This is a genomic window from Paraburkholderia sp. (assembly GCF_036488795.1).
Classification (GTDB): domain Bacteria; phylum Pseudomonadota; class Gammaproteobacteria; order Burkholderiales; family Burkholderiaceae; genus Paraburkholderia.
In genome coordinates, this window is the sequence record NZ_DASXHA010000102.1 from 1 (window position 1) to 113522 (window position 113522).

The following is a 113522-nucleotide window of genomic DNA, read 5'->3' on the forward strand; positions in this document are numbered from 1 at the left end:
CGAAGAGATTTATCACCACGTCGAGAGCTTTTACAAGCGCTTCTATTTCCGGCCGTCGAAGATCTGGGAAATCGTGCGCGAGATGCTGATGAGCTGGGACATGATGAAGCGGCGTCTGCGCGAAGGCGTGGAGTTCTTCCGGTTCCTGCGCGCGCACGAAGCGTGATGGACGTGAAAACCGCGTGGCGTTTCTACCGTAACGCTCGGGCGGGCCAGCTATGAAACGCCTAGCATGGCTTGCCTGCCTGATTATTCTGGCACTCGTGGTCGGGCTGATCGAGCTGGAAGGTCTTTTGCCCGCCGCACATCTGATTTTCATCTCGCTCGCGGTGTTGTGCGGCACGAGCGCTGCGCTCGGCATCGCCTACACCTTGTTGGCCGGCATGCTGGTGCGGCGCTTCTTCGCGCGCACCGCGTCGGAGCCGACCAGCTTTCCCGCTGTCACCATTGTCAAGCCGCTGCACGGCGCCGAATGGACCTTGCTCAGCAATCTTTCGAGTTTCTGCCAGCAGGCCTATCCCGCGCCGGTGCAATTCCTGTTCGGCGTGCACGATTCGGAAGATCCGGCGCTGCGCACCGTCGAGCAGTTGCGTCTGCTGCATCCCGAGGCGCACATCACGGTGGTGGCCGATGCAAGTCTCTACGGCCCCAACCGCAAGATGAGCAACATCCTCAACATGCTGCCCGAAGCGCAGCATGACGTGCTGGTGTTCGCGGACAGCGACGTAAGCGTCGGCCCGGATTATCTGCGCAACGTGATCGGCGAATTGCAGAAGCCCGGCGTGGGACTCGTGACCTGCCTGTATCGCGGCGAGCCTGATCCGGGTTTCTGGCCGCGGCTTTCCGCGAAGGCGACCAACTATCAGTTTCTCCCCGGCGTGGTGACGGGACTGGCACTCGGCATGGCGCGTCCGTGCTTCGGGCAGACCATTGCGATGCGGCGCGAGACGCTGGAGAAGATCGGCGGCTTCGCGCAGTTCGTGCATCATCTGGCTGAGGATCATGCGATCGGCGAAGCTGTGCGGATGATCGGCGAGAAGGTGGTCATTCCTCCCTTCACCGTGTCGCACGCGTGCGTCGAAACGAGTGCGACCAAACTGGTCGCTCACGAGTTGCGCTGGAGCCGGACCATTCGCACCATCGACCCGGTCGGCCACCTCGGCTCGGCGCTCATCCATCCGCTGGCGTTTGCGCTGCTGGCGCTGGCGTTTTCAGGCGGCGCGCTGTGGGCGTGGGCGTTTGCGGGTGTGGCGCTGCTCGCGCGTCTCGCCCTGAAAATGCAGTCGGATCATGCGTTGCGGCAACCGCATCGCGATCTCTGGCTGCTGCCCTTCTGGGACATCGTGTCGTTTTCGATCTTCGTGGCGAGCTTTTTCTCCACGCGCGTGATCTGGCGAGGCTTCAGCTTCAAGGTAGATGGCGACGGCTTGCTGTCGCCGGTTCAGGACGAGTAACAGGTCATGCAGGTTTTCTTCGAAGGCTGCGCGGGTCCGCATCAGTGGATCCGGCAACAGCGCAGCACGCTCGCGTTTTTCCGTTGGGTCACGACGTTTGATATGAGCCACCATCAGCACTCCGCGGTGGCGGCATGAAGCATCTGGGACGTATCGCCGCGCTGCTGGGTCTCGTGGCCTCGCTGTGGCTGGTGTTTCGCGACAATCCGGGCGCGGTCCTGGGTCTCATGCGCGCAGCGGGTGCCGGGCTGGTGCTGGCCGGCCTGGTTCATGTATTGCCCATGCTGGCCAACGCGCGTGACTGGCAAACGCTGATCCGCGGCGCGAACCGGCCGAGTCTGCTCGGCATGCTGCATATCGTGTGGATCCGCGAATCGGTGAACAGCATGCTGCCGGTGGCGCGCATCGGCGGCGAGGTCGTGTCGTTTCGGCTGATGCGGCGCGGCGGTCTGCGCGGCTCGACAGCGGCGGCCAGCCTAGTGGCCGATATGCAACTCACGCTGATCAGTCAGCTGATGTTCACCATGGTCGGCATCGGCTTTCTGTTTGCCCATGCGCAATCCGGCACGCTGCGGCTCGCGGCGGATCTGGCGTGGGGCATCGTCGCGCTGACGCCGCTGCTGGTGCTGTTTTCGCTCGTGCAGCATGCCAGCCCCTTCGAGCGCCTCACGCGCATGCTCAATCACGCGACCAGCGGCAAGCTCGCGGCGCTCGTTGGACAGTCCGCGCAGATCGATCGGTCGATCAAACTGATCTGGCGCCGCCGCGGCGTGGTGCTGCGCTATCTGTTCTTCTGGCAGACGGTGCAATGCGTGGCGACCGCGCTCGAAATCTGGCTCGCGCTGTATTTCCTCGGCGCGCAGGTGAGCTTCACGGAAGCCGTGGTGATCGAGTCGCTGATTCAGGCGGTAAGCAGCGCGGCGTTTTTTGTGCCGGGCGGCCTGGGCGTGCAGGAGGGCGGTTTTATCCTGATCGGCGGCGCACTGGGTCTCGAGCCGTCCACGTGTCTCGCGCTCGCGGGTGCACGGCGGATTCGCGATCTGCTGATCTTCGTGCCGGGCCTGTTCGCGTGGCAGCTTGCCGAGTCCGCAGGCAAGACGCGCGGTCGCCTGGTGGGCGCGCTGTCGCCGGCCACCGCCGCAAGTGGCGCAAACGCGGACAAATCCTGAGCGCTACCTCTTTGCGGCTTACGCGCCGTGCCCCCTGTACAGCAACAGCAGCGACAGCGTCACGAGCGAGCCGAGCGTGGACAGCAGAATGGTTCGTGACGTGATGTGCGCTTCGCGCCGGTAGAACTCCGCGAGCATGTAGGGTCCGGTGCCGGTGGGCAACGCGGCCAGCACCACGGCCATTTCGACGAGCATGGGCGACAAGGCGAACACGCGCGCCGCGAGCCACCAGGTCAGCGCAGGTTGCAGCAGCAGCTTGGTGCCGGTGAGCAACAGGGACGTGCCCGTCCCCGTCGCCGCTCCCGAACGCTTCTCCGCAAGAAACAGCCCCAGGCTGACGAGCGCGCAGGGGCTCGCCGCGCCGCTCAGCAGCTTCAGAAAGGTTTCCGCACTCTGCGGCAGCGTGACGTGCGCGCTGGCGACCAGCACGCCGACAATCGGCGACACGATCAACGGATTGCGCGCCAGCGAGCGCAAGACCTTCAGCGCCAGCCGATGCGGCGCACGCTCGCTCTGCAGACCGATTTCAATCAGCACGATGGCGATGGCGAACTGCACACACGCGACGAGGATGGTGGCGATGGTGGTGGGCGTCAGGCTCACCGGCCCGAACGCGATCAGGCACAGCGGAAAGCCGATGTAACCGGTGTTCGGATAGGACCCGGCGATTGCGTCGACGCTGGCATCGGCGAGCGGGCGGCCGCTCAGGAGCCGCACCGCCAGAATCAGCACGAAAATGCCTGCGCAGGAAAGCGAGAAGGTGGCGACGAAGGCCGGTTGATAGAGCTGATGCCAGGTGGCGTGGGCCATCGTATCGAACAGCAGCGCGGGCAGTGCGAGCCACACGACGAAACGGTTCAGCTCCGAGGCGGCCGTCGGGCCCAGCACGCCGCGCCGGCGGCATACGAAGCCCGCCAATATCAGGCCGAAAACGGGGAGCAGAATCTCGAGGGTGGATAACATGGGTGAAGCGCGTGTACGGCGTGGAGAGACGATCCGCCAGAGTAGTGGGTCGCGTTGATACAATCAAATACCGTTTTGGGCCTTCGACAATACCTTTTTTGCATCGTGATCGATATCAAGCCGCTGCGCTACTTCGTGACGCTGGCCGAGACCCGCCACTTTGGCCGGGCCGCGGCACGGCTCAATCTCTCGCAACCGCCGCTCAGCCGTCAGCTGGCCGCGCTGGAAGCCAGCCTCGGCGTGACGCTGATCGAGCGCAGTCCGCGCAGCGTCACGCTGACGGCCGCCGGCGAGCGCTTTTATGTGGACGCGAGAGCGATTCTCAGCGCGCTCGATCAGGCGGCTCGCAATGCGCGCGCTGCCGCAGACGGCGACGCGGGTACGCTTTCCATCGGTTTCACGATGTGCGCGGCGTATAGCGTGGTGCCGGGCTATGCGCGCACGTTCGGCTCCGCGTATCCCGAGGTGGCGCTGAATCTGCGCGAAGTGGTGTCGAACGATCTGGCCGCGCAAGTGCTGGCCGGGCAGATCGATGCGGCCATCATGTTTCCATGCATGCCTAACAAGAGCCTCGCGACCCGCACGATCGTCAGCGAACCGTTGTGCGTGGCGCTTTCGCGTAGCCATCCGCGGGCGCGCGCGCGGCAGCTGAAGATCGCGCAACTGGCGGGCGAGCCGTTCGTGCTGGCGTCAGAGGAAGTCGCGCCGACCTTGCGCGCGGCGATTCTGGAGCATTGCCGCTCAGGCGGTTTCGAGCCGGATATCCGCTTTGAAGTGCAATTGCAGCAGACGGTGCTGAGCCTCGTCGATGAAGGCGTGGGCGTCGCGCTCGTGCCCGCCTCGATGCGCAAGGCGCAGCTTGCCGGCGTCGTGTTCAGACCGTTGGCGGATGCGCCGATGATCGAGCAGGTGCTGGTGTGGTCGCCGGTGAATCGCAATCCGTGTCTCGCGCGCTTTCTGGATCTGGCGTGAGCGGGGCGGTGGCGTGGATGCGGCCGGGTCCCTCGGGTGCAGCGGCTTACTGTGCGGTCGTGTCCGCCTGGGCGCTTGCCTCCCGCTCGGCCTCCTTGCGGATTTCGATTCGGCGCCAGATGGTCCAGAGCATCAAGCCGGCGTACACCCCGTAGCGCAAAGCGTGCGAAGCGAAAGCGGCTTGCGGGTCGTCTTCGCCGCGCCACACGATAAACAGGCGTAAGGCGTTTTCTACCGTCAGGCCGATGCCCCAGACCAGGGTCAGCATGCGGATGGCTGCGCCGAGCGCAGGACGTTGGCGCCAGTCCTGTTCAAACGCGCGGGCGCTCTCGATACTTTCGCGGGCCATGGTAGAGCGTGCGAGATAAAACACCAGCGGACGCGGCAATGCAAGCGAAACGAGGAAAGCCACGCCGATCATGCCGGATACCAGAGGCAGTTCCAGCGCCCGCGCCTGAACGTCGCCGCCGAACGACACGACGGTGAGTGAAAGGGCGACGCCGACCAGAACCATGGCGCTCAACGCGTCGAAATGCCGGTAGCGTGTGAAGTCCCAGACAATCCAGACGACGAGCGGCACCGCGGAGGCGATCAGCCCGCCCGCCAGCCCCCAGTGCGGCTGCGCGAAATGATAGGTGAGCCACGGCAGCATCAGGTTGATGCACACGGCGAACAGGTATCTGGAACGGAGCTTCATGGGGTGCCTTGGGTCTCTTGCGAGCCGTATTCCGGACGGTGTGGTGCGAGAGAAGCTTAACTTGCCCTAAAGACTTCCAACTGATGCTAGATAGTACTGCGCGGCCCGACTGCCGCCCGTCAAAATCTGCGATCATCCCAGGCACCCGCCCAACCCATTTTCCGACTTCATCATGTCCGCTGATCTCACCACGCAAATCGACACTGACCGCCTGATCATGCGTCCTCATGTCCGTGCGGATTTCGACGAGAGTTACGCGATGTGGTCCGATCCGGAGGTCATCCGTTACATCGGCGGCCAGCCGTTTACGCGTGAGGAGGTCTGGGCGCGACTGCTGCGCTACGTCGGACACTGGACGCTGCTGGGTTTCGGCTATTGGGTGGTGCGAGAGAAGGAGAGCGGCCTGTTTGTCGGCGAAGTGGGCTTTGCGGATTTCCAGCGGCAGATGGAACCCTCGCTCGACGGCACGCCCGAGGCCGGTTGGGCGTTGAGCCCCGCCGCACACGGTCGCGGCTATGCAACCGAGGCCGTGCGCGCCGCATTGCGCTGGGCCGACGCGCAGTGGCCCGGCGCCGACACCGCGTGCATGATCGCGCCGGACAACGAGCCGTCGCTGCGGGTGGCGCGCAAGTGCGGTTACGTAGAGTGGGTTCACTCGTCCTACAAGGGCAAGCCGACCATCCAGTTTCGCCGGGCGGCCGGGGCGGTTGCGGACTGAACCACGGTCTGATCGGCGATCTGCCACATGATCTGAAGCATCAGGCAGGAACGCCTCGGCGTTCAGCAAGCCTCAACCGGCCGTCGCCTGTTGCTGTTGCCGCGCAATCAGCTCGGCGAGCCGCTCGATCTGCTGACCTTGCGCATCGAAGTTGCGCTCATCCAGCCATTGCGCGAAGCCTGTGCGCAGCGCCGGATACTCACTGTCGATAACCGAGAACCACGCGGTATCCCGGTTGCGTCCGCGATACACAATGGCCTGACGAAAGATGCCTTCGAACCTGAAGCCATACCGCAGTGCCGCCGCGCGCGACGGCCCGTTCAACGAATCGCACTTCCATTCGAAGCGGCGATAACCCAGCTCTTCGAACACATATTTCATCAGCAGCGCCATGGCCTCGCTGGCAATCCGCGTTCGCTTCAGACGCGGCGAATAGGTGACGTGACCGACTTCGATCACGCCATTGGCCGGGTCGATGCGCATCAACGCGAGCGTGCCGATTGCCTTGCCGGTGGCCTGATCGATCACCGCGTGATGCATGGGATCGGCCAGTGCCGCCGCCTTCGTCAGATGTTCGCGATACGCATCGAGACTGGTGAACGGTCCGACCGCCAGATAGGTCCAGTCGCGGCCATCGACGGCCTCGCGGTAGGCTTCGTAGAGCGCTTCGACATCCCGTTCGACATTCACGCGTTCGATCCTGCAATAGCGGCCGACGAGCGGCTCACGTCCCGGCACCCTGGCGCCTTTCCAGTCCGGCACGGGTTCGCCGATCGGCTGCATGAATTCGTTGAGTCGCGCTTGCGCTTTCATCTGGTTTCCTTCGTGTCTTGCGCCGGCCCTGGTGGCCGAGGCGCGGCGCCATGGTTGAGCTGGCCATCTACCAGGACGATACGGCAAACGTGGTATGTTAAAAAGATCCACGACCAGTGCATTTGATGGATCCAGTCATCATGATCGAAATTATCGGGCCACTGGCTCACGACGCCGTCACGTCAGCCGGCAAGCCTTTGTCGCTGCAGCGGCAATTGATAGAACGTCTGCAGCAGGCCATTCTGGGCGGGCGTCTGCCAGCGGGTGCGTGGCTGCCGTCGTCGCGGCTGCTGGCGGCGGAACTGGGGGTGTCGCGCAACACGGTGGTGATCGCGTATGACCATCTGGTGGCCGAGGGCTACGTGCTGGCCGATCGCAAGGGCACGCGCGTGACGTCGCTGTCGAGTCCTGCGGCCCACGCCGACGCGCAACAGGAAGCGGCGGCATCCGAGGTCGCCTACGCAGCGCGCCTCGAACCGTTCGCGGCGATCCGGCCGCAACGGGAGGGTGCGTCGCTGCTGATGCCCGGCACGCCGGCCCTCGATCGCTTTCCGCTGGCCGCGTGGCGGCGCTCGCTCGAACGCGCGATGGAGCACGCGCTGCCTCACGCGCTCGGCTATGGCCCGGCAGCGGGCGAACCGGCCTTGCGCGATGCGATTGCCGCGCATTTGCGGATTGCGCGTGGCGTGCGTTGCGACGGCTCGCAAGTGGTGATCACTGAAGGCGCGCAGGAATCGCTGAACCTGTGCGTGCGGCTGCTCACCAATCCCGGGGACATTGCATGGGTCGAAGAGCCGGGTTATCGCGGCGCGAAAGCGTCCTTCAACCTGGGCGATCTGAAAACCGTGCCGATGCGCGTGGATCCGGAAGGCATCGCTGTGCCGCCGGACGCGTGGCGCGTCAATCCACCGAAGCTGATCTATACGTCGCCTGCGCATCAATATCCGACGGGCGCTGTGCTCTCCGTCGCGCGGCGGCTGGAGTTGATTGCGCAGGCGAGGCGCGCGGGCGCCTGGTTGATCGAGGATGACTACGACGGCGAGTTTCGCCACACCGGCGAGCCGATCGCCAGCATGCAGGGGCTGGTGGCGGATGCGCCGGTTCTGTATGTCGGCTCGTTCAGCAAAACGATGTTTCCGGCCTTGCGCATCGGTTTCGTCGTGCTGCCGCGCAGCATGGCGGCGCACACGCGCGTCGCGCTGCAGGAGATGCTGCGCGGGGGGCATCGGCTGGACCAGCTGGCGCTCGCACACTTTATCGAGGCAGGCGAATTCGGCCGTCATCTCGGGCGGATGCGGCGTCTGTATCGTGAGCGTCAGCAGGCGTTGCGCGAGGCGCTGGGTGTGCACTTCGCCCCGGCGCAGATTCTCGGCGGCCACTGCGGCATGCATCTCACGCTGCGGCTGCCACGCCATATCGCGGATCGCGCGCTGGTCGAGCGCGCCGAAGCGCAGCGGCTCGCACCACGCGCGCTGTCCAGTTTTGCCTTGCAACCCTCCGATGAAGACAACGGCCTCGTGATCGGCTACGGCAATACGCCAGCTGAGCAGATTGCGGCGGCAGTGAGCCAACTGGCGGACATGGCGCGCGAGCTTGCCGCACAGCGCAAAAGCAAGCGGTAGACAAGCGGTAGAGGCGCGGCGTATGCAGCATGGTGCACGTCGGAATGTCTCGCGCTGTGTAAGTTTTACGCCTGCGGATACGAGCGACAGCGGTGCGTTACCCGATACCCGTCTGGCCGCCGATGCTACGCGCCGCGGCCTCTTAACAGCGGCGCGGCTTCATGCGATATTGATCCCGCTCGACGCGCATGTCGGGCATGAAGAATGCCTTATGTTTATCCGTGACGATCTATCGATCAAAAGAGGACATGATGGAAATTCAACCGACCGCGTGGTTTCCGCTGGACCGCTATACGCCCGTTCGTGACGGCTGGTATGAGGTTCAACTGGTGAGCGGTGATACAGCGTTTGCGAAGTTCGGCGCGAGTGAGTGGAGCGAGAAGCCGCTGCTGGTGTTTACGCACTGGCGCGGGCTATCCGCCGATCCGGCCCGCTCCGGCGAGGCCGAGAGCTTTAGCGCGGAAGCGACCGCAGCCGAAGGCGTGAGAGCCGCGTGGAATGCGTTTTTTCCGGGCTTGGGGGACGAGCAGCACAAGCCGCTTGACCCGGCGCACACCGAGCAAACCGAGAAGAGTTAGTCTGCCTTCCGTGTGACCGGCACTCCCGGCAGTGTGTGGCCCGCGTGATTTTATTTTGGTTACCTGAGGTAGGCGAGACACACCCCGTAGGCCGCGGTGTTGACTGCATGAAGGACGATAGGGGCGGCGCGCCCCTTCGTTCGTTGCGCGAGCCATCCGGCGCGGGAGGCGAGGCCCGGGTCATGACTGGTCGGCTTATCACGCAGCCAGCACAAGCTCTCCCAGTCTCCCCTCAATCCCAAGTTGCTCCTTCATCCACGCCCAGCCTTGCGGCGTGACCTGCACCGCGCGCGTCGCTTTCTCGCGGCGCAGCCAGCCGCTGGTGCACAGCAGGTTCATCCATTGCACACCCAGCGGCCCCGCCAGATGATGCTGACGCTCCGACCAGTCCAGGCACTGGCGCGCGAGCCCACGCCGGGTGGCTTGCAGTTCGGGCACGTTCAGTCCCATGCGGCCGAACCATGCGATGCCATCCGGTGTGACCTCGAACTGCTTGTCCTTCGTTGCGACGATCACACCGCGCTGCTCCAGCGCCTGCGTCATCGCCACACCGAGCTGTCCGGCCAGGTGGTCGTAGCAGCAACGCGCAAAGCGCAGCTTTTGCGCTTCGGCGCCGAGCGGTTTCGTGCGCGGGCGCTCGACCGGCGTGATCGAGGCAAGATTCTCGATCACATGCGCGACGTGCGAATTGCTCAGCCGGTAATAGCGGTGCCGTCCTTCCGCCTCCACCGCGACGAGGCCGCCGGCCAGCAGTTTCGCCAGATGCGTGCTGGCCGTTTGCGCGGTGATGCCGGCCGCATAGGCCAGTTCGCCGGCGGGCAGCGCGCGTCCCTCGATGAGCGCCATCAACATGGTGGCGCGGGCCGGATCGGCAATCAGGAACGCGGTGGACGCGATATTCGGTTGAGCACACATGATCGACCTCCTGCGATGTGCCTATCATAGGCGCTCGTGCGGGCCGCATGCTTCGATGCGTATCGAAGCGTGGCGATCATCCATGCCGCCGCCTGGCTAGAATACGCTGCAACGTGGGCGCGGCTTCGAAGACGCGCGACACGACGTGACACGACGTGACACACGAAGCGATACCCGCTCCAAACGATCAAGGAATGTATGAAAGGCACCCGACAAGCCGTGGAATTGCCGCGCGCGACGCAGTTACTGAATCATGGCCCGGTCACCATCGTCACCAGCGCGCATGAAGGGCGCACGAATGTGATGGCCGCGTCGTGGGCGATGCCGCTGGATTTCAATCCGCCCAAAGTCGTGGTGGTGGTCGACAGCCGCACGCTCACGCGCAAGCTGATCGAGGCAAGCGGCGTCTTCGGCCTGCAATTGCCGAGCCGGGGCTTCGCGCGGCAGACGCTCGCGGTGGGCTCGACGCCGGGCACGGACCTGGACAAGTTTGCAGCGTTCGGTCTGGAAACATTTCCGGGGCAGAAAATCGCTGTGCCGATGCTGGCCGGCTGTATCACGTGGATGGAATGCAAGGTGATTCCGGACGATAGTCAGCGCCACGATCTGATCATCGGCGAGGTGGTTGCGGCCTACGCGGATAGCCGTGTCTATTCGAACAACCGCTGGCACTTCGGCGACGATCCGGAGCAACGCACCTGTCACTACGTGGCCGGCGGATCGTTTTTTGCCACGGGCGAGGCCTTCGAAGTCGAGCCGGCGGAGGCGGGCGGCGGCCAGCAGGGACGTCACCCGTTGAATGCCGTCGAAAGCCGTTGATTGACGCAGCGCCACAAAATCGATTACTGTCGATCCATGGACCTCTATTCGATCTCCTTCGCGGCTGTCACCACCACGACGACCACCTTCACAGGCGGGTCGTCTGGAGGTTGCGCGCGCTAAGGCCAGTCAAGCAGGAAGCCGCAGCAAGCCCCCAAGGGCCCCGCCGGAGACGGACGGGGCCCTTGGCGTTTACGCCCCCTCGTCGATGGCATACATCAACTGGAGCGTTACCGTGGACGATTTCGATCATCGCGTTTTGGGCAACAGGCTCGATCTTTTTCATCAGCAAGAGGAAGGCCCCGGCATGGTCTTCTGGCATCCGCGCGGCTGGGAGCTGTACCGCGTGCTGGAAGACTACATTCGCGCTCGAATGCGGCGCGCGGGCTTTCGTGAGATCCGCACGCCGCAGCTTCTGGCGCGCTCGCTGTGGGAGCGCAGCGGACATTGGGAGAAATTCGGCGCCCACATGTATTCGTTATCCGAATCACACGATGCAGATGATGCGGCCGAGGCACACGCGCTGTGTCTGAAACCGATGAGCTGTCCGGGTCATGTGCAGGTTTTCAGTCAACGCGTGCGCTCGTATCGCGAACTGCCGGTGCGGTATAGCGAGTTCGGCGCGTGTCATCGTAATGAGCCGTCGGGTTCGCTAGAGGGCCTCAAACGCACGCGTGCGTTCGTGCAGGACGATGCTCATGTGTTCTGCATGGAAGCGCAGATAGAACACGAAGTGGCGCGCTTCTGCGATCTGTTGCGCGCAGTCTATGCCGAGCTCGGCTTCCCGGCGTTTTCAGTGGCGCTCGCCACGCGCCCGGAGGTGCGCGCAGGTAGCGACGAAGTGTGGGATCGCGCGGAGGCCGCTTTGGCGAAAGCCGCCGTCGCAGCCGGTTTGCAATTTGAAGTGCTCGAAGGCGAGGGTGCATTCTATGGTCCGAAGCTGGAGTTCCATCTGACGGATCAGCGCGCGCGCAGCTGGCAATGCGGCACGATTCAACTCGATTTCGTGTTGCCCGAACGGCTCGATGCGCAGTTCGTCAACGAGCGCAACGAGCGCGAGCGGCCGGTGATGATTCATCATGCGGTGCTGGGCAGCGTGGAGCGCTTCATCGCGATGCTGCTCGAGCATCATGGAGGATGGCTGCCGTTGTGGCTCGCCCCCGAGCAGGTCGTGGTGGCGACGCTCAACGACGCCAGCGCCGCGTATGGTGAGAAGGTGGTACAGGCGCTGGAAGATGCTGGCATTCGCGTGGCGTTCGACGAGCGGCCCGAGCGGCTGGAAAAGAAAATCGTCGATGCCCGAGAAAAGCAGGTGCCGATGTTCGTGGCAGTCGGTCCGCGTGATGAGCGCGATCAGACGATGAGTATTCGCGAGAGGCACGGGCAGCAGGCGGTCGTCGCACTGGCTGAAGGGGTTGCACGCTTGCGTCGCGCGGGTCTTGGCCCGGCGTCGTAACAAAGGCGAGGGAAAGGGGATGCCATTCCCTCGCCCCGCCCTTCGTGTACCGCATCTCAAGCCTTGAGCGGCAACCAGATTTCTACGCCGCCCATTCCCGTCAGCGGATCGAATTGTTCGCTGTAGCGCTCGAAGTGCGGCGCGTCCGCTGGCGTATGTCCCGACCCCGGCAGCCAGGCGTTCCAGACGGTATTCCACGTGCGCCGGATCGACGAAATGTGCTCGCGATGCGTGAACACCGCATAGCGCTGTGCCGGCAAGCGTATGTGGCTCAGTGCGGCGGGCAGGTTTGAGAAGTCGCTGACTTCGGCGCCGCACAGGTAGTCGAAGTTGCCGGTGTCGTCCGCGTTGTAGCAGACCCCATAGGCGACCCGGCCAATCTGGCCGGGCACCTTGCCGAAGTACTCGTTAAAGCGCTGCCATTGCGCCGGAATGCCCATGCTGGCTTCGCAGTTGTAACGCTCGTTCAGTCCTGCGATGAGCAAGGGCCTGCCGTCCTCGAAACGAGGCGGCGCCAGATTGGCGAGAATCGATTCATCCATTTTGATGGGCTCCACGATGGCAATGTTGTCCAGATGACCCTGCGCGCGCAACGCCTCAGGCGTAAGCCCGAACTGCTCGCGAAACGCGCGCGTGAATGCCTCGTGAGAGCCGTAACCTGATTCGACGGCGATTGCCAGAATATCCGGCGCGCCGCCGGCAAGACGCCGGGCCGCCTCGGTCAAACGACGCGCGCGCACATAGCGCATCACCGGACGACCGGTTGCCGCTTCGAAGGCACGCGACAAGTGGTAGCGCGAAACGCAACCACACTGGGCGATCTCGTCGAGCGTCAACTCGCCCGCAATATAGCTTTCGATAAACCAGAGCGCCTTTCCGACGGGATTCATGCCAGCTCTCATGTCAGCATGAAACCAGCTTAGCGAACCATGCTGAGGTTCATTTGATCGGGATTGCGCATTTGCGGTTCGCGACGGTTCGTGGTGGGTTCGTGACGGGTTTCGTGTGCCGGTTACAGATTCTCGGTCACGGCCCGGTCGTTGCTATGCGGACGGTTTGCGGCGGGTGCGTCGCCGTGTGCGGAGGGGGCGGCGTGCGCGGCGTTTTGCTTGCCCGCGCGCAGCAGCAACGCTCCTAGCAGCGCGGCCAGTGCGGCAAACACAGCGCCGGTCAGAAACGCGACGTGATAGCCGCTATTGAGCGCAGCCGGCATACCTTGAGAGAGCTCCACTTCACTCGTACGCGCCGCGGCGAGACTCGCCAGTACCGCGAGCCCGACCGCGCCGCCCATCATGAACGACGTATTGACGATGCCGGACGCGAGACCGGAGTCGCTCTGTTCGACGTCGCTCATCGCGGCCAGCAAGACCGGATTGAACGCGATGCCCGCGCCCAGGCCGAGCAGGGTCATGCCGGGCAACACGTCCAGCATGAAGCCGCCGTTCACCGGTGCTCTCGCGAACAAAGCGAGCCCGATGGCCGCGAGCAACAGCCCGACGCCAAGCGGCGCGCGCAGACCGAAGCGCATCACGAGGCGCGCGGACAGGCCGAGCGAGAAGAACGCCATGATCAGATTGGCCGGCAGGAACGCGAGCCCAACCTGCATGGGCTTGTAGCCGAGCACACGCTGCAGGTAGAGAGCCGAGATGAAGAACCACGCGAACATGGCTGCTGCCCACAGCACGCCGACGACATTGGCCACCGCCACGTTGCGCAGCCTGAACAGAGCCAGCGGCATCAGCGGATGCTGTACGTGTGCCTCGATGCGCAGAAACAGCACCAGTAGCGCGAGCGCGGCGAACAGCATGCCCAACGTATGCACCGAGGTCCATCCGGCCTCATTGCCGTTGACGATGGCGTACACCGCGAGCATCAACGAAGCGGTGACCGTGGCGGCCCCTGCGACGTCGAGCCGTTCGCCGTGCGCGTGGCCGCGTCCGGCGGGCAGGAGCGCGACGCACATCGCATAGACCGCGATGCCGATAGGCAGATTGACCAGAAAGATCCAGTGCCAGCTCAGGATATTCGTGAGCAGGCCGCCCAGCAGCACGCCGATGCTGCCGCCGCCCGCGCAGACAAAGCCGTACACACCCATGGCTTTCGCGCGCTCGCCGGGCTCGGTGAACAGGTTCATGATCAACGACAGGGAGACGGCCGACACGACGGCGCCGCCCAGGCCCTGCACGGCGCGCGCGCACACCAGCAGCACTTGCGAGTTGGCCATGCCGCAGGCGAGCGACGCGAGCGTGAAGAGCGTGATGCCGCCGAGAAACAGCTTGCGATGGCCGTACAGATCGCCCAGCCGGCCGCCGAGCAGCAAACAGCCGCCGAACGTGAGCAGATACGCATTCACGACCCACACGAGCGAGGTCTCGGAGAAGCCGAGGTCTGCCGCAATGGACGGCAGCGCGACGTTCACGATGGTCGAGTCGAGCACGATCATCAGGACGCCGAGACACAGGACGATCAGGGCTAGCCAGCGTTTGCGCTGGTCGATGTTATGGGTCATGCAGTGCGTCTCCTTTGCAACGGTTCGAGGTGGTTCAGTGGTGGAGCATTGCGCCGTTGATGAGCCACGGCGTGCCGAACCGGTCGGTCAACATGCCGAATGCTTCGGCCCAGAACGTCTTTTCTATCGGCATGTGGATCGTGCCCCCTTCCGCGAGCGTGTCGAACATGCTCAACGCCTCGGCGGCGCTCGGATACATCAGCGTGAGCGAGATGCCGTGCATGCCGCTGTACGGCTGGCCCACCATCGCGTCGGACGCCATGATGAGGCGGCCGCCGTCGAGCGCCAGCCGGGCATGCATGATGCGGTTCTCGCTGCCGGGAGGCGACTGGTCGCGCATTGGCGATTCGCCCACGGTCATCATCATTTCGATCTTGCCGCCGAACGTGCGTTCGTAAAAGCGCATGGCCTCGGCGCAGTTGCCGTCGAAGGTCAGGTAAGGATCAAGCTGAAGCATAGCAACTCCTTGAGCGAAAAAGACAAAAACGGGAATCTCACTCTATCACCTGATAGTCCTAAAAGACAACTGAAAATTCCTGATTGGGAACTTTCCGATATACTTAAACGAAATGGTTAATCACAGGCAGTGTCATGGCAACGCGAAGCTATAACGACGGGTGTGCCGGCGGGCATGCGCTCGATCTGGTGGGCGAGCGGTGGGCCTTGCTGGTGGTACGCGAGCTGCTGCTCGGTCCGAAGCGCTTTACCGACTTGCGGGCGGGACTACCGGCAATCAGCCCGAACGTGCTGACGCAGCGGCTGGACGAACTCGAACAGGCGGCGGTGCTGCGCCGGCGTCAACTGCCGCCGCCGGCGGCCGCGTGGGTCTATGAATTGACGGAATGGGGCTATGAGCTGGAACCGGTCATCATGGCGCTCGGACGCTGGGGCGCGCGTTCACCGTCGCTGCCGCGCGGCAATCCGCTCAGCATCGATTCGTTGATCCTGTCTTTTCGCACGATGTTCGATGCGCAAGCGGCCGCCGGTCTGAATCTGCGTCTGGAATTGCGACTGGGCGCGTATCGCTTCGATGCGAAGGTTGCCAACGGCGAGTTTGAAATCGCGCGGGGTAATGCGGCGGAGCCGAACGCGGTGATCGAAAGTGATCCGGACACGCTGGCGGCGCTTGCCTACGACGGTCGCAAGCTCGACGAGGCAGTGCGTTCGCGGGACTTGACCATAGAAGGCGACAAGGCGTCAGTCAAACGCTTCCTGACGTTGTTCAAGCTGCCGGAGCCTGCCCCCGGCGTCGAAAACTGAAGACCTGGGGCGGTGCGGACGGCCCCGGTTTAAACAGCTTCAGCTCAGCAGCTCATAAGGACCGCCGCGTTCCAGTGCACGCTGATAGGCGGGCCGCGCATGGATGCGTTCGAGAAAATCCGTGACCGCCGCAATCTTGCCGCTGCGACCACCACGTGCGGTGGCGGCTTCGAGCGGGAAGCTCATCTGGATGTCCGCCGCGCTGAACTCATTGCCGACGAACCAGCCGGTCGGCGTGAGCGCGTCGTTGATATAGCTCAGATGCAGTTCGAGTTGCGGATCAATGAAGCTCGCTTGCAGCGTCTGGGAAATCTTGCGTGCAATCGGTTTGGCGAAAAACGGCATCGGCGCACTGGCGATGCGCAATGCCACCAGTTTCAGCAGCAGCGGCGGCATCGCCGAACCTTCCGCGTAGTGCAGCCAGTACGTGTAGCGCAGACGTTCGGGCGTGCCTGCGGCAGGCGCGAAGCGTCCCTGTCCATAGCGCTCCAGCAGATACTCGATGATCGCGCCCGATTCGGCGATGGTCTGGCCGTCGTCGGTAATCACAGGCGACTTGCCGAGCGGATGAACGGCGCGCAATTCGGGCGGCGCCAGCATCGTCTTCGGATCGCGCTGGTAGCGCTTGAGCTCGTAAGGAACGCCAAGTTCCTCCAGCAGCCACAGAACGCGCTGCGAACGCGAGTTGTTCAGATGATGGACGGTGAGCATGAGTGATGGATTCGACCAGGGAGGGTCTCATCATAGAGGCAGCCGGTCGAGACCGGCCTCTAGTCGTCAGGTGCTCCGTGCCCGCGCGCCTTTGCAGCGCGATCAGATGGACTGCGACGCCAGCACGATTGCGGCCGCCAACGACACCACGAAAATCGACGTGCCGATGGTTTTGCGCCGGTTCAGTTCGGTCCACAAGAGCACGCCGGTGAGCGACAGCAGGATCAGGCTGCCTGCAATCGAATCCGCCAGCAGAATCCAGCCCACGCCCGCGCCTTCGGAACGATGCAAACCTTCGATCGTGTTGACGAAGCCCTGGTCGCGCCGCTCGACGCTCACCATGCTGCTGCCTTTCCAGAGATCCGCGGTGACCAGATAGCTGGGCGCGATGAAGCGCACGGTCCAGTGTTCCGGCTGGATCACGGACTGGTCGCCCCATGTGACCGGTTGGGCTTTCTCGCGCGTCACGCGGGCGGCGGGACGGTCGAGCTTCAATTCGGTCTGCAGATATTCCGCAAGCTCGCGTGGCGACTTGGGCGGCGGCGTTGGCACCGCGACCTGGATGGTCGAGACGAGGGGACCGCCCACCTTGATCTTCATCGTCGCACGATGGTTCTGCAAGATGCCGGTCACGCCGAAGAGCAGCCCGAGCACCGCACCCCACAGGCCGACCCAGCCGTGAATCTTGCGGAGCCATTTGAGAAAAGTGCTGCGGCGCGAGCGCGATTTCTGCGTGTTGTCTTGCGACGTTGCCTGCCGGGCGTCAGGTTTCAGGATGGTTGCCTGCATGATGTCGTCCGCTGGATTGGAGGTGAGAAGTGCGCGTATTAAAAGTCGAAGGTCGAACTGAGTTCGAGCGTGCGGGCAAGGCCAACACCAATCTGGTTCGAGCCGACCGCGCTCCAGTAACGCTTGTTGGTGGCGTTTTCCAGGTTCGCCTGAAAAGTCGCGCGCTTGCCGAAAATGCGCGTGGAATAGCGCAAGCCCGCCGTGAACAGCGTGTAACCGCCAATCGAGGCCTGGTCCAGATCGTTGACCTTGCGCGGTCCGATGTAGTACATGCCGCCGTTGACCGACAGCCCCGCAACAGCCGGAATGCGGTAGTCGGCGAACAGGCTCGCGGTCACGTGCGCGGCGTTTTCGGGCGTTTTGCCGACCAGCGCCGGATCAGGTGAATCGACTTGCGTGGCATCGAGGTAGACCGCGGAGCCGATCACCGACAGATCGCGCGTCAGGTCGCCCTGCAACGAAAATTCGACACCGCGATAACGTGCATTGCCGTTGAGTACATAGACGTTGTCGGCATTGGTATCGGCTGACGGCTGGCGCAAATTGAACAACGCAAGCGAGGCAAGCATGTTGCTCGTGATCTGGCTTCGCACGCCGATCTCTTCCTGCTTGCTGACGGATGCGGGCAGGATCTGGTTGGCGTTTTCGGCGGTGGCGGGGGCGCTGCCCGCGGATTCGAGCGCTTCTACGTAGCTCGCGTAGACACTGGTAGTGGGCGTCACGCGAAAGCTCAGGCTCGCCGACGGCGTGGTCCTGCTGACGTCCGAGTTGGGCGTGCCTGCCTGAGACGTGATGTATTCGGATTGGCGCACACCGGGAATGAACTGCAGGCGCGAAGTGAGATCGATCCGGTCGTACAGGTAAGCGCCGCCATTGCGGACATGCTGCGCGAAGAACGGTTTCGGCGTGCCGCTCGGCGTCAACGCGGTGATGTCGACGGGGTTATACAGGTTTTGCGCAGCCGTGTACGTGTATGACGTGAAGTTCGGCTGATACATCCAGTCCTGCGAAACACCGAGCGTGAGGTCATGTGCCAGCGGGCCCGTCTTGAACACGCCGTTCGTTTCGAGGCGGACGGTCTCGTTCTGATAGCGCTGGCCGTTTTGCTGCGTGGCCTGCACGGTTCCCGCGCCGGTCACCACGTTGTACTTCTGAAACACCCAGTTCCAGCGGTCGCGCCGCGTAATCGATTCGCCTGCGGCCACGCTCACGCTCCAGTTGTCGGAGAACGCGTATTGCGCCCGGATCAGGTTCGTGTCCGCGCTGGCCCGCGTCGGATAGCCTGCGCCCGACAGCAGCCTGGTCGGATCGGGAATGGCCGGCATCGCAATGACGCCCTGCTTGTTGGCTGCGAGCGGCACAATGCCGGCCTGTTCGACGACACTCGTCTCGATGTGCTCGAGGTCGTACTGCAGCGTCAGGCGATTGTTGACGCGCCAGTCGAGCGCGGCGCTGATGAACTTTCGATAGCCATGATCGCCGTCGATGGGCGTCTCGACGTGTTCATCCATTGCATTGACGCGCACGCCGAACTGACTGTCGGTGCCGAAGCGCCGGCTGATGTCCACGCTTGCGCCGTACGACCCGTGCGAGTCGCCGAGCGCGCTCACGCTGGTGACGGGTTCGGTGCCGGCGCGCTTCATCACCATGTTGACGATGCCGGCGGGCGCGGCGAAACCGTAATAGAGCGCGGAGGCGGCTTTCAGGACTTCGACGCGGTCCTTGTCCTCCATCGGCATCCAGATGTTGTTGTCGATCGGCAGAATGCCGTTGATGTAATAGCTGGCCCGGTTGTCGAGCGGAATGCCGCGGATCGAAAGATTGTCGTAGGCCAGCCCGCTCAACTGCTGGCGCGTGACCCCCGCCACATTGCGCAGAGCGTCATAGAGGCCCGTGTCGCCCTGAGCGTCCATGACGCCGCGCGTCACGACGTTCACCGTGGCCGGCACGTCCAGCACGTCCATTCCGTTGTACGGACCCGTTTCGACGGATTTCGGCGCAAAACCATGTGCTCGCTCGCCGTTGACGGTCACTTGCGGCAATTCTTTGCCGGTGGCTTCATCAGCGCCCGAGGAGGCCGTGCTATCCGCGGTCTCGGCCATGACCGGCCGTATTGCGAAGCTCAGCAGCCCCGCGACGAGTACTGCGCTAACCCGTTGACCCAGCTGATTCCCCTTGGCGAGCGGCGAACGCCGGGCTGCCCCTTTCCTGCGGCACATGTGCAAACCCCTGACCTGTTGCGTAATCGCGACCCCAAGCGCGGCGCGTCAGGCCGGCCTGAATGGCTGCGAAATTGTTTTATGAAATGCAAATGAGTCGCATTTATATTCGTATTTAAATGAAAAAGCAAGCGACATGTACGTGACATGACAGCCAGTGATAGTGGCAAACGGGGGCAGGGAGGGCGGCGTGGCAGCCGGGGTCAGGCGTAGCGGGAAAGCGCCCGCGAGCTGGGCGCGGGCTCGATGGGCCACGACTGCCTGACAACAGGCGATGACTGCCGGACCATCCGCAGGTTGAAGGGAAGGCGAGCCACCCTAGCTGCGATGCGCCTCCAGCAGCAGCTGCAGAAACGTTTCCGCGCTGCGCGACAAGGGCCGTGCTTCTTCGACGATGGCGCAAAACGGCATGGGATAAACCGGCGAATCGGGCAAGACGGCAAATTCGTAGCGTGGCCCAAGCTGTGCGGCGTAGTGCTCCGGCAGCAGACCCACGTAGTGCCCGGTTGCGACGGCGGTGGCGACGGCCTCGAGTCCGCTCACATCCGGCCCCTGGGTGAAACCGTGCACCGCCAGCGCATCTTCCACGAATGGATGCGGCCGGTATGCCAGCGGCAACGCGCGGGCGTCGTCATGCTCGCGGATGACGCCGGCCGTTGCGGGCCGATAGAACACGCGATGCGTCTCGGTGAAAAGCGGGTAGTGGCGAAACGCGCGCATTCGCTTATATGCGCCGCGAATCGCGATCTGCACGCGCCGCTCGCTGAGCGCCGCGCCGAGATCGTTGAAGGTCATCACCGAAAGCGACGGCCGTACGAGTGGCGCAATCCGTTGCAGTTCGGCAAGCGCTTCGGGGATGTGACAGTCCTCGTGCGTCAAGACGTGCTCTGAAGTGCCCAGCAGCAGCGGTCCGGATAGCACGCCGCGCACCGCATCCACTTCGGGTTTGATACGCTCGAGCGATTCCAGCGCCTCGAGTGCCACGCGCAATGCGACCGTGCCGCTTTCGGTCAACTGGAATCCGCCGGGACCCCGTTCGCACAGTTTTACGCCAAGACGAGCCTCGACGTCGTTGATGTGCCGGCTGATCGAAGCTTTCGACATCGACAGCGCGCGCTCGGCGGCGGCGAATCCGCTTGCCTGGGCGGCTGCGCAAAACACGCGCAGCGAGCGCAGGTCGCGTTCGGTGAGGTCCATTTTTTTCATTGACGGCCTTGTCAAAAGGTCTCAAGTTTAGAGACCATATCAACAAAAAAATAGTTTTCCAAAACTTTTTTGACTATCTACATTCTTTCCAACCCCTATTTCTAACGCCCGGTGATCACCATGCTGACGCTTAACCGACGCACCTTCCTTACCGTAGCGGGCGGCGCTTCGCTCGCGCTTGCCCTGCCGTCCCTGGCGTTTGCGGAAGGCGGAACGCTTGCCGACATTCGCCAGCGCGGCAAGCTGACGGTCGGCACCGAGGCCGCGTACGAGCCTTTCGAGTTTGTCGAAGACGGCAAGGTGGTGGGCTATGGTCACGACATCCTCGAGTACATGGCCAGCAAGTTAGGCGTCACGCTCAATCAGGTCAATCTGCCTTTCCAGGGCTTGCTGCCCGGACTCATGACGCATAAGTTCGATTTCGTCGCGACGAGCGTGGGCATCAATGCCGAGCGTGCCAAGCGTTTCGCGTTCTCGGAGCCGGTTGGCGTCGTCGACACGGTGCTGGTCGTGCGTTCCAATGACGCCGCCATCAATAAGGTCGACGACGTGGCGGGCCACGTGGTGGGCACCCAGATGGGTTCGTCTTCGCAGCCCATCGCACAGGCGTTCGATGCGCAACTGAAAGCAAAGGGCACAGGCTACGCAGACATGAAACTGTTTCAAGCCTACCCGGACGTGATGGTTGCGCTCACCAACAAGACACTCGACGTCGGCATCATGCCATCCAACATCGTAGCCGTGCTCATGAAGAAAGAGCCCGGGCAGTTCCGCGTGGTCGGCAAGATCGGCGAGCCGAAAATGCTGGCGTGGGTCGCCAATCCGCAGGACAAGGAAATTCGCGCGTTCATCAATACCTCGCTGACGGAGCTCGCGAAGAACGGGCAGCTCGCGCAAATGCAGAAGAAGTGGTTCGGCTACACGATGGAGCTGCCGACTAGCGGCTATCTACCGGAAGGCGCGGTCTAGGCAGCGGGAGCGTTGCATGAATTCGCTCCTCGGCAGCACAGTTGCCGCGCTACGGCCGTTTTTCCACGATCTCGCAGGCGGCGCATTTACAACCATTGCAACCAGCGTGGTGGCGTTCGCGCTCGGCATGGTGATCGGCGTGGTGCTGTTGCTGATGCGCGCGCACGGCGGAAGGGTGCTCGCCGGCTTCGTGATCTTCTACGTCAGCCTGATTCGCGGTACACCGGCGCTGATTCAGATGCTGGTCGCCTATTACGTGTTGCCCGCGGTGCTCAATGTTCCGCTATCACCGGTGCAGGCCGGCATCCTGGCGCTTGCCCTGAATACGGCAGCCTATGTGTCGGAGATTCTGCGCGGCGCGTTGAACTCGCTCGGGCGCGGCCAGATGCCGGCTGCGCGTGCGCTCGGCATGGGTTCGCTGCAGGTATGGCGCTATATCGTGTTGCCGCAGCTTTTCTACCGCTCCATTCCGCCGCTGACCAGCGAATTCACGATGCTGCTCAAGGCATCTTCGTTAATGTCGATCATCGCGGTCCACGATCTGGCGACTGTGGCGCGTGACGCGACACTGCAAACGGACTTGCCGCTACAGGTGTTTTCCGCAACCGCGGTGATTTACTTTGCGATTCTGTTCGTCGCGTCGTCCGCGTCGCGCAGGCTCGAGCGACGTGTCGCAAAGGTGTTGCCCAATGTCCATTGATCTGTCCATCGTCCAGTCGTCTGTCAGGCCGTTGCTACAAGGGCTCAAGGTTGCCGCGCAGGTTTGCGTGCTGGGCATACCGCTTGGCATCCTGGCCGGTACAGTCGCCGCTTATCTGCGCGCCTCTGGTTTGCGGGTGCTGCGAGCGCTTGCGCTCGCCTATGTAGAGATTGTGCGCAACGTGCCGTTCCTGATTCTCGTCTACCTGAGTTTCTTCGGATTGCCAAAGATCGGCGTGATGCTGCCGGCGTTTGCAATTGGCGTCGGCGCGACAGCCTTCTATACCGGCGGCTATTTTTGCGAAATCCTGCGCGCGGCGTTCGGCAGTCTCGCCCATGGGCAGATTCAGGCCGCGCGCTCGCTTGGGCTATCGGGCTGGCAAGTGCAGCGTCACGTGGTGTTGCCGCAGATATTCGGCTTCCTCGCGCCGGCCACCACCAGCCTCACGATCATGATGTTCAAGGATACCTCGATCTTCTCGGTGATGAGCCTGACGGAGCTGACGTATCAAAGCAACCTGCTTACCGCCGACACCTTCGCTTATGTGGAAGTGCTCGGCACCACCGCACTGATTTACTGGCTATGCAGCGTATTGCTCGACATTGCAGGCCAGTGGTCGGAGCGTTATGCGACGCGTTACCGGCGTGTTTAAGTGCGCCGGCCGACCGCTGTGAATCGACCACGCACCATCGAAACCCGATCTCATCCATGTTGGAGATTCTTATGAGCCGACCGCTTACCGTGCCGCCGAAGACCGGGCACAAGACGTTGCTGTACTCGACTTTGGCAATGGACCTCGATCACCTCGAAGCCGATATCGCCGTGCTTGGCATGCCCTACGGCGCGGCCTATTCCGCTGCCGATTTCACCAACGACCAGACCAACGCGCCCACGGCGATTCGTCAGGCGACCGATCGCGTGGTGCGCTCGCCGGGCCACTACGATTTCGACATCGACGGTCCGCTGCTGCAGGAACGCGACGATATCCGCTTCGTGGATTGCGGCGACGTGATCGCCGATCTGGCCGCGCCGGGCAGCCACTACGAGCGCGTCGAAACCGCAGTGCGCAAGATTCTGGCGGCGGGCGCGTTGCCTATCGTGATGGGCGGCGATCACGGCATTACGACGCCGGTGCTGCGCGCCTTCGATGGCATGGGTCCGATTACGCTGGTGCATATCGACGCCCATCTGGACTGGCGCGACGAAGTCAACGGCGTGCGTGAAGGCTTGTCCAGCCCCATCCGTCGGGCATCGGAAATGAAGCATGTCGCGAAGATCGTGCAGATCGGCCTGCGTGCCCAGGGCAGTGGACGCCCGGAAGAATTGCGTGCCGCCAGGGCGTACGGTGCGGAGCTGATTACGGCGTACGAGTTGCACGATATCGGCATGGACGCGGTCCTCGAGCGCATTCCTGACGGCGGCAACTACTACGTGACCATCGACGCTGACGGTCTCGATCCATCGGTGATGCCGGCCGTCGCGGGTCCCGCGCCGGGTGGCGTCACTTTCGTGCAGGCCCGCAAGCTGATTCACGGCCTCGTGAAGAAGGGGCGCGTGGTGGGCATGGACATCGTCGAAATCCAGCCGGAGAAGGACGTCAACCAGATTTCGTGCATTACGGCCGGCCGGCTGATTCTCAATCTGATCGGCAGCGCGATTCGCGCCGGCTACTTCGACAAGCGCGGCTAATTCGCAAGCATCCTCATACAGCAGATTTTCTTTGGACTTACGATCATGGAACACATTCGCATCCGGCCGTTCAACACCAGGGATACCTATCCGGAGCAAGCGCTCGACAACGATCTCGCGCAAGCGGTAGTGGCTGGTAATATGATCTTTCTGCGCGGACAGATCGGCCAGAACCTCGACACGTATGAGTCGGTGGGGATTGGCGACGCGGCGGCGCAAGCCGAGCAAGCCATGGCAAACGTGAAGATGCTGCTCGAAGAAGCCGGCAGCAAGCTCGAGGACATTTGCAAGGTGACGATCTACCTGACGGACGTGCGTTTTCGCGAGCCGGTTTATCGGGTGATCGGACGCTGGTTGAAGGGCGTGCATGCAGTATCGACTGGCCTCACGGTGACCGCACTCGCGCGGCCTGAGTGGCTCGTCGAAGTGGATGTGATCGCAGTCAAGTCGTAAAACGGAGGACCTGTTCATGCCGAACGCCGTCGAACTCCTTGCGAAACTGGTGAGCTTTCGCTCCATCAGCCGCCACTCGAATCTCGACCTGCTCGAATATGTCGAGTCGTATTTGAGCGGCTTCGGTGTGAACTCGCGGCGCGTCTATAGCGCCGATCGTCAGCAGGCGAACCTGTATGCGACGATCGGGCCGAAGGACCGCGGCGGCATTTGCCTCTCGGGACACTCAGACGTCGTGCCGGTGGAGGGCCAGCCGTGGAGCACCGACCCGTTCGTCCTCGTCGAAGGCGGTGCGGGCCGTCTGTACGGTCGTGGCACATCGGACATGAAGGGCTTTCTGGCCTGCGTGCTCGCTACGGTTCCGCACTTCGTTGAACATGCAACCAACACGCCGATTCACATCGCCATCAGTTATGACGAAGAGATTGGCTGTGTGGGTGTACGCAGCCTGATCGAAGAACTGGCGCGGGATACGGCCAAGCCGATCGGCTGCATCATCGGCGAGCCGACGGGTATGCGTATCGCGGCCGCGCATAAGGGCAAGAGCGCGTATCGCTGCTGCGTCAAGGGACTTGCCGGACATTCCGCCACGCCGCACCTGGGCGTCAACGCAATCGAATACGCGGCGGAACTCGTGAGTTTTCTGCGCAGCAACGCGCGCGCGTTGCAATCGGACGGCGCGGCCGACCCCCGTTACGATCCGCCGTACTCGACGGTGCAAACCGGCAAGATTACCGGCGGCGTCGCGGTGAACGTCGTGCCCGATCATTGCGAATTCGATTTCGAAATCCGCGAATTGCCAGGCGAAGACGGTGTGAGGCTGGTCGACGCGCTGCGGCGTTTTGCAACCGGCACGCTGCTGCCGGAGATGAAACGTGTGGCGCCGGATGCGGCTATCGAACTGGAGCCGCTCGCGGCCTACCCGGGTCTTAGAGACGATGCATCGTCAAGCGCCTTGAAGACGTTGTGCGGCGGCCTGCTGGACGACAAAGGCGAAATGACCCTGTCGTTCGGCACCGAGGGCGGTCTGTTTCAGTCCATCGACATTCCGACGATTGTGTGCGGCCCCGGTCTGATCTCGCGCGCTCACAAGGCCGATGAATTCGTCACGCTCGATGAACTGCGCGCATGCACGTCGTTTCTTGAACGCCTCGTCTAAGGTCATTCGCCAATGAGATGCGCGACGATGTCGCGCGTCTGCGGATGGCGCCGGTGCTCGAACAGGTAAATGCCTTGCCAGGTGCCGAGCGTCATGCGGCCATGTTCGACCGGCACGCATAGCTGCACCTGCGTGAGTGCGGTGCGCAAATGCGCGGGCATGTCGTCGGGACCTTCCGTATCGTGCTCATAGCGCTCCGGGTCCTCTGGTGCGAGGGTGCCGAAGTACGTTTCCAGATCGCGCCGCACGGACGGGTCGGCATTTTCCTGAATGATCAGCGACGCGGAAGTATGGCGGCAAAACAGCGTCAGGATACCGGTCTGGATGGATTGCCCGTTGACGAATTCGCGTACCTCGGCGGTGAACTCGACGAGTCCGCGCGCGGGTGCTTTGATGTGCAAATGGCGAAGGGCTTGGTGCATCGGATCGGCTCCGGCCTGGTCAGTCTTGGGAGGGTGGGACGTGCAATCTGCACGTGCTGGCGGCACTGCAGCAAACCAGTATGCCATGCGGATTACACGCCGGGCACGCCGCGAGGGGCCCTTCGCCTGGACAAATAGCGAGCCTTTGCGAGCGCCAACGCGTCCCCCACAACCCTTGTCCAGCACCGCTCGCCGGGATAAATCGCACCTCGCGTTGAACTTTGCGCGTTACGCGCCGATAACCTGATATGAGGCGGAAGCGTTCGATCGGTGTCATGCGCGACATCTACGCGCTGTGCCCGGAAGTCGAACCCGGAGAAGGTGTGATGGTGACAGATCTGCGTGTAACTGATGAACGGACGAGCCTGACCAGTTCAAACAAATTCGAATTGCTGCTGTTTCGCCTTGGCAGCGTTCCCGGCAGCGATTCGCATGAGCTTTACGGCATCAACGTGTTCAAGGTGCGCGAAATCTCGACGATGCGCGCCGTGACGCCGATTCCCGGCGCGTCGGAGTTCGTGATGGGCGCCGTGGATATTCGCGGCCAGGTGATTCCGGTGATCGATCTGCCGCGCCTGATGGGTTGCGAGCCGAGTCGCGGTTTGAACATCCTGCTCGTGACCGAGTTCGCCCGGACGGTCCAGGCATTCGCGGTCGAGGAAGTGGATGACATTGTGCGGCTTGAATGGAACCAGGTCTTGACGGCTGACGGTTCTGCGGCCGGCAAGTCGATCACGAGCATTGCGCGGATTGACGGCAACACCGGCGATTCGCGGCTTGCGCAGGTGATCGACGTGGAGCAGGTTCTGCGTGACGTTTTTCCGGCCCAACATCCGGCCGTCGATCCGAAGTCGGTCGGCGCGCATCTGAACATACCCAGCGGCGCAAAGATTCTCGCCGCGGACGACTCGGGTTTCGCGCGCAAGCTGATCGAGCAGGCGCTGGAGGCGATTGGCGCCGAGTACATCATGGCGAAGACCGGAGAGGAAGCCTGGAACATGCTGCAGCAAATCGCCCGCGAGGCACAGTCGCAGAAAGTGCGCGTGCGCGACAAGGTTGCGCTGGTGCTGACCGACCTGGAGATGCCGGAAATGGACGGCTTTACGCTGACACGCCTGATCAAGGGCGATGCTCGCATGCGTGATATTCCGGTTGTGATTCACTCGTCGTTGACGGGCGCAGCAAACGAAGCGCACGTGAAGAACGCGGGCGCGAATGGCTATATCGCGAAGTTTGCGGCGGGGGAGTTGGCACAGGCGCTTCGCAAGGCTCTTGCCGCTGCTTCGGGAGAGTTTGTGGCGCAACCGGCTTGAGAGTAACGGAGAGGAAAGCAAACTCATTCGCATGGCGTTCGGAATTGCGAATGATATTTATAGGGCCGCCCACGAGCGGCCCAGTTTGTCACTGACGAGTCACGATTCCTGTATGTCGCCCGCGCTGATGTCCAGTGTGCGCAGTTCAATCACGTCGTCCAGAAGATCGGTTGAGACCGATGGTTCAGCCGGCGAATCAGAAGCCCCGCATTGCGCGGGGACGTTCCCGTCGATCGCTATTGTCTTGGGTCGTTTATGCCACACGGATTCTCGCATCCATCAAGACTACAAGCGGGTTCGAATTCGACCTCAATCTGATTACGCTCACTGAGTGGAACTTGAGCGCTCGTGCGCCAGATTTTGGTGTCGATGTTGATCCGATTCGGCACGACCTCCAGACTCTGGAGATAGTCGCTGACCGACTGGGCGCGCTTACGCGCGACCATTGAAGCGTCGTGCTCGCGTTCATCCGCCAGTCCGTATATGACCACGGACCCTTCTTTTGCGGTGCTACCACGAACAGTTATGAGCAGCTCGGCTAGCTTCAAACGATCAACATTCGAAAGCTCGGTTACGTTTCGCTCCATCTTGCCGCCATACTGGAATGCAAAGCTACATGCGTTTGCGGTACATGATAGCGACGCTGCAAGAACGCTAGTCAATGCAAAGCACGTACCACGCAATATTGTCCGCGTTTTGTAGTGCCATGGAGGGCTCGTCTTTGGCGAGTCGCATACCGAGAAATTGTCCATAAGTGTTGTTGTAATCCACTGATCCAAAGGTGTCTAGAAAGTGCGTGCATTCGTGAACAATCGTCAGTTGCCTGGAAGAGAGCGTCGCAGAACTCTTGTCCGGCATCGTACAGAAGTTCGCCGTCACGGCAATCGTATGCGTCGCAGTATCCGGTCGACAAACGTGGGCAACTTCTCCCGCCAGGTTCTTGCGATTTGGTACGCAACCGGTTGCGCGATCCAGATAGGAATCACGACGGACAAAATTGTTTCCGGTGAGCCCGTTCATTACTACGATCAGTGCCGCCAGACCTTTGAGTAACGTTTGTCTGGTTGCTTCGTCTGCCGTACCGAACCACGTTCTAACGCGCGCCTGTGCTGTCGGTTGCCACGCAGTTAACTCTCTGATGCGTTGCTGCACAACCTTTACAGCATCGTCCCGTAACGACAGGACGGTGTTTCGGAATTCACCATCGGTCATATTTGGGCAAATCGGCGTGGTGTCGATCGTCACATAGACCATCGAACCAGGATTTGTGTTTGTAACCGCGCTCGAATGAATCTCGAACCATTCTTCGTTTTCACTTCCCTTGAACGTGTGGCTATTGATACCCGTATCACTCATTTATGGTTTCTCCTGTTGCATAGAGTCTTAGCCCTTCTCTTCCGTCGGTTGCAATCCGTTTCGTTTCGCCCAGACCGCTTGTTATGCCAGTGATCACTTGTCCGCTATCAGTGACGATGCGATAGCCCACATTGGAAAGTGGGCGGCGAGCACTATCAACCAAAGTAAATTGCTCGTCATACTGTTCCGTGTGCACGGGTTCACGCGAGGAACTGGCCACGGCGGTCGTGTTCGAGCCACCAGGGTGCCTGTGGACGAAACATCCGACATCGTCACGTGCGTACACGCGATTCTTGCCGCACGGACATAACACCTGATCGCCCTGGATAACGACGTGGGTTCCATTGTTGTTCATTTCCTCCCCGGTGCCGTACATGGGCCACAAGCCTTTGCAGTTCCCGCACGTTGCACTTTCGCCGTGGAGCGCGACCTTTTTCCCGTTGTCATGAATGTCTGCTTTTACCGCCACAACTGTCCCTCCCGTAGTGGTGGGATCACCAAATCTGACTACCGGAATGCGCATCAGGTGCCTCCGACGATTTCGAGTGTTAGCCGGCGCATGTCATTGGTCACGTTATGCGAGCGGTTAGTCCGTTTCACGCATCCACTGCGCGCGGTTTGTGCGCGAATGGTTGCGAGTGCATACATCCTGCCTTTTTGTTGTTTCTGATCTGACATCTCGATACCTCTACCAGGTAGATGAAAATCACCGGCCCACAGAACTGCCGGCGCTGCGGCGGCAACCCGCGTCGCCGTTCGCAAAGATCATCTGTGGATACCCGTGCATATGGATATAAGGTAAATCCGAAAACAGAAGCGCGGCTTGGGCGCATCGCATGGCGAATGACGAAGGGGGTTCATGGTGAAGGGGACGGCTGAGAGGAGCGTAGGCGCAACCGCCATGCGTCGGGGTGAATCGGAACCTTCGAATCCGCGCAATTTCGTCACGTCAATAGCGTCTCTGCGCAGCGTGTGATCGAATCGCGGGTCGGCCCGCGAACAGGGGCAAGCGAGCGATGCCCGTTGCGTTGCACTGACGGCGTGTTTGGCATGATCTGGCAGACCGTGCGTGCGCCCACGCTATTGATCAGGTCGGCTTTGTTTTTTGCTGTGTCTGAATCGCGCGCTCCGTGCGCCGAAAGACCCGGAGAATAGCCGACGGTCTTGCTGGGGTGTGAGGGACTACTGCTCTTGAGCGCAGTCCAGCGGAAGAAATATGTGATGCCGCTGTTTGGCGTCGGCGTGACGCCAAAGGCGCGAAAGTTCTTGTCGGCGAATTACTGTTACTTCCCGGTGTCGTCCTAAACGCGAACACCGCAAGCAAGACATGAATGCTGTGTCACAAACGAGTGATGCGCGATGGACGACCTCGTCTCGGACCGAGATCGGGTAAGCGGCGAGGGAGACATCTACAGGCTGGCGGTTGGAGCCCGCTTTCTTTTGCCTACTTTTCTTTGCGGCGGTTGCAAAGAAAGTGAGTGCCGCCCCGCACAGAGGCGAAGCTATTAGACCGATAAGAATACAAGGAAAGGCCAACACCATAAGGCAAACAAGCCGTCAATTGCGTAACCTGAAGCGCCGCTTCAAAGCATTGACCCCATCCCCATCACTTGACGGCCCCCAGCGCCAACCCCTTAACCAGATACCGCTGCAACCAGGCAAACACAACCGACACCGGCAAAGTCGCGCACAACGTCGCGGCCATCACGAGGTGCCATTCAACCACATACTTGCCGGCCACCATATCCGTCACCTGCACGGTGAGCGTCTTGTTCTCGGGCGAACGAATCAGCGTATAAACCACCGCGAACTCATTCCACGCATTGATGAAGGTGAAAATAGCGGTGACGACAATGGCGGGGACGGCTAGCGGCAAAAACACCTTGAATACGGCCTTCGCGCGACCGCATCCTTCCAGCCACGCCGACTCTTCAAGATCGCGCGGCACGGTCTGAAAATACGAAGACAGCATCCACACGGCAAAGGCGATATTGAACGCCGCATACGACACGATCACGGCCAGCTTCGAATCCACCAGATTGCCGTCGCCATAGGGAATCATGGCCGCGAGCCGGAACAGGCCGACCACCAGCAGGATGGGCGAGAGCATCTGCGTGACGAGCAGGAACTGGCGATACAAGCTACGGCCGCGAAACGGAAAGCGTGCCAACGCATAAGCCGCAGGCAGGCTGACCGCAAGCGCAAGCGCCATGGAAAGCAGACTGACGATGATGCTGTTGCGCAACGCGACGCCGAAATTCGCCGCGACCCACATATCGACGAAGTTCTGCCATTGCCAGTGCACCGGCAGCCAGCGCGCGGGATACACGAAAATCTCGTTGGCCGGCTTGAGTGCCGTAAACAGCATCACCGCGAACGGGAACAGCACCAGCACGATCAACGGCGACAGCGCGAGCCAGCACCACATTGTGCGTTTCATCTTGAGGCTCATACGTTGTCTCCTTCCTTCGACGGCTGCATGCGCAGATACAGCATCGAAAATACGAACAGCATCACCAGCATGATCAGCGACACCGCCGCCGCCTGGCCCGGACGTCCGAGCCGGAAGCCGATTTCATACAGGTAGGTGACAAGAATGTGCGTGCTTTCGTCCGGGCCGCCTTGCGTCATCACCCAGATGATTGGAAACGAGTTGAACACGTAAATCACGTTGAGCAGGATCGCCATGTTGACGAAGGGCCGCAACAGCGGCAAGGTCAGCTTGCGAAACTGTTGCCAGGCACTCGCGCCATCCATGCGCGCCGCTTCGTAGATGTCTCCCGGCACGGACGACAAGCCGCCCAGCAGGATCGTCACGGTAAAGGGAATCGACACCAGAATGCCGACGGCAATTTCCACCGGAAACGCCAGTTCCGGCGTTGCCAGCCAATGAATCGGCCCATTGATGAGGCCGAGCCGGTGCAACGTGACGTTGACCATGCCGTAGTCGTCGTTGAAAGCCCAGCGCCAGACCACGGCGGTCATGGTCAGCGAGACGGACCACGGCAGCATCACGATGGTGCGCGCCACCCCGCGCCCATAGAAATCCTGATTGAGCACCAGCGCGACCGGCACCGAAATCAGCACCGTGCCGCCCACCACGAAGAGTGTCCAGTAGATCGTGCGTCGCAATGCACCGATGAATTCCGGATCGGTAAAGACGGTGTAGAAATTCTGCAGACCCGTGAAGTCGCGAATCGCGCCGAAGCGCGAGACATCGTGCAGTGACTGATACACGATGTTGAAGATCGGATAGCTGATGATGAACAGCGCGAGTATCAGGCTCGGCGCAATCAGCAACCAGGGCGCCGACAGGCGCGGAGAAGCAGGACGGCTCATGCGTGCTCGATCGTAAGTTGCGCCGGAAGCTGGACAGCGTTCCGAGTTGCCGCAACGGGATGGGCCGGATACAACACAGCGCGCGCCGCCTGTCAGCAGCGGCGCGCGCCGGTCTACATTAACGCTCTACGACATGACGCGGCGATTACTTGCCGAGCGCCTGATTCGCCTTGTCGGCCGCTGCATTGAGCGCCGCTGCCGGCTGGGCCTTGCCGAGGTAGATCGATTGCATTGCATCCGACACGGCCTTCGCCGTGTCTTCCCAACCCGTGATGGTCGGAGCGAAGTGCGCGCTCGGCAGCAGCGCGATGAACGCCTTCGTATCCGGATCATTGAACGCCGGGTCGGTCGCTTCGGCCTTGGTAGTCGGCAAGAAGCCTTCCGTGCTGGTGAACTTCACGCGCGGTTCCTTCGTGAACAGATAGTCGAGGAACTTCCAGGCGCTCTTCTTCACCTTGGAGTTCTTGAACATCACGATCGAGTCGGTCACCGCATAGGTGGCGTGGGTCGTGCCCATCGGGATCGGATCGATGCCGTACTTCAGGTTCGGCGCTTCCTTCGCGATCTGCTTGGAGAGGAACGGCGCCGAGATCACCATCGCCACGCGGCCCTGCTTGAAGAGGTTCTGCACGTCTTCGCGGCTGTAGCCGGTCACGCCCGGTTCCGTCAGACCTTCGTCGATCATCGTCTTGTACAGCGTGGCAGCCTTCACGCCAGCCGGCGAATTGAACGCGGCCTTGCCGTCCTTGCCGACCACGTCGCCGCCGTAGCTCCACAGCGCGTAGTAAAAGTAGACGTCCGTTTCGATTTCCTTGCCTTGCAGACCGAAGCCGGCAATACCTTGCGCCTTCAGCTTCTTCGACGCGTCGATCACGTCGTTCCAGGTCTTCGGACCGTTCGGATAGCCAACCTTCGCGAGCAGGTCCTTGTTGTAGTACAACGCGCGAGCCGAGGCGGCGATCGGCAGGCCGTACACCTTGCCGTTGATTTCACCCGGAGCGAGGAACGGGCCGATAAAGCGGCTCTTGAAGCTCGCGTCCATGTAGCCGTCGAGCGGCTCGGCGACGTCGTCCTTCACGAAATCGAGCAGCCAGCGCGTGCCTACGATGGCGAGGTCGGCGTTGGCGCCGCCCGTAATGTCCGTTTGCAGTTTCTGTTGCAGCGTGTCCCAGCTCACGTCCTCGATCTTGATCGTCGTGCCGGGGTTGGCTTTCTGGAACTCGTCAGCCACTTTCTGGAAGTACGGCGCGGTGGCGTCGCTGTAATGCGCGACGGTCACGCGGACCGTATCGGCGTGCGCCGCCACGGTCAGACCTGCAAACGCGAGCGCTACGGCAATCTTGCCGAGCGTGAAAGAAGCACGGGCTTGCAACGACATTTCTCTCTCCTGGGGTGGTTCGCTGCCGTCGCCGGCCGCTGGGTGTTAAATTGTTTGAAAAAATCCTACATGACGAAAAAAGGGTTGTCACGTAGGGACTACGATATTTTTTCTCAGCGCCGTTTTTGCATAAGATGCTGTAAAGAAGGGGTATTTTGTGCGGCGCGAGAGCCCTGATGCTCGTCTTTAGCCGTTCGAAGTATGCGCGCTGGATCATGTGTGTTGGAAATTTACACGCCGCGAAGGGTTTCCAGGCTTGCTTTTGAGCCGCTATGCGGCGCTTGCGGACGTGGATCGCGGCGCCCCGGACGGTGGGGATCATGTGCAGTCACGCGTGAGGACAGAAATGAATCGAGTCGTGCTGGTTACCGGAGCGTGCGGCGGGATTGGCAGCGCGTTGTGCCGGCGGTTTGTCGGGGAAGGCGACACCGTGCTTGCGCTCGACATCGACGCGGCGGCGCTCGACTCGCTCGTCGCCCAGCTCGGCGCCGACCGCGTCACGCCGGTCGTGGCGGATCTCGGCGATGCAGCCGCGGTGCAGCAGGCGGTGGCCGCGGCGGTCAGGTTGCGTGGACCGGTCGAGGTGCTGGTCGCCAACGCCGGCGCAGCGGATGCTTCGACGCTCGCCAGCACCGACGCCGCCAGCTGGCAGCGCGACGTGCATCTGAACCTGAACGGCACGTATCACACGGTCGAGGCCGTGCGCGCTTCGATGGTCGAACGTCAGCGCGGCGTCATGGTGCTGATTGGTTCGGTAAACGGCATGGCCGCGCTGGGTCATCCGGCGTACAGCGCGGCGAAAGCCGGCCTCATCAGCTATACGAAGGCGCTCGCGCTGGAGCTCGGACGCTTCGGCATCCGCGCGAACATCGTGTGTCCTGGCACGGTGAAGACGCAAGCCTGGCAGGCGCGGGTCGACAAAAACCCGCAGGTGTTCGAGGATTTGAAGAAGTGGTATCCGCTGCGCGATTTCGCCACGCCGGATGACATCGCCGATGCCGTGCTGTTTCTCGCCTCGCCGATGGCGCGCGTGATCACCGGCGTAGCGTTGCCGGTCGACGGCGGTCTGATGGCCGGCAACCGGCTGATGGCCGAAGAATTGACGCTCGAGAAGCTTTGAACCAGTGAACGCGGCGCGGCACCTGCGCGGCCGCACCGGACGACGATGAGGACAGCATGGCAGCAGTGCAACTGAGCGGCATTTTCAAGCGTTACGGCGACACGCAAGTGGTGCACGGCATCGACCTGCATATCGACGACGGCGAGTTCGTCGTGCTGGTCGGACCTTCGGGTTGCGGCAAGAGCACGCTGATGCGCATGGTGGCCGGCCTCGAAGAGATCAGCGGTGGCGATCTGACGATTGGCGGCACGCGCGCTAACGGCCTTGCGCCGCAGCAGCGCAATATCTCCATGGTGTTTCAGAGCTATGCGCTGTATCCGCACCTGTCCGTGTACGAGAACATCGCGTTTGGGCCGCGCATCCGCAAGGAAGCGTCCAGCAGTTTCAAGCCGCGCATCGAAGCCGCGGCCAAAATGCTCAATCTCAGCAGCTATCTGGATCGTTTGCCGCGCGCCCTTTCGGGTGGCCAGCGTCAGCGGGTGGCGATGGGACGTGCGGTAGTGCGCGAGCCGTCGCTGTTCCTGTTCGACGAACCCCTGTCGAATCTCGACGCAAAACTGCGCGTGCAGATGCGCACTGAGATCAAGGCACTGCATCAACGTCTGAAGAATACGGTGATCTACGTCACGCACGATCAGATCGAAGCCATGACGATGGCTGATCGCATTGTCGTGATGAATGCCGGACGTATCGAGCAGATCGGTCGCCCACTCGATCTGTACGACCGGCCTGCGAATCTCTTTGTGGCGAGCTTTCTCGGCTCGCCTTCGATGAATTTTTCCGAAGGCGTGCTGGTCAGCAGCGCTGCAGGTCTTGCGCTAAAACTGGCTGACGGTAGCGAGATTGTGTTGCCGAAGGTGCCGGCTTCGGCGCGCGTCGGCGCCAAGGCGACGCTTGGCATTCGCCCCGAACACGTCGAGACGCTCAGCGCGCCGGATGGCGTCGTGCTGGAAGTCGAAGTGGTTGAACCGACTGGCGCGGAGACCCATCTGTACGGGAAAATTGGGGGGAGCACGTGGTGCGTGACGACCCGCCAGCGTTCGACCATCGAGCCCGGTCAGCGTGTCGCATTGCGCCTGCCGGCCGAACATCTGCACCTGTTCGATACGGAGAGTGGACGCAGGCTCGACTGAAACCGCGTGTGGCCGCTGTCGAACTCGCGGCATGACGCGGATTCCAGACCTTGAACCCATAAGGAACACACGGGTGTCCGCTCCCAACCTGATTCCCCAGATCCGCGGCGCGTTGACCCAGCTACGGCCAGCCGAGCGCAAGGTCGCCGACATGGTGCTGAGCGACGTCGACTTCGCGATGCGCGCGAGCATTACCGAACTCGCGCAGCGTGCGGAGGTGTCCGAACCATCCGTGACGCGCTTTTGCCGGGCGGTGGGAGCGAACGGCTTGCGCGACTTCAAAATGCAGTTGGCGCAAAGCGTGGCGGGCGGCCTGCCGTATGCGTCGACGGCGGTCGCGCGCGACGACGATATCCAGACCCTGCTGGACAAGGTCGGCGAAGCGGCCGTCGACGGCATCACGCATGCGCGCGCCGATCTCGATCCGGTAGTGGTGGAGACGGCGATTGCCGCATTGGCCAGTGCGCATCGGGTGTACTTCTTTGGAGTGGGTTCCGGGTCAGGGCTGGTTGCGCAGGATGCCGCGTTGCGGTTTTTGCGGCTCGATCTTGCGGCCAGCGCCTTTACGGATGGTCATCTGCAACGCCTCTATGCGGGGCTGCTCGAGCCCGGCGATGTGGCGTTCGCGATCTCGCATTCGGGGCGCAGCGTCGAAGTGAACGAGAGCATCCAGATTGCGAAAGAGCGCGGTGCGACGACGATCGCGCTCACCAATGTGGGCTCACGGCTCGCGTGGCTCGTGGATATTCCGTTGCTGCTGCGCGTGCCTGCCACCGTCGACCCTCACACGCCCGGTGTGTCGCGGCTCGTGCATCTGTGCATCATGGATGCGCTCGCCATTGGCGTGGCGCTCAGGCTGGGTCCGAAGACCCTCGAGAAGATGCGGCATGCGAAGGCGCGCTTGTCGCACGAGCCAGAAGCGGCGGCGGGCGAGTCGCAGTGAGAACTGCCAGGCGTTCGCGAGAATGAGTTTCGGCGCCCGGGGCATCGTGATGACGTTGCCCCGGGGCTCATTGCGGGACGTGTCTAACGCCTTGGTATGAGCGGCGTCGAAAGCACACCGCTGCTCGTGCCGGTGCTGCCGCTCGTGCCTCCCGCGAGGCCACTAAGCAGGTTCGTCAATGGCGCAAGCAACGACGAGCCATTGCCGGCGCCGCCGTTCGTGCTGCTGCCGGCGCCACCTGGCACAGCACTCGGCTTACCGCTCAACGCCCCCGTCAGCGAGCCGACCAGGCTGGTTAACGGCGCTGCCGGATTGCTCGCAGAGCTTGATGTGCCGGTCGAAGCACCATGCGGTGTGTTGCCGCCGAGGCCTCCTGTCAGGCCGCCGAGCAGGCCGGCGAGCGGTGTGGCCGGGTTGCCGCTGCCTTGCGAGCCACCCGCGACCGATGCAACCGGCAGGCCGCCAAGCAGCGCAGTCACCGGTGCCAGCAAGCCACGATTGCCCGTCGTACCGCCCGGCGTGCCGGTGCCCGTCGAGTGAGTGCTGGTGGCGCCATTGCCGACACCGTTGCCGTTTCCGCTGCCGCTGCTATTACCCACGGTGATGGGAAGAATGGGCACGCTCACCGCACCGACGTTGACGACGAGGTTCAGGATGGGGTCGAGCAAACCGCTGGTGGACTGGTTGCCGTTGCCTGTGCCTGTGCCTGTGCCTGCGCCTGCGCCGTGAGAGCCTGAGCCACCTGAGCCACCTGAGCCACCCGAGCCACCACCACCGTAGCCCCCGCCCCCGTCGGACCCACTCCCTCCGCTCCAGCCACCGCCACCATATCCGCCGCCGCTCGTGCCGCCACCAGGTCCACTGCCGCCACTGCCACCGCTTCCCCCCGTGTTCCCCGCACCCGTCCCCCAGTTTGAACCACTGCCTGCGCCGTTTTGGCCGCCGCCATATCCACCCAGTGAACCTGAAGCCGACCCGCCGCCCCAGGTCGAACCTGAAGCACTCGGAGCACTCGAAGCACGGCTAGATCCGCTGCTGGTCCAGCCACTTTCGACGCCGTTATCAGGCCATGCATAGCCCGCTCCCGGTTGCCCGGCAATCGTCCAGCCGCTTTGCGTAATCGAGCCTGGTGGTGTGCTGGTGACGTCCCCAGCCTGACATGACGTGGCCAACGACCACCAGAGGAGTGCGTTCGCCGATGCAACAAGGGTATGTTTGAAGGGAGCCATGATTAGTCCTTTCGCGATGGAATCGCGTCCTGATTGGTCAAAGGTGTAATCAGTGCCCCCGGAAAACCGCTGATCGGTCTTGCAGAACTATTTGCGCTACGCCCGTCAGCGCGAGGATGCGCGCCGCCGTTCTGGTTTTGGAGCCGGGCGCGGTAGCGCCACGGGCTGATGTGATCGTCTCGGGCAGGCGGTAGGGGCAAGTTCCAGGCCAACGCGGCCGTCCTCGCGCGCGCCGCGACGGGTGTGCAACCGCCCAGCGTGATGGATTTGGTAAAAGGCGGCGAAGCCATGCTGGAGGGGGCTGCGTCGTGAGATGCATGCCACGTGGTCAGGTCAGCGCACGCTTAAGTAGCTCCTGGAAACGTTACGTGTTCCCGTCACGGGCGACGTAACCTCCCCGTTACATCGCTTTCATGCCGTATTGCGCAGACAATAGGTCTTTGATTTGCTATGGAGTCCAACATATGTAATGACGGGTGCCATTTTCGTACGCGGAACAACCGTCTTCACACCTGAATTAGCACGCCCGTTCTCGAAAACGTTTTCATTTGGTAATCCAAAACTTGGCGTGGGAATTAAAACACTCGCGCTGCATGTTTACCCTGACAAACCCTTGTCAGACAACGGTTACAACCCCGTTCCAAATTCGATTCAAACGCTTGTCGGGCGTGCGATAGCGGATTTTATGAGTGCATCGCAGAACGAATCGTCACACGAAATTTGCCGCCAGATTTGTGGTTCCCATATATTGATCATTTATGGCGACCCGAATTAAGATGGCATCCCTCGCACAGCACTCATCGCATTTTGCGAGTCGGCACAAGGAGAGTCGCACACTGTATTCACTGAGTCAGGTTCGGGACACGACAGTCGTAAGCCGAAGTCTCGTCAACGCAGCACCTAAAAACTTGGGAGATAAAGATGCTGAGCCCTCACGAATTCGCCACCCTGATGCTGGTCAAAGACGCGACCAGCCCATTGCAGGTCGATCACGCCGATCTCAACGCACTGCTTGAGCGCCAGCTCGTCAGCGTCGAGCAAAGCGCCTCAGGCTATGTCCTGCTTCGTCTGACCCACCTGGGACAGGCGTTTCTGAAATTTGCAGCGCGGATTCGCGCGGACGAGCCCTATCAGACGCAATCCGCATAACCGCAAGGCCGTTCGGCCGCATCATAAGTGAACGGACGTGCGCTAATGTCGCCCAGATAATCCGAACATTATTTTGTCATACTTATTTAAAAAGAAAAGTTGAACGGCCTCGACCTGAGGCGACGTCCAGCTCGCATGTTTCGCCCTGTCAGTCATCACCAGCCATTCCCGAATACGAAGGTGCGTGCTCTATTGCAATGGGCGCCCGGTCGTTACCCTTTAGGAGTTTCACAATGAACGAGTGGTTTTCGGACCAGCTGACCGCCTCCCAGAAAGCGGCCCTTGAAGCGTTTTACAGCGCCGCGAATCTGGCCTTCGAAGGATTCCAGAAGTTGACCGAACTGAATCTGCAGGCGGTCAAAGCGAACGTGGCCGAGACGCACAAGCTGCTCGCGGCCGGTGATCCGCAGGCATTTTTCGCGCAGCAGGCGAGTCCGACCGGGCCGCTGGCGGAGCGCGTCCAGTCTTATAACCGCCGTCTCTATGACATCGTGGCTAGCACGCACGCTGGTTTCGCGACAATTGCAGGGGCGCAATACGAGGCGCACAATCGCCGCGTACAGGCGCTCTTTGACGATGTGTCGAAGCAGGCGCCAGCTGGATCGGAGGCTGCAGTCGCTGCCCTGAAAAAGATGATGGATTCAAGCAACGCCCTTTATGACAGCGTCAACAAGACGGTTCGACAGGCCGTCACGCTGGCCGAAGGCGGCGTCGAGGCGATGCTGCCGCGCACGGCGGGCGCATCGCAGGCAACCAGCGGATAAGCGGCAGGACGGGCCGAATGGGTTGCCCCCGCCTGGCCGCAGACCCTCTTAAGCGGAGGCAGCCGGAATGACAAAGCAGATTGCGTTAGTAACCGGTGGCATGGGCGGCATTGGCGAAGCGATCAGCATCAAGCTGCACGATGCGGGTTACACGACGGTGGTCACGTACTCGCCCGGCAACCTAGGTGCCCAGGCGTGGCTCGAACGCATGGAGGCAGGCGGGCGCCGCTTTCATGCCTACCCGGTGGATGTCGCGGACTACGACGCTTGCCAGCAATGCGCGGGGCAATTGCAGGCCGAAGTGGGTCCGGTGGACATTCTGGTCAATAATGCCGGCATTACCCGCGACGCGAGCTTCAAGAAGCTCGATAAGGTCAACTGGGACGCGGTGCTGCGCACCAACCTCGATTCGCTCTTCAATATGACCAAGCCGGTGTGCGACGGCATGGTCGAGCGCGGCTGGGGGCGCATCATCAATATCGCGTCCATCATTGGTTGCAAAGGCGGTTTCGGCCAGACCAACTATGCCGCTGCGAAAGCCGGCATGCATGGCTTTACGAAGTCGCTGGCACTCGAGGTGGCGAAGAAGGGCGTCACCGTCAATACGATTTCTCCGGGCTTTATCGCCACCAAAATGGTGACGGCCGTGCCGCAGGAAGTGCTCGACAGCAAGATCATTCCGCAGATTCCGGTCGGACGCCTCGGGCAACCGGAGGAAGTCGCGGCCCTCGTGGTATATCTCTGCTCGCGGGACGCGGCCTTTGTTACCGGGGCCAACATCGCCATCAACGGCGGCCAGCATATGCAGTGAGCGTGCGCATGGCAGGTACGAAGCGCGCCACCCCCAGCGCCACCACGCCTTAAAAAACCCCGCACCTGTCCCACACTTTGCGTGCTTGCGCGTCGACGAGCGCGGTTTATTCTGGCGCAGTCGTTTTTTTGTGAAACCATCTATATTGTTGCAATAGCAAGCGGTTGCCTGGAACGCCGTCCATCCGTTGACCGATCAGTCGCAAGACACACCCGCAGGGGGAGACATGTCGACTTCACCGCTTCTCGATGGTAGCGCCCCGCTCGGTCCCGGCGGCTCCGCAACGCAGACCGACGCGCGCCTGTACAACCACGACCTCGCGCCCGTTCCACTCAACAAACGCACATGGACCGGCTATTGCATCTTCGCGATGTGGATGTCGGACGTGCACAGCGTCGGCGGCTACACATTCGCGGCCAGCCTCTTTTTGCTCGGCATTTCCGGTTGGCAGGTGCTGATCGCGCTGACCATCGGCATCCTGATCGTGTATGTGCTGATGAATCTGGTCGGCAAACCCAGCTACGTCCACGGCATTCCGTTTCCGGTGATGGCGCGTGTCAGCATGGGCGTGATGGGCGCGAATCTCGCCGCGGTGATTCGCGGCGTGGTCGGCATTGTCTGGTACGGCGTGCAGACCTATTTCGCGTCGAAGGCGGTCGCGACGCTCGTCATTCTGTTTTTCCCGGCTGCCGCGGCGCTGCACGACTTCGCCTTCCTGCGGCTCGACGGGCTCGGCTGGGTCAGCTTTCTCTTCATGTGGGTCTTTCAGTTGATCATCTTCCAGCGCGGCATGGAGACGATCCGCAAATTCATCGATTTCTGCGGTCCCGCAGTGTACGTCGTGATGTTCGCCCTGATGGCGTGGATCCTCTCACAAGCCGGGCTCAGCAGTCTGAGCCTGACCTTGGGCGGCAAGGTACTGTCGGGTAACGAGCAGTTCGCCAGCATGGGCAATGCCACGCTGCTGGTGGTGAGCTACTTCGCGGCACTCCTGCTCAATTTCGGTGATTTCTCGCGCTTCGCCAAAACCGAACGGCAGATGAAGGTGGGCAATTTCCTTGGTCTACCGGTCAACTTCATTGTGTTCGCCATCATCACGGTGATCGTGACGTCAGGCAGCGCCACAGTGTTCGGTTCAATGATCATGGACCCGGTGGCGATCGTCGCGCATATCCAGAACAAGGCGGCGGTGGTGATCGGCAGTCTGACCTTCATTGTGGCGACAATGGGCATTAACATCGTCGCCAATTTCGTCTCCCCGGCCTACGATATTGCCAACCTGTTTCCGAAGCATATCGACTTCAAGAAGGGCGGCCTCGTGGCTTCCATTCTGGCCGTCCTCGTGTGCCCGTGGATTTTTGTCGACAGTCCGAAGGCGATCACGATTTTCGTCAGCGTATTCGGCTCCGTGCTGGCGCCGCTCTATGGTGTGATGATGGCGGACTTCTACCTCATCAAGAAGCAGCAGGTTGCCACTGCGCAGCTGTACAGCATGTCGCCGCAAGGCCGCTTCTATTACGACGGCGGCTGGAACAAGGTGGGTATTGCCGCGCTGGTGATTTCCGGCGTCATCTCAGTGGGCTGGGAACTGTGTACCCAGTTGCTGCATGTCTTGCCGGACAACAACTTCGGCTGGTTGATCGGCGCGGTGACGGGCGCCGTGCTGTACGTCGTGATGATGCGCGTCGCGCGGCGCAGCTAAAGCGTGGTCTAGCTTAGCGCTTAGGCGACTTGCTGCGTGAGACGCGCAGATCGACAGCGGTTGCAAGCGTGACGGGTTTAGCCGCTTCATCCAGATGAATGTCGACGTTGCGATACACGTCGCGACAGAACTGCATGCGGGTTGCCGTTTCTGCTGTGTCAGGAGGGGCGACGATCTTCTTCGGGTTGGCGAGCGCGGCATCCACGGCCATTTCGTCGCCGGGCTCCGCTTTCCTGATGCCAATGCCCTCAATGGTGACGGCAACGCACGGATTGGGCACGGCTTTGCCGTGCGTGGCGGCCACATTGAAATTAATGTTCAGGCGCCACAATCCCTCATGAATGTTCTGATGAATGATGACGGCCTTGACCAGGTCCTGATGGGACAACAGATGCTCGCTGCTTGCCATGGGTGTGCTCCTCGAACGAGGTCCTGCGAGTGCCGCGCCGCGAGAGCTGCTGCCCTGACCTGACGTGACACCGCGTGTCGGATCAGAGTGATTGTACGAGGCTGGTGATCGCAAGCAAGACCACAATGCAGCGGGAACGTGACGCAGATAAGCCGGGCCGCTCTTCAAGCGGCCGGCAAGCGCAGGCTTCAGGTTGCCGCACGTGCATTGAGCGGCAACACCACCCACACTTCGAGACCCCCGCCTTCGCGCGCGTGAAACTGCAGTGAGCCGCCGTGCAGGCGCGCGATGCGTTCGACAATCGCAAGGCCGAGGCCAGTGCCGCCAGGCTGGGACCGCGCGTTGCGTCCGCGCTGAAAAGGCGCCTTGAGTGCTTCCAGTTCTTGCGGCTCAAGTCCTTTGCCGCGATCTCCGATCGCCACGTACGCGTGTTCGTTGCGGATCCACGTGCGCACGGCGAAACCCGTGCGGCCATAGACAACTGCGTTCTGCATCAGATTCATCAGAAGCCGCATCATCGTGATCGGGCGGTACGGGAACACCGGCAGCGCGCCCAAGGAAAGTTCGAATTCGTGACCCAGTCCCGCGAAATCCGCAGCGAGACGGTTCACCAGCGCGTTGAGATCGCCAGGCTGCGCGGCTTCGCGCTCGCCGCTGCCGGCATAGTCCATGAACTGCTGCAGGATGGTCTCGATCTGATCGAGGTAGGCCTCTGCGGCCACCACGAAGCTGTCGTCGCCGTGGTCGGTGATCGCCATGGCCATCGCGAGGCGCAGTTTGGTGAGTGGTGTGCGGATATCGTGCGAAATGCCGGCCAGCATCACCGCGCGGGTCGCTTCCGCTTGCTGCAAGGCCTGGGTCATCTGGTTGAACGCGCCGCTGACCTCGGCGATTTCGGTGGGACCGTCCGTCGGTAGCGGTGGAGGGGTCTCACCCGAACTGACGCGCCGTGCGGCATGCGCCAGGTTTTGCAGCGGCCTGTTTAGATGGCGCTGGATCAGATAGCCCGTGAGCGCCGCCAGTGCGGTCAGGCCAAGCGAGAGCAGAATGGCCGCGTCGAGGCCGCCGCCGCGCGCATCCTCGGGGACGGGCAGCGCGATCCAGGCGGGCTCGCCGTGCGCGTGCATCTGAATCCACAGGCGCTGACCGCCTTCGGATTGCCAGCGCACGGCCATGTCGGCGGGAAGGTTTTGCCGCAGCGCGTCCAGAAACACCCTGCGCTGATAGCTCATGTAGAAATGCAGTGGGCTCGCCGGCGGTTCGAGGGCGGCGGCATCAGGCGGTTGCGCGTGATCGTTGACGCGGGCGAGCAGCGCATTGCGCGCATCGTCGGGCGCGGCTTCGAATAGCGCGTTGAGGGTCGTGATGTAGTGAGCGAACACCACCGCCGTGCGTTGCACGCGCGGCTTCTGCACGTAGTGCAGCAACACGGCGAGCGAACAGACTTGCGACAGCATCACGAGCACGATCAACAACGCGATGTTGCGCGCCAGCAGGCTGCGCGGCAATTCGAGCAAGCGGCTCAGCGGCTTCATGACTCGACGTCGGCAATCAGCATGTAGCCCACGCCCCACACGGTTTTGATGAAGCGCGGTTTGGACGGATCGTCCTCGACGATCTGACGCAAGCGCAGCACCTGTACATCAATGCTTCGATCGAGCGCGTCATGATCGCGGCCACGGGCGCGCGCGATCAGGTTGTCGCGGCTTACGGCCCGGTTGGGTGAAGACGCCAGCGCCGCCAGCAACAGCATCTGCGCCGAGTGAATCTCGAGCGGCTCGCCGGCGCGCGAAAGCAATTGCTTGCTCAGATCCAGACTGAAGTCGCCGAAGCGCACGGTCTGTGCCGTCAAGGTCGGCTCGCCCGAGGCGATTTTCTGGCGCCTTAGCAAAGCGCGAATGCGGGCGACGAGTTCGCGCGGCAGAAAGGGCTTGGCGAGATAGTCGTCGGCGCCGGTTTCGAGTCCCACCACCTTGTCGAGCGGATCGCCCTTGGCGGTGAGCATCAAAATGGGCAGCGTCTGTCCTTCGGCGCGCAGACGGCTGCACACTTCGAGGCCGTTTTCTTCGCCGATCATCAGATCGAGCACCAGTAAATCGAATGGCTCGCGCTGCAAATAGCGGTCGAGCCGTTTGCTATCTTCGGCGACGCGCACCTCGAAGCCGTGCCCGGTCAAGAAGCGCTGCAGCATATTGCGCAACTCGGCTTCATCGTCGAGCACGATGATTTTCACAGGTCGATCCATGCGAGGCTCCTTAAGCGCCCTGGCGTCGTGTGATTCCGATGCACAGGATAGCGTCTTTTGCTCAACGTTCGAAGATGGCGCCTGAAGTGGAGCGGTCGCAGGAGAGTGCAGGGCGGCCGGGTTCAGCGCGCTGCTCCGCGTTGCACCATGAAGGCCTCGATTTGCGCCAGCGTCACGTAACCGGCTTTGGCCGTATCGATCTCGTCGAAATGCCGCGCAACCATCGGCATACCGGCGGCCGCCTGTTGCCTCGTCAGCTTGCCGTCCTGGGTGGTGTTCGCGTTGGCAAAGCGGCTTTGTAATTGCTGTTCCATTTGCGCCATGCGCTGCGGACTGCCGCCCATTGCAGGTGAGGTGCTCTGTGCGAATGCGCCAGTGGAAGCCAGACACAGGGCCAGAATCGTCAACATCTTTTTCATTGCATGCTCCGTGGAATGATTCGTTGTTCGTCGCTAGCGTCGTGCTGCGAAGCGTTCAACGACAGGCCGAATTCTTGCCGACCGTGTCCGGAAATGCAATTTCAAAGCCGCTACAAATCATGTCGACGTATGTCATGGCAGCGCAAACGCGCGTCCTGCCTGCGTGACATTGAGTGAAACAAGTTATCGCTGCCGTTTCGATGGGGCTTTGCGTATCTTTCGTTGGTCGTTATTTCGAAGCCCCTCGTTTTCAGGAGTTCATATGAAGATCCGTTTTGCCTGCGCTTCCGCCGCCACTGCCTTAGGACTTGCCTGTTCGTCCAATGCGTCTGCGAAAGTCGTCGTTGCTTATGCCCCTGCGACGGTGGCCTATGCACCGCCTCCGCGTCCCGCGTATTACTACGCGCCGCCCGCTTACGTGATGCCAATGTCTGTGCCCGCAACGATCACGGCTGGCGTGCCGCCGCCCGTACCGAAGCGGTTGCCGTTGTACACCACAGTGGTTGTGCCTGCACCGACCAATTATGCGGCCGTACCGGCTGCCAACGTCGTGTACGCACAACCGGTCATGGCTGTGCCGCGGTGAGTTCGTTCACAGAATCCAGTGCGGGCGTGTTCGTCAGACGGAAGAGAAAACGGGACATTTGCGCGCCCACGCCGGGTGAGCAGCGTAGACGCGCAGCGAAACGGTCAATGAAAGATCAGATAAAGGATCACGAGCACGATGAGCGGGACGCCGAGTAGCCAGCCAAGGATATAGGGCATGATGTTCTCCTCTGAGTGATGGATTGCAGTACGACTGCTATCCAGCACGCGCCGTGCCCGGCTACGGAAATCACATGAAGCCGGCGTCTGCAGCGCGTTTTTCAGCGTGGCTCGCGGCAGATCGATTCGCACCGGCTTCATCAGATAGTGGCCCGAAGCTTCTCGCCCCTGTGCCGGCTCAGGCGGAACACGGACGGAGACCCAACCGTGGGGTGTCCTGGCGGAGGAAGCCGGCAGCGGTGGTGTTTGTACAACGCGCGAGCCGCCTGCCTTGGTCTCTCTCTGCGAGAGAAAGGCGAGGGAAGATCAGGTGTGCCTGAAGCGCGTCGTGGCAGATTGATCCAGCATAGCGAACGTCACCTCGCCGCTCAAAGCTTGCTCGTATGCCGCGTTCAGGCGCGCCAGGTCCTGTTCGCGGTCGCTTGCCTGGATGTTGCGCAACTCGGGCAAATCCAGCGTAATCGCGTGGCACAGCGGGTAGTCCCGCACGCGCAACCCGGGCGCTACCGTGGTGAAGAACGCGGTGGTGGGCACATCGAAACCGGCTGCGATGTGAACGGCTGCTGTATCGGCAGTCAGTACGTAACGGGCATGCCGGAGCCACGCCAGAAAGTGCGCGGTCGATGGCGAGTATGGCGTGATGTCGACGTAATGTGGATGATCCACGGCTCCGAAACCCAGCACGGAGCGGCCGAATTGTTCGAACAGGCGCCCCACCAGCGTTGCGTGGAGCGCGCGCGGCACGCTGCGGATCGGCGTGCTGGCGGTCGGGCAAAACAGCACATAAGGCTCGTCTGCCCATGCTTGCGGCAGCGGCGGCAATGAAAGTGTCTGCATCCAGCGATTCGCCTTCATTGCAGCCGGCACGCTCGCAGGCGAAACACCTAGCGCCTGGAGGAAGAAATCGATCATCGGCATCGACATGAAGTCGGGCCAGAAAAGATGATTGCCAAGGTCGATACGCGTCTCGCTGCACGGAATCTTCGCAAGCGGCCATGGCAGCGTATGTGTCTGCGCGACGCTGTGTTTTGCTAGCGAGTAGAACTGCTCGACGAAAGACGGTGCCAGTTCGGGCCGATACACCACGAAACGCACGTGCGGATGCGTGTAGCGGATTGCAGCCAACGCGCTCAAGCCGATGATCGAATCGCCGAGCGTCACGCCCATGCCGTTGATCACATGGACCACGGAAATCTGCGCGTAGTCGAGTGTGAACGGACGTGCGGCTGCGTTGAGTATGCCAGGCTCGCTCGCAAGCGGGGAGTGCTCGCCGATCTCGGCATCACGCTGCTCAAGATCGTACGGCGCAACGATGCAACCGTCAGGCGTGAGCAGAGATCCTGCATGCGTGAGCGCTTCGTCTGCACGTAGACTTTGCAATTCAAGGGTTCCGTTGATTGGAGCGAAGGCGACTTGCGGTGCGGCGCCGAGCGTACCGCAACAGAATTATGCCCGTTTGCAGCGGGCAGCGCAGATGCGCCATGCGCTGCCCAAAGGCGACCCCAACACTCCCCGAAGCGCGGACCCACGCTTGCCCAGGCTTGCCCAGGCGAAGCCAGAAGCGTGTTCAGCGTTGCCCTGAAGACGGCGCAGTCAGGCTGGCGCGTAGCTCCTTGCGAATCACCTTGCCGGTGGCGGTCAAAGGCAGACTCTCGACGAAACGTATTTCGCGCGGATACTCGTGTGCCGCAAGCCGCGTTTTTACGTGCTGCTGGATGTCGCGCACCAGTTCGTCGCCCGGTACGAAGCCGGCATTCAGCACCACGAACGCCAGCACGATTTCCGTGCGCTCCGGGTCGGGCGCACCCACTACGGCTGCCATGCAAACCGCAGGGTGACGCAGCAGACAGTCTTCGATTGACGCGGGGCCGATTCGATAGCCGGCACTGGTGATGACATCGTCGTTGCGGCCTACGAAGCGGATGAAGCCCTCGGCGTCGCATTGTCCAAGGTCGCCTGTCAGCAGGTAGCGTCCGCGAAATTTGTCTTTCGTCGCGGCTTCGTTGCGCCAGTAGCCGAGGAACATGACAGGATCGGGGCTCGCAACGGCGATGTTGCCGATCGTGTCAACCGGCAGCGGCACACCCTCGTCGTCGACGATCACGACCCGATGACCCGGCGCCGCTTTGCCGATGGCGCCGATACGCGGTGGAAACAGCGACGCGCACGACGAGACCACCACGTTGCACTCGGTCTGCCCATAGAACTCGTTGATGGTGACGCCGAGCGCCGCGCGTCCCCATGCAATCAGTTCTTCGCCGAGCGACTCGCCGCCGCTTGCCACCGCGCGCAGCGACAGCGTCCAGCGCTCGGGATGCGTGACGGTACGCATCATCTTGAGCGCGGTGGGCGGAAGGAACGTATGGGTGACGGCGTGACGCGACATCAGATCGAATGCGGCTTCGCCGTCGAATTTTTCGAAACGTCTGGCGAGCACCGCCACACCGTGATGCCACGCGGGCAGCAGTACGTCGAAAAGGCCGCCGATCCAGGCCCAGTCGGCCGGTGTCCAGATCAGCGTGGCGTGCGCCGGAAAGAGGGCTTGTGATAACTCGACGCCGGGCAAATGCCCCAGCAATACGCGGTGCGCGTGCAAGGCGCCTTTCGGCTTGCCGGTGGTGCCGGAGGTGTAAATGATGACGGCGGGATCTTCTGATGAGGTGTCAGCCGGTGTGAATGCTTCGGGGGCGGCGTTCAGTGCGTCCCAGAACGCGTGGACGCCGCTCGACGCTGCGTATGCAGCATGATTTGCGTCGACGCAGTAAACCGCCTTCAACGCAGGCAGCGTGTGCCGTATTTGCGCCAGCTTCTGCAGGCCGGCGGTATCGGTAATGAGCGCCGCCGCGCCGCTATCTTCGAGCCGGTATTGAATGGCATCGACGCCGAACAGCGCGAACAATGGCACCGCAATGCAGCCGGCCTTATACGCGGCCACGTGAGCAATCGCCGTTTCAGGCGATTGCGGCAAGAAGATCGCCACACGGTCGCCCTGCGCCACGCCGTCGCCGCGCATGGCATTGGCGAACCGGTTCGAGAGCGTCTTGAGGGTGTCGAAGCTGTAACGCGTGGCCGTGCCGTCGCGCTGTTCGTAGATCAGCGCGAGACGGTTCGAACCGTCGGCCCATTTGTCGCACACGTCCACGCCCATGTTGTAGCGCTGCGGAATCCGCCACTCGAAGGTTGCCGCGAGCGTATCGTACGACTGGCTTTCGGGAAGCATGCGTTCTCCTTGTCTGTATAAATCGCGCCTTTTCCGACGCTCGGATAGCAGTGTAATCGCGTCCGCCCGGATTGAGCGTGACCGCGGGCAAGCACGCGCGCTTTTGCACGGCAGGTGGCGAAAACCCCAAGGACTGCAACGCATCTTTACGGGAATCGAGAAAATAGCATGCACTATTCGTGCAACAATCCGGACAGGATTTGAAGGAACCGTATGGATACGCTACAAAAAATGCGCGTGCTGGTCCGTGTTGTCGAAGCGGGCAGTTTCACCGCCGCGGCGCAACGCCTCAATACCACGACGGCTTATGCGTCGCGCGCGGTCTCTGACCTTGAGGCGCATCTGCGCACAAGGCTGCTCAATCGTACGACGCGCCGCATCGCGCTTACCGAAGCGGGCGAGCGCTATTTGCAACGCTGCGAGGAAATTCTCGCCTATGTCGATCAGGCCGAAGCCGAGGCGAGCGACGCGCATGCGCGGCCGTCCGGCAAACTGAAGGTGCACGCCATGACCGGGATTGGTCAGCACTGCGTGGTGCCGTCGGTGGGCCGGTATCAGCAGCGCTATCCGGATGTGACTGTCGAACTCACGCTTGCGCAGCGCGCGCCGGATCTGCTCGACGAAGGTTACGACGTTGCGCTGGTGCTCGCCGAAGACTTGCCCGACTCCGGGCTCGTATCGCAGCGTCTTGCCAGCACATTCAGCGTCGCCTGTGCATCGCCTGCCTATGTCGCGCGCAACGGGATGCCGCGCGTACCGGCTGAGCTGGGCAGCCATGCATGCCTGCAAACCGTAACGCCGATTTTCCCCATTGACGAATGGACCTTCTACGGCCCGAATGGGGAGGAAGAATGCTCGCTTGGTGCGACCACTTTCCGCGTCAATGTCGCCGAGGCGCTCGCGGTTGCGGTTGGCGAAGGTATGGGAATCGGACTGCTGCCGAGTTATTCGGCCATCAACGGCTTGCGCAGCGGCGAGCTGGTGCGCGTGCTGCCCGAGTACACGTCGCAGCATCTGAACGTGTATGCGCTCTATCCATCGCGCCAGTATCTGGATGCAAAGATCCGCACATGGGTCGAATTTCTGCGCGAAGAATTGCCGGGTGCCCTGGCCAACGAATGCTTGAACGATGTTGCGTTGAGCGAAGTGTGACGGATTCGGCGCGAATTGCATTGAGGAGAACGCGTGGCGTAGCGCGCTCTCCTTTTCTGGCGTGAGCCGTATTTAGCCATCGCGCGTAGCTCTGCGCGCAGAGCACACGCTCATTCATATTTTCTCTTTTGGCGCTGCCGGTTCGCGCAGTCCGCCTTCCCTCCACATCGCACCAAACGCACGTGTAATAGGGCACTCGCGCGAGGCGTGCTTAGTTCCCCTCTCAGTGTTGCGCCCAGGTTAACAGTGTATTGGGGATATCGGCGTCCTATTGCCGCAGCATTCCCTCTACTATGTGACCCGCGCGGTATGCGCCTGTCAGTCAATAAGGAGTTTCATGGACCTTGCTTCGATCCGCAAAGACGCCTTTGCGATGCCCGTTCACAATCCCGCTTATCCCCGACCGCCTTATCGTTTTCTCAATCGGGAATATTTCATCATTTCCTATGAGACGGATTTCGACGCATTGCGCGCAATCGTGCCGGAACCGTTGCATCCGGAGAACGATCTGGTGCATTACGAGTTCATCCGTATGCCCGACTCGTCGGGTTTCGGTGACTACACCGAAAGCGGTCAGGTCATTTCCGTGCGCGACCAGCAAGGGCGCCTCGGCAACTACACCCATTCGATGTATCTCGACGACGAAGGCCCGATCGCCGGCGGCCGCGAGATCTGGGGCTTCCCGAAGAAGCTCGCGCGGCCGACGCTGAGCGTCGACGGTAACGACACGCTGCTTGGCACGCTCGACTACGGCACGCAACGTATCGCGACCGGCACGATGGGTTTCAAGCATGTGCCGCTCGATATGGAAGTCGAACGCAAAAAGCTTGCGGACACACCGAACTATCTGCTGAAGGTGATTCCGCACGTCGACGGCTCACCGCGCATCTGCGAACTGGTGCGCTTCTATCTGCGCGACGTTTCCGTGCTCGGCGCCTGGACGGGGCCGGCTGCACTCGAACTGCATCCGCACGCGCTGGCGCCGGTCGCCGATTTGCCGGTCAAGCGCGTCGTGGGTGCGCGTCACGTGATCGCCAATCTCACGCTGGATATCGGCGAAGTCGCGCTGGACTATCTGGCCACGTCCGAGAACCTGAAGCTCGCGGCCAACCTGTAAACCTGCTGAAGAGGAAACGAAGATGTCATTGAAGAATAAAGTCGCGCTGGTGACGGGCGCAGCAAGCGGTATCGGTGAACAGTGCGCGCGCAAGCTCGCGAGTCTCGGTGCTGCCGTGGTGATCGCCGATCTGAATCTCGAGAACGCGCAGAAAGTGGCGAGCAGCATCGTCGCGGACGGCGGCAAGGCGCTGGCCGTCGCGATGGATGTGACCAGCGAAGAGGCGGTGAATAGCGGCATCGAACGCGCGGTGAAGGAACTGGGCAGCATCGACGTGCTGGTGTCGAATGCGGGCATCCAGATCGTGGCGCCCATCGAAGAGTACGCGTTCTCGGACTGGAAGAAGATGTTGGCCATCCATCTGGACGGCGCCTTCCTCACCACCAGGGCCGCGATCAGGCATATGTACGCGGGCGGCAAGGGCGGCTCGATCGTTTATATGGGTTCCGTGCATTCGCATGAGGCATCGAAGCTGAAATCGGCCTACGTGACCGCCAAACACGGTTTGCTGGGGCTGGCGCGGGTGGTGGCGAAAGAAGGCGGTCCGCGCGGCGTGCGTGCGAACGTGGTGTGTCCGGGTTTTGTGCGTACGCCGCTCGTCGACAAGCAGATTCCCGAGCAGGCCAAGGCGCTCGGCATTTCCGAAGCGGACGTGGTGAAGAACGTGATGCTCAAGGAAACCGTGGACGGTGAGTTCACGACGGTCGAAGACGTCGCCAATACGGTGGCCTTTCTTGCAGGCTTCGAATCGTCGGCGTTGACCGGGCAATCGGTTATCGTCAGTCACGGCTGGTCGATGCACTAAGGGGCTACGTATGCGCAGCAGCACAAAAAAAACTGACCGGCAGCCGGAAGCATTTGTGCTGCCGCGCTACGACGAAATTGCGCTCGTGCTTCAGGGCGGCGGCGCGCTCGGCTCGTACCAGGCAGGCGTCTACGATGGCTTGACGCAAGCGGGCGTGCAGCCTCACTGGATTGCGGGCGTATCCATTGGTGCGCTGAATACCGCGATCATCGCGGGCAACGCACCGGAACAACGTGTCGAGGCATTGCGCGGCTTCTGGAATTCGATCTGCCATCCGCTCGACTGGCTCGGCGGCCTCGGCGCCTGGACACTGCCCGGATTCGGCATGCACGATGAGTCGCGCAAGTGGGCCAGCATGTGGGCGGCGGGTCGCGCGTTGATGGAAGGCCAGCCGGGCTTCTTCTCGCCACGCTTTCCGCTACCCATGGCCGGCCTCGGCAAGAAAACACCCAATGCCGTGAGCTATTACGACACAGCGGCATTGAGGGAAACCCTGCTGAAGTTTGCAGATTTCGACCGCATCAACGATGGCGACATTCGCGTTTCAGTCGGCGCGGTGAACGTGCGCACCGGCAACCTCGTGTACTTCGACAACACGAAGATGCGCCTCGAGCCGGAGCATTTCATGGCTTCCGGCGCGTTGCCGCCGGGTTTTCCGGCAGTCGAAATTGACGGCGAATACTACTGGGACGGCGGCCTCGTTTCCAACACGCCGCTCACCGAAGTGTTGCGCGACGCCGAACATAAGGACACGCTGGTTTTTCAGGTGGATCTGTGGAGTGCGCGCGGCAATGCGCCGGGCGACTTCCTCGACGTGTCGGAGCGCGCCAAAGACATTCAGTATTCGAGCCGCACGCGGGCAATTACCAGCATGCTGGCGGATCGCCAGAAGCATGCGCGCTTCATCAAGGAACTGCTGACGCACGTGCCGCCAGACCTGCTGAAATCAGATCCCTTGTTCCGGCTTGCCGAGGAGGCCGCTGATGGCAGCGCGATCAATGTGGTGCACCTCATCTACAAGAACAAGCCGTACGAGGGGCACTACAAGGACTATGAATTCAGCATCGATACGATGCAGGAGCACTGGGAGAGCGGTCTGGAAGATATCCGCGATTCGTTCTCGCATCGCGAATGGTTCGATGTGCCGAGCCGTGAGCAGGGCTTCGTGACGCATGACGTGCATCGTCCGGCGGGTACCGTGCCGCAGTCGGATCGCGACACGCTGGAGCTGCCTACTGCGGTGGAAAAGAAAATCGCGGCTTAAAGTATTTGCCTGGATGGCCTGCATCAAGGCCTGCATGGAAATGCGCCCTGAACGGGCGCATTTTTTTAACCCTGATCGCCACCGCCCACCGGCAGCACCGTGCCGGTGATATACGACGCTTCGTCCGAGGCAAGAAAGAGAATCGCGCCGACCTGCTCGTCAATCGTGCCGTAGCGGCGCATCAGACTGGAATTGACGGTCTGTTCGACGATGCCCTCATACCAGCGCGCTTCCTGCTCGCTCTGCGGCTGCGTATTGCGCGGCACCTGGCGTGGCGGGGCCTCGGTGCCGCCCGTTGCAACGGCATTCACGCGGATATTGTGCTGTGCATGCTCGAACGCGAGGCTTGCCGTTAGCGCGTTGACGCCGCCCTTGGCGGCCGCGTAGGGTACGCGGTAGATGCTGCGCGTCGCAATGGAAGACACATTGACGATGGCGCCGCGCTGTTGCTTCAGCATCTCCGGCAGAACGGCCCGGCAACACCAAAGCGTGGGAAACAGTGAGCGGCGCACTTCGGCTTCGATCTGCGCTTCCTCGTATTCCTGATAGGGTTTGGCCCAGATCGTGCCGCCGACATTGTTGATCAGCACGTCGATATGGCCGAAGGCTTCCACGGTATATCGGGTCATGGCACATGCGCCCGCAAAGGTTTCCAGATCGGCGACGAATGCGCGTGCCTCACCATCGAGAGCGGCAATTTCATCCGCGACGTTTTGCACGAGAGGCGAGCGGTCCACCAGCACGAGTCTCGCGCCTTCGTGTGCCGCACGCAGCGCGACGCCGCGACCAATCCCCTGTGCCGCGCCGGTGACGATGAAGGCTTTGTCCTTGAAACGATTCAAATGGCTCATGATGTCTACGCTACGTTGCTGGCAGAGAATTTCTCGTGATAGAAGTTTGCGGGTTTGACGCCGGTTCGAAGCAGCCACGCCTGTACTGCGTCGACCATCGCGTTTGGACCGCACAGGTAGACATCCACGTCGCCGGCGTTGAGCCATTCCTGCTCCACGTGCGCGGTCACGTAGCCCTTGCGCGGGTGCGCGCTTGCTGCATCCACCACGCAGGTGCGGAACGCGAAGTCCGGCAGCTTGCTTTGCGCGGTCTCGAGCTGCTCGAGCGCGACGAGGTCCGTATCGTTCGTCACGCCATAAACCAGCCGTACCGGTTGCGGGCTGCCGCTTGTGGCGAGCACGTCGAGCATCGAAAGAAACGGCGCAATGCCTGTACCGCCCGCCAGAAACAGCAGCGGCCGCACGCTCTCACGCAAATAGAAACTGCCATACGGCCCCGAGAACGTGATGCGCTGGCCGGGTTGCGCCTGCTGGCTCAGATAGCCGCTCATGCGTCCATCAGGCACGTTGCGCACGACGAAGGCCGCACGGGAAGCGCCCGGTGGCGAGCTGAACGAATAGGAGCGCGACAGCGTGCTGCCTGGAATCTCGACGTTCACATACTGGCCCGGCAAAAAGCCGAGCCTCGCCGGGTCGTCGACATCGACAGAAAAGTGAATCGTCGAGTCGGACAGATGCTGCACCGAGGCGAGCGTGCCTTCATGCTTCGATACAGCGGTTCTGCATGCCGCTGAGGAGGCGGGCACGCGAATCACGCAATCCGAGCGTGGCCGCGTCTGGCAGGCGAGGATGTAGCCTTGCGCGGCCTCGTCGGCGGTGAGCGCATCTTCGATGTAGCTCGATTCGGGCAAGTCATACTTACCCGATTCGCAGTGGTTGCGGCACGTGCCGCATGCGCCGTCGCGGCAATCGAGCGGAATGTTGATCTGTTGACGGTACGCTGCATCGGACAATGTCTCGTTGTCGCGGCAGGTGATGAAGCGGGTCACTCCGTCTTCGAAATGAAGTGCAATGCTGTGTTCCATGAACGGCTCCTCGATCAAATCCAACCGACAGTCAGATGTGATAGATGTCGATAACCTGATTGATGTAGTCGTTTTTCAGTACGACGTACTTGTTCAGAATTTGCGGCGTTTCGCCGGAAAAATCGATCGCGTAGCGCGACATGCCGAAGTAGCTGTAGTTCGTCTTGTAGCGATGACTCAGCGTGTGCCAGTTGAACCGCACGGTATAGACACCATTGCTTGCATGTTCGAGTTCGACGTTGCTGATGTTGTGCGCGGTGCGCGTATCGGGCATTGTCGCGCTCGAACGTTCGGTCTTGATGCGGAATACGCGGTCTTCAAGGCCCTGACGGTTAGGGTAATAGATCAGCGAGATCTCGGTCTGCGGGTCGGTAACGAGCTTGTCTTCGTCGTCCCATGACGGCATCCAGAACACCGCGTCGGGGTGATAGCAGCTGAGCCATTCGGCCCATTGTTCATCGTCGAGCAGGCGGCTTTCACGGTAGAGGAAGGCCTGAAGATCGGCAATCGTGACGGTCTTCATGCTGCGCTCCCTGGCTGTGCGAGCGCCTTCTTCATCGTGTCGACCCAATAGCGGTGCTGAACGGTATAGAGACCTTCGTCTTCCGTTTTGACGCCGCTAAGCACCGGATTGAGGCCGATCTTGCGCGCGGCTTCGTCTGCGCCTTCAATCCAGTGTGTCGCGCCGCGGCACATGTCGTTCCATTCGAGCGCCCGGGCCGCGTAACCCTGCTGGCACGCGCGGAATTCCTCGAGATCGTCGGGTGTCGCCATGCCGCTCACGTTGAAGAAGTCTTCGTATTGACGAATGCGCCGTGCGCGCGCTTCGGCCGGTTCGCCTTTGGGCGCGATGCAGTAGATCGTGACTTCGGTTTTGTTGACGGAGAGCGGACGCAGCACGCGAATCTGCGAGCCGAACTGATCCATCAGATACACGTTCGGATAGAGACACAGGTTGCGCGAGTTCTGGATCATCCAGTCCGCTGTTTCCGTGCCGCAACGCGCGGCAAATTCATCGCGCCGGCTGAAATTAGGCCGGTCCTCCGGGTTCGACCAGCGCGACCACAACAGCATGTGACCGTGTTCGAATGCATAGAAGCCGCCCCCCTGACGTCCCCAGCTACCGGCATCCATGGCGCGGATCTGATCTTCGCGGGTGTTTTCCTGCTTGCGATGATTCGTCGTCGCCGCATAGTTCCAATGCACGGCGGACACGTGATACCCATCCGCACCGTTTTCCGCGGTCAGTTTCCAGTTGCCTTCGTACGTGTAGGTCGACGAGCCGCGCAACACTTCAAGGCCGTCTTCGGACTGATCGACGATCATGTCGACGATGCGCGCCGCTTCACCGAGGAAGTCCTTGAGCGGAGGCACATCTGCATTCAGGCTGCCGAACAGAAAACCACGGTAGTTCTCGAAGCGCGCGATCTTCTTCAGATCGTGTGAGCCCTCTTTGTTAAAGCACTCGGGATAGCCTGCATCCTCCGGGTCTTTCACCTTTAGCAGCTTGCCGCTGTTGTTGAAAGTCCAGCCATGAAACGGGCACGTGTAGGTCGCCTTGTTGCCGCGCTTGTGACGGCACAGCATCGCGCCGCGATGGGGGCACGCGTTGACGAATGCGTTGAGTTCGCCTTGCCGGTTCCGCGCAATCACGACCGGCTGACGGCCCATGTACGCCGTGTAGTAGTCGTTGTTGTTGGGCACCTGGCTCTCGTGAGCGAGATAGATCCAGTTGCCTTCGAAGATGTGCTGCATCTCGAGATCGAAGAGCGCTTCGTCGGTGAAAGCGCTGCGGTGCAGGCGGTAATCACCGCGCGCGCTGTCTTCAATCAGGAAGTCGTCGATGCGCTTGAGTGCGGGCGTGCGGTCCGGGTAAATCGGAATCATGGGTTGTCTCCTGTCTAGGATTCGCGGACGAACGGATCCGTTGCGCCGGTCGAGGCGCACAGATGTCTTGATCTATGGCGTGTTGTTTTAGGCGGCGGTTTCGGGCGGCGGCGCGAGCCTGCCACCGTCCTTGTATGCCGTAGATGAGCAATGCTCGAAAGGTATAATCAAGCGGGCTGCAAATCGTGAGTGAAGGATAGTTGGCCCATCTTCAGGCCGTCCAACACTGTTTTAGTATCGGTTCTATATCTTGAAGGTATAGCCATGGAACTGCGGCATCTGCGCTATTTCATTGCCGTCGCGGAGGAGGCCAACTTCACCCGCGCCGCTCAACGGTTGCATATTGCGCAACCGCCGTTGAGCCGGCAGATCCAGCAACTGGAAGAGGCGCTCGGCGTGCAGTTGTTCGAGCGCAATACCCGCCCGCTGAAGATGACCGATGCAGGGCGCTTCTTCTACTCGCACGCGGTGCAGTTGCTCGCCCAGACAGCCGAGCTCGAATCCATGACGAGGCGCGTGGGCAAGATCGAACGCAGTCTGTCCCTCGGGTTCGTCGGTTCGACGCTGTATGGCATGTTGCCGAAGATCATTCGCCGCTTTCGCAACGAAAACAGCGCGGTGCAATTGAGCCTGCACGAAATGTCCACCATGGACCAGATTCAGGCCTTGAAGGAAGGACGCATCGACATCGGCTTCGGCCGCATCCGCCATGAGGACGCGAGCATTCGGCGCATCGTGTTGCGGGAGGAGCGGATGATCGTCGCGCTGCCGCTCGGGCACCCGCTGTCGCTTTCGAAGCCGGTGCTGTCGCTGCGCGATCTGCTCGGCGAGACGGTCATCATCTTTCCGAAGTCGCCACGCCCCAGTTACGCGGACCAGGTGCTCGCCGCATTTCACGACCGCGCGCTGGAACCGCAGCGCATCTACGAAACTCGCGAATTGCAGATCGCCTTGGGACTGGTGGCGGCGGGTGAGGGCATTTCCATCGTGCCGAGTAGCGTGCACGGGCTGAAACGCGACGACGTCAGCTACATGGAGCTGGACGATTCGAATCTGGTGTCGCCGATCATCATGAGCACGCGGATGCTGGATGAATCCGAGGACATTCGTGCGATGCTCGAACTGATCTACGCGCTTTATGACGAAGAACGCATGGAACACCTGCCGCCTGCCGAGCATTGAGCCCTTTTTCGGAATGCAGACAAATATTCACTATTCGCTATTCGCTCAAAAGCCATTTCGACAGAGGGAAAACCCGTAAGTGGTAATTCTGCCTTCCTGATTGATTTAAATCATTCAATACAGCCCTAATCGGGAAAGCCCTAAGATTCATCTGATCATGGTTCGCGATAGTCTTCTTGTCAGAGGAGGCAACCCATGAGACGCGCATTCAATATCGCAGTACTGATGCTCCTTGCTTATCTGACGGTGGGCCGTGCCATGACGCACGCGCAAGCTGGCGAAGAGGGCTCCATGTCGTGTGAGCGAGGGGCCGAAATGGTCCGGCTGGACGCGATGGGCAAAGGCTTTTCCGACGCGGCATCGAGCGGACAAGGGCAGAATTTTCTTTCTGGCTGTCTGGTGACAGGCGAAGCACGCTTCGGAAATCTGGTCGCGCGCGACTGATTTTCGGCAAAAACAGGTTTCGAACAGGCGCCTCTCCGGAGGCGCCTTTTATTGTGTCTGCCAATTATTGCGGTGCGGTAAAAGTAAGACGATTCGGGATATTTTAGACGCGCTCTCGTTTTTAGCGGCTTGCTGAGAAAGAGTCTCCGGCAAAGATAATACGAAAGACGAAATGCTTGCGGTGCAGCAACGTAAAGCGTCTGGACTACGATAATGCCGGTCAGATATCCGCGCTAATCCGGGACACCCGCTGTTAGCGCGGACAACTGCCGTGCGATATCTTCAAATGTCGGGCGCCCCGTGATGTTCTCACTCAGACACGCGGCTTCCAGATCACGTAGCGTGGCCAGGGTCTCAGGTGCCGATTCCTGCCGCTGCGCGTCAACCCGCTCGATCAATTCTTCAAGCAGGCATCCGAACGCTCTCACTTCAATACGCTGAAGCAGCGGGGCCACATCCTGATCTTCTAGCGTGTAAAACGACGCTGCGCCGAAGTCACCCAGCAGCGCGCGGCCTTGTCCGCAATGCAAGATGTTATGGGCGTACAGGTCGCCATGCATGATGCCTTGCCGATGCAAATGGCTGGCCGCCGACGCAATACCGTGCGCGATGCGTAACGCAGCGGACAGACGGAAACGCGTTTGCGCTCCATAAACGTCACGCGTGCAGGAAGCGAGGCTAGGCGGCCCAGCCAGGTTACTGAATTCCGGATCGATCAACTCCATCACGAGGCCGTGCGTGTCGGCGGGATGATCCTTCACTTTTCCCAACACCGGAATCAGATTCGGATGCGAGCCCGCGCTGATGCAGGCGGCCATTTCGCAGTGAGGCAGGCCGTCGCTTGTCACGGCGCCCTTGAACAGCTTCACGGCAACGTCGCGCGTAGTGTCATCGTCGCGCTCGAGATGCTCTGCACGATGAATCACACCGGACGCGCCTTCGCCCAGCGCGTGCTGTAGTTCCAACGCGTCCCAATGGATGCCGTTGATCGGCGCATTGCTCAGCGCCAAGGATTCCAGCGTCTGTGTGAACGGATTACCCGCATAGGCAAGCCACGACAGCCGCGGCAGTTCAAATAGCCACGCGGGCAGTCCCGTTAGCTGGTTGGCTGCGAGCCTGATCAGTTCGAGGCGCCTGCATGCAGCCAATTCCGCGGGAAGTGTCTTCAGGCGATTTCCCGCCAGCATCAGTTTCTGCAGTCGAGTGCATTGTCCAAGCTCAGGCGGCAGCGCCTCAAGCTGATTGTCGGTCAGAATGAGCCAGCGCAATTCAGGCGGCAACGAGCGGCCCGACACGGTGCGAATGCGGTTCGCCTTGAAGCCGACCATGCTCAATTGCGGGCACTGTCCTAACACTTCGGGCAGTTCGGTGAAGCGGTTATCGGAACAGAAGATGATGCGCAGCTTGCCTAGCTGGGGCAAATCATCCGGCAGTGACGACAGCGCGTTACCCGAAAGATCGAGAATTTCCAGCGTTGGCGCGAGCTCGAAGATTTCGCGGGGAAATTCGGTCAGTCCGCACGCTAGCGTGAGCCGACGTGTGCCGGCGAGTTGCCCGGCGCGCAGTGAGTCGAGAGTGGTGGTCACGTTGCTGAGGAAGGTTCGTGGCCTGCCAGTATATTGGACAGTCGGGTAAGTCCCGATGACAAGCCATGAGGGGGCAGTTTATATAAAAGTGAATGGCCGTGCTTTTATCTGCACGGTCGATGCCCGCACGTACGTCGTGCGAATCGGCATCGAAGAACCCACGCACAATCAATCGGGAGACGCCGGATGCATGTGAAAGACCTGTTTCAACTGGAAGGCAAGGTAGCGCTGATCACCGGCGCCTCACGCGGGCTGGGCTTGCAGATGGCCGAAGCGCTTGGAGAAATGGGCTGTCGCGTGGTTATTACAGCGCGCAAGGCCGACGAACTGGCCGAGGCCAGCGCTCATCTGCAGGCTCGGGGCATCGAGGTGCAGACCATCGTGAATGATCTGACTCAATTCGACAGGATTCCGGAGCTTGTCGGCAACGTGCTGGACATCCATGGTCATATCGACATTCTCGTGAACAACGCCGGCGCCACATGGGGGGCACCGGCTGAAGATTATCCCGACGACGCATGGCACAAAGTCATGAATCTGAACGTCAATGCGCCGTTCTTTCTGGCGCGTGAAATCGGCAAGCGCAGCATGATTCCACGCCGCTCCGGCAAGATCATCAATATCGCATCCATTGCAGGCTTGAAGGGCATGCCGCAGGGAATGAACACGATTGCGTACAACACGTCGAAGGCCGCTTCGATCAACTTCACGCGCTCGCTCGCCTCGGAATGGGGCCGCCACAATATCAACGTCAACGCAATATGCCCGGGCTTCTTCCCTTCAAAGATGTCGGCAGGCCTGCTTGCCAGAATGGAGGATGCGATCGTCGCGCAAGCGCCGTTGCACCGGCTGGGCGGCGAAGAGGATCTCAAGGGCGTGGTGGTGTTTCTCGCGAGCGAAGCGTCACGGCACATCACCGGCCAGTATCTCGCGGTGGACGGCGGGGCCAGCATCGCGTGAGATTCGCGCGACGACCGCCACGCATGCGCCCATGAAAACGCGAACGCAGGAGACAGTCATGAATACCCTTCATCACGCCCACTGGCCGCCGGGCGTGCCGCAGCATCTGACCTTGCCGCAAACCAGCCTGTTCTATAACGCCGAAGTGTCGGCCGCGCGTTTTCCCGACAAGCCGTTCATGATCTTCTACGATACGCCGGTGACGTTCGCCGGGTTCAAGGACGAGGCCGAACGGATTGCGGGATTTCTGCAGCAGCAATGTGAAGTCAAGGCGGGCGACCGGGTGTTGCTCTATATGCAGAACAGTCCGCAATGGGTTCTCGCGTACTACGGGATCCTGCGTGCCAACGCGGTCGTCGTGCCGGTCAATCCGATGAACAAGACCGACGAGCTGCGCCATTACGTCGAGGACAGCGGCGCCGTGACCGCTATCGTGCCGCAAGACCTGTACGCGCAGATCGAGCCGCTGCTGGGTGATGAAGCCGGGCAGGGGCTGAAGCATGTCATCGTCGCGACGTATAGCGACTATCTGAAGCGTCCCGCGTCGATCACGCCGCCTGAGTTCGTGGCAGCGCCGCGGCAACGGATCGAGCGCAGTGGTGTGACGGCATGGCATGACGTGCTGGAGCGAAGCTTGCGGCCTGGCCCACTCACGGCAGGCCCGGACGATTTGTGCGTGATGCCGTACACGTCCGGCACGACGGGGCAGCCGAAAGGTTGCATGCACACCCATCGCAGCGTGATGAGCACACTGGTGGGCGGTTGCACCTGGTTCGCCGGATCGCAGGACAGTGTGCATCTATCGGTGCTGCCGTTGTTCCATGTCACGGGCATGCAAGGCGGTATGAACGGGCCGCTCTATTGCGGCGCGACGATCGTGATTTTGCCGCGCTGGGATCGCGACGCGGCGGCGCAATGCATGCAGCGCTATCGCGTGACCGCGTGGCAATCCATTTCAACGATGATGGTCGATTTCCTGTCGAACCCCAAGCTGGCCGAATACGACCTGTCGCAACTCAAGGGCACTCGCGGCGGCGGTGCCGCCATGCCCGATGCGATTGCTCGCAAGCTCAAGGCGCTCACCGGTCTCGACTACGTGGAAGGCTACGGCATGTCGGAGACGATTGCGGCTACGCATATCAATCCGCCGCAGCGTCCAAAACCGCAATGCCTGGGTATTCCGGTGTTCAACCTTGACGCGCGGATCATCGACCCGTCCACACTTGTCGAACTGGCGCAAGGAGAAACCGGTGAAATCGTCGTCAACGGCCCGCAGGTCATGCAGGGTTACTGGCGGAATCCGACATGCACAGCGGAGGCCTTTATCGAACTCGACGGCAAACGCTTTCTGCGCACCGGCGACCTGGGCCACATCGACGAGGACGGTTACTTCTTCATGACCGACCGGCTCAAGCGCATGATCAACGCGTCCGGCTACAAGGTCTGGCCGGCCGAGGTGGAGGCATTGATGTACCGGCATCCAGGTATTTACGAGGTATGCGTAATCGGCGTGCGCGACCCGCACCGCGGCGAAACCGTGAAGGCGCTCGTGGTGCCCGCCGCATCCTGTGCGGGCACGCTGAGCGAGAGCGACGTGATTGCCTGGGCGCATGAGCAGATGGCGGCGTACAAGGCGCCGCGCATTGTCGAGTTCGTCACGGCGTTGCCCAAGTCGGGCAGCGGCAAGATCCTGTGGCGCAAATTGCAGGAGGAAGATGCAGTGCGTGCCGAAGCGGCACGCCGCGAGCGCGATTGAGCGGGATTTGCTGTAATCTGCTTGTCAGATGACCCGCGCATGCGCAACGCGGTCGTGGAGTGGGTCATCGCAGCAGTTTTGCTCGCAGTCAAAAAAGCCGTTCGCAACTATCCAGAGGAGATGTCAACGATGACAGCATTTCGCCTGAAGGAAATCGTGCTTGGGCTGGCTGTTTCAGCAATGGTGTTGGGTTCGATCACCCCTGCGCTCGCGCAGGATGCCGCTGCGGCCGCCGCCGCATCCACTGCGAAGCCGACCAAAGCCGAGCGCAAGGCTGCACGCAAGGAGGCGCGCGCCAAGAAGAACGCGGAACTGAAGAAGCTCGAAGACGCCGGTTATCAGCCCGGCCGCGCCGACCCGAACTACCCGCAAGATCTGCAGAATGCGCAGAAGAAAGCAGGTATCGGGCAGGGCGCCAGTCAATAACTTCACGTTAAGCGAAGGCCGTCCCAGGCGAGGCAACGGCCTTCGCGTCGCGCGTCTATCCCATTCGCCACGGCAGGCCGGCCGCGCCGCCGTCCCGCGGCAACGCCAGGGTCACCTCCAGTCCTTTGACCGTACCGTTGCGCAGCGTGAGTGTGCCGCCGTGCGCAGCGGCGACGCTGCGTGCGATCGTCAGTCCAAGTCCGGTGCCGCCGCTCGCACCGTTACGCGAAGACGAGATCCGGAAGTACGGCTCGAATACGCGCTCCAGCAAGGCCTCATCCGCAATACCGGGGCCATGATCGCTGATGACGATTTGCAGCATCGACGCATCGTCCCTGATCGTGATGTGGGCGGCCTCGCCATAGCGGATCGCATTGTCGACCAGGTTCTGCAAGCACCGTTTCAGGTTACGCGGATACCCGCTCAACGGACGGTCCGCGCGACCTTCCACACTCACGGTGTAGCCAGTTTCACGCGCATCTTCCGCGAGACCTTCGAGCATCGAGTTGATGTCGATCTCATGGCGCGCCTCGGTGATCTCCACGCCTTGCACGGCGTCCAGCGTGGCACGCACCATGGCTTCCATTTCATCCAGATCGCCGCGCAGCCGTTCGCGCGATTGCGCATCGGGGAGCATCTCCATGCGCAGACGCAGCCGCGTCAGCGGCGAGCGCAAATCGTGCGACACGGCCGTGAGAAAGCGCGTGCGTTCGGCGAGGCTGCTGACCAGTTGCTCCTGCATCGTGTTGAACGATTGGGCGGCGCTGCGTACTTCCAGCGGCCCGGTGACCGGCAGCGGCGGACGATGGATGTTGCGGCCTAACGCCTCGGCGGCTTTGGCAAGCTCTCCTAGCGGTTTGACCGCGAAGCGCACGGCAACCATTGCCAGCAACAACACGGCGGTGAGCCGGACCAGATAAATCCGCAGCAGATAGTCGAGCACCAGCGAACCCGGCTCGCTCAGCATGCCGGCCTGCCCTTCGTTGGCGTGTACGTCGAGCCACTCGCCGCCTGGCAGCTTCATCTGCAGATGAAACTCGCCTGACGGCATGCGGGAGTCGAACAGGCTCAGGATGCCGCGCTGGTGGCCGCTGTCGTCGCGTAGCTGCGCGGACAGCAGGCGGACCTCGACCGTTTCACCGAGCCGCCTGCGGATCACGTTCGCTATCAGATCGCTCACCGTGCGCTGGGCGAGCGATTCATTCAGCGCATCCGGTGCGGCGGCGGGCGTGTCGATGAAGCGCAACTGGTAGCGCTGATCGCCAAGCTGCGCCACGATGGCCTCGCGTGCGCCGGAATCGGGCGCGTGCTGCAAAAGGCGAATGGTGTCGGCGAGGCGGCTCGCAAAGAGCCGCGCCGGAATTTCGAGTGTGCGATTGTCGTGCGTCTCGAACCAGATCGTGCTGGTGAAGAGTTGTCCCGCGAACATGCCGGCCACGAGAATCAGCATCAAGCGCCCATAAAGACTGTCGGGCCACAGGCGTAGTCTGATTGGCATGCGGTGGCGCTTTGTATCAGGCATGGAATTCACGCTTCGTGCCTGACGTCGGCGGCCAGCATGTACCCTTCGTTACGCACCGTGCGAATCAATCCGCCACCGCGCGGCGAATCTTTTAGATGCTGACGCAATCGGCTGATGCAAACGTCGATGGAGCGGTCAAGCGGCGTGCGTTCCTTGCCGAACACGCGGTCCAGCAAGAACTCGCGCGAAAGCGGCCGGTTGGGATGATCGAGCAGCGTGCGCAGCGCGCGATAGTCGGAGCCGCCCAGCGACACGATCACGCCGTCTGGCGAGAGCATCTGCTTCATGCGCGTATCGAGTTTCCAGCCGGCGAAGCTGACGAAGGCGGATGAATCGCTCAACCGTTCGCCCGGCACGCTGCGCGTGCGTCTGAGCACCACCTTGATTTTCGCCACCAGTTCGCGTGGATCGAAGGGCTTCGGCAGGTAGTCGTCCGCGCCCATTTCGAGCCCGAGAATGCGGTCGAGCAGGCCGCCGCGTGCGCTAAGAATGATGATCGGCACGCCGTGTTCACGCCGCAGGTCGCGCGTGATGTCCAGGCCGTCCTCCCCTTCGAGCATCAGATCGAGCACGACGAGATCGACTGGCGACGAATTGATGACCTGTTTCATCTGCACGCCGCTGGCAACGGCGCTGGCGCGATACCCCATGCTGCGCAAATAGTCCTGCAGCAACTGGCGGATGTTGGGATCGTCGTCGACAACGAGTATGTGGTCCATCGGAGGTGATTCTTTATTGCTCGCTGGAGGTTTTGGTGTGCGCCGAAATGTCGCGATTCTGGTGATCACGGACCGCCAACACATTCCATTACAAAACGGCCCCACCTCAACACATCGCCATTACATTGGGCCGCTAAAGTGAAGCCGGCAAATGGCAATCATTCTCATTTACGCACTATATCATGTCGATTTTCCGGTTTCAGTTGTTCGCACGCCCGCTGGCTGCGGCGCTCCGCGGGTTGGCGGCAGCCACCGCAGTCACGTTTGCCACGCTGGCCGCCGGCACCGCGGCGCATGCCGCGTCGGCGCCGGCCGCTGCCGCTGCCGCTTCGTCGCAAACCGTGACAGATCTCGCGGGCCGCACGGTTCGCATTCCCGCTGAACCGCATCGCATTCTGCTCGGTGAAAGCCGGTTGCTGATGGCGGTCGCGTTGCTGGAAGGCAAACAGCCTCTGGCACGAATTGTAGGCTGGCAGGGGGATCTGCCGCAGATGGATCCGCAGACCTTCAATGCTTACGCGCAGAAATTCCCCGCCATCGAACAGATTCCGCTGATCGGCAAGTCCACCGAAGACAGCATCAGCGACGAGAAGGCCTTGAGCACGAAGCCTGATCTTGCCATCTTCAGCGTGGCGGGACATGGCCCGAGCCGCTACAACGCGCTCGTCAAGCAGCTCGAGGCAACCGGCACGACAGTGGTGTTCGTCGACTTCCGCCTGCATCCGATGCAAAACACGCTGCCGAGTATGGAACTGCTCGGCAAGGTGCTGCACCGCGAGCAACAGGCCAACGCCTACGTGCAGTTCTATCAGCAACATCTGGCGCGCGTGCAGGCCGTGGTGAGCAAGATTCCCGAGCAGCAACGGCCCAAAGTGTTTGTCGATCTGCTGGCAGGCGCCTGGGATGCGGGCTGCTGCCACACGGCGGGCAACGGCAATTTCGGCGAGTTCGTTCAGGCCGCAGGCGGCCGCAATATCGCTGCGGGTCTGCTGCCCGGCGTGCTCGGCGATATCAGCATGGAACAGGTGATCGCCGCGCAGCCCGACGTCTACATTGCCACCGGCAGCCGCACCAAGCCGGGTCTTGCGTCGCTGCACGTAGGCGCGCTGACGAGCGACCATGACGCGCAAGCGAGCCTCGCGGCCCTTGTCGCGCGGCCGGGCTTCAGCACCATCAAGGCGATTCACGATGGCCGCGTGCACGGCATCTCGCACAACTACTACGACTCGCCGTACAACATCGTCGCGATCGAGGCATTTGCAAAATGGTTCTATCCGCAGCAGTTCAAGGACCTCGACGTCCACGCGACGCAAAACGAACTGTATAGCCGCTTCCTCGCCGTACCGCCGGATGGCGCGTACTGGGTCGATGCACCCCTCGCCTCGCACTGAGCGGACGGCTTATGGCGACTCTCCCGCATCAAGCCGCGCCGCATACCCACGACAACGGCCACGCCGCCAGCGTGCAGCACTATCGGCGCCTCACGCAGCGCCGGGTGATGTGGCTGTTTGCGGTGCTGGCGCTGATTGTCTGCTCGCTGCTGTTCGATCTGCGCACCGGACCTTCGGGACTGCCGTTCATGGCGCTGCTGCACACTGTCTTCGATCACGCGGCGGCTGACCCGGCGACCTCGGTGATCGTCTGGCAGATCCGTTTGCCGTATGCGGTGATGGCGCTGCTGGTGGGCGCATCGCTCGGGCTGTCCGGCGCGGAGATGCAGACCATCCTCAACAATCCGCTAGCGAGTCCATACACGCTAGGCGTGTCCGCGGCGGCGGCGTTCGGTGCGTCGCTTGCCATCGTGCTGGACATCGCGATTCCCGGCGTGTCGCAAACATGGATCGTGTCGGCCAACGCATTCGTGTTCGCGCTGTTCTCCGCCTTGCTGCTGGACGGCGTGGCGCGCTGGCGCGGCATGAACACGTCGGGCGTCGTGCTGCTGGGCATCGCGCTCGTGTTTGCGTTTCACGCACTCGTCGAATTAATGCAGTTCGTGGCGTCGGCTGACGCGCTGCAAGGTCTCGTGTTCTGGACGCTCGGTTCGCTCGCGCGCGCCGACTGGCCGAAGATCGCCGTGCTGGCGCTCGCTCTGGCACTCGCGTTACCGCTTTCGATGCGCAACGCGTGGACGCTCACCGCGTTGCGCCTCGGCGAAGATCGCGCCGCGAGTTTCGGCATCGACGTGCGGCGTCTGCGGCTCGGTACGCTGCTGAGGGTCTCGATCCTGTCCGCGCTCGCCGTGTCGTTCGTCGGCACGATTGGCTTTGTCGGGCTGATTGCGCCGCATATCGCGCGCACGCTGTTCGGCGAGGACCACCGGTTTTATCTGCCGGGCAGCATGTTGATCGGCGCATTGACGTTGTCGCTCGCGTCCATTGCATCGAAGATGATCATTCCAGGCGTGCTGATTCCGGTCGGCATCGTGACGGCGCTGGTGGGCATTCCGCTCTTTCTCGGCATTGTCGTGCGTTTGCAGGGGCGCGGCGAATGAGCGGCCTGCACATTCACGATCTGAGCGTGCGCTACGACAAGCGCGAAGTGCTCACATCGCTCGATGCCGGTCCGCTGCCGCGTGGTCAGATCACCGCGCTGCTGGGTCCGAACGGCAGCGGCAAATCGACCTTGCTGCGCGCGCTGGCCGGTCTCACGCGAGTCAATTCGGGTTCCTTATCGTTAGACGGCGAACCGATGGCGCTGTCCGCCGTCAGCGCTCGCTCGCATAGCGTCGTGTATTTGCCGCAGGCATTGCCTGCCGGCGTGCGGCTGCAGGTACTGGAGTCGGTGCTGGTGGCCTGCCGTGCGACGCGCGGACACGCGTCGTACGTGCAGCGCGCCACGCATGCAGACGATCTCGCCCATGCTCATGCGGTGCTGCACCGGCTCGGCATCGAGGCGCTGGCGTCGCGCTCACTGGATGAACTCTCGGGCGGTCAGCGGCAGCTTGTCGGCATCGCACAGGCACTCGTGCGTGATCCGCAAGTGCTGCTGCTCGACGAACCGCTTTCCGCACTTGACCTCAATCACCAGTTTCATGTGATGGAGGTGCTGCGCGAGGTCACGCGTGAGAGCCGGATCGTCACCGTCGTCGTGCTGCACGATATCAACGCGGCAATGCGCGCCTGTCAATGCGCGATGTTGCTGCACGGGGGTCGCATCGTGCGCTTTGGGCCGCCGCCCGAAGTCGTGACGTCCGCGACGCTCGGCCAGGTGTTCGGTGTCGCCGCGCGTATCGAGCAGTGTTCGCGCGGACACCATCAGGTTCTGATCGACGGCCTCGCCGGTTAGACGGGCATCGCCAACCGTTAGCCACAGTTCCAGCCACACGGTCTAGCCAGCCCCTTATACGTTGCTTCCGACACGCGTCGGCCGGCGCCCTTCGAAACGGGCGCCGCGCCGCTGCGCGCGCTCGGGGCGACCTACCAGACTTCGGGGAAACAATGAAAAAAACGCTAGTCATTGCAGCATGCGCGGCGGGATACGCATGCGGGGCGCAAGCACAATCGAGCGTGACGCTCTACGGTTTGATCGACGCCGGACTTGCCTATACGAACAATGTGAAAGGCAGTTCGCTGTGGGCGGCAGGCAGCGGCAATGTGACCGGAAGCCATTGGGGTTTTCTCGGTCGCGAAGACCTCGGCGGCGGCACGAAGGCCGTTTTCCAGCTTGAGAACGGCTTTAGTGTGACGAACGGCTCACTGCGCCAGGGCGGTCGCCTGTTCGGTTATCAGGCGTTTGCGGGGCTGTCGAACAACAGCCTTGGCACGGTGACGTTCGGCCGTCAGTACGACTCCGTGGTGGATTACCTCGCGCCGCTCAGCTTCACGGGAGTGCATCCGGGCGGCAATAATCTCTCCGCGCATCCGTTCGACAACGACAACCTGAACAACTCGTTTCGCGTGAACAACTCGGTGAAGTTCTCCAGTACTAACTATTCTGGGTTTCGCTTCGGCGCGCTATACGGCTTCTCGAATGAAGCGGGCGGCTTCGACGATAACCGTCTCTATAGCTTCGGCGCATCGTATAACACCGGGTCTCTGAGCCTCGGCGCGGGCTATCTGCAGGCAAACAACGGCGGCAGCAACAACAACACCGACGGTGCGCTGACCTTGACCGACCGCAGCTTTATCGCCGCCCAGCAACGCACGTATGGCGCGGGTGCCAATTACCTGCTCGGCGCAGCGCGCTTTGGCTTCGTATGGACGCGCACGCAACTGGGCGGCCTCGCTACGATCAACGGTGCGAACAGCCTCGGACTCGCGGAGAACGGCCAGGGGGCGAGCTTCGACAACTACGAAGTCAACGCGAGCTATGCGCTTACGCATGCGCTGAGTCTGACCGGTGAATACACGTTCACCAAGGGGACGCTTTCAACGGCGAGCGGCGAGCATGGTCCGAAGTGGCATGAGGTGTCGGTGCAGGCTGATTACTTCCTGTCGAAGCGCACGGACATCTACCTGCAGGCGAGCTATCAGCGCATCAGTGCTGACGGCTCGGGTCTGACTGCTGATGTGAGCGGCCAAAGCATGTCGTCCGGCGACCAGCAGGTGGTGGTGGGAGCAGGAATGCGTCACCGGTTCTGATTGCCGGACAGTGCAGATCGAGCAGGCATGTCGCGTCGTGCAGGGGGCCGTTTCGTCGGAAGCGGCCCCTTTGTTTTTGTCGGTCGGTTTGCCTTCCGCAGGTGTTGCAGCCTCGATATACCGTCATGCCCGTGAAAACCCTGGTATCCAGCTTATTTTGATCCTCGTTTAATGAAAACGTATCTTGTCGACGAAATCCATTTAAGCGAATCCTGATCAGCGAGGTTATCCGGATGTCCGGAACATTTGTCACCGCCGCGGCGCTCGCGCGCAGCTATGCAGAGGGTCAGGCCGACCCGGTTTCGGCCGTTCGCGGCGCATTGGAGCGTGCGGAACAGGTGCCGCACGCGTTCATTTCGCTGACGCCCGAGCGCGCCTTGCAAGAGGCGCGGGCTTCGGCGCAGCGTTGGCAGGCGGGCCGTCCGCTGAGCCCGCTGGATGGCGTGCCGGTTGCATGGAAGGACCTGTTCGATGTGGCCGGCACCGTGACGACGGCGGGTTCTGCGGTGTTTGCGGCGCACGCGGCCGCGGCGCAGGACGCGCCGCTCGTCGCAGCCGGCGCCCGTGCGGGGATGATATGCATCGGCAAGACCAATCTCAGCGAGTTCGCCTATTCCGGGCTGGGACTGAATCCGCATTTCGGCACGCCGACCAATCCAGCGGTGGCCGCAGGCACTCGCGTGCCGGGCGGCTCGTCGTCCGGTGCGGCGATTGCGGTGGCGTGCGGTGTGGTGCCGATCGCCATCGGCACCGATACCGGCGGCTCGATCCGCATCCCTTCCGCTTTCAACGGTCTGGTGGGCTATCGCCCCAGCACGTCGCGCTATTCGCGCGAGGGCGTGGTCGGCTTGTCCGAGACGCTCGACACCTTGGGACCGCTGACGCACAGCGTCGCGGACTGCCTCGCGTTCGACGCGATTGTGCGTCCGCGGGCGGCGGTTGCGCCGCTGTCAGGCCCAGTGAAACTCGCGGGTCTGCGCTTTGTCGTCGATCCGTCGTTGTTCGAACGTTATGCAGTGACGAAGGCGGTGGCCGCGAACCTGGTGCAATTCGTTTCACAACTCGAGCAAGCGGGTGCCACGATCGAAACGCGCGCGCTTGCCACGCTTGCCGCAGTGGCCAAAACCATTCGCGAGGACGGCTGGATCGGCGCGCTCGAAGCGTTTGCGTTGCATCGGGCGTTGCTCGATTCGCCGGACGCGGCGCGTATCGACGCACGGGTTCGCACGCGTCTGGAGGCGAGCCGTGCGATTCCGCCCGGCCGGCGCGAGATGCTGCTGGCGCGGCGCAAGGAACTGATTGCTTCGTTTTCCGAAGAATTGGCGGGTGCCTCGCTGATCGCACCGACCGCCGCTTTTGGCGCGCCGGAACTGGCAGCTGTCGCAGCGGATCCGGAACTGTTCGCACGTGTGAATCTCCAGACGCTGGCGTTGACGATGCCCGGCAGCTTCCTCGACACGCCGGCGTTCGCGATGCCATCGGGATTCGACACCGACGGTCTGCCCACCAGCGTGCAGATCATGCGCCCGCAGGGTGACGACGACGCGCTATTCGAGGTCGTGACGGCGATCGCGGGCGTGGCAAAACAGGCGCACGTGCTTTAGCCGGCACGCTTTTGTAGTTTCCGGGAAAGATTCGAAACCGGCGCATGCCTCCATGCGCCGGATGGATGCGCACGTCCGTGCAGCCAGCCGCGTCAGGCGGCGCAGTTAATCATCGTAAGAGCAAGGAGAGGAAAAGATGGCCAAGGAAATTCTGATTGCATTTGGTATCGACGTCGACGCGGTGGCCGGCTGGCTCGGCTCATACGGCGGCGAAGACTCGCCGGACGATATTTCACGCGGTCTGTTCGCCGGTGAAGTCGGCTCCATGCGTCTGCTGAAACTGTTCGAGCGCGAAAAGATCAAGACCACCTGGTTCATCCCCGGTCATTCGGTCGAGACCTTCCCCGCACAGATGAAAGCGGTCGCCGACGCGGGGCACGAAATCGGCATTCATGGTTACAGCCACGAAAATCCGATTGCGATGACTGCCGAGCAGGAAGAAGCCGTGCTCGACCGCAGCATCGAACTCGTGACGGCGCTGTCGGGCCGGCGGCCGACTGGATATGTCGCACCGTGGTGGGAGTTCAGCAACGTAACGAACGAACTGCTCGTCAAGAAGGGCATCAAGTACGACCACAGCCTGATGCACAACGACTTCCATCCGTATTACGTGCGGGTGGGCGATGCGTGGACCAGGATCGACTACAGCAAACATCCGGATGCGTGGATGAAGCCGCTGGTGCGCGGCGAGGAAACGCAACTCGTCGAAGTGCCGGCGAACTGGTACCTCGACGATCTGCCGCCCATGATGTTCATCAAGAAATCGCCCAATAGTCATGGCTTTGTGAACCCGCGCGATATCGAGCAGATGTGGCGCGACCAGTTCGACTGGGTCTATCGCGAGCACGACTACGCGGTGTTCCCGATCACGATTCACCCGGACGTGTCGGGCCGCCCGCAGGTGCTGTTGATGCTGGAACGCCTGATCGCCCATTTCCGCACTCACGAAGGCGTGCGCTTCTGCACGTGCGACGAGATCGCCGACGACTTTCTGGCGCGTAGTCCGCGCAAATAACAACCTCGCTCCAAGGAGAGCACGATGAAAGAGAACCCGCTAAGCGCGGCTGGCTTCAAGCTTGAGAAGATCCTGCCGTCTGACGTCAAGCGCGCGACGATCGTCGCATTTTTTGCCTGGGTGTTTGCCGTCTACGACTTCATTCTGTTCGGCACGCTATTGCCGGAAATCGGCAAGCACTACGGTTGGGACGCGGCATCGCAAGCTGAAATCGCCACGCTGGTGGCGATCGGCACGGCGGTGATTGCCTTCGGCATTGGACCGTTGCTCGATCGCGCCGGGCGCAAAGCGGGTTTGCTATGGACCGTCGCGGGCGCCGCGCTTTGTTCCGGCTTGACGGTGGTGGGTGGCGCGATGGGACGCGTGCCGCTGATCCTGATCCGCTCGTTGTCCGGCCTCGGCTACGCGGAAGAAACGGTGAATGCGACCTATCTGAACGAACTGTATTCGGCGGCGAACGATCCCAGGCTGAATCGCAACAAGGGCTTTATCTATAGCCTCGTGCAAGGCGGCTGGCCGATCGGCGCGCTGATCGCATCGGGACTGACGGCGTTGCTGTTGCCGCGCATCGGCTGGCAAGGCTGCTTTATCTTCGCGACGTTTCCGGCCATTGTGATTTTCTTCATGACACGGCGTCTGAAGGAAAGTCCGCAATTCATGCTGCACAAGCGCATCAAGCAACTGCGCGAAGCGGGCCACGAACACGACGCGCGCTCGCTGGCGAGCGAACATGCAGTGGATTACGAAGCGCATAGCCGCGCCGGTCTACGTGAAGCGTTTCGCGGCGATGCGCTGCGCGCGACGCTCGTGTTGGGTGGCGGCATTCTGCTGAACTGGTCGGCGATTCAGGTGTTCAGCGTGCTGGGCACGACCGTGCTGACGCGGGTGCACAACGTGTCGTTCGAAAACTCACTGCTGATTCTGGTGTTGTCGAACGTGATCGGTTATTGCGGTTATCTGAGCCACGGCTGGATCGGCGACAAGATCGGCCGGCGCAATACGCTCGCCATCGGCTGGATGCTTGGCGGTCTCGCGTTCGGCGCAATGTTGCTGGGACCGAGCAGTGCCGGCGTCGTAGTCGCGTTGTATAGCCTGGGCCTGTTCTTCCTGATTGGACCGTACTCCGCAGCGCTGTTCTTTATCGGCGAAAGCTATCCGACTTCGATTCGCGGCACCGGTAGTTCGATCGTCCACGCAATGGGTCCGATCGGCGCGATTCTCGCGGGCGTTGGCGTGACGTCGATGCTCAACAGCGGCGTCGACTGGATGCATGCGGCAATCTGGTTCGGCGCGGTGCCGTGCTTCCTGTCGGGCGTGCTGATCTTCTTCGCGAAGCATGTGCACCCGGAAGGCGTCAAGTGATCTCAGGGGCGACGCGGCCGCGTTTGAACCTCAACTTCGCATCGGAGCGATTCAAGTGAAAGAAGCACCTGTAGCCATCATTACCGGCGCCGCAAGCGGCATTGGCCAGGCCCTTGCCGTTGCCTATGCGGAGATCGGCGTGACTGTCGTGGGCGGATACTTTCCCGGTGATCCGCACGATCCGGCCGTCACTGAGCAGTTGGTGCGCGAGGCCGGCGGCACGTGCGCCATGCAGGCGGTCGACGTGACCTCGGCAGAGCAGACCGAAGCGTTCGCGCGCACGGCGGTCGAGCGTTTCGGACGGCTCGACTACGCAATTGCCAACGCGGGTCTGCTGCGTCAGGCGCCGCTCACCGAAATGCGCGACGAGCAATGGTTCGAGATGCTCGATGTGGATCTGTCCGGGGTCATGCGGACCTTTCGCGCGGCTGCACGGCACATTGCAGCGGACGGTGCGATGGTTGCGGTTTCATCCATTGCCGGCGGTGTCTACGGTTGGGAGCAGCACGCGCACTATTCGGCCGCCAAGGCGGGCGTGCCTGGATTGTGTCGCGCCGTGGCGATGGAACTGGCACCGCGTGGCGTGCGTTGCAACGCGGTCATTCCCGGCCTGATCGAGACACCGCAATCACTCGACGCCGTCAATTCGCTCGGGCCGGAAGGCCTGCGCGAGGCTGCACGCAGCATCCCGTTGCAGCGGGTAGGGCGGCCACGCGAAATCGCCACGCTAATCCGCTTTTTAACGAGCCGCGACGCGTCTTACATCACCGGTCAGACCATCATCGCAGACGGCGGCCTGACCGTGCGCTGGCCAGGCTAGACGCCGTGTCGAGATTGCCAGGCATGGCTTATCAATCAGGATGGAACCTTGTCACATGACAACAGCTCAACGTAACACGTTTTCTCTCGAAGGCCGCCGCGCGGTGGTGACGGGCGCGGCCAGCGGGATTGGCGCAGCGATTGCGAAGGCTTATGCCGAGGCGGGCGCGCGTCTGGTGCTGGCCGACCGCGATATGGAACGTCTCGAACGCCAGGCGGAGGCCTGCCGTGCTCCAGGCGCGACGGTTGAAACGGTGAAAGCGGACGTCGGCGAGGAAGCGGACGCGAACCGGATTGTCGAGCGCTGTCTCAGCGCGTTTGGCGGTATCGACATTCTGGTCAACAACGCGGGCATGCTGACCCAGGCGCGCTGCACCGAGTTGACCACGGCCATGTGGGACGACATGATGCGCGTGGACCTGCGCAGCGTCTTCCTGTGTACACGGCGTGCGTTGCCTGCGATGATCGGGCAGAAATGGGGGCGGGTGATCAATGTCGCGTCGCAACTGGGCATCAAGGGCGGCGCGGAGTTGTGCCACTACTCGGCAGCGAAGGCGGGCGTGATCGGCTTTACCAAATCGCTCGCGCTCGAAGTTGCGCCGGACAACGTGCTCGTCAACGCAATCGCGCCGGGGCCGATCGAAACGCCGCTCGTCGACGGTATCAGTGCGGCGTGGAAACAGGCAAAATCCGCTGAATTGCCGCTGCGGCGTTTTGGGCGGCCAGAGGAGGTGGCGCCGGTGGCATTGCTGCTCGCGTCCGACCCGGGCGGTAACCTGTTTGTCGGTCAGACGCTCGGGCCGAACTCGGGCGACGTAATGCCCTGACTTTCACGCGTAACGTGGGAGTCGAAAGTAACAAGGAGCGTGATGTATGTGCGGAATGTGCGGCCTGCTGGGCGGCGGCAATCACTGGTCCAATACGACGGCGCCGGTCAAGGGCGCGAACGCGCGGCGTCAACGTCTCATTCAGGCCGCGCTGGCTAACCGTGTGCTCGCGCAGTTCCGGCTCAAACTCGACGATTTTCACGGGCAGTCGTTTGTCCTCAGTTCGCCGACTGGCGCCAGTGAGCTCGTCGGCGACTTCGCGCAGGTGTGGCGCGTCGCGGAGAAAATGCTGGGACGTCCGCTCGATCCGTTGACGTTGTTCGATACGCAGGATGCGCCATGAGCCTGAGCGACGACATCTTGCCGGTGACGCTGGTAACAGGCTTTCTCGGCAGCGGCAAATCGACTTTGCTAGCCGATGTCCTGCACGGTGAAGCCGCGCAAACCACAGCCGTGCTCGTCAATGAGTTCGGCGCTGTCGGCCTCGATCATCTACTGGTGGGTGAGGTCAACGCGCAAACGGTGCTACTGGACAACGGCTGCGTGTGCTGTTCGATTCGCGGCGAGTTGCGCGATGCGCTCGCGACTCTGTTTTCTCAGCGTTCGCGCGGCGAGTTGCCGCCGTTTTCGCGCGTCGTGATCGAGACGACCGGATTGGCGACACCAGCGCCGATCATTGCCACATTGCTTGCCGATCCCGTGGTGCGCAATCACTACGCGTTGAACGCGACCATCACCGTGGTCGACGCGGTCAACGCCATGTCGCAGTCCGCACGGCATCCGGAGTGGCTCGCGCAGGTCGCCGCCGCGGACCGCTTGTTGATCAGCAAGGCGGACCTCGCGGATGAAGCGGGCGTGGCCGCTTTGGCGGATCGCCTCGCCATGCTCAATCCGGCAGCCAGCGTGATCGTGCGTGATCGCGAGGATTCGGCAGGTCTGCTGGATCGGCTGTTCGCATCGGCCAGTACGCATGATCTGATGCGCAGGCTCGGCAACGCGACCGAGGGCTTGAGCAGGTCCGTCGCGCCGCCGTCGGCGCACGGCGGCGACGATGACCGTTACCGCCCGTGGTCCAATGCAGCCAGGAGTCCGCTTACCCACCGCAGCGCCACGCAGCCCGACATCAACGCGTTCTGCATCCAGATCGACGAACCGCTCGACTGGCAGGTGTTCACACTGTGGTTCACCATGCTGCTCAATCGCCACGGTGATAAGATTTTGCGCGTCAAGGGCCTGCTGTGTATTGAAGGTTCGAATCAGCCGGCCGTGTTGCACGCCGTCCAGCATCTCGTGCATCCGGTGTTGCATCTCGACGCCTGGCCCGATGGCAAGATGCACTCGCGCCTCGTGTTCATCACCGAAGGGCTCGCAAGCGAGCGTGTCGAAGCGTCGTATATGCGGTTCCGTCAACATCTCGAAGAAGCCGTTCATTGAACCCAGTCCGTTCGAAAACTCGTGATTCCCAGGTGGCGGGCGCAAGCGTTGCCTCAGCACCGCTCGCGCCCGCCGTGCATTCCGGCAAGGTCGAACTGCGCGTGTTGGGCACGACCGTCACGCTGCAGGAACATTTGCGCAAGCGGGCCGAACAGGACCTGGGTATCAAGCTGCGCTTCATCGTCGACGACGGTTTCGCCGTGCAGCGTCAAGGCGTCATGCATCCGGAAAGCTACGAGCTTTACGATCAGTGGTTTCATAGCATTGACTGCCTGTGGCCCGCGCGTGCGCTGCAGCCCATTGAAACGGCGCGGATTCGCCGCTGGGATGAAATCAACTCGCTGCCGCGCACAGGCCGCCTCGCGCGGCACGCCTGCGCGAGCGCAGGCAGCGTGCCGGTGGACCGGCTCTTCGTGCAGGCAGACGGCTCGCTCGCGCGCAAACCGACTGCGCGCCTGAGCATGCTGCCGCTCACCCACAACGCGGACAGCTTCGTTTATCTGGAGGATGCCGTGCCGCCCGCGCTCGTCGCACAGGGTGAAAGCTGGGCCTGGCTGCTCGCGCCGGAGATGGCCGGGCGCGCCGCGTTGCAGGCTGACGCGGCCATCGGCGCCATCGACGCCGCGCTGGCTGTCGAAGCGAGCGGCCTGATGCAGTTCGCGGATATCGGCAATCTGACCATCGAGGAGATCGACGGTCTGATTGCCACGCTGATCGAGTTCAAGCGGCGCGGCCATTTCGCGGGGTTCTGGTCGAGTTTCGCGGAAGCCGCGCAATTGATGATCGCCGGCAAGGTCGCGATTCAAAGTATCTGGTCGCCCGCCACCGTCGAACTGGAACGCGCAGGGCTGCGTTTCAGGCTTGCCAGTCCGAAGGAGGGCTATCGTGCGTGGTTCGGCGGCATGTCGTTGTCGCGTGTCGCGCATGGCCGTGTGCTGGACGCCGCCTATGATTATCTGAACTGGTGGCTGGAGGGTTGGGCGGGGGCGTCGATGGCGCGCCAGGGCTTCTACATCGCGAACCCGGAGCGCTCGCGCGACTATCTGGACCCTGCCGAATGGGCTTACTGGTACGATGGCAAACCCGCTTCGGCCGAACTGCCCGGACCTACCAGCAAGCATCTGGTCGCGGCAGGCCAGCAGCGCGACGGCGGCAGTTATGTCGCGCGGATGGGGCACATCGCGGTATGGGACTCCGTGATGGACGAGCACAACTACCTGGTGCGTCGCTGGAACGAATTCATGCGGGCCTGACGACGCTGTGAAAACCTGACGATGACAAGACGCGCACGCGCTGCGGGTTCACCGCCGCTTTCGACACACGCCGAAGCCGGTGTTGAAGCGGACACACGCTTACGGTATCGCCTGATTCACGATCAGTTGAAGAGCGCGATCGCCCTTGGCCGTGTGGCGCCCGGACTCGTGCTGCTCGAGGGGCCAGTGGCGCGCATCTTCGGCACGAGCCGCGTGCCGGTGCGCAAGGCGTTCGAAATGCTGCACGCGGGCGGCCTGCTGCATACCTTCGAAGGGCGCGGCTACCTGGTGGCGCATGCCGACGGCAGCGTGCCCGAACCGCTTCGTGTGCCGTTGTCCGAAGCCGCGCTTGGCTTTGACGAAGCACCCGCTCCGCTCGAATTGCCGTCGAATAGCGAACGTATCTATCACGCGCTGGAAGCCGCGGTGTCGATCGGCATTGCATTCGGCCATTTCCGCATCGACGAGTCGAGCGCCGCCGAAGCATTCGGCGTGAGCCGCGGCACCGTGCGCGAAGCGCTCAGCCGCTTGCGCGATCTCGGCCTCGTCGAAAAATCGGCCTATTCGCATTGGCTTGCCGGACCCCTGACCGCACGCGCGGTGGCGCAGGACTATGAATTGCGTCTGTTGCTCGAGCCGGCCGCGCTACGCGCGAGCCAGCCCCATCTCAAGCGGGACATGCTGGCCGCAGCGCTGGCCGATCTCGACCGTGCGATCCGTGAACCGGATCTGATCGATGCCGACGCATTGCAGCAGCTCGAGACCACCTTGCACGTCGATTGCCTGCGACATGCGCCGAATCGCAAGCTGCTGGAGATGATCGAGCACGCGCATATGCCGCTCACGGTGAATCATGCGTTTTTCAACGCGTTCAATCTGCATCCCGAGCCCGCTACCTTGTCGGAGCATCGTGCGGTGCTGGTGCATCTGCTGGCGGCCGACATGGATGCCGCCGCCGCTGCGCTCGAGACGCATCTGCGTGCCGCTCACAAACGCACGTTGCAGCGCCTGAAGGTGCTGGCGGTCTTGCCCGAACCGGATCTGCCGAAATACATGCAGCGAATCGCGTGATTTGCGGACTCACCCTCAAGTTCGGCAAACGTTTGCCGAAATAGCGGCTAGGCAACTGTTTCGTGCGGCCGGACCTCACCCTATGAGGATCGCGGTTTGACTATAAAAAAGGTAAACGGCAGTTGTCCGGGGTTGCCTTTACCGACCTTTGAGCGATGAAATAGATGAAGCAACTGACCTTGAATCAGAAGTTATGGAGCATCCTGGCCCTGCTCTGGATTGGTGTTGCTGTACTCGTGGTCACGAGCGCCCTGACGAGCCGCTCAGCGATGTTCAAAGACCGTAAGGAAATGCTGTCCCAACAGATGGACACGGCGCTCGGGCTGATTTCCCACTACCAGAAGAAAGCGGCAGACCATACGCTTTCCGTCGAAGACGCCAAACATCAGGCAATCGAACAGTTGCGCGGGATCCGTTACGGCGCAGACCGCAGCGGTTATTTCGCCATTTACGATTCTTCGGTGACGGCGCTTCTCGTGCCGGTCAGTCCTTCACTGGAGTCAAAAAACCAGTCGGAACTGGTCGATTCCAACGGCACGCATATCGCGGTCGAAATCGTCAAAAGTTCGTCGGCGGGCGGCGCTCATTACAGTCAATACATTTGGCCCAAAACCCCGCACGGGGTGCCGGTCGGCAAGATCACCTATAGCAGCTTCGTTCCGGACTGGGACTGGCACGTGTTCACCGGCGCTTATGTGGACGACATCAACGGCGCATTCTATGCGGTGCTATTGCGCAATCTGCTATTCGCCACGGTCATTCTCGCCGCGCTGACCGCGGCCATGCTTTTGCTGATCCGCAATATCCGCACGACGCTGGGCGGCGAGCCCGAGTATGCAAAGGAGCTGTGCCAGCGCATTGCCGAAGGCGACCTGAGCGCGACTGTGCAGCTCAAGCATGGTGACAGGAGCAGCCTGCTGGCGGCCATGCATCAGATGCAGCAGCATTTGACTGAAATCGTCGGGCAGATTCAGAAGGGCGCGGATTCGATTGCCATTGGCGCCAAGCAGATTGCCGCAGGCAACGCCGATTTGTCGCAACGGACTGAAGAGCAGGCGTCGGCCTTGGCTGAGTCGGCATCGTCGATGGATCAGTTGACGGCGACCGTCAAGCTGAACGCCGAAAATGCGATGCAAGCGAGCCAGCTTGCAGTGACCGCCTCGGGCACCGTCGACGACGGCGGCAAGGTGGTCGGTCAAGTGGTTCAGACCATTCTTTCGATTGCCGATAGCTCGAAGAAAATCGAGCAGATCATCAGCGTGATCGAAAGCATCGCATTCCAGACGAATATTCTCGCGCTGAATGCAGCCGTCGAAGCGGCACGCGCCGGCGAGCAAGGCCGTGGTTTCGCGGTGGTAGCGGCCGAAGTCCGCACCCTTGCGCAACGTTCTGCGAGCGCGGCAAAAGAGATCAAGCAACTGATCGACGCCTCGGTGGCCAACGTGTCCCAAGGCGAGTCGCTGGCGGGCGAAGCGCAGCAGTCGATGCAGGCCATCCTCACCTCGGTGCGGCGCGTGACCGACATCATGGGCGAGATCTCGGCGGCTTCGAGCGAGCAAAGCACGGGCATTGGCCATGTCGGTGTGGCGATCGGACAAATGGATATGGTCACGCAACAGAACGCTGCATTGGTCGAGCAGGCCGCGGCGGCCGCCAGTTCGCTTGAATCGCAAGCGGCCGAATTGAAGAAGTCCGTTTCGACATTCAGGCTGGAGGCGGCTTCGATGAGGTTTTGAGGGCCGGCTGCGCGGAGACGGGTGTGACTTCGATCTCCGCGAATGTGGTCCTTCATCCCACACGGCGCCTAGCGGGGCGCGTGCACTTGCGCCTTGCCGGAAGACGTCAACGCCCCGTTTAAAAACAGCTCAAGCGCCTTGTTGAATGCCGCGCGCGGGGTCAAGCCCGTACGCGCAAGCAGTGCTGGGTCGTGCAGGCCGCCAGCAACGATCACCCAGTACTCGATCAGGAATGACACGTCCACATCAGCGCGAACCAGCTTCTGTTGTACGCCTAGTTTCAACACGCGGGTCAGCATCAACGGAATATTGCGGGCCTTGATCGCGTTGATTTCAGCGTACAACTGCGGCGCAAAACGTTGCAGATCTTCGAGGATCTCGGGTCTCAAACTGCCAATGTGTTCGCCGACGATCCGTAACGTGCCATCCAGTTTTTCCCTGAAGTCACCGGGGGCGTCGAGCAGTTCGCCGACTTGCCTGCGGATGGTCGCGCCGGTAGCCGCAAAGATCGCGGCAACCATCTCATCCTTCGACGCAAAGTGGACGTAGAGCGTTTTCTTGCTCATGCCGAGCACGGCGGTCAGGCCGTCCATGGTCAGTCCGCTGTAGCCGTCGCGCAGCAGTACCTCGCGGGCAGCTGCGAGAACACGGCCGGCGGCGCTGTCGTCGAAATCGACCTGAGGCAGTGCGAGGGGCGCGTGTGATGCCGTGCCCGCCTTCGCAGTGCGTGACTGGTCCGCTGTGGCGCGTTTCGTCATGCGGCTTGCCTCGGTGCTACGAGCCGCTCGAGATAGGTTGCAAGCGCGGTCGTGTCGTTGTCTGCGCCGCGCGCCGCCACCACCTGATCCGGCCGGATCAGTACCCATCCCGAGTTGTCGATCCGATAGCGCGTGCGGACTTCACCGTCCGGATCGTGCAGCGGATTCACGGTGACGATGTTTAGACCGTCGGCAAAGCGTGTGATGAGCGAATCGAGCGCGGGCGACGCCTCACTGGAGCAGAAGCGCAACAACGTATGCCGGGTACCATCCAGAAGCGGCCACAAGGTGCGCGCGTTGCCGGATGCCGGATCGACGATCTTGATGTCGAGCGCGCGTGTGCCAACATCGCCACGCCTGGCATGACGCGGCTTCCCGCCAAGCTCGACCAACGCGCCATCCCGATAGGTGATTTCCGTTTCGGATAAATCGAGCTGAAGCTTCTTTTGCACAGCGGGGAGGTGACCTGCCACGGTGACCGCGAAATCGCGCAGCAGGCGCGCCACGGAACTATTGGCCATAGAGACATGAAGCTTTTGCGCGGCCGCCGCCACCATCTCGCGAGCAACGGGCCGGCGTTCGGCTTCGTAGCTCGAAAGCAGTAACTCGGGGTCACCCCGTCCTGTGATTGCGCGGGCCAGTTTCCAGCCGAGATTGAGCGCGTCCTGGACGCCGGTGTTCATGCCCTGGCCGCCTGCGGGACTATGAATGTGCGCGGCGTCGCCGGCGAGAAAGACACGGCCGACGCGGTAGCGTGCGGCAAGACGTTCATTGGTTGCAAACGCAGCAAGCCAGCCCGGATCGTGAAGGCGCGCGCCAGCCGGCCCATGCTGGTCCATCTTGCGCTGCAATTCTTCGAGGGTAGGCGTGGCGTCGCCCTCGCTCGCCGGGCGCTCGGCAAGAATGCGCCACACTCCGTCTTCGAATGGAAACAGCGCCACGGTGCCGCCGTCGTGCCACCAGATATGAATGCTATGACGATCCAGCTCAGCACCGCTGATGCGGACGTCTCCGAGGAGAAAAGTTTGCGGCTCGGTATAGCCTTCGAATTCGATATCCAGCGCATGACGCACGGCGCTTCGCGCGCCGTCCGCGCCGACCAGATAACGGAAGGTCGCCTGTTCGGTATGACCGTCCGCATGGCGCAAGCTTGCCGTGACACCGGATGCATCCTGCGAGAGTGCCGCCAGCTCCACACCGCGCTCGACTGTCGCGCCGCTTTCAGCGAGCGCGTTACCGAGGATCGCTTCGGTGCGCGACTGCGGCAAAAGCAGGGGCTGCGGATAGGGACTGTCGATGCCGTCGCCGAACGGAAGATGGGCCAATACGCGATTGCCGTCACCGAACGTCAGCGATTTGAGCGGCACACCGGCCGCCTGAAATTGATCGACGATGCCGAACGGCGCCAGGCCTTCGAGGCTGCCGCTCCATACGGCCAGCGCCTTCGACAGGTTGGCAGGCGCCGCCGCGCGGTCGATGATGCGCAAGTTCACGCCGTAGCGTTGCAGCATGAGTGCAAGCGTGAGTCCAGTGGGTCCGGCGCCTACGATCAGAACAGGGGGTGTTGAATCCAGCTTCATGAATGCCTCGCGTACCAGAGTGGAAAAAGGGTCTGGCGGGCGATCGCGTCGTTTTGATTGATGAGCTATTCGGAAGGCTGCCAGGGAGGCGACGAGGTTCCGGTCGCCGTTCCATGGAAACTATTTTCGTCATTTTAGTTTCCTGAGTCAACCACCCATGTGTCAATCCCTTTGCAGCAGATGGAATCCGGCGCGAGCGCGCTTTATGCCTCCACGTACTGCATATGTGCAGCTTCCCCCATCAGCAGCGGCTTGTTCTGATCCGCTGCCGCGCGCAGATAGTCCCATAGCGAAGTGATGCGTCGCAGTTTGCGAAGATCTTCGCGACAGCACAACCAGAAATGCCGCGTCACCATGATTTCGTCCGGCAGGATTGGAATCAGCGAAGGATTCGATGCGGCCATGAAGCACGGCAGAATCGCAAGCGCGTTGCCTTGCAGCGCGGCGAAATATTGTGCGATCACGCTGGTGCTGCACAGGTTCGCCGTCGCATTGGGAACCTCGCGGTCCAGATAGAGCAGTTCGTGGCTAAAGGCCAGATCCGCGACGTAGCTGATAAAGGCATGGTCGCGCAGGTCGGCAACCGTTTTCACGGCCTCATGACGTTCCAGATAATCACGCGTGCCGTACAGCTTGAGCCGGTAGTCGCATAGTTTCGTGTAGACGTATTGGCCCCGCTCGGGCCGCTCCAGCATGATGGCGAGATCCGCTTCGCGTTTGGACAGGCTGACGAAATGCGGCACGGGTAGCAGATCGATTGAAATGTCCGGATGCTTGCGGGTAAAACGCGCGAGTTGGGGCGCGAGAAAAAAGCAGCCAAAGCCTTCGGTAGAGCCCACCCGCACGTGTCCCGATAGCGAATGGGCGCCCCCTGTGAATTGTTCGGCAGCGGATTGCACGGTGGTTTCGACTGCATCGGCATACGCGAGCAGGCGCTGTCCATCCGCCGTCAACACGAAGCCATCGGCGCGCGACTTGTCGAACAGCACCGTGCCGAGCGCGGTTTCCAGTTCTCTCACGCGGCGTGCGACGGTGGTGTGGTCCACCCCTAAACGTTTGGCCGCGCCGCTCGCACGTTGGGTGCGTGCTACTTCCAGAAAGTAGCGAAGGTCGTCCCAGTTCACGCTTTGCATCCTGTCTCCGGTCGCATGCAAGCCGCTGCGTGACGCAACAGGGCCGCTGCTTGTGTTTTTTTGCATATCAGATGGGCTTTTTCATCTATATGCCGTGGATATTCGAATAACTATACTCGGTTGCAAGCCGCTGGAACAACCACGGTTCAGGTCGCCCGCGTCACCCGCGCGGCACGCCGCCCACAAAAAGTACCGGAGACACCAGGATGCAGATGCAATCGACCCCTGACGGGGCGGCAGTTGCCGCGCCGCTTCCCAGGCGTGCCAGGGATTACCTGATCGCGGGGTGGGCCAGCATGGCCGGCACCACGATCGAATGGTATGACTTCTTCCTGTACGGCACCGCTGCCGCGCTCGTGTTCAACAAGATCTTCTTTCCCACGCTCGATCCCGTTCTCGGGACGCTCGCTGCATTCGCGACCTATGGCGTGGGCTTCATCGGACGCCCAATGGGCGGGATTGTGTTCGGGCACTTCGGCGATCGCATCGGCCGCAAGTCGATGCTTCTCGTCACGCTATTGCTGATGGGCATTCCGAGCATGGTGATCGGCCTGATTCCGTCGTATCAAAGCATTGGCTATTGGGCCGCCACCTTGCTCGTTGCAATGCGCTTCCTGCAGGGGATGGCCGTTGGCGGCGAATGGGGCGGCGCGGTGTTGATGGCGGTCGAGCATGCACCGCCTGGACGTAAAGGCTTTTTCGGCAGTCTGCCGCAGACCGGCGTGGGCTTCGGACTGATCCTTTCTTCGCTGGTAATGGCCGCCGTCACGGCATTGCCCGAGGCCGATCTGCTCGCGTGGGGATGGCGCGTTCCGTTCCTCGCCAGCATCGTGCTGGTGATTGTCGGCTGGGTGATCCGCGTGCGTGTGCCGGAGTCGCCGGACTTCGAACGCGTGAAGGCGCACGGTGCACCCGTCAAGGCGCCGATCCTCGATGCCATGCGGCGTCATCCGCGAGAACTCCTGATCATTATCGGCGCACGCACGGCGGAGAACACGTGGTTCTATCTGGTGGTGGCGTTTGCGCTCGCGTATGCGGCCAACCAGTTGAAGATTCCCAAGGCGGCCATTCTGCATGCGATTACCGCGGGTGCCGCGTTGTCGCTCTTCACGATGCCGTTTTGCGGCTACCTGAGCGATCGCATCGGCCAGCGGCGTCTGTTTCTGATTGGCCTCGTCATCATGTGCCTGTTTGCCGCCCCGTTCTTCGCGATGCTCGGCACGCGCAATCCGCTCACGGTGTGGTGGGCCATGGTGTTGGGCGTGGGTGTGGTGTTTCCCATCCTGTATGCACCGGAATCGCAACTGTTCGCCTCGCAGTTTCCTGCGGAGATTCGCTATAGCGGGATCTCGTTGTCAGTGCAGATTGCCGGCGTGCTCGGCGGCGGCGTCGCGCCGATGATCGCGACCGCGTTGCTCGCAACCGGCGGTGGTCATCCGCACTACGTGGTCGCTTATATGGTTGCCCTCGGCATCCTCGCTGTGTTCTGCACGTTATTGATGCGCTCGCGCAGCGACTAACCCGCTGTATCACCTTTGTGTCCGGCATGAGGCCGGACTGAATTTGAACCAAACCACGAGAGTCAAACATGAATGCTGTCATCCAGCCGTCCAATGCGGGCGTAGCTACGGTCAAGCTGTTGATCAACGGTGAATTCGTCGAATCGGGCACGAAGGAATGGCGCGATATCGTCAATCCGGCCACTCAGGAAGTACTCGCACGCGTGCCGTTTGCGACAGCCGAAGAAGTGGATGCCGCAATCCGCTCTGCCCACGCCGCATTCGCCACATGGAAGCACACGCCGATCGGCGCGCGCATGCGCATCATGCTGAAGTATCAGGCGCTGATTCGCGAGCATATGCCGCGCATTGCCAGGACGCTGTCCGCCGAGCAAGGCAAAACGCTCCCGGATGCCGAAGGCGATATCTTCCGGGGTCTGGAAGTGGTCGAGCATGCATGTTCAATCGGCACCTTGCAGCAAGGCGAATTTGCCGAGAACGTTGCAGGCAGCGTGGACACCTATACGCTGCGTCAACCGATTGGTGTGTGCGCCGGTATCACGCCGTTCAACTTCCCCGCCATGATTCCGCTGTGGATGTTCCCGATGGCGATTGTGTGCGGCAACACCTTCGTGCTCAAGCCGTCGGAGCAGGATCCGCTGTCCACCATGCAACTGGTCGAACTGGCGATTGAAGCAGGTGTACCGAAAGGCGTGCTGAACGTGGTGCACGGCGGCAAGGAAGTCGTAGATGCGCTGTGCACGCATGAACTGGTCAAGGCCGTTTCGTTCGTCGGCTCCACAGCGGTGGGCACCCATGTCTACCGTCTCGGCAGTGAACACGGCAAGCGCGTGCAATCGATGATGGGCGCGAAGAATCACGCCGTCGTGCTGCCCGATGCAAACCGCGAGCAAACCTTGAACGCACTGGCAGGCGCCGGTTTTGGCGCGGCGGGCCAGCGCTGCATGGCGACATCGGTCGTCGTGCTGGTGGGTGCATCACAGCAATGGCTGCCGGATCTGGTCGCGAAAGCGAAGACGCTCAAGGTGAACGCAGGCAATCAGGCCGGCACGGATATCGGACCGGTTGTGTCGCGTGCCGCGAAGCAGCGCGTACTGGGCCTGATCGAAACGGGTGTGAAAGAAGGTGCGACGCTCGCGCTTGACGGACGCGACATCAAGGTCCAGGGTTATGAGCAAGGCAATTTCATCGGACCGACGATTTTCACTGATGTCACAACGGAAATGGAAATCTATCGCACCGAAATCTTTGGGCCGGTGCTGGTGGTGATCAGCGTGCCGACGCTTGATGATGCGATCGAACTCGTCAACCGCAATCCGTTCGGCAACGGCGTTGGACTCTTTACGCAAAGCGGTGCGGCGGCGCGCAAGTTCCAGAGCGAGATCGACGTGGGGCAGGTGGGCATCAACATTCCAATTCCGGTGCCGGTGCCGTTCTTCAGCTTTACCGGTTCGCGTGGCTCGAAGCTCGGCGATCTCGGTCCTTATGGCAAGCAGGTCGTGCAGTTCTATACGCAGACCAAAACTGTTACCGCACGCTGGTTCGACGACGCGACCGTGAACGACGGCGTCAACACCACGATCAGCCTGCGTTGAGCGGCGCGCATGAAAAACGAAGTGGAGACGCAATCATGAAAATTGGCTTTATCGGACTAGGCAATATGGGTGCGCCGATGGCGCACAACCTGCTCAAAGCCGGCCACGCGGTGAATGTGTTCGATCTGAATGCACAGGCCGTTCAGGCGCTGGTGGATGCAGGCGCGAAAGCGGCCGGTTCGCCGAAGGCTGCGGTGACGGACGTCGAGTGCGTCATCACCATGTTGCCCGCAGCGGCGCATGTGCGCAGCGTGTTGACCGCGGACGACGGTGTGTTAGCGGGCATTGCCAAAGGCGTGACCATCATCGATTCGAGCACCATCGACCCGGCGAGCGTCAAGGCACTCGCCGAACTGGCCGCGCAGCACGGCAACAGATTCGTCGACGCGCCGGTCTCCGGCGGTACGGGCGGCGCGGCGGCGGGCACACTGACGTTTATGGTGGGCGGCAGCGCGGCCGCGTTCGAACAGGTCAAACCGGTGCTCGGCGCGATGGGCAAGAACATCGTCCATTGCGGAGACACGGGCACGGGGCAGGTGGCGAAGATCTGCAACAACCTGGTGCTCGGCATTACGATGGCAGGCGTGGCGGAAGCGATGTCGTTAGGCGCGGCGCTCGGCATCGACCCGAAGGTGTTGGGCGGCATCATCAATACCTCAACGGGGCGATGCTGGAGTTCCGATACCTATAACCCGTTCCCGGGCGTGATAGAGACCGCGCCGTCGTCGCGCGGCTATACCGGCGGCTTTGGCACGGATCTGATGCTGAAGGATCTCGGTCTCGCCACCGATGCGGCGAAATCCGCGCGTCAGCCGGTCTATCTCGGTGCGCTTGCGCAGCAGTTGTATCAGAGCTTGAGCGCGAAAGGCGCGGGGCGTCTGGATTTTTCCGCAGTGATCAAGTTGTATCAGGCTGATGGCGTGTAGCCCACGCTTCATGGAGAAGGCGCACCCGTAGCAGGGTGCGCCTTCTCCGACTCGCGGTATTGCCAGCAGGCCGGTACTCACAACCGTGCATAAGGCTGCGATAAACCCTTGGCCGACCGGATCAGATCTTCCAGCATTTTTTCGCGCTTTTCCGGCGCGGTATCGCGACTCGTCATGAAGCAAAGTGCGGCTACTGCCAGACCTGTCCGGTCACGAATGGGCGCGGCCATGCAGTATCGAAATGTGTGCGAGAGACCTTCGGTGCAACAGTAACCCTGTTCAGCCGCCTGTTCGACGTCGCGCAGAAAGTCATCAAATTCGACACGTCTGCCATTGTCCAGAACAAAGTCGTCAGCCGGGATCAGCGCGCGAATTTCGTTGGGGCGCAGGTGAGCGAGCAACAGGCGGCCGCTAGCGGTCCATGGAATCGGCACCTTCACACCAATATCGGAGCTGATATTGAAGGGCCGTGAGCTGTTTTCCGAAAGCACTACTGTGTATTTGTTGCCTTCGAGCATGCACAGTTGGGCGGTCTCGTCGTGAGTGCGAACCAGGGCGAGAATGGCCTGATGCGCGCGACTGATCAGGTCGTTATGGACCGCGTAGTCGGCGCCGTAGTAATGCATCTCGCGGCCGAAAAATACATTGCCGTCCGCTGAGGTTTCGAGCCATCCGGCGTCTGCGAGGATGGTGACGAGTTCGTAGATGCTCGAGCGCGGCGCGCCGGTCGCTTCGATCAGCTCGCGCATGGTCATGGGACGTCGCGCGATGTGCAACTGCCTGAAAATGCTGACGACCCGATCAACTCCTCTGGCCCTTGAGGATTCTGGTGCGGACATGCGTTCAACTCCGTCGGCGAAGTGTCGCCGTTTATTTCTTGTTGGTGGCGAGCCTGGCAGGCAGGAACGACCTCAATGGTCGAGCACCCTATGCAGGAACTGCCGGGTGCGCTCGTTTTGCGGATTCACGAAGATCTGCTCGGGTGCACCCTGTTCGGCGATCACGCCTTTGTCCATGAACACCACGCGATCGGCTGTCTTGCGCGCGAAGCCCATTTCGTGCGTCACGACCACCATGGTCATGCCATCGCGCGCGAGACCGCGCATCACCTCGGTCACTTCGCCGACCAGTTCCGGGTCAAGGGCAGAGGTTGCCTCGTCGAAGAACATGATGCCGGGCTCGACCGCCAGCGCTCGCGCGATGGCCACACGTTGCTGCTGGCCGCCTGAAAGCTGGCTCGGATAGTGGTCCGCGCGATCCGCGAGACCCACGCGTTCCAATGCGACCATGCCGCGCTTGCGGGCATCCGCGGGGCTCATCTTGCGAGCCTTGATCAGCGCAAGCGTCACGTTGCCGAGCGCGGTTTTATGTGGAAACAGATTGAATTGCTGAAACACCATACCGACATGGCCACGGATTTCCTTCGCCCGACGCGCGTCGTGCAACGGCACTTCATTGACCCAGACTTCGCCTGAGTCGGCTGTTTCAAGACCGCTCATGATGCGCAGCACCGTGCTCTTGCCCGAGCCCGACGCGCCGATCAACACGAGCACTTCGCCTGGTTTCACATCAAGGTTGATCTCCTTCAGGACCTGCGTGGCACCGAAGGACTTGGAGACGCCGTTCAGGTTGATGATGGACTTCGACAGGATGGCAGTGCTCATGACAACAGACTCCTTCTACGATCATGGTGCCGCACCCACTGCGACAGCGGGAAACACACAATGAAATACAGCACGGCGACGAGGCCATAGATTTCTACCGGTTTGCCTACCCGGTCGACAATGGCCTGCCCCCCATGCATCAATTCAGACATGCCGATCATGCTGACGATGGACGTGTCCTTGATCAGCGACAGATACTGGCCAATGAGCGGCGGCAAGACAATCTTGCCGGTCTGCGGAAGCACGACGGAAAAGAACGCCTGCGTCTTGCTCAGGCCGAGAATCTGCGACACTTCCCACTGCCCTTTCGGCACGGCTTCAATGCCGGAGCGGAACACCTCGGCGATATACGCGCCCTGGTAGACACTCAGGCCGACCACGCCCGCCGCGAAAACATCGATTGCGTAGCCGAAGTACGACACGCCGAAGTAGATAAACATCAGCGTAATCAGCACGGGTGTGCCGCGAAACAGTTCTGTATAGAGCCTCGCGATGCGCGCCGTGCCCCATGGTCCGAAGGAGCGCAACACGGCGGCGAGCAAGCCGATCAGCGTGCCGCCGACGATCGAAGCGACGGACAAAAGCAAGGTCGCGATCAATCCCTGCAGCAGGATCGCGAGACTGGTGGTGAGCAATTCACTTGACATGTTCGATCTCCGCCTAAAGCATTCGCGTGCGGTCAGCCTGCCGGGCGATGAACCATGCACGGCGCGTGCGTTTCTTCAGGACGAGTGGCGGATGAAACACGCGCACGCCGATTTGACCCGCCACCCACGACAGAAGGTTGCTCAACACCAGATAGGCGATCAACGTGATCGTGAAAGTCTGAATATAGAGCAGCGTGCGTGCGTTGATGACGGTCGCCGTGCCGCTCAACTCGGGCAACGCGATGGCCGACAGGAGCGACGTGCCGAGCAGAAGCTGAATCAGGTTATTGACGATGGCCGGATACACGGCGCGCGCCGCTTGCGGCAGCACGACTTCCATGAAGATCTGCCGGCGCCCGAGGCCGAGGATCGATGCAGCTTCGAGCTGGCCGCGCGGCACGGACTGGATGCCCGCGCGGAACACCTCGGCAAGATAGGCGCCCACGTTCACGCCTAGCGCGATGACTCCGGCCGTATAGGCGTTCAACGTGATGCCCAGCGACGGCAACCCGAAGAACACGATGAAGATCTGCAACAGCACCGGCGTGTTGCGGATGGCTTCGATATACACGCTCGCCGCGGTTCGCAGCACTCGCGAACGCGATGCGCTCGCGAGTGCGGTGATCAGGCCGAGCAGCATTGCAAGAACGAAGGCCAGCAGCGTGATCTGCAGCGTCAGCCACGCCGCGTGGACGAAATCGCTCCAGTAACCCGCAAGGGTCAGCCATTCATAGCTCATGGTTCCTCCGTCGTACACCTGACCCGGATTCAATACTGCGGATTCAGCGGGAAGCGCGGGTCGGCACCAAACCACTTCTTGTAGAGCTGTGCGTTCTGCTTCGACGCATTCACCTGGAACAGGAACAGGTTCAGATAGTTGAGCCACACCTGATCGCCTGCTTTAACGCCAAACGCGTTGTATTCGAGCGGCACCAGTGCTTCGTTGGTGACGGTCAGATCCGGGTCGAGCGTGGCCTGATAAGCGAGGAAGTTGTTGTCTTCGATCATCGCGTCCGCCTGGCCTTGCTTGACGGCAAGAATTGCCGCCTCGGAGCTGTCGAATTCCTGAATCTTCACCTGCATGTTCAGCGAGCGCACCTCGTCGCCGTTGGTGGAACCCTTGACGGTCGCAATGGTGCGGTTCGACATGTCGTTGATCGACTTGATGCCGCTGCTCTTCTTCACGAGCAGCGCTTCGCTTGCCACCACGTACGGACTCGTGAACGCGATTTCCTTGGCACGTTCCAGGTTGCGGGTGAAGTTACAGAACACCACGTCGACCTTGCTGGTCTGAAGATTCGGAATCCGGTTGGCACTGGTTGTATTTACAACTTCGAGCTTCACGCCCATCTGCCTCGCCAGTTCCCTGGCGAGGTCGACGTCGTAGCCATCAGGTTGACCGTCTTTGTTATAGAAGCCAAAGGGGGCAAAAGTCAGGCAATCGCCGACCCGCAAGGTGCCACGCTGCAGGACCTGCTTGAGTGTGGAATCGGCCACGCCGCCTTGTTCGGGCGAGGCGACTTTGGTGCAAGCGGCAAGCATCAACAGAGCGGCCACAGCAAACAGGGCGGCGACTCGTGTGCTCTCTTTGACAAATCTCATGTTGGTTCCCGGTCGGAAGTGAGAAGTCGGCATTCGGACGGAAACGGCAGGGGACAAGACCCGCGCGCTGCGATTCCGTCTGTCTGATATATCGGAATCATGTCCGACACAGCAGATGGAAAGAAGTGTTTCACGGAAAAAAAGCCGCTGCAATGGGGTATACGCGAGCCCCGAGGGCGCAGGTTCGATGGACTATGTGTGATGCAGATGGAGGGAAATTCGAGGGCGAGCAGTGCGATTGCTGTTGAGCCGCCAGGTCGCTATTCGTTCTGGCGGGTATCTTGAAGATTAATATGGATAGCTAATGAGTATTCAGCGCGATGGCTGAGTCGCCGAATCCCAATAGACGTTAAAGCCCATCAGGGCGGTCAGCGTTTGCGCTGCGTCTTTCATCATGTCGCCGACTTCTGCCATTGAAGGTACCTCAGCGTTGTCGATGCGCTCGATATAAGGCGTGGTGAGCGTTGCGATGGCATGGCCGTCGCGACCGAACACCGGGTAGGCCAGGTTCTTCACGCCCTTCACCTGACGGCTCGGCATGCGCGCATTGCCGTGCTTGCGGATCTGCGCAAGATCCTTGGCGAGCTGCGGTGGGTTGACCTCCAGCTCGCCGTCGACCGGTATATGCAATTCCAGCATTTCAACGCGTTGCGGTTCTTCCTGAAAGGCAAGCAAGACCTGTCCCGACGCTGTATCAGTGAGGCCGATCAAGGTGCCGACCTTCAACGAAAACCCCCAGCGTTCCGGACTTTCAACACCGGCTGCAATCAACACGCGTCCCTTCTGATACACGCACAGGTGAAACGATTGACCGGCCTGTTTGGCAAGTTGCGTCATCAACGGTAGCGCCGCCGACACCAGCGAGCGAACCGGTTGATGCCGATGCGCCAATTGAAAGAGCAGTAGCGAGAGCACATAGCGGTCACCGATGGCGAGCAGATAACCGCGCGTTTCCAGCGTGACGACCATGCGGAAAATTTCGGCAGTGGTGCGGCCCAACTCTTTCGCGAGCTCGGCCAGCGACAAACCCTCCGGGTGATCCGTTAGCAACTCGATGATGTCCAGACCTTTCTCAAGTGCCGGCGCCGAGTAGCGCGTTCCGTTGTCGTTCAAGTTTCCTCCTGCCATGCCAGGTGAAGCGAGTTGAAGCCAGTTTGAGCCAGATGAAGTGGCGCACATGATAACCAACCAGATTGTAGGGCCACGCGGGTTCGCGCGAACGTCCGGACGGCTCGTTCCGCAGCCGGGGAAAACACCTAGTAAATTTCATTCATAAAATAGCATTTCATATCTAAAATTGAGTGAACAAGACGGCAAGGGCGTCGACGCGGGCTTAACGGCACGTCTGCGGCCCGCCGGTCAACCCGACAGGAGGGTGGATGGCAGCGGTTGCATTCGAGCAGGTGCGCAAGTCGTTTGGTGCTGTTCAGGTCCTGAAGCAGATCGACCTGAAGGTGCCGGACGGGGAATTTCTGGTCCTGGTGGGGCCGAGCGGATGCGGGAAATCCACGTTGCTGCGTGCACTGGCGGGGCTGGAGGGCGTGAGTCACGGCCGGATTCTGATTGACGGTCAGATCGTCAATGCGCTGCCGCCTCGTGAGCGCGACGTTGCCATGGTGTTCCAGAACTACGCGCTTTATCCGCATATGACGGTGCTGGAAAACCTCACATTCGCGCTCAAGCTGCGTAATCACGACGCGCAGGAAATTGCATCGCGCGCAGAAAAGGCCGCTGCGCTGCTGGGTCTTAAGGAGCTGCTCGATCGTCATCCACGCAACCTGTCTGGCGGGCAGCGGCAGCGCGTGGCAATGGGCCGTGCCATCGTGCGCGATCCGAAAGTTTTCCTGTTCGACGAGCCGCTCTCCAATCTCGATGCGCGGCTGCGCGTGCAGATGCGCGCCGAAATCAAGGCACTGCATCAGCGCCTGCGCGCTACGACAGTTTATGTGACGCACGATCAGATCGAAGCGATGACGATGGCCGACCGCATCGTCGTGCTCAACGGTGGTGTGATCGAGCAGATCGGTACACCGCTGGCGCTTTACGACGATCCCGACAATCTGTTTGTGGCCGGCTTTATCGGCTCGCCTGCGATGAACTTCTTTAAAGGGAGCTACGAGCAGCGAGAGGGGCAAGCACGGGTGCGGATCGGCGATCTCATGCTGCCCGTTCCCCTCGTCAACGCCACGCACGGTCAGGAAGTGGTGTACGGTGTGCGCCCCGAACATTTGCAAATCGGCGGCGTGGACGGCATGCCGTTCGCGCTCGAAGTCGTGGAGCCGACCGGTGCGGCAACCGAACTGTTCGGCACGGTTGCCGGCGAGCCGTGCTGCGTGCTGCTCAACGGCCGCACCGACGTGCGCGCCGGCACCACGATCGCGTTGCACGCGGCACCTGAGAAGGTGCTCATCTTCGATCGCGCCAGCGGACGACGTTTGCGCTAGCGAGTACATCACTGCGAGCCGAACCGCCGCGGAGCTCGCATGACGCAATTGCCGCACACAAGCTGTGCGGCATGACGGCGGATCCATAAAAGAGGAGACAGTGATGCCTAATCCGACTTTACCAACCTTGCCAACTTTACCAACCATGCTCAAGCTCGCTGCCTCGGTGCTGGCTTTCGTGGGCATCGTCGCGTCGGGCGTGGCCCATGCGGATAATGAATATAAAGGTTACACGTTGCGGGTCAAGCTGATTGGCGGCGTGCAATACGAGGCGCTCTATACCCGCATTCCGCTATGGGAGAAGCAAACAGGCGCGAAAGTCGAAATCGTCTCGCGCAAGAGTCATTTCGAGCTTGACCGCGAATTAAAGCAGGACATTGCGTCGGGTCATATCGACTATTGCGTGTCGTCGAATCATACGAACTTCGCGGCACAGTACCCCATCTTCCGCGACCTGAAGAGCCTGTTTCCCGCCAGTTATCTGGCGGCGTTTTCGCCCAGCCTGGTGAAGGCGTCGGAGATCAACGGGCATCTCGTGCAGATACCGCGTTCCGTGGATATCGAAGCGCTGTATTACGACAAAGCCGCTTACGACGATCCCGCCAACCAGAGCGCTTACCGCAAGCAGTTCGGTGCGACGCTTGCACCGCCTAAAACCTACGCAGAATTCACGCAGCAAGCGAAGTTCTTTACCAAGGCACCCAACTTTTACGGGACCCAGTTCCCCGGTAAGGACGAAGCCATTACCGGCACGTTCTATTCGCTGTTGATTGCCAACGGCGGCCAGTTGCTCGATGCGAAGAATCGTCCGGCGTTCAATTCGCCCGTTGGCGTCAAGACGCTCAACTGGTTCGTGGATCTCTACAAGTCGGGGGCGGTGCCAAAGGGTGTGCCGAGCTATGTGTGGGACGACCTGGGCAACAACTTTGCCGCCGGCAAGGTTGCACTGGATCTGGACTGGCCAGGATTCGCTTCGTTTTATAACGACCCGAAGACCTCGCAACTGGCCGGCAAGGTGGGCGTGGTGCCGGCGCCGCTAGGTGTGGCGAACAAACGGCCGGGATGGTCGGGCTCGCACAGCTTCTCGATCACCAGGACCTGCGACCGTCCGGAAGTCGCGGCAAGCTTCATTGAGTTCCTGACGAGCCTCGATTCGCAGATGGTGGAGGCACGCCTCGGTACCATTCCGTCACGCGTCGACGCACAGCAAGCGGTCGTCAAGGAGTTCGAAGCGAAAAACGACACCTATATGGCGCATGCGATCGGCGTGTTTAGCAACGCCGCGCGCGAGGATGCTTTCACGCCGCCGCGTATCCAGCAATGGGACGAGATCTCCAACGCGCTGTGGCCTGAATTGCAAAAGGCGCTGATCGGCGATAAATCGTCGCAACAGGCGCTCGACGACGCGGCTAAGAAAGTTTCCGACATCATGCAGGACGCCTCCGATTAGTGACGCGCCGTGAGCGAGGCGCGCATCGATCGCCTCGCCTGGTCTTTCCCTTTACCCATGCGCGCTCGCCCTGCGCCTGACTATGCGATTCAATATCCGCTATTCGTCTGCTGCACCCACGCTTATGCCGGCCACGCATGAGGGCTTGGGCTTGCCGTTCAAGCTGCTGCTGCCGGCGTTTTTCTCGGTGGCGATCGTCGTCGTGCTGCCGTTGCTGTTTTCGCTTTATACGAGCTTCACGTCCTACCGCCTGATCGATCCGGAAACGATCTGGCATGTGATCGGCCTGCGCAACTATCTGCGTGCCTTTGCAAACGGGGATTTCTGGGCCGCGTTCGGCCGCACGGTGCTGTTCCTGACGATCGCGCTAAACCTTGAACTACTGCTGGGGCTGGGCATTGCGCTGCTGCTCAATGAGGTGACCAAAGGTCAGCGCATCTTGCGCACCGTCATGATGTTCCCGATGATGTTTTCGCCTGTGCTCGTGGGCTTTCAGTTCAAGTTCATGCTCAACGACAGCACAGGGGTCGTCAATCATCTGCTGCAGACCTTGTTCGGCCTCAAAAGCACGATTCCGTTTCTGGTCAATGCGAATTCCGCGCTTGCTTCGCTGATTGCTGCCGAGGTCTGGAATTCGACGCCCGTGTTTGCGGTGATTTTGCTTGCCGGCTTGATGGCGCTGCCTAAGGATCCGATCGAGGCGTCCAAGGTCGACGGCTGCACGCCGTGGCAAACCTTTCGCTACGTGACGCTCCCTTACCTGATGCCGTTTATCTATATCGCCATGACGATCCGTTCGCTTGACGTAGGCCGCGCTTACGACATCGTTCGCATCATGACGAACGGCGGTCCAGGCGGGCGCACCGAATTGCTGTGGACGATGGTGGGCCGTATCGCCTACGACGATTCGCACATGGGCTATGCGAATGCGATTGGCTACGTGTCCGTGCTCGTGTCGGTGCTGTTCACGCTGTATTTCTTCCGCAAGCTCAACGCGGCGCGCAAACATATGGGACCTGCCTGACATCATGAGTGCCACTTTCGAACACGCGAGCGGTTTCGACACCCTAAGAGCGCCGCTCAGGCGCGCGGCCTTATGGTTCGGCGTCTTTGTCGTCATGGCGGTGATCTGCTTGCCCGGCTTGTGGGTCGTGCTCAACGCGTTCCGCTCGAACGTCGCCATCCTGTCGAACCAGCCGCTTACTGAGGCGGGCAGCTATACGCTCGACAATTTCCGCAATATGTTTGGCTTGGGCGCAATGGCCTCGTTGCCGATTCGCCAGTACTTCGTGAATTCGGTGGTGATTTCTCTGGCGAGTACCGTGGCTGCCGTCGTAGTAGGTGTGCTTGGCGGCTATGCGTTTGCGCGCTTTGAATTTCGCCGCAAGAAGCTGCTGTTCGTGGTGCTGATGCTCACGCGCGCGATTCCCGGGATTGCGCTGTCATTGCCGATTTTCATGCTGTGGGCGTGGACGGGTCTGCTTGATACGCGCATTGGCGTCATCATCGTGTATCTGGCCATGAATGTTCCCTTTACCGTCTGGCTGATCGACGGCTTCTTCCGGGAGGTACCGGCGGAGCTGGCGGAGGCCGCGCAAATAGACGGTTGCAGCCGCTGGCAGGCGTTCTGGCATATCGAACTGCCGTTGGCGCGTTCGGGCGTCGCATCCGCCGCGATCTTTGCGTTTTTAACCAGCTGGAACGAATTCGCGCTGGCGTCGCAATTGTGCCGCAGTCCCGATACCAAGACCTTGCCGGTCGGTCTGATGGACTTTACCGCGCAGTTCACGGTGGATTGGGCTGGCATGTGTGCGATGGCGGTGATCATCATCATTCCCGCCATCGTGCTGACGTTCATTGTTCAGAAGCACCTGATTGCAGGTCTCACGCTTGGCGGCGTCAAAGGATAGAACAACCATGAGTATGATAGAAAGCGTCGAAATCCGGCAAGTCGACCTTCAGCCGAAGGTACGGCGCACCGATGCCATTCAATCGTTCGTCGTGCAGGAAACGGTGCTGGTGACGATTCGCTGCAGCGACGGCAGCAGCGGAACCGGCTACACGTACACGATAGGCACAGGCGGTTCGTCCATCGTTTCTTTGTTGCACGACCATCTTGCACCGAAGTTGATTGGGCGCAATCCCGCAGAATACGAAGCCATCTGGCGCGACCTGTTTTTCCATACGCACGCTACAGCGGTGGGCGCGATTACGAGCCTTGCACTCGCTGCTGTGGATACGGCGCTGTGGGACCGCAACACGCGCGTCGCAGGCCTGCCATTGTGGGTCGCGGCGGGCGGTGCGAAACCGCGCGTGCGGACCTATACGACAGAAGGCGGCTGGCTGCATCTTTCGGAAACCGAACTGGTTGAGCAGACGCTACGAGCGCGGGCGGAAGGATTTCGCGGCGCAAAGATTAAAGTGGGGCGCCCGCATGTGTCGGAGGACGTCGCGCGGCTTGCCGCTGTGCGCGCCGCAGTGGGCGACACCTTCGAGCTGATGGTCGATGCGAATCAGGGCTTCACGCTTGCCGAGGCCCTGCGTCGCGCGCAGGCATTCGAGCCGCTGCGGCTCGCGTGGCTGGAGGAGCCTATGCCGGCCGAGAGCCTCGACGCACATCGGCGCCTGTGTGCGGCGACGACGGTGCCGGTGGCGGTCGGCGAATCGCTCTATCATCCGGCGCAATTCGCCGAGTACATCAAGGCGGACGCGTGTTCGATCGTGCAGGCGGATGTCGCGCGGGTGGGCGGCATTACCCCATGGCTGAAGGTGGCGCACGCCGCGGAAGCCATGAACATCGAGATCTGTCCACACTTTTTGATGGAACTGCATGTCAGTTTGTGCGCGGCCGTGCCGAACGCGAGCTGGCTCGAGTACATTCCGCAACTGGATTCGTTGACCGGCTCGTCGATCGTGGTTGAGCAGGGCTATGCGACGCCGCCGTCCACACCTGGTATCGGCATTGATTGGGACTGGGATGCGATTCGCGCGCAACAGCGTGTGCAACTGGAAATCGACGCGGCGGTAAGTGCGTGACGAATTGACGAGATGCGAGTTGTCGATCGTTGAGGAGGTGGGTATGCGTTATTGTCTTGCCCTCGATCTGCATGACGACCCGGCTGTGATCGCCGAGTACGATCGCTATCACCGCGCGGTCTGGCCCGAAGTACTTGCCCATCTTCGTGCTTCGGGCATACAGGACATGACGATCTGGCGCCGTGAGACGCGGCTCTTCATGTTGATCGAAGCCGAGGCGGGGTTTGTGCCTGAGCAACTGGCCATCGGACCAGCGGCACATCCCCGTGTGAAAGAATGGGAGACGCTCATGGCGCGTTTTCAGCGGCCATTGCCTCACGCGGAAAAAATCGCATGGCAACCGCTCGAACAGGTGTTTTGCTTAAGCGAACAGATCTCTGCGTGACAATTCGCTTGCTGCTGCACGCAAACGCACAGCAGCAAGCGGCTTTGCAGCCAATGAATACCGCTTAACGTGCCACGTGTTAACGCAATCCGCCGGCGGCCTGCAATTGTTCGCCGGTGAGCCAGCGGGCGTCATCCGAAGCGAGAAATACCGCGACTCCCGCGATATCGTCAGGGTGCCCAATGCGGCCAAGCGGCGTCTGACTTACCGCCCCTGCTTCCATTTCCGAGCCGATCAGGCCCGCCTGGTGCGTGCCTTCAGTGACCACCATGCCGGGGTTGATTGCGTTGACGCGAATCTTCCTCGGTCCCAGTTCGCGCGACAGCACGCCGGTAATCGCATCCACGGCACCCTTGGTTGCCGTGTACACCGTGCTGCCGGGCGGCGTAATACGGGTCACGATCGAGCTGATGTTGATGATGCTGGCGCCTTCGCCCAGATGCTTTGCGGCCGCTTGTGTGGTGAGCAGCAGACCCAGCACGTTGACATTGAAGTGCCTGTGGAAATGCTCTTCCGTGATCGCTTCGAGCGGCGCGAACTCGTACACGCCCGAGTTGTTGACGAGGATGTCGAGGTGCCCGTAGGTCTCAATGGCTGCGTCAATGATGCCTTGCGCGTCGGCCGCTTTGGAAACGTCACCGCGTACCGCGACGGCCTTGCCGCCTGCTGCCGTGATCGCTGCGACGACGGCGTCCGCACCTTCGCTGCTGGACGCGTAGTTGACGACGACGGACGCACCTTCTGCCGCGAGTGCTTTGGCAATCGCCGCGCCAATTCCTTTCGATGCTCCAGTGACGATGCCTACTTTGCCGGTGAGCTTGTTCACAATTGATTCCTTTCAGATGGGACGGATCGGGACACACGCGGGACAGGGATGTGAATCCGCGTGCGCTGTGCGATTGAAGTACGACTGAAGGCACTGTAGCCAAATAGTGATAGCAGATAATCAGCATCGCAGCGAATACATCTGTCGCTTTGTCCAAACAATCTGCTCGACGCCTGGTGGGCCGTTCTGCACGCGCTGAATAGTTTCGTGTTACAAAACTGGATCGCGCTGCTGCGGCTTTTCGTATCGGCGCAGCATTCATCGTTCGAAACCATTCGCGTGAGAAGGGCTCGATGTTCAAGGACTCATTGCCAGGCGTGTCGCAGCGCCATAGCCGGATTTCGTGGATCGCCGCTACGTTGGCCGTTTCGTTAGGGGTTTCGTTAGCGGCCTGCGCGCCGGTGCCGGCTGGCGTGAGTCATGGGGATGCGCCCCTTTCCGGGCATGCTGCCGATGGCCCGCTGCCCGTTCCGGCAAACCTCGTCGCGTTGGCGCAACCCGAGGGGCAAAAACGGCTCGTATCGTCCGCTGACAATCAGTCGTACTGGCCGCTGTCACAGTACTTCGAAACGCAGCGCAACGAGGCCTACTGTTCAGTCGCGAGTTCGGTCATGGTGCTCAATGCATTGGGCATTCGCCGGCCGGCCTCCACGCTATACCCTGACTTCCCTTATTTTTCGCAAGAAGACTTTTTTCGCAGCGTCGATCCGCAGGTGGCTAGCGCTGCGCGCGTATCGCATGAAGGCATGACGCTTGACCAGTTGAGCGCGGTCCTGAGCGGATTCCCCGTCGAGGTCCAGAAATTTCATTCCGGCGACCTGACACTCTCGCAGTTCCGCGATTTACTTCGCAACACCACGGCGCATAGTGATCGCTTTGCGTTGCTGAACTTCAGGCGGGTTGAAATTGGCGAAGAAGGCGGAGGTCACTGGTCGCCCATTGCGGCCTTCGATGCCGCCAGCGACACGGCGCTCGTTCTCGATGTCGCTCGTTACAAATATCCGGCGGTGTGGGTACCGGTCACGCAGCTGTACGCGGGATCGCAAGCCGTCGATACCGTGAGCGGGCTTTCGCGCGGCCTGGTGATTGTGAGCAAACGGACGAACTGACGGGTGAACTGCGCGAGGCCAGCGTTTGCGCTGCCCCGCTGATGTCTCGCCGTGTCAAACGGTCTTGAGAATGCGCGGCCTCAGGTCGTTCACCGTTGCGGCATCCGCGACAGCGGGATCCGGCGTGGCCGCGCCGTTCGCCGAGCGCATTGACAGGTAACGCAAACAGCACACGCGCAGAAACGACGCGAAGTTGGTCGGCATTTCGCCGCGCAGCGCGATCAGCTCATCGTACAGTTTCACCGCGAACTGACTGGTGGTCATGTTTTCGCGTCCTGCGATCTCATGAAGCACGTCCCAGAACAGATTCTCGAGGCGCACCGTCGTAATGACACCATGAATGCGCAGTGATCGCGTACGCGACTCGTAGAGAATAGGATCGGCGTTGATGTAGATGCCGCACATGGCGTGTCTCCTTGTTTATCTACCGCAGATTGTCAGCTTAACTCAACTTGCCTGGGCGTTCGTGAGTGGCGGGGGCACCCGGCCATTGGGTGCCTCGCGCTCGCGCCTAGACCGCATGCCTGCTCATCTGCCCCGTGATGTAATCGGCCTGCCTGATCGCGAGTGTCACGATCGTCAACGTGGGGTTTTCGGCCGCACCGGTCGTGAACTGGCTACCATCCGAAACAAACAGGTTGGGGATGTCGTGGGTTTGCCCGTAGCTGTTGCATACGCCGTCTTCCGGACGGGCACTCATGCGCGCTGTGCCCAGATTGTGCGTCGACGGATAGGGCGGCACGCGATACACCGTTTTCGCACCCGCCGCCGTATACACGGCGCTACCCTGAGTGAAGGCGTGTTCGCGCATTGCCTCGTCGTTCGGGTGATCGTCGAAATGCACGTTGGCCACCGGTTGACCGTATTGGTCCTTGACGTCGCTATTCAAGGTGATGCGATTCGTTTCACGCGGCATGTCTTCACCGACAATCCACATGCCGGCGGTATACGCATACTCGTCCATGGCCTGGGTGAATTTCGGACCCCATGCGCCGGGATCGAGGAACGCTGCATAGAACGGCAGGCCGAGCGAGACGGTCTCCATGTGGTAACCACCCGCAAAACCCCGCTTGGGATCGAACTGCACTTCGTCTTCGATGATGCCGGCCATCGTGGTGCCTTTGAACATGTCCACTTTATCGTTGAACACCGCGTACACCGAGCCGGTGGTGTGGCGCATGTAATTTCGCCCCACTTGTCCCGATGAATTGGCCAGTCCATCGGCAAAGCGTCCCGAGTGCGAATTGAGCAGCAGGCGCGGTGTTTCGATTGAATTGCCGGCGACCGCGACGATGCGCGCCTTCTGGCGTTGCAGCTTGCCGTTCGCATCGTAATAGACGACCTCTTTCGCTCTGCCGCGTGAATCGTGCTCGATGCGCACCACGTGCGCCTGCGTGCGCAGCTCCATATGGCCCGTGGCCTGCGCCCGTGGCAACTCGGTATACAGGGTCGACCACTTGGCGCCGGTGCGGCATCCCTGAAAACAGAAGCCGCGCTGAAAGCAATGACTGCGATCGTCGCGCACGACGCTATTGATCGCCATGTGTCCCGTGTTGCACTGCTTGTAGCCGACCTTTGTCGCGCCGGCGGACATCACCTTGAAGTTGTTGTTGCCTGGCAAGCCCGGCAAACCATTGGTGCGCGTCACGCCCAATTTCTTTTCGGCGCGGTCGTAGTACGGATCGAGGTCGTCGCGGGTCAGCGGCCAGTCAAGCAGGTTGGCGTCCTTGATGTCACCGTAGGTGGTCTTTGCCTTGAACTCGTACGGACGAATGCGCAGGCTCGCACCAGCCCAATGGGTCGTTGTGCCGCCAACGGTTTTGCAAATCCACGCAGGCAGATTGGGAAAGTCGCGTGCGACGCGCCACGTGCCCGACGTCGTGCGCTTGTCGAGCCACGAGAGCATCTGGAACGAGCCCCACTCGTCGGTCAGGAAATCGCCTTGTGTATGCAATGCGCCAGCTTCGAGTACGACGACGTCGACGCCCTTTTGCGCCAGTTCGTTCGCAAGCGTGCCGCCGCCCGCACCCGAGCCGATGATGACAACCACGTGCTGGTCATTGTGGGAAAAGCGGACCTTGTTGCTATCCTGTTCCATTTTTTGTCTCCTGTATTTTCGGTTTTCTGACTGGCGCAGTGGTCAGCTATCCTTGGGAATGGGCCCGCTATCCGCGGCGGGCGGATTGGGCAGCCACGACAGATTGTTGAACCCCTTGTACAGATAGCCGGCGTCGCCCTCGGAGGCGCCATAGCCGAAATGCGTGTATGCCAGCGTGTTGCTATACAGTGAGACCACCGCGGTGCTGCGCACCGTGTTGAAGAAGGGTGTGCCGGCCAGAGCGGCCACGTCGCGCGCCTGCGTAGCGGCATCGCGTTTGGTCCAGTCCGAGCCGCCGAGCGCATCCAGTTGCCTGACACCGTCCGCGAGCTGCTGCTGTACGGCGGTGTCTTTACGTGCCTTGGCATCCAGATCCTTGACGACGAGTGCGTACACCGCATCGTCAAGCGTGGCGTGCGGATAGATCTGCCGCGTGAAGGCAAGGATCACCTCGCCTTGATGACTGTCTAGACCCTGCAATTCAACCGCCCACACGCGGCTTGGTGCGAGCGCGGCGAAGATGGAAGAGAGCGCCAGCGTGCCCGTGATCACGCCCGTGCCCTTCAGTAACTCGCGTCGTGTCAGTGGAATTTTCAGCGCCGCGGAAACTGCGTGTTCCGCGTGTTCCACGTGTCCGGTGGGGCCGGACGCAATGGGGATCACCCTTGTTTTCATGTTTGTCTCCTTGATGTAATTCCACCTGTGGGGTGCGGCAATGGCTTCTATTGATAGTGGCCGTGGCGCTCCAGGACTTCGATCTTGTAGCCGTCTGGATCCTGAATGAAAAAATATCGGGCGAGCAATTGCCCGTCGTCGCGACGAAATTCGCGCATGTCGTTTGGAGTCAAGCCGAGGTCGAGCAGGCGCTGCCGCTCTGACGTTGCGTCGTCGACGCAGAAGGCGACGTGACCATAACCGTCGCCGTGCGAATAGGGATCAGCTTGCCCTTTGTTCCAGGTCAGTTCGATCTCCGCATCGGCTTCCTCATTGCGAAGATAGACGAGGCTGAACTCGGGAAAATCGAGCCGGTGCGAAATGTCGAGCTTGAACGCCTGGCGGTAAAACTGCAGCGAACGCTCGAGGTCGCGCACCCGGATCATTGTATGGATCAGCTTGGCCATTACCGTGTCTCCTCCTGTTTCATTCAGTCTAGGTGGCGCGCGAGGAAGGCGGGTAATGCTCGGCTAAACGACGCTAGGGACTTGCCCTATGTTGCAGTCGCGATGCTGTCCGGGCCTTGAGGGCCGTGGCGAAGTGCGCGCACCGTCTGGAACATGCGGGTCGGGCGCAGTGCGGTGCAACAAGCGCAAGCCGAGGCGTCAGCAAAATGCCTGACTATCCGATCCAGGGTGCACACGATTGAGTATTTCCTCCGAGCGGATTTATGCTGCGGGCATTGCGTGAGGCGAATCAATGGCCAGCGTGTCCGGGAGCGTGACGTTAACGCCACACCACTTCATTTTTGACGTCATACCATTACAATGCGCGGTCTTTAACCGCCTGGCTTCGAGGCGTTCACTCCATGGGTTTGAACGCGACGGGATCGAATGCCTGCATTGACCATCAATAAGCCATTGGTATTGCCCTAAACGCAATCATCGCAACAGCACAATGGCGCTGCGTTATATGAATTGATTGATATCCGGCTTGCCTGAACGCGTCGAAACGGGGTTTGCGTTTCGTCAGTCGCAGCGCCGGATAGGCCATTTCTTTCCGCAGTCCCGGCTATATCAAGGAGCTTGGAAGCATGAAAAAATCTTTGCTGACGCTAGCGCTTTGCGGAGCATTCGCCACCTCGGCACATGCGCAAAGCAGCGTGACGCTATACGGCCTGATCGACACGGGAATTGTCTACACGAACAATCAGGGCGGCCATAGCAACTGGCAGGAACTCAGCAGTTCGACCCAGAACACGGTGTTCGGCCTTAAAGGCACGGAAGACCTGGGCGGTGGCCTGGACGCGATCTTCAAGATCGAGCAAGGCTTCAACCTCAACAACGGCAGCGAAGCTTTCCCGGGCGACGGCTTCGGCTCGCAAGCGTGGGTCGGCCTTCAGAGCGAGCAATATGGCGCCTTGACGTTTGGTCGCCAGTTCGACGTGCTCAACGACCTGCTCGGGCCGCTCACCGCCGAGTTCAACACGTGGGGCGGCAACCTGGCCGCGCACCCGTTCGAGAACGACAACCTGGCCGCCGACTCGGTGGTCATCAACAACTCGGTCAAATACACGAGCCCCAACTATCACGGCCTCACGTTCGAAGGCATGTATTCCTTCAGCAACAAGGCCGGTGGTTTTGCGGACAATCGCGCGTACGGTTTTGCGGCGTCGTATGCGCAAGGCCCATTTAACCTGGCGGCCGGCTATCTCCAGTTCAACAATGCCGGCGGCGGCGTGATCGGCAGCAATGTGAACGGCGCGATTTCGCAAGGCGACGGCAGTGCCAACTTCGTCGCTCAGCGTCAGCGTATCTGGGGTGTGGGCGGCAACTACACGATGGGTCCGGCAACCATTGGCCTCGTCTGGAGCCACACGCAAATCGACAACATGGCCAGCGTATTCTCGTTTGGCCTCGGCAGTTATCTGCCGCTGGGCGGCAATTTGCGCCTCGACAACTACGAGGTGAACGCGAAGTATGCGATCACGACGGCATGGAGCGTCTCGGGTTCGTACACGTTCACGGATGGCGGCTATGGCGACGGTGCGACGAGCGCGTCACCGGCATGGAACTCGGTCATGCTGCAGACCGATTACGCGTTCAGCAAGCGCACGGACATCTACCTGGAGGGTGTGTATCAGAACGCCCACGGCGCGCCTGCGGGCTCGCTGCTTGGCGATGCAATGCTCAACACGCAGGCGCCATCGTCGACGGGCACGCAAGTGGCCGTTGCGGTAGGCCTGCGCCACGCATTCTGATGGCGTAGCCTGGTAACACGGTTGTTCGGCGACAGGTGCTGCGTGGTACCTGTCGCCGTTGATACGACAAAGAAGAAGTTATTCTTGCGGATGCCGCCCTCCACGTGTCATGGATGTCCTAAAACGTTTTGATGACGTGACAGGGCGTTGCTAGAAAATTATGCGTCGCGGGTCGCCATAGGCAGCAATGGCGACTCGCGGCGTTTTCGTTTTCAGAAGCGCAATATTTGCCTTTCTGCAGGTAATCATTTCCGCCTGGAAAATCTGGTAAGCAGCCCGCGCTTCTTCCACATATTCGACTCTTATGCGACGAGGCACGCTGGCTAAACTCGCTTCGGCTGGTTTTAGCTCGCACTCAAAGATGGCCCGCGTAAAAGGAAGACGAAAATGAATTCTGGTGGTCGGTCTGGCGTCGTTGCTGGAAAAACGCTGCGCTGCCTCGTTCTGGTGGGCATTCTTACCGTGGCCGCCGGCCTGCAAGGCTGCGCCACTTCACTCGAAACTCTGGGGCTGGGCCTCGGCCTCGGTGCCGCTGGCGCCGTAGCGGGCGCGGTATGCACGCTGAGTTGCCATTGAACTGCGTCAAATGTGATTCTGTCCAACCTCGATTCACGTCATCGGTTGATGGCGTCCGCATCATGAATTCAATGAGGTCACGCGATGGATCAGGACAACTGGGATGCGCTGGATCAGTTCTTTTGCGACCAACTGCTGCAACCCGATCTCGCGCTGGACGCCGCACTTGAATCGAGTGAGATGGCCGGCTTGCGGGCCATCAACGTGTCGCCGAACCAGGGCAAGTTACTGCATCTGTTGGCCAAAATGCAAGGCGCCCGCCGCATTCTGGAAATCGGTACGCTGGGCGGTTATAGCGCGATCTGGCTGGCGCGCGCGTTGCCGCCTCACGGCACCCTGGTGACGCTCGAAATCGATGCGGACAATGCCGACGTGGCGCGTGCAAACCTCGCACGAGCCGGACTGGACTCGATGGTATCCGTGGTGGTCGGTGCGGCGACGGAGAGCCTCAAAGGTTTGATCGACGCCAGAACCGCACCGTTCGATCTGGTGTTCATCGACGCCGACAAGAAAGCCTATCCAGAGTATCTGCGGCTCTCGTTGCAACTGTTGCGTCCGGGCGGCGTGATTGTCTCGGACAACGTCGCGCGCAGAGGCCGGGTGGCCGACCCGCAAAACTTCGAAGAAGATGTGGTTGGACTACGCCGCTTCTTCAGTATGCTGGCGCAGGACACGCGTCTCACGAGCACGGCGGTGCAAACCGTAGGCTCTAAAGGTTGGGATGGCTTTTCCTTGACGCGCCTGTCTAGCGAATGATGCACCGTTTAAGCGGAACTTCGTGTCGCGCAAACCGGGCAGCTCGTTCGCTCGATTTGATTCGCTTCTCGCGAAGCAGGGCGGGTCGTTTTGAAAACCCTGTTCGAAGCGATTGAACGCGCGTGGGAACAGGGGAGCGGCACACGCCGACGCAGTGTGCCGCTCACTCGTTGGCGCGTCATGAACGTCCTGCCAACGCCGACAGCAGGATCATTTCGTTGAAGTTGGCGGGCACCCGCGCGCCACGCGCCTGCGGTTTATAGATCGCGTCTCCCCGCCGGATGGGCAGACCCGTGAGCGCACAGCGACCGCTTCGTCGGGCCGTGACGTTAATCCAGACCTGATCGACGTAATGACCGGACGTCGGGTCGCACCAGCACACCAGCAAGCACTTTTCGTCAAGCGGCTCAATCGTCTTGAGCGCGCTTCGGTGCCCGCTCCAGCAGGCCTCGTCCGGTGCAGCGCGCCTGCCAGAAGAAGGCAGGTTGCGATGCCCGCGCGTCATGGTGGCGACTTCGACCGTTGCGGCGGCCTGTCCCGAAGCGACAGCGAGCGACATCATGATTCGGTCCCATGAACTGTGCTGATTCATGCGGCTGCTCCCGTGAGAGATGTGTTTTGACTACACCGCGTCGCTCGGCGGTTTCCGCCGGGCTCGCGTCTCAGGCCCTCTCATTACAACCGTTCTTTATAATTTCGCCCATCGGTGATGACGGGTACTTGCAACTTCGCTGATGGGTGCTCTTCGAAAATTCTAGGCGTTACATCGCACAGACGCAGACAAATTTGCGCCTTTGCACGACAAAGCTCATACGATAGGGCGGTCGGGACCTATAGCATTTCGCGTTCCCACGGCGGTCGCGGCTGCCATGCTTCATAGAGGCCATCAATGAAGAGCCGGACCTTCGGCGTGAGATGGCGACGCGTGGGGTAGACGGCCCGAATCGGCAACGGTTCGGGGGCAAACGGCTGTAACAGCGGCTGCAAGCGGCCTTCGCCGAGATGCTGGGCCAACAGATAGGAAGGAAGATGGATGACGCCCATGCCGCTCACGGCCGCTGTGACGAGTGCTTCGGCGCTGTCCATGCGCACACGGCCGCCCAGATTGGCTAAGGCCTGATCAATACCGGTAAAGGACCATGCCTCGGGGCGGCCGCCGCTGACAAATTGCAAGCATTGGTGCCCGGCAAGATCAGACGGTGTGGCAGGAACGCCGTGCCTCGCCAGATACGCGGGTGCGGCGCAGGTGAGCAACTGCTGCGTGGCGACCGTACGTGCGATGAGCCGCGAGTCGGGTTTAGGCTCGCCCACCCGGATGGCAATATCGAAGCCTTCGTCGACCAGATCGACAAAGCGGTCGCTGAAGCTGACCTCAGCGGTGACCGCAGGCCAGTGTGCGAGAAACGCTGCGATGACCGGCAGCACCTGGCTGTGACCTAATGCGATCGGCAAGCTGATGCGCACCGTTCCGGTGGGCGTCGCGCTGCGCGCGGCCATCGCGGTTTCGGTTTCTTCCAGTTCGTCCAGAAGCTGGGTGCAGCGCGCGAAGAACACTTCACCGTCGTCTGTGAGACCCAGGCTTTGCGGCGTTCGGTGAAGCAGCCGCACCTGCAGGCGTGCCTCGAGACGCGCGATGATCTTGCCGACCGCCGAACGGGTGATGCCCAGCTGCTGCCCTGCGGACGTGAAGCTGCCGGCCTTGACGACCGAGACGAACGTCGCGATGTCGTTGAAGTTGCCGAGCGCCAAGTCACTCTCCTGTTAAGCGATTGCATTGCGCCGACCTTCGCGCGGCGCTTCGATGATATCGCGTAGCCCGCGCGTCGCGCTCATGGGGAGACACATTCCCCATCGATCCTCCTATTCTCAGCCTCAGAAAGCCGTTCTGATCGACGCTCACCTATGCGTATTGCACGTGGCCGTCTCGACCCAAATTTTCTGAACCGGAGCACATCCATGGATGCCAATCAACTTGCCGGCCCTTGCGCAAGGCCTTCCCCAGTGGGCGACGGCACGCTCATCCCAATCATTGAGACCGTGGCGCGCGGGCCGTCGTGGCTTGCGGTTTTGTCAGTCGCGCTCGGCTCGTTTGCGTTCGTCGCAACTGAATACATGCCGGTCGGCCTGTTGCCGCAGATCGCGCAGGAACTCGACGTCACCTCGGGCACGGCTGGCTTGATGGTGACGACGCCGGGCATCGTCGCGGCGATCTCCGCACCCATGTTGCTGCTGGCTGCCGGGCGCATCAATCGCCGTGTGATCCTGTTGATGCTCGCTGTGATGCTGCTGGCGTCGAATCTGGTGTCGGCGATTGCGCCGAGCTTTGCGGTCATGTTGATCGGCCGCGCGTTATTGGGCGCAAGCCTGGGCGGCTTCTGGACCGTCGCGCTTGGTGCTTCGGGACAACTGGTACGGGAGGATCAGGCTGCGCGCGCGAGTGCGACGATCTTCATGGGCATCACGCTGGCGACTGTGATCGGTGTGCCGTTCGGCACGCTGATCGCGGATCTGAGCTCATGGCGCATGTCGTTCTTTGCGACCGCGCTGCTCGCGGCGCTTGCCCTCGCGGCACAAGCGCTGCTGTTGCCGTCCATTGCACCGAAGGCTGCCATGCGCACCGCCGACTTTCGCGCCATGTTGTCGCGTTCGAATGTTCGGCGCAGCCTGTTGATGGTCGGGCTGCTGTTCGGTTCGCATTTTGCGGCGTACACGTATATTGCGCCATTCCTCGAACGCAATGCAGCGTTTGATGCATCGTGGATCAGCGCGGTGCTGCTGGGCTTCGGCGTGCTCGGCTTCGTGGCGAACTTTGCGATCTCGGCGTTTGTGACGCGTCATCTGAAAGCGTCGCTGCTGACAATGGGTGCCCTCGTGATGAGTGCATTGTTTGCACTGCCGATGTTGCAGGCGTCGCGTCTGGGTGTGATCGCGACCGTGATGGCATGGGGCGTGGCTTACGGCGCGATCCCGCTCATGCTGAGCGTGTGGATGCAATTGACCGCGCCTGATCGCCCCGAAGCGGCCTCGTCGATGTTCGTGAGCACCGTGCAGATCGCGATTGCACTTGGTTCATTGAGCGGCGGTGCAGTGGTGGACCACCTGGGCATTGCATCGACGATGCGCCTCGGCGGTGTGCTCGCGGCGCTAAGCCTGCTGGCGATCATGACGTTCAACACACGTCGGGCGACGCTCAGGGAAGTGCTGGAGAACTAAGCGGCAACCTGGTGCATGCATTGCGGACGGCGCGTTCCAGAGACTTTGGGACGCACCGTCCGCTTTTCGCGCTGCGCCTAATGGCTTCGTTTGTGGAGGGCCTGGCCAAGCTTGACGTGCTTGCCGGTTTCCGACGATTCGACTGCCGCATCGAGCAGCCGATGCATCCGCACCGCGTCTTCGAATGTAGGCGCAGTATGACTGCCGGTCCGCACGTCATCCGCAAACGCCGCATAGAGATGCGCGAGCTCGAGCACGGCCGAAGGCAGGTTCGACTCGGGCAACGCATCATACGAAGCTGGCATCGCAAGCCGTTCAAGCGGCAGCTTGTTGCCGTGCGCGCCTTCGACCACATAGTCGTCGCCTACGTCGCCGAAGGCCGAGCGGTTCGTGATGCGCAGGTCGCCTTCGGTGCCGGTGATGTCGATCTGCACGCCGGAGCCATTGCGCTTGCCGCCCTCGATATGCACCGAGACGACCGCGCTCCCCGGCAACCGCCCGGCGAGCACGAGCTGGTCAGGAGTCGAGGTTTGCAGCACTTCGCCGCTGTCGGCAATCGTCACCTGATCGAACTGATTGACGGTGAGCGCGGCAATGCTGACGGGCCAACCGGTCGCTTCGAACAGCATATCGAGGAAATGGCCCGCGTAGATGGCGATCACGCTCGAAAAATTTTCCGGCGGCACGGTCCAGCGCAGTGCGCTTGAACGCAGGGCCTGGAAGTAGTTCATGCTCACGTGGATGCGAACCGAGCGTAGCTGGCCGACATAGTCTTGCGCGATCAGATCGCGCACGTAGCGGTTATGCGGCGCGAGCCTGCGCTGCAAGCCCACCACATGTCGTACCTTCGCCTGCGCGGCAAGCGCGATCAATTCCAGTGACGTAGCGACGCTGGGTGTCAACGGCCATTCGCAGTACACGTGCTTGCCGGCGGCGATTGCTGCGCGCACGCCGTCAGCGTGTTGAGGCGCGGTGGTCAGGATGATGACGAGATCGACTTCGGGATGCTCGACCAGTTCGCTCAGCGAGTCGACTACATACTTGAAACCATAGTGTTCCGCGGCCGTCACCGCCGCTTCGCGCCGTTGGCTGAACACGGCGGTGAGTTCGTATTGAGGGAGTAGATCGAGCACGCGCATGTGACCATGGCGTGCCCAGTTGCCGACGCCGACAACGCCGACGCGGATTGGAACGGGGGCAGTGTCTTGCAAAGGGGCGGTCATTCGAACACCTGCACAAAGAAGGTGAGCGGATTTGCGGGCCGGTAGCCGGGCTCTTGCGATCGCGTCGCGCGGCGATTACTGAGTTTCATGGGAGGTCTCTTGAATGTGTCGGA

110 protein-coding genes and 1 pseudogene are annotated in these 113522 nt (G+C 61.3%); 62 read left to right on the top strand and 49 right to left on the bottom strand.

Features of this window, described 5'->3' with window-relative positions:
- The 3 genes and pseudogenes from VGH41_RS14315 to VGH41_RS14325 form a co-directional block, all read left to right on the top strand.
- A pseudogene (locus tag VGH41_RS14315) lies at positions 1-166 on the top strand (hopanoid biosynthesis associated radical SAM protein HpnJ); the annotation flags it as partial.
- 52 nt (positions 167-218) lie between these two features.
- Positions 219-1454, top strand: a complete 1236-nt coding sequence (hpnI, locus tag VGH41_RS14320; RefSeq protein WP_414696655.1) for a bacteriohopanetetrol glucosamine biosynthesis glycosyltransferase HpnI — start codon at positions 219-221, stop codon at positions 1452-1454.
- Between the two features lie 134 nt (positions 1455-1588).
- Positions 1589-2623: a lysylphosphatidylglycerol synthase domain-containing protein gene (locus tag VGH41_RS14325; protein WP_331598111.1), complete on the top strand. Its 1035-nt coding sequence runs from the start codon at positions 1589-1591 to the stop codon at positions 2621-2623.
- Positions 2624-2641: 18 nt separating this feature from the next.
- Here VGH41_RS14325 and VGH41_RS14330 read toward each other — a convergent pair whose 3' ends face one another.
- Positions 2642-3586 carry an AEC family transporter gene (locus tag VGH41_RS14330; RefSeq protein ID WP_331598112.1) on the bottom strand — a complete coding sequence of 315 codons (945 nt, stop codon included), beginning with the start codon at positions 3584-3586 and terminating at the stop codon, positions 2642-2644.
- Positions 3587-3691: 105 nt separating this feature from the next.
- Between VGH41_RS14330 and VGH41_RS14335 the strand changes: the two genes are divergently transcribed.
- Complete coding sequence (locus VGH41_RS14335; protein WP_331598113.1) at positions 3692-4558, top strand: LysR family transcriptional regulator; 867 nt, start codon at positions 3692-3694, stop codon at positions 4556-4558.
- A gap of 46 nt (positions 4559-4604) precedes the next feature.
- Here VGH41_RS14335 and VGH41_RS14340 read toward each other — a convergent pair whose 3' ends face one another.
- The gene (locus VGH41_RS14340) at positions 4605-5255 is read right to left on the bottom strand and encodes a VC0807 family protein (protein WP_331598114.1); all 651 of its coding nucleotides are present in this window, start codon (positions 5253-5255) and stop codon (positions 4605-4607) included.
- A 172-nt stretch (positions 5256-5427) separates the two neighbouring features.
- On the opposite strand from VGH41_RS14340, the gene VGH41_RS14345 reads away from it, so the two are divergent.
- Positions 5428-5973, top strand: coding sequence for a GNAT family N-acetyltransferase (locus VGH41_RS14345; protein ID WP_331598115.1), 546 nt, complete (start codon positions 5428-5430; stop codon positions 5971-5973).
- A gap of 72 nt (positions 5974-6045) precedes the next feature.
- Here VGH41_RS14345 and VGH41_RS14350 read toward each other — a convergent pair whose 3' ends face one another.
- Positions 6046-6786, bottom strand: coding sequence for a GNAT family protein (locus VGH41_RS14350; RefSeq protein ID WP_331598116.1), 741 nt, complete (start codon positions 6784-6786; stop codon positions 6046-6048).
- 140 nt (positions 6787-6926) lie between these two features.
- On the opposite strand from VGH41_RS14350, the gene VGH41_RS14355 reads away from it, so the two are divergent.
- Together VGH41_RS14355 and VGH41_RS14360 are read left to right on the top strand one after the other, a co-directional pair.
- On the top strand, positions 6927-8408 hold the full coding sequence (locus VGH41_RS14355; RefSeq protein ID WP_331598117.1) for a PLP-dependent aminotransferase family protein: 1482 nt from the start codon (positions 6927-6929) through the stop codon (positions 8406-8408).
- Positions 8409-8656: 248 nt separating this feature from the next.
- A complete protein-coding gene (locus VGH41_RS14360) occupies positions 8657-8986 on the top strand; it encodes a hypothetical protein (RefSeq protein ID WP_331598220.1) in 330 nt (109 codons plus the stop codon).
- Positions 8987-9184: 198 nt separating this feature from the next.
- Here VGH41_RS14360 and VGH41_RS14365 read toward each other — a convergent pair whose 3' ends face one another.
- Positions 9185-9901, bottom strand: coding sequence for a winged helix-turn-helix domain-containing protein (locus VGH41_RS14365; RefSeq protein WP_331598118.1), 717 nt, complete (start codon positions 9899-9901; stop codon positions 9185-9187).
- Positions 9902-10099: 198 nt separating this feature from the next.
- Here VGH41_RS14365 and VGH41_RS14370 point away from each other — a divergent pair, with 198 nt between their 5' ends.
- The gene (locus VGH41_RS14370) at positions 10100-10720 is read left to right on the top strand and encodes a flavin reductase family protein (protein WP_331598119.1); all 621 of its coding nucleotides are present in this window, start codon (positions 10100-10102) and stop codon (positions 10718-10720) included.
- 235 nt (positions 10721-10955) lie between these two features.
- On the top strand, positions 10956-12176 hold the full coding sequence (thrS, locus tag VGH41_RS14375) for a threonine--tRNA ligase (protein ID WP_331598120.1): 1221 nt from the start codon (positions 10956-10958) through the stop codon (positions 12174-12176).
- Positions 12177-12232: 56 nt separating this feature from the next.
- Here the strand turns inward: thrS and VGH41_RS14380 are convergent, their stop codons facing one another.
- From VGH41_RS14380 to VGH41_RS14390, 3 genes are all read right to left on the bottom strand, one after another.
- Positions 12233-13066, bottom strand: coding sequence for an AraC family transcriptional regulator (locus VGH41_RS14380; RefSeq protein WP_331598121.1), 834 nt, complete (start codon positions 13064-13066; stop codon positions 12233-12235).
- Positions 13067-13188: 122 nt separating this feature from the next.
- Positions 13189-14685 carry an MFS transporter gene (locus tag VGH41_RS14385; RefSeq protein WP_331598122.1) on the bottom strand — a complete coding sequence of 499 codons (1497 nt, stop codon included), beginning with the start codon at positions 14683-14685 and terminating at the stop codon, positions 13189-13191.
- A 34-nt stretch (positions 14686-14719) separates the two neighbouring features.
- Entirely contained in the window at positions 14720-15142 is a 423-nt protein-coding gene (locus tag VGH41_RS14390; RefSeq protein ID WP_331598123.1) for a VOC family protein, read from the bottom strand.
- Positions 15143-15276: 134 nt separating this feature from the next.
- Here VGH41_RS14390 and VGH41_RS14395 point away from each other — a divergent pair, with 134 nt between their 5' ends.
- The gene (locus VGH41_RS14395; RefSeq protein ID WP_331598124.1) at positions 15277-15945 is read left to right on the top strand and encodes a winged helix-turn-helix transcriptional regulator; all 669 of its coding nucleotides are present in this window, start codon (positions 15277-15279) and stop codon (positions 15943-15945) included.
- 39 nt (positions 15946-15984) lie between these two features.
- Here the strand turns inward: VGH41_RS14395 and VGH41_RS14400 are convergent, their stop codons facing one another.
- From VGH41_RS14400 to VGH41_RS14415, 4 genes are all read right to left on the bottom strand, one after another.
- On the bottom strand, positions 15985-16656 hold the full coding sequence (locus tag VGH41_RS14400; protein WP_331598125.1) for a glutathione S-transferase: 672 nt from the start codon (positions 16654-16656) through the stop codon (positions 15985-15987).
- A gap of 102 nt (positions 16657-16758) precedes the next feature.
- The gene (locus VGH41_RS14405; RefSeq protein WP_331598126.1) at positions 16759-17445 is read right to left on the bottom strand and encodes a PepSY-associated TM helix domain-containing protein; all 687 of its coding nucleotides are present in this window, start codon (positions 17443-17445) and stop codon (positions 16759-16761) included.
- Positions 17446-17483: 38 nt separating this feature from the next.
- Entirely contained in the window at positions 17484-19664 is a 2181-nt protein-coding gene (locus VGH41_RS14410) for a TonB-dependent siderophore receptor (protein WP_331598127.1), read from the bottom strand.
- A gap of 318 nt (positions 19665-19982) precedes the next feature.
- Positions 19983-20870: a LysR family transcriptional regulator gene (locus VGH41_RS14415; protein ID WP_331598128.1), complete on the bottom strand. Its 888-nt coding sequence runs from the start codon at positions 20868-20870 to the stop codon at positions 19983-19985.
- Between the two features lie 120 nt (positions 20871-20990).
- Here VGH41_RS14415 and VGH41_RS14420 point away from each other — a divergent pair, with 120 nt between their 5' ends.
- From VGH41_RS14420 to argE, 6 genes are all read left to right on the top strand, one after another.
- Positions 20991-21839: a transporter substrate-binding domain-containing protein gene (locus VGH41_RS14420; protein ID WP_331598129.1), complete on the top strand. Its 849-nt coding sequence runs from the start codon at positions 20991-20993 to the stop codon at positions 21837-21839.
- Positions 21840-21855: 16 nt separating this feature from the next.
- Positions 21856-22539 carry an amino acid ABC transporter permease gene (locus VGH41_RS14425; protein WP_331598130.1) on the top strand — a complete coding sequence of 228 codons (684 nt, stop codon included), beginning with the start codon at positions 21856-21858 and terminating at the stop codon, positions 22537-22539.
- Positions 22529-23191: an amino acid ABC transporter permease gene (locus tag VGH41_RS14430; protein WP_331598131.1), complete on the top strand. Its 663-nt coding sequence runs from the start codon at positions 22529-22531 to the stop codon at positions 23189-23191. The genes VGH41_RS14425 and VGH41_RS14430 overlap by 11 nt, the downstream gene beginning before the upstream one ends.
- A gap of 71 nt (positions 23192-23262) precedes the next feature.
- On the top strand, positions 23263-24228 hold the full coding sequence (locus tag VGH41_RS14435) for an agmatinase (protein ID WP_331598132.1): 966 nt from the start codon (positions 23263-23265) through the stop codon (positions 24226-24228).
- A 45-nt stretch (positions 24229-24273) separates the two neighbouring features.
- Entirely contained in the window at positions 24274-24681 is a 408-nt protein-coding gene (locus VGH41_RS14440; protein WP_331598133.1) for a RidA family protein, read from the top strand.
- Between the two features lie 16 nt (positions 24682-24697).
- Entirely contained in the window at positions 24698-25840 is a 1143-nt protein-coding gene (gene argE, locus VGH41_RS14445) for an acetylornithine deacetylase (protein WP_331598134.1), read from the top strand.
- A 2-nt stretch (positions 25841-25842) separates the two neighbouring features.
- Here argE and VGH41_RS14450 read toward each other — a convergent pair whose 3' ends face one another.
- The gene (locus VGH41_RS14450) at positions 25843-26262 is read right to left on the bottom strand and encodes a secondary thiamine-phosphate synthase enzyme YjbQ (protein ID WP_331598135.1); all 420 of its coding nucleotides are present in this window, start codon (positions 26260-26262) and stop codon (positions 25843-25845) included.
- Positions 26263-26588: 326 nt separating this feature from the next.
- Here VGH41_RS14450 and VGH41_RS14455 point away from each other — a divergent pair, with 326 nt between their 5' ends.
- Complete coding sequence (locus VGH41_RS14455; protein ID WP_331598221.1) at positions 26589-27575, top strand: chemotaxis protein; 987 nt, start codon at positions 26589-26591, stop codon at positions 27573-27575.
- A 654-nt stretch (positions 27576-28229) separates the two neighbouring features.
- On the opposite strand, the gene VGH41_RS14460 is transcribed toward VGH41_RS14455, so the two are convergent.
- The 5 genes from VGH41_RS14460 to VGH41_RS14480 all read right to left on the bottom strand — a co-directional run bounded on the left by VGH41_RS14460 (position 28230) and on the right by VGH41_RS14480 (position 33648).
- Positions 28230-28931, bottom strand: a complete 702-nt coding sequence (locus VGH41_RS14460) for a M35 family metallo-endopeptidase (RefSeq protein ID WP_331598136.1) — start codon at positions 28929-28931, stop codon at positions 28230-28232.
- Positions 28924-29454 (bottom strand): PAAR domain-containing protein, encoded by a 531-nt coding sequence (locus VGH41_RS14465; protein ID WP_331598137.1) that lies wholly within the window; start codon positions 29452-29454, stop codon positions 28924-28926. Before VGH41_RS14465 ends, VGH41_RS14460 begins: the two co-directional genes overlap by 8 nt.
- Before the next feature lie 1083 nt (positions 29455-30537).
- Complete coding sequence (locus VGH41_RS14470) at positions 30538-31383, bottom strand: carbohydrate ABC transporter permease (protein ID WP_331598138.1); 846 nt, start codon at positions 31381-31383, stop codon at positions 30538-30540.
- Complete coding sequence (locus VGH41_RS14475; protein ID WP_331598139.1) at positions 31380-32270, bottom strand: sugar ABC transporter permease; 891 nt, start codon at positions 32268-32270, stop codon at positions 31380-31382. Before VGH41_RS14475 ends, VGH41_RS14470 begins: the two co-directional genes overlap by 4 nt.
- A gap of 145 nt (positions 32271-32415) precedes the next feature.
- Complete coding sequence (locus VGH41_RS14480; protein ID WP_331598140.1) at positions 32416-33648, bottom strand: sugar ABC transporter substrate-binding protein; 1233 nt, start codon at positions 33646-33648, stop codon at positions 32416-32418.
- 346 nt (positions 33649-33994) lie between these two features.
- Here VGH41_RS14480 and VGH41_RS14485 point away from each other — a divergent pair, with 346 nt between their 5' ends.
- The 3 genes from VGH41_RS14485 to VGH41_RS14495 all read left to right on the top strand — a co-directional run bounded on the left by VGH41_RS14485 (position 33995) and on the right by VGH41_RS14495 (position 36844).
- Positions 33995-34768, top strand: a complete 774-nt coding sequence (locus tag VGH41_RS14485) for an SDR family oxidoreductase (protein ID WP_331598141.1) — start codon at positions 33995-33997, stop codon at positions 34766-34768.
- 56 nt (positions 34769-34824) lie between these two features.
- Complete coding sequence (locus VGH41_RS14490) at positions 34825-35901, top strand: sn-glycerol-3-phosphate ABC transporter ATP-binding protein UgpC (protein WP_331598142.1); 1077 nt, start codon at positions 34825-34827, stop codon at positions 35899-35901.
- 73 nt (positions 35902-35974) lie between these two features.
- A complete protein-coding gene (locus VGH41_RS14495; protein WP_331598143.1) occupies positions 35975-36844 on the top strand; it encodes a MurR/RpiR family transcriptional regulator in 870 nt (289 codons plus the stop codon).
- Between the two features lie 83 nt (positions 36845-36927).
- Here VGH41_RS14495 and VGH41_RS14500 read toward each other — a convergent pair whose 3' ends face one another.
- Complete coding sequence (locus tag VGH41_RS14500) at positions 36928-37512, bottom strand: hypothetical protein (protein WP_331598144.1); 585 nt, start codon at positions 37510-37512, stop codon at positions 36928-36930.
- 1030 nt (positions 37513-38542) lie between these two features.
- Between VGH41_RS14500 and VGH41_RS14505 the strand changes: the two genes are divergently transcribed.
- The 5 genes from VGH41_RS14505 (at position 38543) to VGH41_RS14525 (ending at position 42499) form a co-directional block, all read left to right on the top strand.
- Positions 38543-38848, top strand: coding sequence for a hypothetical protein (locus tag VGH41_RS14505; protein ID WP_331598145.1), 306 nt, complete (start codon positions 38543-38545; stop codon positions 38846-38848).
- A gap of 146 nt (positions 38849-38994) precedes the next feature.
- Complete coding sequence (locus VGH41_RS14510; RefSeq protein ID WP_331598146.1) at positions 38995-39222, top strand: hypothetical protein; 228 nt, start codon at positions 38995-38997, stop codon at positions 39220-39222.
- Positions 39223-39455: 233 nt separating this feature from the next.
- On the top strand, positions 39456-39986 hold the full coding sequence (phaP, locus tag VGH41_RS14515; RefSeq protein ID WP_331598147.1) for a TIGR01841 family phasin: 531 nt from the start codon (positions 39456-39458) through the stop codon (positions 39984-39986).
- Between the two features lie 67 nt (positions 39987-40053).
- On the top strand, positions 40054-40797 hold the full coding sequence (phbB, locus tag VGH41_RS14520) for an acetoacetyl-CoA reductase (RefSeq protein WP_331598148.1): 744 nt from the start codon (positions 40054-40056) through the stop codon (positions 40795-40797).
- A 226-nt stretch (positions 40798-41023) separates the two neighbouring features.
- Positions 41024-42499 carry an NCS1 family nucleobase:cation symporter-1 gene (locus VGH41_RS14525; RefSeq protein WP_331598149.1) on the top strand — a complete coding sequence of 492 codons (1476 nt, stop codon included), beginning with the start codon at positions 41024-41026 and terminating at the stop codon, positions 42497-42499.
- A 13-nt stretch (positions 42500-42512) separates the two neighbouring features.
- Here the strand turns inward: VGH41_RS14525 and VGH41_RS14530 are convergent, their stop codons facing one another.
- The 7 genes from VGH41_RS14530 to VGH41_RS14560 all read right to left on the bottom strand — a co-directional run bounded on the left by VGH41_RS14530 (position 42513) and on the right by VGH41_RS14560 (position 49557).
- A complete protein-coding gene (locus tag VGH41_RS14530) occupies positions 42513-42908 on the bottom strand; it encodes a hypothetical protein (protein WP_331598150.1) in 396 nt (131 codons plus the stop codon).
- 188 nt (positions 42909-43096) lie between these two features.
- Complete coding sequence (locus VGH41_RS14535) at positions 43097-44443, bottom strand: ATP-binding protein (RefSeq protein WP_331598151.1); 1347 nt, start codon at positions 44441-44443, stop codon at positions 43097-43099.
- Positions 44440-45153: a response regulator gene (locus VGH41_RS14540; RefSeq protein WP_331598152.1), complete on the bottom strand. Its 714-nt coding sequence runs from the start codon at positions 45151-45153 to the stop codon at positions 44440-44442. Before VGH41_RS14540 ends, VGH41_RS14535 begins: the two co-directional genes overlap by 4 nt.
- A 122-nt stretch (positions 45154-45275) precedes the next feature.
- Positions 45276-45572, bottom strand: a complete 297-nt coding sequence (locus VGH41_RS14545) for an EF-hand domain-containing protein (protein ID WP_331598153.1) — start codon at positions 45570-45572, stop codon at positions 45276-45278.
- Positions 45573-46262: 690 nt separating this feature from the next.
- Positions 46263-46469 (bottom strand): hypothetical protein, encoded by a 207-nt coding sequence (locus VGH41_RS14550; RefSeq protein WP_331598154.1) that lies wholly within the window; start codon positions 46467-46469, stop codon positions 46263-46265.
- A gap of 174 nt (positions 46470-46643) precedes the next feature.
- Positions 46644-47735: an ADP-heptose--LPS heptosyltransferase gene (locus tag VGH41_RS14555; RefSeq protein ID WP_331598222.1), complete on the bottom strand. Its 1092-nt coding sequence runs from the start codon at positions 47733-47735 to the stop codon at positions 46644-46646.
- 169 nt (positions 47736-47904) lie between these two features.
- The gene (locus tag VGH41_RS14560; RefSeq protein ID WP_331598155.1) at positions 47905-49557 is read right to left on the bottom strand and encodes an acyl-CoA synthetase; all 1653 of its coding nucleotides are present in this window, start codon (positions 49555-49557) and stop codon (positions 47905-47907) included.
- A gap of 213 nt (positions 49558-49770) precedes the next feature.
- Here VGH41_RS14560 and VGH41_RS14565 point away from each other — a divergent pair, with 213 nt between their 5' ends.
- From VGH41_RS14565 to VGH41_RS14580, 4 genes are all read left to right on the top strand, one after another.
- A complete protein-coding gene (locus VGH41_RS14565; RefSeq protein ID WP_331598156.1) occupies positions 49771-50709 on the top strand; it encodes a LysR family transcriptional regulator in 939 nt (312 codons plus the stop codon).
- Between the two features lie 337 nt (positions 50710-51046).
- Positions 51047-51826 carry an acetoacetate decarboxylase gene (locus tag VGH41_RS14570; RefSeq protein ID WP_331598157.1) on the top strand — a complete coding sequence of 260 codons (780 nt, stop codon included), beginning with the start codon at positions 51047-51049 and terminating at the stop codon, positions 51824-51826.
- Positions 51827-51848: 22 nt separating this feature from the next.
- Positions 51849-52631 carry a 3-hydroxybutyrate dehydrogenase gene (locus tag VGH41_RS14575; protein ID WP_331598158.1) on the top strand — a complete coding sequence of 261 codons (783 nt, stop codon included), beginning with the start codon at positions 51849-51851 and terminating at the stop codon, positions 52629-52631.
- A 10-nt stretch (positions 52632-52641) separates the two neighbouring features.
- A complete protein-coding gene (locus tag VGH41_RS14580; protein ID WP_331598159.1) occupies positions 52642-53895 on the top strand; it encodes a patatin-like phospholipase family protein in 1254 nt (417 codons plus the stop codon).
- 65 nt (positions 53896-53960) lie between these two features.
- On the opposite strand, the gene VGH41_RS14585 is transcribed toward VGH41_RS14580, so the two are convergent.
- The 4 genes from VGH41_RS14585 to benA are packed head-to-tail and all read right to left on the bottom strand — an operon-like array spanning position 53961 to position 57658.
- The gene (locus VGH41_RS14585) at positions 53961-54746 is read right to left on the bottom strand and encodes a 1,6-dihydroxycyclohexa-2,4-diene-1-carboxylate dehydrogenase (RefSeq protein ID WP_331598160.1); all 786 of its coding nucleotides are present in this window, start codon (positions 54744-54746) and stop codon (positions 53961-53963) included.
- Positions 54747-54751: 5 nt separating this feature from the next.
- Positions 54752-55771, bottom strand: a complete 1020-nt coding sequence (gene benC / locus VGH41_RS14590) for a benzoate 1,2-dioxygenase electron transfer component BenC (protein ID WP_331598161.1) — start codon at positions 55769-55771, stop codon at positions 54752-54754.
- A 31-nt stretch (positions 55772-55802) separates the two neighbouring features.
- The gene (benB, locus tag VGH41_RS14595; RefSeq protein ID WP_331598162.1) at positions 55803-56294 is read right to left on the bottom strand and encodes a benzoate 1,2-dioxygenase small subunit; all 492 of its coding nucleotides are present in this window, start codon (positions 56292-56294) and stop codon (positions 55803-55805) included.
- Positions 56291-57658, bottom strand: coding sequence for a benzoate 1,2-dioxygenase large subunit (gene benA, locus VGH41_RS14600; protein ID WP_331598163.1), 1368 nt, complete (start codon positions 57656-57658; stop codon positions 56291-56293). Before benA ends, benB begins: the two co-directional genes overlap by 4 nt.
- A 264-nt stretch (positions 57659-57922) precedes the next feature.
- Here benA and VGH41_RS14605 point away from each other — a divergent pair, with 264 nt between their 5' ends.
- Together VGH41_RS14605 and VGH41_RS14610 are read left to right on the top strand one after the other, a co-directional pair.
- Positions 57923-58840 carry a LysR family transcriptional regulator gene (locus VGH41_RS14605; RefSeq protein WP_331598164.1) on the top strand — a complete coding sequence of 306 codons (918 nt, stop codon included), beginning with the start codon at positions 57923-57925 and terminating at the stop codon, positions 58838-58840.
- 195 nt (positions 58841-59035) lie between these two features.
- Positions 59036-59284, top strand: a complete 249-nt coding sequence (locus tag VGH41_RS14610; RefSeq protein ID WP_331598165.1) for a hypothetical protein — start codon at positions 59036-59038, stop codon at positions 59282-59284.
- A 233-nt stretch (positions 59285-59517) separates the two neighbouring features.
- Here VGH41_RS14610 and VGH41_RS14615 read toward each other — a convergent pair whose 3' ends face one another.
- Positions 59518-60870 carry a leucine-rich repeat-containing protein kinase family protein gene (locus tag VGH41_RS14615; RefSeq protein ID WP_331598166.1) on the bottom strand — a complete coding sequence of 451 codons (1353 nt, stop codon included), beginning with the start codon at positions 60868-60870 and terminating at the stop codon, positions 59518-59520.
- 186 nt (positions 60871-61056) lie between these two features.
- Between VGH41_RS14615 and VGH41_RS14620 the strand changes: the two genes are divergently transcribed.
- From VGH41_RS14620 to VGH41_RS14630, 3 genes are all read left to right on the top strand, one after another.
- Positions 61057-61830: an SDR family oxidoreductase gene (locus tag VGH41_RS14620; RefSeq protein ID WP_331598167.1), complete on the top strand. Its 774-nt coding sequence runs from the start codon at positions 61057-61059 to the stop codon at positions 61828-61830.
- A gap of 58 nt (positions 61831-61888) precedes the next feature.
- Positions 61889-63586 carry a long-chain fatty acid--CoA ligase gene (locus VGH41_RS14625; protein ID WP_331598168.1) on the top strand — a complete coding sequence of 566 codons (1698 nt, stop codon included), beginning with the start codon at positions 61889-61891 and terminating at the stop codon, positions 63584-63586.
- A gap of 180 nt (positions 63587-63766) precedes the next feature.
- Positions 63767-64012, top strand: coding sequence for a hypothetical protein (locus tag VGH41_RS14630; RefSeq protein ID WP_414696657.1), 246 nt, complete (start codon positions 63767-63769; stop codon positions 64010-64012).
- Positions 64013-64067: 55 nt separating this feature from the next.
- Here VGH41_RS14630 and VGH41_RS14635 read toward each other — a convergent pair whose 3' ends face one another.
- Both VGH41_RS14635 and VGH41_RS14640 read right to left on the bottom strand, forming a co-directional pair.
- Positions 64068-65510 (bottom strand): ATP-binding protein, encoded by a 1443-nt coding sequence (locus tag VGH41_RS14635; RefSeq protein ID WP_331598169.1) that lies wholly within the window; start codon positions 65508-65510, stop codon positions 64068-64070.
- A gap of 29 nt (positions 65511-65539) precedes the next feature.
- The gene (locus VGH41_RS14640) at positions 65540-66253 is read right to left on the bottom strand and encodes a response regulator transcription factor (protein ID WP_331598170.1); all 714 of its coding nucleotides are present in this window, start codon (positions 66251-66253) and stop codon (positions 65540-65542) included.
- 182 nt (positions 66254-66435) lie between these two features.
- Here VGH41_RS14640 and VGH41_RS14645 point away from each other — a divergent pair, with 182 nt between their 5' ends.
- The 14 genes from VGH41_RS14645 (at position 66436) to VGH41_RS14710 (ending at position 81954) form a co-directional block, all read left to right on the top strand.
- Positions 66436-67644, top strand: coding sequence for an ABC transporter substrate-binding protein (locus tag VGH41_RS14645; protein ID WP_331598171.1), 1209 nt, complete (start codon positions 66436-66438; stop codon positions 67642-67644).
- 11 nt (positions 67645-67655) lie between these two features.
- Positions 67656-68744 carry an iron ABC transporter permease gene (locus VGH41_RS14650; protein ID WP_331598172.1) on the top strand — a complete coding sequence of 363 codons (1089 nt, stop codon included), beginning with the start codon at positions 67656-67658 and terminating at the stop codon, positions 68742-68744.
- On the top strand, positions 68741-69538 hold the full coding sequence (locus VGH41_RS14655; protein WP_331598174.1) for an ABC transporter ATP-binding protein: 798 nt from the start codon (positions 68741-68743) through the stop codon (positions 69536-69538). The genes VGH41_RS14650 and VGH41_RS14655 overlap by 4 nt, the downstream gene beginning before the upstream one ends.
- Before the next feature lie 152 nt (positions 69539-69690).
- Positions 69691-70833 (top strand): porin, encoded by a 1143-nt coding sequence (locus VGH41_RS14660; RefSeq protein WP_331598175.1) that lies wholly within the window; start codon positions 69691-69693, stop codon positions 70831-70833.
- 233 nt (positions 70834-71066) lie between these two features.
- Positions 71067-72437 (top strand): amidase, encoded by a 1371-nt coding sequence (locus tag VGH41_RS14665; protein WP_331598176.1) that lies wholly within the window; start codon positions 71067-71069, stop codon positions 72435-72437.
- 136 nt (positions 72438-72573) lie between these two features.
- The gene (locus tag VGH41_RS14670; RefSeq protein WP_331598177.1) at positions 72574-73452 is read left to right on the top strand and encodes a polysaccharide deacetylase; all 879 of its coding nucleotides are present in this window, start codon (positions 72574-72576) and stop codon (positions 73450-73452) included.
- A 24-nt stretch (positions 73453-73476) separates the two neighbouring features.
- Entirely contained in the window at positions 73477-74814 is a 1338-nt protein-coding gene (locus VGH41_RS14675; protein WP_331598179.1) for an MFS transporter, read from the top strand.
- 55 nt (positions 74815-74869) lie between these two features.
- On the top strand, positions 74870-75634 hold the full coding sequence (locus VGH41_RS14680; protein WP_331598180.1) for an SDR family NAD(P)-dependent oxidoreductase: 765 nt from the start codon (positions 74870-74872) through the stop codon (positions 75632-75634).
- A gap of 55 nt (positions 75635-75689) precedes the next feature.
- A complete protein-coding gene (locus VGH41_RS14685; RefSeq protein WP_331598181.1) occupies positions 75690-76460 on the top strand; it encodes an SDR family NAD(P)-dependent oxidoreductase in 771 nt (256 codons plus the stop codon).
- Between the two features lie 46 nt (positions 76461-76506).
- Positions 76507-76803, top strand: coding sequence for a hypothetical protein (locus tag VGH41_RS14690; protein ID WP_331598182.1), 297 nt, complete (start codon positions 76507-76509; stop codon positions 76801-76803).
- Positions 76800-77894, top strand: coding sequence for a GTP-binding protein (locus VGH41_RS14695; protein WP_331598183.1), 1095 nt, complete (start codon positions 76800-76802; stop codon positions 77892-77894). The genes VGH41_RS14690 and VGH41_RS14695 overlap by 4 nt, the downstream gene beginning before the upstream one ends.
- Before the next feature lie 74 nt (positions 77895-77968).
- Entirely contained in the window at positions 77969-79147 is a 1179-nt protein-coding gene (locus VGH41_RS14700) for an ABC transporter substrate-binding protein (RefSeq protein ID WP_414696658.1), read from the top strand.
- Positions 79148-79168: 21 nt separating this feature from the next.
- The gene (locus VGH41_RS14705; RefSeq protein WP_331598184.1) at positions 79169-80218 is read left to right on the top strand and encodes a GntR family transcriptional regulator; all 1050 of its coding nucleotides are present in this window, start codon (positions 79169-79171) and stop codon (positions 80216-80218) included.
- A gap of 164 nt (positions 80219-80382) precedes the next feature.
- A complete protein-coding gene (locus VGH41_RS14710; protein WP_331598185.1) occupies positions 80383-81954 on the top strand; it encodes a methyl-accepting chemotaxis protein in 1572 nt (523 codons plus the stop codon).
- 68 nt (positions 81955-82022) lie between these two features.
- Here VGH41_RS14710 and VGH41_RS14715 read toward each other — a convergent pair whose 3' ends face one another.
- From VGH41_RS14715 to VGH41_RS14725, 3 genes are all read right to left on the bottom strand, one after another.
- A complete protein-coding gene (locus VGH41_RS14715; RefSeq protein WP_331598186.1) occupies positions 82023-82712 on the bottom strand; it encodes a TetR/AcrR family transcriptional regulator in 690 nt (229 codons plus the stop codon).
- Positions 82709-84292 carry an FAD-dependent monooxygenase gene (locus tag VGH41_RS14720; protein WP_331598187.1) on the bottom strand — a complete coding sequence of 528 codons (1584 nt, stop codon included), beginning with the start codon at positions 84290-84292 and terminating at the stop codon, positions 82709-82711. Before VGH41_RS14720 ends, VGH41_RS14715 begins: the two co-directional genes overlap by 4 nt.
- 203 nt (positions 84293-84495) lie before the next feature.
- Positions 84496-85425, bottom strand: coding sequence for a LysR family transcriptional regulator (locus VGH41_RS14725; protein ID WP_331598188.1), 930 nt, complete (start codon positions 85423-85425; stop codon positions 84496-84498).
- 206 nt (positions 85426-85631) lie between these two features.
- Here VGH41_RS14725 and VGH41_RS14730 point away from each other — a divergent pair, with 206 nt between their 5' ends.
- From VGH41_RS14730 to mmsB, 3 genes are all read left to right on the top strand, one after another.
- Positions 85632-86945, top strand: coding sequence for an MFS transporter (locus tag VGH41_RS14730; protein WP_331598189.1), 1314 nt, complete (start codon positions 85632-85634; stop codon positions 86943-86945).
- Positions 86946-87013: 68 nt separating this feature from the next.
- The gene (locus VGH41_RS14735; protein ID WP_331598190.1) at positions 87014-88540 is read left to right on the top strand and encodes a CoA-acylating methylmalonate-semialdehyde dehydrogenase; all 1527 of its coding nucleotides are present in this window, start codon (positions 87014-87016) and stop codon (positions 88538-88540) included.
- Positions 88541-88575: 35 nt separating this feature from the next.
- Positions 88576-89466 carry a 3-hydroxyisobutyrate dehydrogenase gene (mmsB, locus tag VGH41_RS14740; protein WP_331598191.1) on the top strand — a complete coding sequence of 297 codons (891 nt, stop codon included), beginning with the start codon at positions 88576-88578 and terminating at the stop codon, positions 89464-89466.
- A 77-nt stretch (positions 89467-89543) separates the two neighbouring features.
- Here mmsB and VGH41_RS14745 read toward each other — a convergent pair whose 3' ends face one another.
- The 6 genes from VGH41_RS14745 to VGH41_RS14770 form a co-directional block, all read right to left on the bottom strand.
- A complete protein-coding gene (locus tag VGH41_RS14745; RefSeq protein ID WP_331598193.1) occupies positions 89544-90305 on the bottom strand; it encodes an IclR family transcriptional regulator in 762 nt (253 codons plus the stop codon).
- 72 nt (positions 90306-90377) lie between these two features.
- Entirely contained in the window at positions 90378-91130 is a 753-nt protein-coding gene (locus tag VGH41_RS14750) for an amino acid ABC transporter ATP-binding protein (protein WP_331598194.1), read from the bottom strand.
- Positions 91127-91777, bottom strand: a complete 651-nt coding sequence (locus VGH41_RS14755) for an amino acid ABC transporter permease (protein WP_331598195.1) — start codon at positions 91775-91777, stop codon at positions 91127-91129. Before VGH41_RS14755 ends, VGH41_RS14750 begins: the two co-directional genes overlap by 4 nt.
- Positions 91778-91790: 13 nt before the next feature.
- The gene (locus VGH41_RS14760; RefSeq protein WP_331598196.1) at positions 91791-92516 is read right to left on the bottom strand and encodes an amino acid ABC transporter permease; all 726 of its coding nucleotides are present in this window, start codon (positions 92514-92516) and stop codon (positions 91791-91793) included.
- Positions 92517-92545: 29 nt separating this feature from the next.
- Positions 92546-93379, bottom strand: coding sequence for a transporter substrate-binding domain-containing protein (locus tag VGH41_RS14765; protein WP_331598197.1), 834 nt, complete (start codon positions 93377-93379; stop codon positions 92546-92548).
- Between the two features lie 312 nt (positions 93380-93691).
- Positions 93692-94492 (bottom strand): IclR family transcriptional regulator, encoded by an 801-nt coding sequence (locus VGH41_RS14770; protein WP_331598198.1) that lies wholly within the window; start codon positions 94490-94492, stop codon positions 93692-93694.
- Between the two features lie 266 nt (positions 94493-94758).
- Here VGH41_RS14770 and VGH41_RS14775 point away from each other — a divergent pair, with 266 nt between their 5' ends.
- The 6 genes from VGH41_RS14775 to VGH41_RS14800 all read left to right on the top strand — a co-directional run bounded on the left by VGH41_RS14775 (position 94759) and on the right by VGH41_RS14800 (position 100694).
- Positions 94759-95823 (top strand): sn-glycerol-3-phosphate ABC transporter ATP-binding protein UgpC, encoded by a 1065-nt coding sequence (locus tag VGH41_RS14775; protein WP_331598199.1) that lies wholly within the window; start codon positions 94759-94761, stop codon positions 95821-95823.
- A 103-nt stretch (positions 95824-95926) separates the two neighbouring features.
- Complete coding sequence (locus VGH41_RS14780; RefSeq protein WP_331598200.1) at positions 95927-97273, top strand: sugar ABC transporter substrate-binding protein; 1347 nt, start codon at positions 95927-95929, stop codon at positions 97271-97273.
- A gap of 124 nt (positions 97274-97397) precedes the next feature.
- Positions 97398-98297 (top strand): sugar ABC transporter permease, encoded by a 900-nt coding sequence (locus tag VGH41_RS14785; protein WP_331598225.1) that lies wholly within the window; start codon positions 97398-97400, stop codon positions 98295-98297.
- Between the two features lie 4 nt (positions 98298-98301).
- Positions 98302-99183 (top strand): carbohydrate ABC transporter permease, encoded by an 882-nt coding sequence (locus tag VGH41_RS14790; RefSeq protein WP_331598201.1) that lies wholly within the window; start codon positions 98302-98304, stop codon positions 99181-99183.
- 7 nt (positions 99184-99190) lie between these two features.
- A complete protein-coding gene (locus VGH41_RS14795) occupies positions 99191-100309 on the top strand; it encodes a mandelate racemase/muconate lactonizing enzyme family protein (RefSeq protein WP_331598202.1) in 1119 nt (372 codons plus the stop codon).
- A 43-nt stretch (positions 100310-100352) separates the two neighbouring features.
- Positions 100353-100694, top strand: coding sequence for an L-rhamnose mutarotase (locus tag VGH41_RS14800; protein ID WP_331598203.1), 342 nt, complete (start codon positions 100353-100355; stop codon positions 100692-100694).
- 79 nt (positions 100695-100773) lie between these two features.
- On the opposite strand, the gene VGH41_RS14805 is transcribed toward VGH41_RS14800, so the two are convergent.
- Positions 100774-101520, bottom strand: coding sequence for a glucose 1-dehydrogenase (locus VGH41_RS14805; protein ID WP_331598204.1), 747 nt, complete (start codon positions 101518-101520; stop codon positions 100774-100776).
- A gap of 293 nt (positions 101521-101813) precedes the next feature.
- Here VGH41_RS14805 and VGH41_RS14810 point away from each other — a divergent pair, with 293 nt between their 5' ends.
- Entirely contained in the window at positions 101814-102629 is an 816-nt protein-coding gene (locus VGH41_RS14810) for a phytochelatin synthase family protein (protein WP_331598205.1), read from the top strand.
- Between the two features lie 54 nt (positions 102630-102683).
- Here VGH41_RS14810 and VGH41_RS14815 read toward each other — a convergent pair whose 3' ends face one another.
- The 4 genes from VGH41_RS14815 to VGH41_RS14830 all read right to left on the bottom strand — a co-directional run bounded on the left by VGH41_RS14815 (position 102684) and on the right by VGH41_RS14830 (position 105848).
- The gene (locus tag VGH41_RS14815) at positions 102684-103034 is read right to left on the bottom strand and encodes a ribbon-helix-helix domain-containing protein (RefSeq protein ID WP_331598206.1); all 351 of its coding nucleotides are present in this window, start codon (positions 103032-103034) and stop codon (positions 102684-102686) included.
- Between the two features lie 106 nt (positions 103035-103140).
- Positions 103141-104727: a GMC family oxidoreductase gene (locus VGH41_RS14820; protein ID WP_331598207.1), complete on the bottom strand. Its 1587-nt coding sequence runs from the start codon at positions 104725-104727 to the stop codon at positions 103141-103143.
- Between the two features lie 42 nt (positions 104728-104769).
- Entirely contained in the window at positions 104770-105402 is a 633-nt protein-coding gene (locus VGH41_RS14825; protein WP_331598208.1) for a twin-arginine translocation signal domain-containing protein, read from the bottom strand.
- Positions 105403-105449: 47 nt separating this feature from the next.
- Positions 105450-105848, bottom strand: a complete 399-nt coding sequence (locus VGH41_RS14830; RefSeq protein WP_331598209.1) for a VOC family protein — start codon at positions 105846-105848, stop codon at positions 105450-105452.
- A gap of 626 nt (positions 105849-106474) precedes the next feature.
- Here VGH41_RS14830 and VGH41_RS14835 point away from each other — a divergent pair.
- The 3 genes from VGH41_RS14835 (at position 106475) to VGH41_RS14845 (ending at position 108973) form a co-directional block, all read left to right on the top strand.
- A complete protein-coding gene (locus tag VGH41_RS14835) occupies positions 106475-107641 on the top strand; it encodes a porin (protein WP_331598210.1) in 1167 nt (388 codons plus the stop codon).
- Between the two features lie 387 nt (positions 107642-108028).
- Positions 108029-108217 (top strand): hypothetical protein, encoded by a 189-nt coding sequence (locus tag VGH41_RS14840; protein WP_331598211.1) that lies wholly within the window; start codon positions 108029-108031, stop codon positions 108215-108217.
- 84 nt (positions 108218-108301) lie between these two features.
- Positions 108302-108973, top strand: a complete 672-nt coding sequence (locus VGH41_RS14845) for an O-methyltransferase (protein ID WP_331598212.1) — start codon at positions 108302-108304, stop codon at positions 108971-108973.
- Between the two features lie 178 nt (positions 108974-109151).
- Here VGH41_RS14845 and VGH41_RS14850 read toward each other — a convergent pair whose 3' ends face one another.
- A complete protein-coding gene (locus tag VGH41_RS14850; RefSeq protein ID WP_331598213.1) occupies positions 109152-109565 on the bottom strand; it encodes a DUF3331 domain-containing protein in 414 nt (137 codons plus the stop codon).
- A 239-nt stretch (positions 109566-109804) separates the two neighbouring features.
- Entirely contained in the window at positions 109805-110722 is a 918-nt protein-coding gene (locus tag VGH41_RS14855; protein ID WP_331598214.1) for a LysR family transcriptional regulator, read from the bottom strand.
- 207 nt (positions 110723-110929) lie between these two features.
- On the opposite strand from VGH41_RS14855, the gene VGH41_RS14860 reads away from it, so the two are divergent.
- Positions 110930-112186, top strand: a complete 1257-nt coding sequence (locus VGH41_RS14860; protein WP_331598215.1) for an MFS transporter — start codon at positions 110930-110932, stop codon at positions 112184-112186.
- Between the two features lie 77 nt (positions 112187-112263).
- Here VGH41_RS14860 and VGH41_RS14865 read toward each other — a convergent pair whose 3' ends face one another.
- Entirely contained in the window at positions 112264-113409 is a 1146-nt protein-coding gene (locus VGH41_RS14865) for a Gfo/Idh/MocA family oxidoreductase (protein ID WP_331598216.1), read from the bottom strand.
- Between the last annotated feature and the right edge of the window lie 113 nt (positions 113410-113522).

Coding starts and splice junctions, on each gene's coding strand:
- VGH41_RS14490 (WP_331598142.1), top strand. CDS start 34,825: ATGGCAGCAGTGCAACTGAGCGGCATTTTCAAGCGTTACGGCGACACG.
- VGH41_RS14625 (WP_331598168.1), top strand. CDS start 61,889: ATGAATACCCTTCATCACGCCCACTGGCCGCCGGGCGTGCCGCAGCAT.
- VGH41_RS14405 (WP_331598126.1), bottom strand. CDS start 17,445: ATGCAGGCAACCATCCTGAAACCTGACGCCCGGCAGGCAACGTCGCAA.
- VGH41_RS14580 (WP_331598159.1), top strand. CDS start 52,642: ATGCGCAGCAGCACAAAAAAAACTGACCGGCAGCCGGAAGCATTTGTG.
- benC (WP_331598161.1), bottom strand. CDS start 55,771: ATGGAACACAGCATTGCACTTCATTTCGAAGACGGAGTGACCCGCTTC.
- VGH41_RS14820 (WP_331598207.1), bottom strand. CDS start 104,727: ATGGAACAGGATAGCAACAAGGTCCGCTTTTCCCACAATGACCAGCAC.
- VGH41_RS14735 (WP_331598190.1), top strand. CDS start 87,014: ATGAATGCTGTCATCCAGCCGTCCAATGCGGGCGTAGCTACGGTCAAG.
- VGH41_RS14540 (WP_331598152.1), bottom strand. CDS start 45,153: ATGGATCGACCTGTGAAAATCATCGTGCTCGACGATGAAGCCGAGTTG.
- VGH41_RS14395 (WP_331598124.1), top strand. CDS start 15,277: ATGGCAACGCGAAGCTATAACGACGGGTGTGCCGGCGGGCATGCGCTC.
- VGH41_RS14745 (WP_331598193.1), bottom strand. CDS start 90,305: ATGTCCGCACCAGAATCCTCAAGGGCCAGAGGAGTTGATCGGGTCGTC.
- VGH41_RS14840 (WP_331598211.1), top strand. CDS start 108,029: ATGAATTCTGGTGGTCGGTCTGGCGTCGTTGCTGGAAAAACGCTGCGC.
- VGH41_RS14465 (WP_331598137.1), bottom strand. CDS start 29,454: ATGCGCATTCCGGTAGTCAGATTTGGTGATCCCACCACTACGGGAGGG.
- VGH41_RS14355 (WP_331598117.1), top strand. CDS start 6,927: ATGATCGAAATTATCGGGCCACTGGCTCACGACGCCGTCACGTCAGCC.
- VGH41_RS14485 (WP_331598141.1), top strand. CDS start 33,995: ATGAATCGAGTCGTGCTGGTTACCGGAGCGTGCGGCGGGATTGGCAGC.
- VGH41_RS14415 (WP_331598128.1), bottom strand. CDS start 20,870: ATGAAAAAAATGGACCTCACCGAACGCGACCTGCGCTCGCTGCGCGTG.
- VGH41_RS14720 (WP_331598187.1), bottom strand. CDS start 84,292: ATGAAGCTGGATTCAACACCCCCTGTTCTGATCGTAGGCGCCGGACCC.
- VGH41_RS14455 (WP_331598221.1), top strand. CDS start 26,589: ATGGTGACAGATCTGCGTGTAACTGATGAACGGACGAGCCTGACCAGT.
- VGH41_RS14835 (WP_331598210.1), top strand. CDS start 106,475: ATGAAAAAATCTTTGCTGACGCTAGCGCTTTGCGGAGCATTCGCCACC.
- VGH41_RS14605 (WP_331598164.1), top strand. CDS start 57,923: ATGGAACTGCGGCATCTGCGCTATTTCATTGCCGTCGCGGAGGAGGCC.
- VGH41_RS14665 (WP_331598176.1), top strand. CDS start 71,067: ATGTCCGGAACATTTGTCACCGCCGCGGCGCTCGCGCGCAGCTATGCA.
- VGH41_RS14685 (WP_331598181.1), top strand. CDS start 75,690: ATGACAACAGCTCAACGTAACACGTTTTCTCTCGAAGGCCGCCGCGCG.
- VGH41_RS14715 (WP_331598186.1), bottom strand. CDS start 82,712: ATGACGAAACGCGCCACAGCGGACCAGTCACGCACTGCGAAGGCGGGC.
- VGH41_RS14825 (WP_331598208.1), bottom strand. CDS start 105,402: ATGAAAACAAGGGTGATCCCCATTGCGTCCGGCCCCACCGGACACGTG.
- VGH41_RS14560 (WP_331598155.1), bottom strand. CDS start 49,557: ATGCTTCCCGAAAGCCAGTCGTACGATACGCTCGCGGCAACCTTCGAG.
- VGH41_RS14630 (WP_414696657.1), top strand. CDS start 63,767: ATGGTGTTGGGTTCGATCACCCCTGCGCTCGCGCAGGATGCCGCTGCG.
- VGH41_RS14795 (WP_331598202.1), top strand. CDS start 99,191: ATGAGTATGATAGAAAGCGTCGAAATCCGGCAAGTCGACCTTCAGCCG.
- VGH41_RS14670 (WP_331598177.1), top strand. CDS start 72,574: ATGGCCAAGGAAATTCTGATTGCATTTGGTATCGACGTCGACGCGGTG.
- VGH41_RS14345 (WP_331598115.1), top strand. CDS start 5,428: ATGTCCGCTGATCTCACCACGCAAATCGACACTGACCGCCTGATCATG.
- VGH41_RS14660 (WP_331598175.1), top strand. CDS start 69,691: ATGAAAAAAACGCTAGTCATTGCAGCATGCGCGGCGGGATACGCATGC.
- VGH41_RS14775 (WP_331598199.1), top strand. CDS start 94,759: ATGGCAGCGGTTGCATTCGAGCAGGTGCGCAAGTCGTTTGGTGCTGTT.
- VGH41_RS14705 (WP_331598184.1), top strand. CDS start 79,169: ATGACAAGACGCGCACGCGCTGCGGGTTCACCGCCGCTTTCGACACAC.
- VGH41_RS14425 (WP_331598130.1), top strand. CDS start 21,856: ATGAATTCGCTCCTCGGCAGCACAGTTGCCGCGCTACGGCCGTTTTTC.
- VGH41_RS14340 (WP_331598114.1), bottom strand. CDS start 5,255: ATGAAGCTCCGTTCCAGATACCTGTTCGCCGTGTGCATCAACCTGATG.
- VGH41_RS14475 (WP_331598139.1), bottom strand. CDS start 32,270: ATGAGCCGTCCTGCTTCTCCGCGCCTGTCGGCGCCCTGGTTGCTGATT.
- VGH41_RS14780 (WP_331598200.1), top strand. CDS start 95,927: ATGCCTAATCCGACTTTACCAACCTTGCCAACTTTACCAACCATGCTC.
- benA (WP_331598163.1), bottom strand. CDS start 57,658: ATGATTCCGATTTACCCGGACCGCACGCCCGCACTCAAGCGCATCGAC.
- VGH41_RS14850 (WP_331598213.1), bottom strand. CDS start 109,565: ATGAATCAGCACAGTTCATGGGACCGAATCATGATGTCGCTCGCTGTC.
- VGH41_RS14505 (WP_331598145.1), top strand. CDS start 38,543: ATGACGGGTGCCATTTTCGTACGCGGAACAACCGTCTTCACACCTGAA.
- VGH41_RS14710 (WP_331598185.1), top strand. CDS start 80,383: ATGAAGCAACTGACCTTGAATCAGAAGTTATGGAGCATCCTGGCCCTG.
- VGH41_RS14365 (WP_331598118.1), bottom strand. CDS start 9,901: ATGTGTGCTCAACCGAATATCGCGTCCACCGCGTTCCTGATTGCCGAT.
- VGH41_RS14785 (WP_331598225.1), top strand. CDS start 97,398: ATGCCGGCCACGCATGAGGGCTTGGGCTTGCCGTTCAAGCTGCTGCTG.
- VGH41_RS14645 (WP_331598171.1), top strand. CDS start 66,436: ATGTCGATTTTCCGGTTTCAGTTGTTCGCACGCCCGCTGGCTGCGGCG.
- VGH41_RS14730 (WP_331598189.1), top strand. CDS start 85,632: ATGCAGATGCAATCGACCCCTGACGGGGCGGCAGTTGCCGCGCCGCTT.
- argE (WP_331598134.1), top strand. CDS start 24,698: ATGCCGAACGCCGTCGAACTCCTTGCGAAACTGGTGAGCTTTCGCTCC.
- VGH41_RS14420 (WP_331598129.1), top strand. CDS start 20,991: ATGCTGACGCTTAACCGACGCACCTTCCTTACCGTAGCGGGCGGCGCT.
- VGH41_RS14390 (WP_331598123.1), bottom strand. CDS start 15,142: ATGCTTCAGCTTGATCCTTACCTGACCTTCGACGGCAACTGCGCCGAG.
- VGH41_RS14620 (WP_331598167.1), top strand. CDS start 61,057: ATGCATGTGAAAGACCTGTTTCAACTGGAAGGCAAGGTAGCGCTGATC.
- VGH41_RS14400 (WP_331598125.1), bottom strand. CDS start 16,656: ATGCTCACCGTCCATCATCTGAACAACTCGCGTTCGCAGCGCGTTCTG.
- VGH41_RS14585 (WP_331598160.1), bottom strand. CDS start 54,746: ATGAGCCATTTGAATCGTTTCAAGGACAAAGCCTTCATCGTCACCGGC.
- VGH41_RS14765 (WP_331598197.1), bottom strand. CDS start 93,379: ATGAGATTTGTCAAAGAGAGCACACGAGTCGCCGCCCTGTTTGCTGTG.
- VGH41_RS14385 (WP_331598122.1), bottom strand. CDS start 14,685: ATGACCCATAACATCGACCAGCGCAAACGCTGGCTAGCCCTGATCGTC.
- VGH41_RS14440 (WP_331598133.1), top strand. CDS start 24,274: ATGGAACACATTCGCATCCGGCCGTTCAACACCAGGGATACCTATCCG.
- hpnI (WP_414696655.1), top strand. CDS start 219: ATGAAACGCCTAGCATGGCTTGCCTGCCTGATTATTCTGGCACTCGTG.
- VGH41_RS14535 (WP_331598151.1), bottom strand. CDS start 44,443: ATGAAGCCGCTGAGCCGCTTGCTCGAATTGCCGCGCAGCCTGCTGGCG.
- VGH41_RS14470 (WP_331598138.1), bottom strand. CDS start 31,383: ATGAGCCTCAAGATGAAACGCACAATGTGGTGCTGGCTCGCGCTGTCG.
- VGH41_RS14325 (WP_331598111.1), top strand. CDS start 1,589: ATGAAGCATCTGGGACGTATCGCCGCGCTGCTGGGTCTCGTGGCCTCG.
- mmsB (WP_331598191.1), top strand. CDS start 88,576: ATGAAAATTGGCTTTATCGGACTAGGCAATATGGGTGCGCCGATGGCG.
- VGH41_RS14815 (WP_331598206.1), bottom strand. CDS start 103,034: ATGTGCGGCATCTACATCAACGCCGATCCTATTCTCTACGAGTCGCGT.
- VGH41_RS14845 (WP_331598212.1), top strand. CDS start 108,302: ATGGATCAGGACAACTGGGATGCGCTGGATCAGTTCTTTTGCGACCAA.
- VGH41_RS14635 (WP_331598169.1), bottom strand. CDS start 65,510: ATGCCAATCAGACTACGCCTGTGGCCCGACAGTCTTTATGGGCGCTTG.
- VGH41_RS14435 (WP_331598132.1), top strand. CDS start 23,263: ATGAGCCGACCGCTTACCGTGCCGCCGAAGACCGGGCACAAGACGTTG.
- VGH41_RS14695 (WP_331598183.1), top strand. CDS start 76,800: ATGAGCCTGAGCGACGACATCTTGCCGGTGACGCTGGTAACAGGCTTT.
- VGH41_RS14380 (WP_331598121.1), bottom strand. CDS start 13,066: ATGAATCCCGTCGGAAAGGCGCTCTGGTTTATCGAAAGCTATATTGCG.
- VGH41_RS14810 (WP_331598205.1), top strand. CDS start 101,814: ATGTTCAAGGACTCATTGCCAGGCGTGTCGCAGCGCCATAGCCGGATT.
- VGH41_RS14330 (WP_331598112.1), bottom strand. CDS start 3,586: ATGTTATCCACCCTCGAGATTCTGCTCCCCGTTTTCGGCCTGATATTG.
- VGH41_RS14350 (WP_331598116.1), bottom strand. CDS start 6,786: ATGAAAGCGCAAGCGCGACTCAACGAATTCATGCAGCCGATCGGCGAA.
- VGH41_RS14860 (WP_331598215.1), top strand. CDS start 110,930: ATGGATGCCAATCAACTTGCCGGCCCTTGCGCAAGGCCTTCCCCAGTG.
- VGH41_RS14430 (WP_331598131.1), top strand. CDS start 22,529: ATGTCCATTGATCTGTCCATCGTCCAGTCGTCTGTCAGGCCGTTGCTA.
- VGH41_RS14570 (WP_331598157.1), top strand. CDS start 51,047: ATGGACCTTGCTTCGATCCGCAAAGACGCCTTTGCGATGCCCGTTCAC.
- VGH41_RS14565 (WP_331598156.1), top strand. CDS start 49,771: ATGGATACGCTACAAAAAATGCGCGTGCTGGTCCGTGTTGTCGAAGCG.
- VGH41_RS14530 (WP_331598150.1), bottom strand. CDS start 42,908: ATGGCAAGCAGCGAGCATCTGTTGTCCCATCAGGACCTGGTCAAGGCC.
- VGH41_RS14725 (WP_331598188.1), bottom strand. CDS start 85,425: ATGCAAAGCGTGAACTGGGACGACCTTCGCTACTTTCTGGAAGTAGCA.
- VGH41_RS14655 (WP_331598174.1), top strand. CDS start 68,741: ATGAGCGGCCTGCACATTCACGATCTGAGCGTGCGCTACGACAAGCGC.
- VGH41_RS14610 (WP_331598165.1), top strand. CDS start 59,036: ATGAGACGCGCATTCAATATCGCAGTACTGATGCTCCTTGCTTATCTG.
- benB (WP_331598162.1), bottom strand. CDS start 56,294: ATGAAGACCGTCACGATTGCCGATCTTCAGGCCTTCCTCTACCGTGAA.
- phbB (WP_331598148.1), top strand. CDS start 40,054: ATGACAAAGCAGATTGCGTTAGTAACCGGTGGCATGGGCGGCATTGGC.
- VGH41_RS14790 (WP_331598201.1), top strand. CDS start 98,302: ATGAGTGCCACTTTCGAACACGCGAGCGGTTTCGACACCCTAAGAGCG.
- VGH41_RS14360 (WP_331598220.1), top strand. CDS start 8,657: ATGATGGAAATTCAACCGACCGCGTGGTTTCCGCTGGACCGCTATACG.
- VGH41_RS14545 (WP_331598153.1), bottom strand. CDS start 45,572: ATGAAAAAGATGTTGACGATTCTGGCCCTGTGTCTGGCTTCCACTGGC.
- VGH41_RS14800 (WP_331598203.1), top strand. CDS start 100,353: ATGCGTTATTGTCTTGCCCTCGATCTGCATGACGACCCGGCTGTGATC.
- VGH41_RS14865 (WP_331598216.1), bottom strand. CDS start 113,409: ATGACCGCCCCTTTGCAAGACACTGCCCCCGTTCCAATCCGCGTCGGC.
- VGH41_RS14460 (WP_331598136.1), bottom strand. CDS start 28,931: ATGAGTGATACGGGTATCAATAGCCACACGTTCAAGGGAAGTGAAAAC.
- VGH41_RS14410 (WP_331598127.1), bottom strand. CDS start 19,664: ATGTGCCGCAGGAAAGGGGCAGCCCGGCGTTCGCCGCTCGCCAAGGGG.
- VGH41_RS14690 (WP_331598182.1), top strand. CDS start 76,507: ATGTGCGGAATGTGCGGCCTGCTGGGCGGCGGCAATCACTGGTCCAAT.
- VGH41_RS14510 (WP_331598146.1), top strand. CDS start 38,995: ATGCTGAGCCCTCACGAATTCGCCACCCTGATGCTGGTCAAAGACGCG.
- VGH41_RS14450 (WP_331598135.1), bottom strand. CDS start 26,262: ATGCACCAAGCCCTTCGCCATTTGCACATCAAAGCACCCGCGCGCGGA.
- VGH41_RS14760 (WP_331598196.1), bottom strand. CDS start 92,516: ATGAGCTATGAATGGCTGACCCTTGCGGGTTACTGGAGCGATTTCGTC.
- VGH41_RS14480 (WP_331598140.1), bottom strand. CDS start 33,648: ATGTCGTTGCAAGCCCGTGCTTCTTTCACGCTCGGCAAGATTGCCGTA.
- VGH41_RS14640 (WP_331598170.1), bottom strand. CDS start 66,253: ATGGACCACATACTCGTTGTCGACGACGATCCCAACATCCGCCAGTTG.
- VGH41_RS14755 (WP_331598195.1), bottom strand. CDS start 91,777: ATGTCAAGTGAATTGCTCACCACCAGTCTCGCGATCCTGCTGCAGGGA.
- VGH41_RS14575 (WP_331598158.1), top strand. CDS start 51,849: ATGTCATTGAAGAATAAAGTCGCGCTGGTGACGGGCGCAGCAAGCGGT.
- VGH41_RS14650 (WP_331598172.1), top strand. CDS start 67,656: ATGGCGACTCTCCCGCATCAAGCCGCGCCGCATACCCACGACAACGGC.
- VGH41_RS14370 (WP_331598119.1), top strand. CDS start 10,100: ATGAAAGGCACCCGACAAGCCGTGGAATTGCCGCGCGCGACGCAGTTA.
- phaP (WP_331598147.1), top strand. CDS start 39,456: ATGAACGAGTGGTTTTCGGACCAGCTGACCGCCTCCCAGAAAGCGGCC.
- VGH41_RS14830 (WP_331598209.1), bottom strand. CDS start 105,848: ATGGCCAAGCTGATCCATACAATGATCCGGGTGCGCGACCTCGAGCGT.
- VGH41_RS14750 (WP_331598194.1), bottom strand. CDS start 91,130: ATGAGCACTGCCATCCTGTCGAAGTCCATCATCAACCTGAACGGCGTC.
- VGH41_RS14525 (WP_331598149.1), top strand. CDS start 41,024: ATGTCGACTTCACCGCTTCTCGATGGTAGCGCCCCGCTCGGTCCCGGC.
- VGH41_RS14675 (WP_331598179.1), top strand. CDS start 73,477: ATGAAAGAGAACCCGCTAAGCGCGGCTGGCTTCAAGCTTGAGAAGATC.